General features: G+C 41.2%; 103 protein-coding genes, 1 tRNA gene and 1 pseudogene. 43 read left to right on the forward strand and 62 right to left on the reverse strand.

The genetic code is table 11. The annotated features are described in order from the left end of the window. Positions 1–175: 175 nt before the first annotated feature. On the reverse strand, positions 176–928 hold the full coding sequence (locus ACM0OR_RS03695; protein WP_414575046.1) for a WecB/TagA/CpsF family glycosyltransferase: 753 nt from the start codon (positions 926–928) through the stop codon (positions 176–178). A 589-nt stretch (positions 929–1,517) separates the two neighbouring features. Here ACM0OR_RS03695 and ACM0OR_RS03700 point away from each other — a divergent pair. From ACM0OR_RS03700 to ACM0OR_RS03715, 4 genes are all read left to right on the forward strand, one after another. Next, entirely contained in the window at positions 1,518–2,756 is a 1,239-nt protein-coding gene (locus ACM0OR_RS03700) for a transposase (protein WP_323265983.1), read from the forward strand. Positions 2,757–2,837: 81 nt separating this feature from the next. Then, positions 2,838–3,557 carry a response regulator gene (locus ACM0OR_RS03705; RefSeq protein ID WP_414575047.1) on the forward strand — a complete coding sequence of 240 codons (720 nt, stop codon included), beginning with the start codon at positions 2,838–2,840 and terminating at the stop codon, positions 3,555–3,557. A gap of 193 nt (positions 3,558–3,750) precedes the next feature. Then, entirely contained in the window at positions 3,751–5,424 is a 1,674-nt protein-coding gene (locus ACM0OR_RS03710; RefSeq protein WP_414575048.1) for a SpoIIE family protein phosphatase, read from the forward strand. Between the two features lie 3 nt (positions 5,425–5,427). Then, positions 5,428–5,859 carry an anti-sigma regulatory factor gene (locus ACM0OR_RS03715; RefSeq protein ID WP_323266030.1) on the forward strand — a complete coding sequence of 144 codons (432 nt, stop codon included), beginning with the start codon at positions 5,428–5,430 and terminating at the stop codon, positions 5,857–5,859. A 93-nt stretch (positions 5,860–5,952) separates the two neighbouring features. On the opposite strand, the gene ACM0OR_RS03720 is transcribed toward ACM0OR_RS03715, so the two are convergent. Next, complete coding sequence (locus tag ACM0OR_RS03720) at positions 5,953–6,381, reverse strand: nuclear transport factor 2 family protein (RefSeq protein WP_414575049.1); 429 nt, start codon at positions 6,379–6,381, stop codon at positions 5,953–5,955. Between the two features lie 188 nt (positions 6,382–6,569). On the opposite strand from ACM0OR_RS03720, the gene queG reads away from it, so the two are divergent. Then, entirely contained in the window at positions 6,570–7,544 is a 975-nt protein-coding gene (gene queG, locus ACM0OR_RS03725; protein ID WP_414575050.1) for a tRNA epoxyqueuosine(34) reductase QueG, read from the forward strand. Further along, the gene (locus ACM0OR_RS03730) at positions 7,519–8,154 is read left to right on the forward strand and encodes an HAD-IA family hydrolase (protein WP_190697087.1); all 636 of its coding nucleotides are present in this window, start codon (positions 7,519–7,521) and stop codon (positions 8,152–8,154) included. Before queG ends, ACM0OR_RS03730 begins: the two co-directional genes overlap by 26 nt. Before the next feature lie 107 nt (positions 8,155–8,261). Here the strand turns inward: ACM0OR_RS03730 and ACM0OR_RS03735 are convergent, their stop codons facing one another. Continuing rightward, positions 8,262–8,609, reverse strand: coding sequence for a hypothetical protein (locus ACM0OR_RS03735; protein ID WP_414575051.1), 348 nt, complete (start codon positions 8,607–8,609; stop codon positions 8,262–8,264). A 345-nt stretch (positions 8,610–8,954) separates the two neighbouring features. After that, positions 8,955–10,481, reverse strand: coding sequence for a ferredoxin:protochlorophyllide reductase (ATP-dependent) subunit B (gene bchB, locus ACM0OR_RS03740; RefSeq protein ID WP_323265989.1), 1,527 nt, complete (start codon positions 10,479–10,481; stop codon positions 8,955–8,957). 4 nt (positions 10,482–10,485) lie between these two features. Between bchB and ACM0OR_RS03745 the strand changes: the two genes are divergently transcribed. From ACM0OR_RS03745 to ACM0OR_RS03755, 3 genes are all read left to right on the forward strand, one after another. Continuing rightward, entirely contained in the window at positions 10,486–10,641 is a 156-nt protein-coding gene (locus ACM0OR_RS03745; RefSeq protein WP_323265990.1) for a hypothetical protein, read from the forward strand. Between the two features lie 265 nt (positions 10,642–10,906). Continuing rightward, positions 10,907–12,691 carry an SUMF1/EgtB/PvdO family nonheme iron enzyme gene (locus ACM0OR_RS03750; RefSeq protein ID WP_414575053.1) on the forward strand — a complete coding sequence of 595 codons (1,785 nt, stop codon included), beginning with the start codon at positions 10,907–10,909 and terminating at the stop codon, positions 12,689–12,691. A gap of 178 nt (positions 12,692–12,869) precedes the next feature. Next, positions 12,870–13,490 carry a Uma2 family endonuclease gene (locus ACM0OR_RS03755; protein WP_414575054.1) on the forward strand — a complete coding sequence of 207 codons (621 nt, stop codon included), beginning with the start codon at positions 12,870–12,872 and terminating at the stop codon, positions 13,488–13,490. A gap of 133 nt (positions 13,491–13,623) precedes the next feature. Here ACM0OR_RS03755 and ACM0OR_RS03760 read toward each other — a convergent pair whose 3' ends face one another. The 6 genes from ACM0OR_RS03760 to rpmI all read right to left on the reverse strand — a co-directional run bounded on the left by ACM0OR_RS03760 (position 13,624) and on the right by rpmI (position 18,989). After that, entirely contained in the window at positions 13,624–15,603 is a 1,980-nt protein-coding gene (locus tag ACM0OR_RS03760; RefSeq protein WP_414575055.1) for a primary-amine oxidase, read from the reverse strand. Positions 15,604–15,866: 263 nt separating this feature from the next. After that, on the reverse strand, positions 15,867–16,535 hold the full coding sequence (locus ACM0OR_RS03765) for a Uma2 family endonuclease (protein WP_414575056.1): 669 nt from the start codon (positions 16,533–16,535) through the stop codon (positions 15,867–15,869). Between the two features lie 314 nt (positions 16,536–16,849). Beyond that, the gene (locus ACM0OR_RS03770; RefSeq protein ID WP_323265996.1) at positions 16,850–17,374 is read right to left on the reverse strand and encodes a tetratricopeptide repeat protein; all 525 of its coding nucleotides are present in this window, start codon (positions 17,372–17,374) and stop codon (positions 16,850–16,852) included. 199 nt (positions 17,375–17,573) lie between these two features. Beyond that, positions 17,574–18,395 carry a transporter substrate-binding domain-containing protein gene (locus tag ACM0OR_RS03775; RefSeq protein WP_414575058.1) on the reverse strand — a complete coding sequence of 274 codons (822 nt, stop codon included), beginning with the start codon at positions 18,393–18,395 and terminating at the stop codon, positions 17,574–17,576. Positions 18,396–18,407: 12 nt separating this feature from the next. Then, complete coding sequence (rplT, locus tag ACM0OR_RS03780; RefSeq protein ID WP_323265998.1) at positions 18,408–18,764, reverse strand: 50S ribosomal protein L20; 357 nt, start codon at positions 18,762–18,764, stop codon at positions 18,408–18,410. Positions 18,765–18,791: 27 nt separating this feature from the next. Beyond that, on the reverse strand, positions 18,792–18,989 hold the full coding sequence (rpmI, locus tag ACM0OR_RS03785) for a 50S ribosomal protein L35 (protein WP_190697063.1): 198 nt from the start codon (positions 18,987–18,989) through the stop codon (positions 18,792–18,794). A gap of 128 nt (positions 18,990–19,117) precedes the next feature. Here rpmI and ACM0OR_RS03790 point away from each other — a divergent pair, with 128 nt between their 5' ends. From ACM0OR_RS03790 to ACM0OR_RS03815, 6 genes are all read left to right on the forward strand, one after another. Further along, a complete protein-coding gene (locus ACM0OR_RS03790) occupies positions 19,118–19,255 on the forward strand; it encodes a hypothetical protein (protein WP_414575059.1) in 138 nt (45 codons plus the stop codon). Positions 19,256–19,486: 231 nt separating this feature from the next. Then, positions 19,487–19,756, forward strand: coding sequence for a hypothetical protein (locus ACM0OR_RS03795; RefSeq protein WP_323265999.1), 270 nt, complete (start codon positions 19,487–19,489; stop codon positions 19,754–19,756). Between the two features lie 15 nt (positions 19,757–19,771). After that, positions 19,772–20,212, forward strand: coding sequence for a nitrogen fixation protein (locus ACM0OR_RS03800; RefSeq protein WP_323266000.1), 441 nt, complete (start codon positions 19,772–19,774; stop codon positions 20,210–20,212). Positions 20,213–20,226: 14 nt separating this feature from the next. Next, positions 20,227–20,589 carry a Nif11-like leader peptide family natural product precursor gene (locus ACM0OR_RS03805; protein WP_414575060.1) on the forward strand — a complete coding sequence of 121 codons (363 nt, stop codon included), beginning with the start codon at positions 20,227–20,229 and terminating at the stop codon, positions 20,587–20,589. An 88-nt stretch (positions 20,590–20,677) separates the two neighbouring features. Next, positions 20,678–21,928, forward strand: a complete 1,251-nt coding sequence (locus ACM0OR_RS03810; protein WP_414575061.1) for a nif11-class peptide radical SAM maturase 3 — start codon at positions 20,678–20,680, stop codon at positions 21,926–21,928. A 36-nt stretch (positions 21,929–21,964) separates the two neighbouring features. After that, entirely contained in the window at positions 21,965–22,141 is a 177-nt protein-coding gene (locus ACM0OR_RS03815) for a hypothetical protein (RefSeq protein WP_414575062.1), read from the forward strand. Positions 22,142–22,280: 139 nt separating this feature from the next. Here the strand turns inward: ACM0OR_RS03815 and ACM0OR_RS03820 are convergent, their stop codons facing one another. From ACM0OR_RS03820 to ACM0OR_RS03865, 10 genes are all read right to left on the reverse strand, one after another. Then, on the reverse strand, positions 22,281–23,393 hold the full coding sequence (locus tag ACM0OR_RS03820; protein ID WP_414575063.1) for a T3SS effector HopA1 family protein: 1,113 nt from the start codon (positions 23,391–23,393) through the stop codon (positions 22,281–22,283). 34 nt (positions 23,394–23,427) lie between these two features. After that, the gene (locus ACM0OR_RS03825; protein WP_414575064.1) at positions 23,428–24,633 is read right to left on the reverse strand and encodes a phosphotransferase; all 1,206 of its coding nucleotides are present in this window, start codon (positions 24,631–24,633) and stop codon (positions 23,428–23,430) included. Positions 24,634–24,715: 82 nt separating this feature from the next. Further along, positions 24,716–24,940, reverse strand: coding sequence for a hypothetical protein (locus tag ACM0OR_RS03830; protein ID WP_323266006.1), 225 nt, complete (start codon positions 24,938–24,940; stop codon positions 24,716–24,718). 90 nt (positions 24,941–25,030) lie between these two features. Continuing rightward, positions 25,031–25,243, reverse strand: a complete 213-nt coding sequence (locus ACM0OR_RS03835) for a hypothetical protein (protein ID WP_323266007.1) — start codon at positions 25,241–25,243, stop codon at positions 25,031–25,033. Positions 25,244–25,279: 36 nt separating this feature from the next. Continuing rightward, on the reverse strand, positions 25,280–25,525 hold the full coding sequence (locus ACM0OR_RS03840; protein ID WP_323266008.1) for a hypothetical protein: 246 nt from the start codon (positions 25,523–25,525) through the stop codon (positions 25,280–25,282). Between the two features lie 369 nt (positions 25,526–25,894). Then, positions 25,895–26,638, reverse strand: coding sequence for a peptidylprolyl isomerase (locus tag ACM0OR_RS03845; protein ID WP_414575120.1), 744 nt, complete (start codon positions 26,636–26,638; stop codon positions 25,895–25,897). Positions 26,639–26,710: 72 nt separating this feature from the next. Then, positions 26,711–28,234 (reverse strand): HlyD family efflux transporter periplasmic adaptor subunit, encoded by a 1,524-nt coding sequence (locus ACM0OR_RS03850; RefSeq protein ID WP_414575066.1) that lies wholly within the window; start codon positions 28,232–28,234, stop codon positions 26,711–26,713. 34 nt (positions 28,235–28,268) lie between these two features. After that, a complete protein-coding gene (locus ACM0OR_RS03855) occupies positions 28,269–30,974 on the reverse strand; it encodes an ABC transporter transmembrane domain-containing protein (RefSeq protein WP_414575067.1) in 2,706 nt (901 codons plus the stop codon). Beyond that, positions 30,868–31,593 (reverse strand): helix-turn-helix domain-containing protein, encoded by a 726-nt coding sequence (locus ACM0OR_RS03860; protein WP_414575068.1) that lies wholly within the window; start codon positions 31,591–31,593, stop codon positions 30,868–30,870. The genes ACM0OR_RS03855 and ACM0OR_RS03860 overlap by 107 nt, the downstream gene beginning before the upstream one ends. A 520-nt stretch (positions 31,594–32,113) precedes the next feature. Beyond that, entirely contained in the window at positions 32,114–32,425 is a 312-nt protein-coding gene (locus ACM0OR_RS03865) for an RNA recognition motif domain-containing protein (RefSeq protein WP_414575069.1), read from the reverse strand. 287 nt (positions 32,426–32,712) lie between these two features. Between ACM0OR_RS03865 and sat the strand changes: the two genes are divergently transcribed. Both sat and ACM0OR_RS03875 read left to right on the forward strand, forming a co-directional pair. After that, positions 32,713–33,891 carry a sulfate adenylyltransferase gene (sat, locus tag ACM0OR_RS03870; RefSeq protein ID WP_323266013.1) on the forward strand — a complete coding sequence of 393 codons (1,179 nt, stop codon included), beginning with the start codon at positions 32,713–32,715 and terminating at the stop codon, positions 33,889–33,891. A 170-nt stretch (positions 33,892–34,061) separates the two neighbouring features. Beyond that, positions 34,062–36,221 carry a caspase family protein gene (locus ACM0OR_RS03875; RefSeq protein ID WP_414575070.1) on the forward strand — a complete coding sequence of 720 codons (2,160 nt, stop codon included), beginning with the start codon at positions 34,062–34,064 and terminating at the stop codon, positions 36,219–36,221. 161 nt (positions 36,222–36,382) lie between these two features. On the opposite strand, the gene ACM0OR_RS03880 is transcribed toward ACM0OR_RS03875, so the two are convergent. From ACM0OR_RS03880 to ACM0OR_RS03900, 5 genes are all read right to left on the reverse strand, one after another. Further along, a complete protein-coding gene (locus tag ACM0OR_RS03880; RefSeq protein WP_196510284.1) occupies positions 36,383–36,769 on the reverse strand; it encodes a four helix bundle protein in 387 nt (128 codons plus the stop codon). A 121-nt stretch (positions 36,770–36,890) separates the two neighbouring features. After that, positions 36,891–37,448: a hypothetical protein gene (locus tag ACM0OR_RS03885; protein WP_414575071.1), complete on the reverse strand. Its 558-nt coding sequence runs from the start codon at positions 37,446–37,448 to the stop codon at positions 36,891–36,893. Positions 37,449–37,480: 32 nt separating this feature from the next. After that, on the reverse strand, positions 37,481–38,698 hold the full coding sequence (locus tag ACM0OR_RS03890; RefSeq protein ID WP_414575072.1) for a type II secretion system F family protein: 1,218 nt from the start codon (positions 38,696–38,698) through the stop codon (positions 37,481–37,483). Between the two features lie 195 nt (positions 38,699–38,893). Next, positions 38,894–40,012 carry a type IV pilus twitching motility protein PilT gene (locus tag ACM0OR_RS03895; protein ID WP_414575073.1) on the reverse strand — a complete coding sequence of 373 codons (1,119 nt, stop codon included), beginning with the start codon at positions 40,010–40,012 and terminating at the stop codon, positions 38,894–38,896. A 133-nt stretch (positions 40,013–40,145) separates the two neighbouring features. Next, on the reverse strand, positions 40,146–42,158 hold the full coding sequence (locus ACM0OR_RS03900) for a GspE/PulE family protein (RefSeq protein ID WP_414575074.1): 2,013 nt from the start codon (positions 42,156–42,158) through the stop codon (positions 40,146–40,148). Positions 42,159–42,499: 341 nt separating this feature from the next. Here ACM0OR_RS03900 and grpE point away from each other — a divergent pair, with 341 nt between their 5' ends. The 6 genes from grpE to ACM0OR_RS03930 all read left to right on the forward strand — a co-directional run bounded on the left by grpE (position 42,500) and on the right by ACM0OR_RS03930 (position 50,601). Then, entirely contained in the window at positions 42,500–43,246 is a 747-nt protein-coding gene (gene grpE, locus ACM0OR_RS03905) for a nucleotide exchange factor GrpE (protein ID WP_190697010.1), read from the forward strand. 308 nt (positions 43,247–43,554) lie between these two features. Further along, complete coding sequence (gene dnaK, locus ACM0OR_RS03910; RefSeq protein WP_414575075.1) at positions 43,555–45,534, forward strand: molecular chaperone DnaK; 1,980 nt, start codon at positions 43,555–43,557, stop codon at positions 45,532–45,534. A gap of 709 nt (positions 45,535–46,243) precedes the next feature. Beyond that, on the forward strand, positions 46,244–47,368 hold the full coding sequence (dnaJ, locus tag ACM0OR_RS03915; protein ID WP_190697003.1) for a molecular chaperone DnaJ: 1,125 nt from the start codon (positions 46,244–46,246) through the stop codon (positions 47,366–47,368). Then, on the forward strand, positions 47,368–47,622 hold the full coding sequence (locus tag ACM0OR_RS03920; protein WP_190697000.1) for a sulfurtransferase TusA family protein: 255 nt from the start codon (positions 47,368–47,370) through the stop codon (positions 47,620–47,622). Before dnaJ ends, ACM0OR_RS03920 begins: the two co-directional genes overlap by 1 nt. Further along, positions 47,622–48,737 carry a small ribosomal subunit biogenesis GTPase RsgA gene (gene rsgA, locus ACM0OR_RS03925; protein ID WP_414575076.1) on the forward strand — a complete coding sequence of 372 codons (1,116 nt, stop codon included), beginning with the start codon at positions 47,622–47,624 and terminating at the stop codon, positions 48,735–48,737. Before ACM0OR_RS03920 ends, rsgA begins: the two co-directional genes overlap by 1 nt. Before the next feature lie 274 nt (positions 48,738–49,011). Further along, a complete protein-coding gene (locus ACM0OR_RS03930) occupies positions 49,012–50,601 on the forward strand; it encodes a glycoside hydrolase family 57 protein (RefSeq protein WP_323266019.1) in 1,590 nt (529 codons plus the stop codon). 177 nt (positions 50,602–50,778) lie between these two features. Here the strand turns inward: ACM0OR_RS03930 and ACM0OR_RS03935 are convergent, their stop codons facing one another. From ACM0OR_RS03935 to petC, 3 genes are all read right to left on the reverse strand, one after another. Further along, positions 50,779–51,006, reverse strand: a complete 228-nt coding sequence (locus tag ACM0OR_RS03935; protein WP_414575077.1) for a photosystem II protein, Psb35-related — start codon at positions 51,004–51,006, stop codon at positions 50,779–50,781. Between the two features lie 180 nt (positions 51,007–51,186). After that, positions 51,187–52,188, reverse strand: a complete 1,002-nt coding sequence (gene petA, locus ACM0OR_RS03940) for a cytochrome f (protein WP_414575078.1) — start codon at positions 52,186–52,188, stop codon at positions 51,187–51,189. A gap of 250 nt (positions 52,189–52,438) precedes the next feature. After that, positions 52,439–52,978: a cytochrome b6-f complex iron-sulfur subunit gene (petC, locus tag ACM0OR_RS03945; protein ID WP_414575079.1), complete on the reverse strand. Its 540-nt coding sequence runs from the start codon at positions 52,976–52,978 to the stop codon at positions 52,439–52,441. 230 nt (positions 52,979–53,208) lie between these two features. On the opposite strand from petC, the gene ACM0OR_RS03950 reads away from it, so the two are divergent. Further along, positions 53,209–53,517, forward strand: coding sequence for a DUF3067 family protein (locus tag ACM0OR_RS03950; RefSeq protein WP_414575080.1), 309 nt, complete (start codon positions 53,209–53,211; stop codon positions 53,515–53,517). 45 nt (positions 53,518–53,562) lie between these two features. On the opposite strand, the gene ACM0OR_RS03955 is transcribed toward ACM0OR_RS03950, so the two are convergent. The 7 genes from ACM0OR_RS03955 to ACM0OR_RS03985 all read right to left on the reverse strand — a co-directional run bounded on the left by ACM0OR_RS03955 (position 53,563) and on the right by ACM0OR_RS03985 (position 61,327). Further along, positions 53,563–54,408, reverse strand: a complete 846-nt coding sequence (locus tag ACM0OR_RS03955) for a sterol desaturase family protein (protein WP_323266023.1) — start codon at positions 54,406–54,408, stop codon at positions 53,563–53,565. 467 nt (positions 54,409–54,875) lie between these two features. Further along, entirely contained in the window at positions 54,876–55,439 is a 564-nt protein-coding gene (locus tag ACM0OR_RS03960; RefSeq protein WP_323266024.1) for a phytochelatin synthase family protein, read from the reverse strand. A gap of 84 nt (positions 55,440–55,523) precedes the next feature. Further along, complete coding sequence (ovoA, locus tag ACM0OR_RS03965; RefSeq protein WP_323266025.1) at positions 55,524–56,855, reverse strand: 5-histidylcysteine sulfoxide synthase; 1,332 nt, start codon at positions 56,853–56,855, stop codon at positions 55,524–55,526. A gap of 323 nt (positions 56,856–57,178) precedes the next feature. Further along, on the reverse strand, positions 57,179–58,153 hold the full coding sequence (gene egtD / locus ACM0OR_RS03970; protein ID WP_414575083.1) for an L-histidine N(alpha)-methyltransferase: 975 nt from the start codon (positions 58,151–58,153) through the stop codon (positions 57,179–57,181). A 1,301-nt stretch (positions 58,154–59,454) separates the two neighbouring features. Next, on the reverse strand, positions 59,455–59,790 hold the full coding sequence (locus ACM0OR_RS03975; protein ID WP_323264823.1) for a tRNA-binding protein: 336 nt from the start codon (positions 59,788–59,790) through the stop codon (positions 59,455–59,457). Positions 59,791–59,796: 6 nt separating this feature from the next. Continuing rightward, on the reverse strand, positions 59,797–60,591 hold the full coding sequence (gene tatC, locus ACM0OR_RS03980; RefSeq protein WP_323264818.1) for a twin-arginine translocase subunit TatC: 795 nt from the start codon (positions 60,589–60,591) through the stop codon (positions 59,797–59,799). A gap of 157 nt (positions 60,592–60,748) precedes the next feature. Beyond that, on the reverse strand, positions 60,749–61,327 hold the full coding sequence (locus ACM0OR_RS03985) for a J domain-containing protein (protein WP_323264817.1): 579 nt from the start codon (positions 61,325–61,327) through the stop codon (positions 60,749–60,751). 26 nt (positions 61,328–61,353) lie between these two features. On the opposite strand from ACM0OR_RS03985, the gene ACM0OR_RS03990 reads away from it, so the two are divergent. From ACM0OR_RS03990 to ACM0OR_RS04000, 3 genes are all read left to right on the forward strand, one after another. Then, positions 61,354–62,451, forward strand: coding sequence for a tocopherol cyclase family protein (locus ACM0OR_RS03990; protein ID WP_414575084.1), 1,098 nt, complete (start codon positions 61,354–61,356; stop codon positions 62,449–62,451). 33 nt (positions 62,452–62,484) lie between these two features. Further along, a tRNA-Arg gene (locus tag ACM0OR_RS03995) sits at positions 62,485–62,558 on the forward strand. Between the two features lie 241 nt (positions 62,559–62,799). Beyond that, entirely contained in the window at positions 62,800–63,327 is a 528-nt protein-coding gene (locus ACM0OR_RS04000) for a YdcF family protein (RefSeq protein WP_414575085.1), read from the forward strand. Between the two features lie 150 nt (positions 63,328–63,477). Here ACM0OR_RS04000 and ACM0OR_RS04005 read toward each other — a convergent pair whose 3' ends face one another. From ACM0OR_RS04005 to ACM0OR_RS04035, 7 genes are all read right to left on the reverse strand, one after another. Continuing rightward, on the reverse strand, positions 63,478–63,771 hold the full coding sequence (locus ACM0OR_RS04005) for a DUF2288 domain-containing protein (RefSeq protein WP_190696968.1): 294 nt from the start codon (positions 63,769–63,771) through the stop codon (positions 63,478–63,480). Between the two features lie 86 nt (positions 63,772–63,857). Continuing rightward, a complete protein-coding gene (locus tag ACM0OR_RS04010) occupies positions 63,858–64,895 on the reverse strand; it encodes an AI-2E family transporter (RefSeq protein WP_414575086.1) in 1,038 nt (345 codons plus the stop codon). A gap of 100 nt (positions 64,896–64,995) precedes the next feature. Next, positions 64,996–65,634, reverse strand: a complete 639-nt coding sequence (locus ACM0OR_RS04015; RefSeq protein ID WP_323264814.1) for a lysophospholipid acyltransferase family protein — start codon at positions 65,632–65,634, stop codon at positions 64,996–64,998. 135 nt (positions 65,635–65,769) lie between these two features. Then, the gene (gene fabD, locus ACM0OR_RS04020) at positions 65,770–66,651 is read right to left on the reverse strand and encodes an ACP S-malonyltransferase (RefSeq protein WP_414575087.1); all 882 of its coding nucleotides are present in this window, start codon (positions 66,649–66,651) and stop codon (positions 65,770–65,772) included. Between the two features lie 232 nt (positions 66,652–66,883). Continuing rightward, positions 66,884–67,876, reverse strand: a complete 993-nt coding sequence (locus ACM0OR_RS04025; RefSeq protein ID WP_414575088.1) for a beta-ketoacyl-ACP synthase 3 — start codon at positions 67,874–67,876, stop codon at positions 66,884–66,886. 117 nt (positions 67,877–67,993) lie between these two features. Beyond that, the gene (gene plsX / locus ACM0OR_RS04030) at positions 67,994–69,019 is read right to left on the reverse strand and encodes a phosphate acyltransferase PlsX (protein WP_414575089.1); all 1,026 of its coding nucleotides are present in this window, start codon (positions 69,017–69,019) and stop codon (positions 67,994–67,996) included. A 239-nt stretch (positions 69,020–69,258) separates the two neighbouring features. Next, a complete protein-coding gene (locus tag ACM0OR_RS04035) occupies positions 69,259–70,734 on the reverse strand; it encodes a leucyl aminopeptidase (protein ID WP_414575090.1) in 1,476 nt (491 codons plus the stop codon). Positions 70,735–70,888: 154 nt separating this feature from the next. Here ACM0OR_RS04035 and ACM0OR_RS04040 point away from each other — a divergent pair, with 154 nt between their 5' ends. Continuing rightward, complete coding sequence (locus ACM0OR_RS04040; RefSeq protein ID WP_414575091.1) at positions 70,889–71,545, forward strand: Uma2 family endonuclease; 657 nt, start codon at positions 70,889–70,891, stop codon at positions 71,543–71,545. Here ACM0OR_RS04040 and ACM0OR_RS04045 read toward each other — a convergent pair whose 3' ends face one another. The 4 genes from ACM0OR_RS04045 to ACM0OR_RS04060 all read right to left on the reverse strand — a co-directional run bounded on the left by ACM0OR_RS04045 (position 71,546) and on the right by ACM0OR_RS04060 (position 75,477). Further along, on the reverse strand, positions 71,546–72,670 hold the full coding sequence (locus ACM0OR_RS04045; protein ID WP_414575092.1) for a hypothetical protein: 1,125 nt from the start codon (positions 72,668–72,670) through the stop codon (positions 71,546–71,548). It lies immediately after the preceding gene. 256 nt (positions 72,671–72,926) lie between these two features. Next, complete coding sequence (locus tag ACM0OR_RS04050; protein ID WP_414575094.1) at positions 72,927–73,091, reverse strand: hypothetical protein; 165 nt, start codon at positions 73,089–73,091, stop codon at positions 72,927–72,929. Positions 73,092–73,358: 267 nt separating this feature from the next. Beyond that, positions 73,359–74,216 (reverse strand): alpha/beta fold hydrolase, encoded by an 858-nt coding sequence (locus tag ACM0OR_RS04055; protein WP_414575095.1) that lies wholly within the window; start codon positions 74,214–74,216, stop codon positions 73,359–73,361. Positions 74,217–74,751: 535 nt separating this feature from the next. Then, the gene (locus ACM0OR_RS04060) at positions 74,752–75,477 is read right to left on the reverse strand and encodes a lysophospholipid acyltransferase family protein (RefSeq protein WP_414575096.1); all 726 of its coding nucleotides are present in this window, start codon (positions 75,475–75,477) and stop codon (positions 74,752–74,754) included. Between the two features lie 376 nt (positions 75,478–75,853). On the opposite strand from ACM0OR_RS04060, the gene metG reads away from it, so the two are divergent. From metG to lptC, 3 genes are all read left to right on the forward strand, one after another. Then, the gene (gene metG, locus ACM0OR_RS04065; RefSeq protein WP_414575097.1) at positions 75,854–77,440 is read left to right on the forward strand and encodes a methionine--tRNA ligase; all 1,587 of its coding nucleotides are present in this window, start codon (positions 75,854–75,856) and stop codon (positions 77,438–77,440) included. 171 nt (positions 77,441–77,611) lie between these two features. Then, the gene (locus tag ACM0OR_RS04070; RefSeq protein WP_190696935.1) at positions 77,612–78,235 is read left to right on the forward strand and encodes an NYN domain-containing protein; all 624 of its coding nucleotides are present in this window, start codon (positions 77,612–77,614) and stop codon (positions 78,233–78,235) included. Further along, positions 78,235–79,461 (forward strand): LPS export ABC transporter periplasmic protein LptC, encoded by a 1,227-nt coding sequence (gene lptC / locus ACM0OR_RS04075; protein WP_414575098.1) that lies wholly within the window; start codon positions 78,235–78,237, stop codon positions 79,459–79,461. Before ACM0OR_RS04070 ends, lptC begins: the two co-directional genes overlap by 1 nt. Before the next feature lie 50 nt (positions 79,462–79,511). On the opposite strand, the gene ACM0OR_RS04080 is transcribed toward lptC, so the two are convergent. Then, complete coding sequence (locus ACM0OR_RS04080; RefSeq protein WP_414575100.1) at positions 79,512–80,831, reverse strand: D-alanyl-D-alanine carboxypeptidase; 1,320 nt, start codon at positions 80,829–80,831, stop codon at positions 79,512–79,514. Positions 80,832–81,209: 378 nt separating this feature from the next. On the opposite strand from ACM0OR_RS04080, the gene ACM0OR_RS04085 reads away from it, so the two are divergent. Both ACM0OR_RS04085 and ACM0OR_RS04090 read left to right on the forward strand, forming a co-directional pair. Continuing rightward, a complete protein-coding gene (locus ACM0OR_RS04085; protein WP_414575101.1) occupies positions 81,210–83,873 on the forward strand; it encodes a DEAD/DEAH box helicase family protein in 2,664 nt (887 codons plus the stop codon). 2 nt (positions 83,874–83,875) lie between these two features. Further along, a complete protein-coding gene (locus ACM0OR_RS04090) occupies positions 83,876–84,826 on the forward strand; it encodes a DNA-methyltransferase (protein ID WP_414575102.1) in 951 nt (316 codons plus the stop codon). Positions 84,827–85,292: 466 nt separating this feature from the next. Here the strand turns inward: ACM0OR_RS04090 and ACM0OR_RS04095 are convergent, their stop codons facing one another. The 3 genes and pseudogenes from ACM0OR_RS04095 to ACM0OR_RS04105 all read right to left on the reverse strand — a co-directional run bounded on the left by ACM0OR_RS04095 (position 85,293) and on the right by ACM0OR_RS04105 (position 88,736). Then, positions 85,293–86,363: an LOG family protein gene (locus ACM0OR_RS04095; RefSeq protein WP_414575103.1), complete on the reverse strand. Its 1,071-nt coding sequence runs from the start codon at positions 86,361–86,363 to the stop codon at positions 85,293–85,295. Positions 86,364–86,751: 388 nt separating this feature from the next. Further along, positions 86,752–87,099: pseudogene (gene trxA / locus ACM0OR_RS04100) on the reverse strand (thioredoxin); the annotation flags it as partial. Between the two features lie 473 nt (positions 87,100–87,572). Continuing rightward, positions 87,573–88,736 (reverse strand): GuaB3 family IMP dehydrogenase-related protein, encoded by a 1,164-nt coding sequence (locus ACM0OR_RS04105; RefSeq protein ID WP_323264801.1) that lies wholly within the window; start codon positions 88,734–88,736, stop codon positions 87,573–87,575. A gap of 301 nt (positions 88,737–89,037) precedes the next feature. Between ACM0OR_RS04105 and ACM0OR_RS04110 the strand changes: the two genes are divergently transcribed. The 4 genes from ACM0OR_RS04110 (at position 89,038) to ACM0OR_RS04125 (ending at position 94,931) form a co-directional block, all read left to right on the forward strand. Further along, a complete protein-coding gene (locus ACM0OR_RS04110) occupies positions 89,038–91,479 on the forward strand; it encodes an endonuclease MutS2 (RefSeq protein ID WP_323264822.1) in 2,442 nt (813 codons plus the stop codon). Positions 91,480–92,147: 668 nt separating this feature from the next. After that, positions 92,148–92,753: a DUF3038 domain-containing protein gene (locus tag ACM0OR_RS04115; protein WP_190696905.1), complete on the forward strand. Its 606-nt coding sequence runs from the start codon at positions 92,148–92,150 to the stop codon at positions 92,751–92,753. 21 nt (positions 92,754–92,774) lie between these two features. Then, positions 92,775–94,373: a DUF4335 domain-containing protein gene (locus tag ACM0OR_RS04120; protein WP_414575104.1), complete on the forward strand. Its 1,599-nt coding sequence runs from the start codon at positions 92,775–92,777 to the stop codon at positions 94,371–94,373. Between the two features lie 273 nt (positions 94,374–94,646). Then, the gene (locus tag ACM0OR_RS04125; RefSeq protein WP_414575106.1) at positions 94,647–94,931 is read left to right on the forward strand and encodes a YiaA/YiaB family inner membrane protein; all 285 of its coding nucleotides are present in this window, start codon (positions 94,647–94,649) and stop codon (positions 94,929–94,931) included. A 63-nt stretch (positions 94,932–94,994) separates the two neighbouring features. Here ACM0OR_RS04125 and ACM0OR_RS04130 read toward each other — a convergent pair whose 3' ends face one another. The 6 genes from ACM0OR_RS04130 to ACM0OR_RS04155 all read right to left on the reverse strand — a co-directional run bounded on the left by ACM0OR_RS04130 (position 94,995) and on the right by ACM0OR_RS04155 (position 99,897). Next, the gene (locus ACM0OR_RS04130) at positions 94,995–95,456 is read right to left on the reverse strand and encodes a ferredoxin (RefSeq protein ID WP_414575107.1); all 462 of its coding nucleotides are present in this window, start codon (positions 95,454–95,456) and stop codon (positions 94,995–94,997) included. Next, positions 95,456–95,842 carry a DUF1257 domain-containing protein gene (locus tag ACM0OR_RS04135; RefSeq protein WP_190696893.1) on the reverse strand — a complete coding sequence of 129 codons (387 nt, stop codon included), beginning with the start codon at positions 95,840–95,842 and terminating at the stop codon, positions 95,456–95,458. Before ACM0OR_RS04135 ends, ACM0OR_RS04130 begins: the two co-directional genes overlap by 1 nt. A gap of 39 nt (positions 95,843–95,881) precedes the next feature. Beyond that, entirely contained in the window at positions 95,882–96,091 is a 210-nt protein-coding gene (locus tag ACM0OR_RS04140) for a DUF2997 domain-containing protein (protein ID WP_190696890.1), read from the reverse strand. Between the two features lie 1,014 nt (positions 96,092–97,105). Then, positions 97,106–97,933 (reverse strand): metallophosphoesterase, encoded by an 828-nt coding sequence (locus ACM0OR_RS04145; protein WP_190696888.1) that lies wholly within the window; start codon positions 97,931–97,933, stop codon positions 97,106–97,108. 161 nt (positions 97,934–98,094) lie between these two features. Then, complete coding sequence (locus tag ACM0OR_RS04150) at positions 98,095–98,925, reverse strand: metallophosphoesterase (RefSeq protein WP_414575108.1); 831 nt, start codon at positions 98,923–98,925, stop codon at positions 98,095–98,097. Positions 98,926–99,054: 129 nt separating this feature from the next. Beyond that, positions 99,055–99,897 carry a lysophospholipase gene (locus tag ACM0OR_RS04155; protein WP_414575109.1) on the reverse strand — a complete coding sequence of 281 codons (843 nt, stop codon included), beginning with the start codon at positions 99,895–99,897 and terminating at the stop codon, positions 99,055–99,057. A 93-nt stretch (positions 99,898–99,990) separates the two neighbouring features. On the opposite strand from ACM0OR_RS04155, the gene ACM0OR_RS04160 reads away from it, so the two are divergent. Beyond that, positions 99,991–100,932 carry a lysophospholipid acyltransferase family protein gene (locus ACM0OR_RS04160; protein WP_414575110.1) on the forward strand — a complete coding sequence of 314 codons (942 nt, stop codon included), beginning with the start codon at positions 99,991–99,993 and terminating at the stop codon, positions 100,930–100,932. A gap of 35 nt (positions 100,933–100,967) precedes the next feature. Here ACM0OR_RS04160 and ACM0OR_RS04165 read toward each other — a convergent pair whose 3' ends face one another. Together ACM0OR_RS04165 and ACM0OR_RS04170 are read right to left on the reverse strand one after the other, a co-directional pair. Beyond that, on the reverse strand, positions 100,968–101,189 hold the full coding sequence (locus ACM0OR_RS04165; RefSeq protein ID WP_414575111.1) for a hypothetical protein: 222 nt from the start codon (positions 101,187–101,189) through the stop codon (positions 100,968–100,970). 236 nt (positions 101,190–101,425) lie between these two features. Then, on the reverse strand, positions 101,426–102,976 hold the full coding sequence (locus ACM0OR_RS04170) for a hypothetical protein (protein WP_414575112.1): 1,551 nt from the start codon (positions 102,974–102,976) through the stop codon (positions 101,426–101,428). Between the two features lie 171 nt (positions 102,977–103,147). On the opposite strand from ACM0OR_RS04170, the gene ACM0OR_RS04175 reads away from it, so the two are divergent. After that, complete coding sequence (locus ACM0OR_RS04175) at positions 103,148–106,327, forward strand: alpha-mannosidase (protein ID WP_414575113.1); 3,180 nt, start codon at positions 103,148–103,150, stop codon at positions 106,325–106,327. A gap of 126 nt (positions 106,328–106,453) precedes the next feature. Here ACM0OR_RS04175 and psbN read toward each other — a convergent pair whose 3' ends face one another. Beyond that, positions 106,454–106,585 carry a photosystem II reaction center protein PsbN gene (psbN, locus tag ACM0OR_RS04180; protein ID WP_237988924.1) on the reverse strand — a complete coding sequence of 44 codons (132 nt, stop codon included), beginning with the start codon at positions 106,583–106,585 and terminating at the stop codon, positions 106,454–106,456. Positions 106,586–106,681: 96 nt separating this feature from the next. On the opposite strand from psbN, the gene psbH reads away from it, so the two are divergent. The 3 genes from psbH to pth all read left to right on the forward strand — a co-directional run bounded on the left by psbH (position 106,682) and on the right by pth (position 108,227). Continuing rightward, entirely contained in the window at positions 106,682–106,870 is a 189-nt protein-coding gene (gene psbH / locus ACM0OR_RS04185; protein WP_190696864.1) for a photosystem II reaction center phosphoprotein PsbH, read from the forward strand. Between the two features lie 409 nt (positions 106,871–107,279). Next, positions 107,280–107,552, forward strand: a complete 273-nt coding sequence (locus ACM0OR_RS04190; protein ID WP_323264790.1) for a TatA/E family twin arginine-targeting protein translocase — start codon at positions 107,280–107,282, stop codon at positions 107,550–107,552. A gap of 33 nt (positions 107,553–107,585) precedes the next feature. Then, positions 107,586–108,227 carry an aminoacyl-tRNA hydrolase gene (pth, locus tag ACM0OR_RS04195; RefSeq protein ID WP_414575116.1) on the forward strand — a complete coding sequence of 214 codons (642 nt, stop codon included), beginning with the start codon at positions 107,586–107,588 and terminating at the stop codon, positions 108,225–108,227. Between the two features lie 265 nt (positions 108,228–108,492). Here pth and rpsU read toward each other — a convergent pair whose 3' ends face one another. Beyond that, positions 108,493–108,672 (reverse strand): 30S ribosomal protein S21, encoded by a 180-nt coding sequence (gene rpsU / locus ACM0OR_RS04200; protein WP_323264788.1) that lies wholly within the window; start codon positions 108,670–108,672, stop codon positions 108,493–108,495. Positions 108,673–109,024: 352 nt separating this feature from the next. On the opposite strand from rpsU, the gene ACM0OR_RS04205 reads away from it, so the two are divergent. Then, entirely contained in the window at positions 109,025–111,790 is a 2,766-nt protein-coding gene (locus ACM0OR_RS04205; RefSeq protein WP_414575117.1) for a GUN4 domain-containing protein, read from the forward strand. Between the two features lie 349 nt (positions 111,791–112,139). Here ACM0OR_RS04205 and ACM0OR_RS04210 read toward each other — a convergent pair whose 3' ends face one another. After that, positions 112,140–112,499 (reverse strand): nucleic acid-binding protein, encoded by a 360-nt coding sequence (locus tag ACM0OR_RS04210; RefSeq protein WP_414575118.1) that lies wholly within the window; start codon positions 112,497–112,499, stop codon positions 112,140–112,142. Further along, positions 112,489–112,773 carry a hypothetical protein gene (locus ACM0OR_RS04215; protein ID WP_414575119.1) on the reverse strand — a complete coding sequence of 95 codons (285 nt, stop codon included), beginning with the start codon at positions 112,771–112,773 and terminating at the stop codon, positions 112,489–112,491. Before ACM0OR_RS04215 ends, ACM0OR_RS04210 begins: the two co-directional genes overlap by 11 nt. Positions 112,774–112,847 lie beyond the last annotated feature (74 nt).

Below are 112,847 nucleotides of genomic sequence, written 5' to 3' on the forward strand. Positions count from 1 at the left end.
ATTGGGAATTGGGAATTGGGAATTGGGAATTGGGAATTGGGAATTGGGAATTGGGGAGAAAATCCCATACCCAATAACTAATGACTAAAAATAATGATTCCCAGGAAATACCTAGGAATCACAAATTAAACACTCAAAATTTATTTTTGATTTTTGATTTTTGATTTTTGATTTTTTAAGTCGCACCCTTAGCTGTCAAGCGATAAATAAAAGCCTTAACCGCGAACTGGGGCAAAGCCAACATCCGCCGCCAACGCCAAGGTTCTTGATAAAGTCGATACAACCATTCCAAATTGTTATTACCCAACCAAGACGGCGCACGAGATTTTGTCCCTGACCAAATATCAAAACTGCCACCGACACCCACCCAAATGGCTTGGGGACACAAATGACGGTTTTGGGCAATCCATAATTCTTGACGTGGTACACCCAAACCCACCAAAATTAATTGCGGTTGCAATTGCGCTAAAGTTTGTTGCAGTTGCTGTTCTTCTTCAGCAGTGTGGTAGCCAGAATGACTACCAGCTATATTCAAACCAGGATTTTGCTGCTGCCAAAACTCTGCTGCTTTTGCCGCTACTCCTGGCGCACCACCGTAGAAAAATATTGTTTTGTCTGTCTGCTGTTGCCCAATCCCACGCAACAGCATTTCTGCCAGTTCAATACCTGGACAACGGTTGATCTTTTGCCACAGTAGCCATCTTAAATACAGAACTACCCCTGCACCATCTGGAATAACTAATTCCGCACTTTGAATGATTTTTGCCAAAGTAGGATTTTGCTGTGCTTGCATAGTCATTTCTGCATTGAGGGTGATGACATGAGTCCCTCGGCTGTGTTGCCAGCATTCTAGCAACCAAGTTGGATAGTCATTCATCACATGAACAGGTATTCCCAAAACCGAAAACACTTTAGGGGTTTGAAACATAGCCTTTATCTGAATTAGTCTCACACCAGATGATCTAGAACGATAGTTTATCAAATTTTTTAATAGGGTGTCTCTTACTTTTTGGCCAAAGTAAAAATAGGGAAACTATCCATCTGGTGAAAATGACCCCATGCGCTAGATAGTTTTTTTGCCTACTGCCGATGATAAAAAAAGCTTATAATTCATCAGCAGAGTTTTATCATCGATTTTTGATAAATTCTTAGCAAGATCATCCCCTTTCTACTAATCAAGAGGCTAGTATCATAGCGTGGTTAAGGCGTAGTGCCTTATGTCCCTACAAATGCACTCAATGGTAAACATTCTATATTTATCTGCGTACACAATTATTTACCTTGAACAGCAAGAAGGCTCACACTGTACCTGTACTCAGGTCAGTGTCGAGATGAATTGCGCGTGAGTTGTTAGCGAAGCGGGGCGTACTCGCCCGGAGTGTAGTCTGACCATATTTGAGCGCAGCGAAAACCGGGAAGACTACGACGACGAAACGAGCAAAATATGATGTTTTTTGGTGAAACAATCATCAAAATATGTGTTACCATGAATACGTAAACACGGTAAGGTCGATACCATGTATAGAGCAATTAAAGTTAGGATTTATCCCACTGATGAGCAAGAATCATATCTAGCTCAATGTTTTGGTAATACTAGATGGTTGTGGAATTATATGCTTAATGCAACAACCACCGCGTACAAAGAAACAGGCAAAGGGCTTTCTAAAGCAGCTATGGATAAGTTGCTTCCGGGACTAAAAAAAGAATTTGAATGGTTGGGACTAGCTTACAGCCAAGTTTTACAACGAGTAACGTTCAATCTTTCAAGTGCGTTTGTCAATTTCTTTGAGGGGCGTACTAAATTCCCTAACTTTAAACCTAAGCATGGTAAGCAATCGATTCAATACCCCCAAAATATAAAACTGATGCCAGAGGATTCTGTTATTAAGTTTCCCGGTAATCTGGGGTTAATGAAAACTGTGTTTCACAAACAACTACCTGACGCTAAATTCACGACTGTCACAATATCGAGAAATGCAGATGGTAAATATTATGCGTCTATACTATTTAACCAGGAAGATACCCCAGTCGTAGCAGTTAGAGAGGCTATAGGAGTTGATTTAGGGTTAAAGAATTTTGCTATAACTTCCGAAGGTTCTAAATATGACCTTCCAAAAAAACAATTAGCGAAATTAGAAAAGAATAGAAAACGCAAACAGAAAAAACTCGCTAAAAAAACTGATAAAACATCTAACAAACGTCGTAAAGCAAAACGTTTAGTTGCAAAAGTCTCTAGTAAAATAGCTAGAGTTAGAGAAGATTTTCTACACAAGCTATCTCGCAAAATAGCATACGAAAACCAAGTTATTTGTATAGAAAATCTAGCAGTTAAGAACATGGTCAAAAATCCTAACTTGGCAAAAGCGATATCAGACCAAGGATGGGGAATGTTTCAAACCATGCTCAAATACAAAACTGAGAGTTTTGGACATATCTATATTGAAATAGGTCGCTTCTTCCCATCTTCTCAACTTTGTAGTGAGACTCTACTACCTATTCCTATGCTACAGAAAGGCTATGATTCTTTAGGTGTTAGGTTTGTAGATTGCCCACACTGCACAAAGCAACACGATAGAGACATTAACGCTGCGATAAATATTAAAAATGAAGGATTGCGACTTTTGGAGTTAGGAACGAGCTTCTCTGCCCTTGGAGGGGATGTAAGACCAAAATCTTCAGGACGTAAAAAATCCACTAAGGTTGAGGCAGTCCCCAATGAATTGGGAAGCCTACACTGTACCGCAAGGTCAGTGTAGGTAGTTCACACTGCATCTATTAAGTCTTTTTTAGTAAACTCAGTTTTAAAGTTAAGGCAGCGTAACGGGTAGAAGTTGACTATGAATAAAATTCGGATTGTGCTGATTGAAGATCACGACCTTACCCGTATGGGTATTCGCACAGCTCTGCTACAAAATGAAGAAATTGAAATTGTCGGAGAAGCGGCTAATGCTGTCGAAGGATTGAAAATGTTAAAAATGGTACATCCAGATATTGCTATTGTCGATATTGGATTACCGGATAAAGATGGCATTGAACTTACACGGGAGTTCAATGCCATTAGGAATGGAGACGAGCTAGAAACAAAAGTATTAATCTTAACGCTTCAAGATAATAAAGAAGCGGTGTTAGCGGCTTTTGCGGCTGGGGCTGATTCCTACTGTATGAAAGATATTAAGTTTGATAATTTGTTGGAAGCGGTGAGAGTCACTCACGATGGCAATGCTTGGATCGATCCGGCGATCGCTCGCATTGTATTACAACAAGCACAACAAAATCCGCCCCAGCCCGACAATTTGGCAGCAGATCGCAAATATATTGGCTCACACCCCGACTCTCCAGATAATCAGGCAAATCCTGACTCCTACACCCTCACAGAAAGAGAATTAGAGGTTTTACAGTTAATTGTCGAGGGTTGCAGCAATGCACTCATTGCCGAACGTCTCTACATCACTGTTGGGACTGTTAAAACTCACGTCCGCAATATTTTGAATAAGCTGTGCGCTGATGACCGCACCCAAGCTGCTGTCCGTGCCTTACGCTCTGGATTAGTCGGATAAATTTAATCTCTCAATTTTCTCAAATTTCACCCCCTGAAATTCAATACAAGGGTACAGAAAATCGAGAGTAAAGTTATACTCGTAAAAACAAATGATTTTGCTGGAAAAAACTGCTTTTTCAGTAACTTTTTAGTTGGGCAAGATCAAAATTATACTATTTTGCCACAGATTTACCTGCAAATAAAAGTCAAATATGACGCAAACCGAGGTAGAAAGACTTAAGCTCATGGTCGTAGACGATGAGCCAGATAACTTAGATTTACTCTACCGCACTTTTAGGCGAGATTTTCAAGTATACAAAGCCAATAATGCCCGTGGCGCATTGGCAATTCTGGAGAAAGAAGGAGAAATGGCGGTCATTATCTCCGACCAACGAATGCCAGAAATGAACGGTACGGAATTTCTCAGTCAAACAGTAGAGCGATTTCCTGACACCATTCGGATTTTACTAACTGGTTTTACTGATGTCGAAGATTTGGTAGATGCCATTAACTCTGGTCAAGTCTTCAAGTACATCACCAAACCTTGGAATCCAGAACGGTTAAAAGTTCTAGTTGAGCAGGCTACTGAAACATATCGCATAGTCAAAAAGCGTACCCAAGAGTTAAGTCGAGCTTTACGGCGGGAATCTTTATTTAATGCAGTGACAACAGCTATTCGAGAGTCATTGGATTATGAAAGTATGCTGCAAAAGATTGTCGCTACCATTGGACAAACCTTTGATGCTACTTGTTGTCTACTTAAACCAGTAGAAGATGATCTTCTCTTACCAAATGAGTTTTCTTATCAAAATCCAGTATTCCATACTCCCGATAATGCTTTTGACCCCAGTTTCTTAATTGAAAAGGTGCTAGCAACTCATGAATGTCAAATTTATCAAGAAATATATGACGACAAATCTTGTAACTACTTAGTTGTCCCCCTATCTTACCAACAAGACCTATTGGCGGTGCTAGCCTTATACCAATGGGGTCAAGATGAGCCTTGGCATGATGAAGAAATTCAACTAATTACAGGTGTCGCAGAACAAGCCGCTTTAGCTGTTTCTCAAGCCAAACTTTACCAATGTCTCCAGGAAAAGCAAGAGCAAATTAAAGCTGAGTTAGAAGTTGCTCGCCAAATTCAAAACAATCTGCTACGCCAAACTCTACCTGATATTAAAGGTGGAAAGTTACAAGCTTGCTGCTACCCAGCACGAGAAGTAGGCGGTGATTTTTTTGAAGTCTTTGTCCACCCCAAAGGAGACTTGTGGTTAGCCGTGGGAGATGTTTCTGGTAAGGGTGTACCAGCTGCTTTATTTATGGCTAGTGCTATTTCTGTATTGCGTCGGGAATTATCTCAGGAAACACCTGCTGATCCCAATGTAGTTATACATAATCTCAATAATGCTTTATGTACGGACTTAATTAGCAACAATTGCTTCATTACTCTTGTCTTAGCTTGTTTCACCCCGACTACTAGAGATTTGGTATATGCGAATGCTGGACACATTTATCCAATGGTTTGGTCACAACAAGCGACAAAAGCAGAAGAACCAAACTATCTCAAAGTCCGAGGTATTCCGATAGGAATATTACCGGAATGGCAAGCCCAGTCAGGTCGCTTAGTTCTCTCCCCTGGAGATACATTACTGCTTGCTAGTGATGGAATTACAGAAGCAATGGTATCAAATAAATTCTTATCAGCCGCCAAAACCGTGGATGGCGTTTTCCCAGTAAGTCGTTCTATGCTGAAACAAGATGGTCTGTGGCAAATATTGCAAGACGAACCACAACCACTGTCTCTGAACCATTTACTAGCTTGCATCCAGGCAGATAACCCCGTACAAGAAGATGATCAAACTATACTCTCTCTGGAGGTCTTGTAAGTGATGAAAAGTGAGTTGCACGTACCAAGTGACTTGAATTATTTAAATATTGTAGAAAACTGGTTACTGGGATGTCTAAAAATCCAATTGGGGGAATCTGTTGATTGGTCAAGACAGTCCAGTCGTTTGCGTCTAGCATTGGTCGAAGCCTACTCTAATGTAGTCCGTCATGCTCACAAGGAGCAGTCTAATATACCTATTTTGTTGCGTTTGGAACTCAGGGAGCGAGATATTTCTCTGGAGGTTTGGGACTACGGTACTGGCTTTGATTTGTCTACTTATTTTCCACCTAATCCTGTAGACAAACAAGAAGGTGGTTACGGGTGGCTGATTATGAGTCGTTTGATGGATAAAGTGGAATATCAGTTACAAGTTGATGGTGCTAACTGTCTAAAATTAGAAGCCACTATCCCGGAACTTGCTAATACTCAATAGTTGTGGGGAATTGGGAATTGGGTATGGGTGTAAAATCTCCTCTGCTCCCATACAACCTAATCCCGTCCTAATTTACTGCTTCCTATGTGGTGACTATTTTTCAGGGCGCAAAGCCAGTAACTCTTGAGGCGATGCTAGAAGTTTGATATGAGTTTCGAGGATTTGCCGTTGCTGGTTAAGCATAAATAGCCACAGGACATTGACGCTACACCAAGAGGTCTGAGTTCTGCCCCTAACTTGTATTTGGATCAGCCCATTTTCTAAGGGTTCAGCTATTCCCTGGTGAGGGTCAGCTTTGATATTTTGGGCTTCTTGTTGTAAATAACGCGCGATCGCATCTGTCCCCACAATACCAGATTCAAATGGTGGATACATCACACCCTCGGCGGCAAATAAAGCCCCAGTTGCTGTAAAGTTTCCAGCGTTTAAAGTTGTGAAATACTCTATGATTGTAGATTCTGTAATTCCTGGAATCTCAGGCGCAGTTTTTGCGGTACAAGATGAATATTCAGGAGTTTTCATAAAAAGTACCCAAAATTATGATCGCTGAAGATCAATTAAAATCAAAAAGCAGACAGAAAAAAAGCTGCTATTGGAGTGTATTACCAAATAAATAAATCTCACCAGAGACAGAATGTATTCCCAAGCTTTTACGTGGGAACATTGAACGAGTTAGGTATAATCGATAGACGGCCATTTTGGTTATACGAATGAACTACTGTTCCGTAGTTAGCAGCAGTGTGGTAAAAGAAAAAGCCAAAGAGTTGGGTTTTCACAAAGTTGGCATTGCTGCTGTAGATAGGGGAAATAATACAGCAGCAGAGAGGCTGCAAGCATGGGTAATGCTGGGTTATCACGCTGATATGGAGTGGATGAATAACCCGAAGCGTCAGGATGTTAACTTAGTCATGCCAGAAGCGCGATCGCTTATTTGTGTAGCACTCAATTACTACACCCCCCACCAACACCCTGAAGGGGAAGAGTACGCCAAAATCTCCCGTTATGGCTGGGGGAGAGACTATCACAAGGTGATGCACAAGAAACTCAAAGCCCTGGCTACTTGGTTACAATCCCTAGATCCACGGGTTCAAGCTCGTTACTATGCAGATACTGGCCCCATCCAAGATAAAGTGTGGGCGCAACGAGCCGGGATTGGTTGGATTGCTAAAAATGGGAATGTGATCACTAGAGAGTATGGTTCTTGGGTATTTTTGGGTGAGGTGTTGACAAATCTGGAACTAGAAAGCGATCGCCCCCACACAGAACACTGCGGTAGTTGTACACGTTGTTTGGCGGCTTGTCCTACTGGGGCAATTACCGAGCCATTTGTAGTAGATGCTAATCGCTGCATAGCTTATCATACGATTGAGAACCGGGCAGAAAAATTACCAGAGGCGATCGCATCCCATATGCAAGGTTGGGTAGCTGGTTGCGACATATGCCAAGATGTTTGTCCTTGGAATCAGCGTTTTGCGCAAGACACAGATGTGGTAGATTTTCAGCCCTATCCTGAAAATATCGCCCCGAAGCTGATAGAATTAGCGCAAATCTCAAATGAGGAGTGGGAAAGAAGATTTCCGGCATCAGCGTTGCGGCGGATTAAGCCAGAAATGTTAAAACGGAATGCCCGTGCTAATCTTGACGCATCTAGGCAATGTAATGACACAGAAAGTAATTATCTTTGATTTTGATGGCACAATTGCAGATACTGTAGATGCACTTGTAAGTATTGCCAATCGTTTGGCTATCGAGTTTGGTTATATTCAAATTACACCAGATCAATTAACCCTCCTGAAAAATTTATCATCGAGAGAAATTATTAAATATTCAGGAGTTTCTCTATTTAAAATCCCGTTTCTAGTTAAAAAGGTAAAAGCTGAATTAAAAGATAAAATCCAGGGATTGAAACCAATTCCTGGGATGAAAGAATCTTTAGTAGAACTAAAAGATCATGGTTATCAGCTAGGAATTATTACATCCAACGCTAAAGATAACGTTACAGCTTTTCTCACAATTAATGAATTAGATAATTTATTTGAATTCATCTATTCAGGAGTGACAATTTTCGGCAAAACCACCATTATTAATAATGTGCTTAAGCAGAAACAACTCAAGCCGCAAACAGTTATTTATGTAGGTGATGAAACCAGAGATATTGAAGCATCAAAAAAAGCTAATATTAAAGTAGTTGCCGTCACTTGGGGATTTAATTCTCCGGAAATACTAGCTAAACAAAATCCTGATTTTTTAATTCACAAACCTAGTGAATTGCTGCAAGTCGTACAAAATTGTTAAAAACACTGGATGGACGATGGGAAATCTTGGCTATACAAAATAAACCCGCGTAGGCGGGTTTCTAGCTTAGGGGCTATTTGCCAAAAGTCGATTTACTCAATTAATGACTATTTCTTAGGTTGACCTTTTTCCAGAGCTTTTTGGACTAAATCGTCACTGACTGTAGTTACAGCCTCATTCTTTGAAGCTCCTACTTCCTCGGCTAATTCTAAATAATCATCAGGGTTACCAGTGGATGGAATTTGTGTTTTTGTTACTTCACTTTCAGATTTTTTATCTTCAGGTGTAGTAGCTGCTTCCACTGCAACACCTTCACTCAATTGCTGTGCAGCTGCATAGTCAGCCTCAAAATCAACCTGGGGTGCTTTTGCTTCACCACTAGCTATACTTTCAGCAACTAATTGTGCATCATGGGTAGGAGCTTCACTAGGATTAGGCTTCACTTCATCAGTCATAACTAACACCTTAAGTAATTTTTTTATTGCTGCGGTGATCGTAACAACTGAGTTAGCTAGTTTTTAACACCCTTGGGAAATATTTCTACCTCTATTAAAAGGTAGATAAAACCAATTCGCAATTCGCAATTCGCAATTCGCAATAAATATGGCGATCGCTGCGCTTAACAAATGTGAATGAGTTGGGTAGAGTGCGTCAGTATGAATAATTTCTGAGTATAGTTAGGTTTTATCGCACTGACGCACCCTACAGTTTGGATATTTTTTTATCTGGAAGTCCCTTAACCAATGTAAATGAGTGAGGAGTTAATGATTACTCCTCACTCAATTTAGCTACCTAGAAAACTAAGCTCCAACTGCTTCTTTCGCGGCGTATAGTACCTCAGCCGAGATATCTTTAATACCGCGATCGCGAGCAAATTTTTCGGTATTTCGCTTCACTTTACCGCGCACAAAACCAGGGATTTTGTTCAATTCAGCTGAACCATCTTTTGTCCAATTGAGGTCAGATCCAGCCGAAATTCCTTTGGTAATTACTTCTTTGGTATCATGTCCGCCGAAGATTTCTAATAGATGATCTTCCATTCCTAAAGTGAAGGAATTGTAGATTAAATCTGTAATTTGATTTGTACCTTCGTAACCCAAGAATGGTTTGTAACCAATGGGGAAGTTTTGGACATGAATGGGTGCAGCAATCACACCGCAAGGAATATCCAAACGCTTACCCACGTGGCGTTCCATTTGTGTACCGAAGATGGCGGAGGGTTCAGCGCGAGCGATCGCATCCCCAATTTCGCCATGATCTTCCGTAATCAGCACTTCATCGCAATATTCGCTTACCTGTTCGCGAAACCAATCAGCATCGTATTTACAGTATGTTCCCGCCAAAACTACACGAATTCCCATTTCCCGTGACAAAATTTTGGTCAGAGCTGCGGCGTGGGTGTTGTCACCGAATACAACGGCTTTTTTACCAGTCAAGTTTTGACAGTCGATGGAACGGGAGAACCAAGCAGCTTGAGAGACATACAGGGTTTGCTCGTTGATGTACTCTTCGTAGTCAACGTTTGCACCTTGCTCGTTAACTATCTGCTGAATTTTTCGGATACATCTAGCAGTTTCTACAACACCCATTGGCGCGATATCTACGTAGGGTGTACCGAATTCTGCTTGTAGGTAATTAGCAGTCATTGGCCCTAGTTCCCGGTAAGGAATGAGGTTAAACCAAGCTCTAGGTAAATTTTTCAATTCATGGACTGACGCACTTTCAGGAAGGATGGCGTTTACCTCAATTCCCAAATCAGCCATCAGCCTTTTGAGTTCGGTGCAGTCATGGTTATTGTGGAAACCAAGGGTAGAAATTCCGATGATGTTAACGGAGGGCTTTTCTGTCTTAGCCGTTGGTAGTTCGCCTTTTTTGCGGGCTTTTTCAATGTAGAACTGCACAATTTGGTGCAGAGTGCGATCGGCAGCTTGTAGTTCGTTGAAACGGTAGTGATTTACATCTGCCAGCATCACATCCCCTTTGGCTTCTATCTGCGCCCGTTCGACAAAGTTTCCTAGGTCTTCTTGCAGAATACTAGAGGTGCAGGTGGGAGTTAAGACAATTAAATCTGGACGTTCTTCTGTGTCTTTGCGGGTAATATTATCTACCACTTTTTCTTGAGAACCACGCGCTAACACGTTACGGTCAACTACACTGGTTGTCACTGGGGTGAAGTCCCTTTCCCGCGATAGCATGGAGCGCATGACGTTAAAGTAGTCATCACCCAGAGGTGCGTGCATGATGGCGTGGACGTTTTTAAATGAGGTGGCGACTCGCAGAGTGCCGATGTGGGCTGGGCCAGCATACATCCAGTAAGCTAATTTCATTAATATGTTCTCCCTCGTAAACTTAAATAAATCGGAACGGGACTATAAGTGCTTGATGAGTAAATTGATGCTGATTGATTGTCCCAAAACTGGAAGCATTGATGAAGTGGGGTGTTTGGGGGTTTTTCTGGTGTGGCGATCGCTCAAAACTACTTCCTGATTATGATTCAGGTTGCACTTAAAACAACTTGATGCTTTTTAAATTACATGAATCTTAAAGTTCAGCAAGTTTTGTTATCAATTGGGATGGATAGGTATTAATTACTTTTTTTGAACGCAAAGAGGCGCGGAGGGACGCGGAGGTTTTAGTTGGAAAGATTTATTTGCATAGCCCTTTTCCCCACTCCTCTGCGTGAAATCACTTGCCCAAACACCCAAGAATTTGGCAGAATGAATCAGAATCCCCCAATGCCAAGTCAAAAATCATGCCTACGACTGGTACAATCCTCCGCAACCACTATAAAATCATAAAGATCCTCGGAAGTGGTGGATTTGGTGACACCTACCTAGCCCAAGATTTAGACCTACCCAACCATCCCCAGTGTGTAGTCAAACACCTCAAACCCAACTCCGACCCCAAAGTATTAGAAATCGTTAGAAGATTATTTGACAGCGAAGCCCAAATATTATATCGCCTAGGCAATGATAGTGACCAAATACCGCGACTATTTGCCCACTTTGAAGAGCAAGGGGAATTTTATCTAGTCCAAGAATTTATAGATGGTCAAGACCTAAGCTATGAAATCATTCCTGGTCAAAAGTTAACAGAAATAGCAGTCACCAAACTATTACAAGAAATATTAGAAATATTAGCAGTAGTCCACAAACAAAACATCATCCACCGCGACATTAAACCCCAAAATTTAATGCGCCGGCGGCAAGATGGTAAAATAGTGCTAATTGACTTTGGTGCAGTCAAAGAAGTTAACACCATGATGGTGAATAGCCAAGGTCAAACAAGCTTTAGTGTAGTCATTGGTAGTCTTGGTTATATGCCCACCGAACAAGCAGGCGGACGACCAAAGTTAAGCAGCGATGTATATGCAGTGGGGATGTTAGGGATTCAGGCGATAACAGGACTACAACCCAACGAACTACCAAAAGACCCCAATGATGACGAAGTGATTTGGCGCAATCGGGCAAATGTCACCGAGAAGTTGGCAGATGTATTAAATAAGATGGTGAGTTGTTACTTTCGGGATAGATACCCGTCAGCAGTAGAGGCGTTGGCAGCAATTAAATCACTACAGCCACAACAGCAAGTAACGCCAATTGTACCCACACCACAGCCACCCTCAACACCAACAAAAATCATCACTCCTTGGTCAAGGCGCAAGGTAATACAAACAGTTGGGTTTGCGGGTGCTGGGTTGGGTTTAGCAATTTTAGTGCCACGTCTCTGGCAATCTAATTCACAAGTCGTAACAGTAGATAAAACTGGGAAAATAGTAGACCGCCGTAATCTTGAAGTGAAATCATCATTCGTTGAAAACTTAGGGAATGGTGTCAGCTTAGAAATGGTGCAGATACCAGGGGGAACATTTACAATGGGTTCACCGGAAAGCGAGAAAAACCGAGACTCAGATGAAAGTCCCCAGAGACAGGTGAGAGTTCCCGGCTTCTTCATGGGGAAATATGAAATCACCCAGGAACAGTATCAAGCCATCATGGGGATAAATCCTTCCAACTTCAAAGGAGAGAAAAGACCTGTAGAAAGAGTCAGTTGGGATGATGCGGTAGAATTTTGTGAGAAATTGAGCCAGAAGACAGGAAAAACCTACAGGCTACCCAGCGAAGCGGAATGGGAATATGCCTGTCGTGCGGGGACAACTACACCGTTTTATTTTGGGGAAACCATTACCCCAGATTTAGTGAACTACAACGGTAACTTTCCCTACGGCTCTGCACCCAAAGGTGAGTCTCGTAGAGAAACAACAAATGTAGGAATATTTCCGCCGAACTCTTTCGGTTTATATGATATGTGTGGTAATATATGGGAATGGTGTCAAGATGTATACAATGATAGCTATCAAGACGCACCGAGAGATGGTAGTGCGTGGTTAACAAGTAGCGATAATGACACAAGGCTGCTGCTGCGTGGCGGTAGTTGGAATAATTATTCCTGGGATTGCCGTTCCGCCAGTCGCGCTAATATTACGCGCGAGTCTCGTGGCAACGATGTTGGTTTTCGTCTCGTTATGGTTGCGTGAAGATTACCTAGCCTGTAGATTCTTACTCTTTATACTTCTTATTCTTTTTCCGTCGAAGGGAGATTAAAAAGTTGTTTTTAATTTAGAGAAGGGGCGCGATCGCCATGACGGAACACATATAAATACTTGGTATAAGACTGTGGTGCTAGACTTGAAATCAGAGTCAGGAGCAAGCACAATGTTTCAAGCTTTACCAAAAACCCTAACTTTTGCAGAATTCCTGAATTGGAAGCCAGACGGCGGATGTTATGAACTACATGATGGGGTGATTGTTGAAATGCAGCCAGTAGGAGATCATGAAGAGATTAATGGTTTTTTAGCTGGTGAAGTAACTTTCGAGTTTAAACGATTAAAACTGCCTTACATCATACCCAAGCAAGCACTCGTCAAAATTCCTGATAAAGAGTCTGGTTATTCACCTGATGTGATAGTGATTAATCAAAAGCATCTTTCATCAGAACCGATGTGGAAAAAGTCTTCAACAGTGACTCAAGCTGCATCTGTTATTTTAATTATTGAAGTTGTCAGTAGCAACTGGAAAGATGATTATGCACACAAGTTAGTTGACTATGAAACTTTTGGTGTTCCTGAATATTGGGTTGTTGACTATTTAGCTTTGGGTGGTAAGCGGTACATAGGTAATCCCAAACAACCGACTATTTCTATTTATTATTTAGTTGAAGATGAGTATCAAGTTAACCAATTTCGAGGCAGCGATCGCATTATATCACCGACATTTCCAGCATTGAATTTGACTGCTGAACAGATTTTTCAAGCTGGGCGATCGTTAATTGAGTGAAACCCAAGCATACCAATAATTTTCGATATTATGTTAAATTTTGATGTTGGGTTTCCTTACGTCAAACGCCACTCGCCCCAAGCCGGGAGACCCGTCCAAGGCGGTGGCTTCCCAACCTACACTTCTTGGGCGGCTACTCAGGTAAATTAATCGCCGGATTGCGGCTAAAAAATCCTCTAGGAGATAGCTTAAACCCTAGTTTGTGAACAGGCATTACAGGCCAATCTTCTGGTTTAGGTACATGAGTAATACCCATTGTGTACCACAACACAACATCTTCACCAGTCAAAGATTCATTGTCAGCAATATATTTTGGTAAACCTTCACCCGGTGCAGCTTGATTGGGATAATCACCGCCGGCATATAATTCATTAGGCTGATATTTTGTTACCCAAAAATGATGGCTAGCAAACTCAGCTTTCTGGCGAATTTTTGCCCCCTTCACGGGAAATAATATAGTATTACTTCCTGGCATTAGCATATATGCAGGTGGCGCACCCAAAGTATTCTTTTTCTCTGCACTCGCAATCATCCATTCCCGACTGTGTTTGATATCTACATCACGCACAGCCGCTTTTTCTGTTGTTAATGGGGTATCTTCTACAACAATGGCATTTCCTAAAGGGTTATTCTTACCTATTGGTAAACTGTTGACGTTCATTTCCATCACAGAATTAGCTTGTCCATCAACATCCATATCTAGGCGGTAGTTGAAAAAGTGCTGGTGATTTACCCCAAAGGTATTTTTTGCCAACATCCGTCCATAGGAATTCTTAAACGTCTCTTGTTCAGCAGCCGTTCCCTGTGCCAAAACAATCCCTGATAAATCGTTTTCTACTTCTATAGTTCCGTCTTGGTGAAAAATCCAGTTGATGTTGTAATCATAGTTGTCAATTGCCGCCGTCATGCTCATGACTAATTCGCGATCGCGGCGCACATCATTACGCTGGGTAAGATAATCGTAATGTTTCCAAAGTATACCGCGATCGCGCTCGTAAATACCTGCGACTCCCGGCATGGTGTAAGGTTCACCCGCTTCATCGGCAAACACCGCATCAAGTAAAATCCCATTTTCTGGGACTTCCTTCCCTAACTCCATTGTGTTGGCAAGTAACCCTAGATTATATTCCCCGACATCAAAAGCATTTCTAAATGACCAAGTAGGGTTAGGATCGCCATAGGGTACTACCATCTCCGATAAACTGGCGCGGTATAATACGGGACGCTCATTTTCACCGTCGTTATAGCTAACTTGATACAGCACCAATCCACTGCGGGGGTGCATCATGTAGCGAAATTTCCAACCTTGCCAAGTAATTTCATTCCCCTTGATTTGGAAAGTTGTGCCATTAGGTTGGAGAATTTTTAACAGTTTTGGCGGTGAAAGTAGTTTAACCAAAGACTGTAAATCATAGTTCCAATTAGTTTTAGATATGGGAACTATGGCGTTATCTGTAAAATAGGTGACTGTGTTTGTGTTTAAATTGACCGTGGCTAGTACCCCTTCAATGGGACTGCCGTAATAATTCCAGCCGGGTTTGTAATAAAATAGAGTCCGACACAGACGGCTACCTGTTGCGGTTTCTTCTGGGCTTAAAATTCCCGCAGCCCAGCAGCTAATTTGCACTTTGTCAAAATCTTTAATTCCCCGCTTTTGCATAGCTTTCTGCCATCGGGGGTCAGATTTGACTACCTGCCGAGCAATTTCGTATTCTGATGCTATGATAGCAGGCTGCACATTGGGTATTTTTTGCCAAGATACAATTTTTTGAGTCTTGAGATCAACAATACCCTCATAGGTTTTATTTTGCTTTCGCTCATAGACTACCAAAAAAGCTTGGCGTGGAAATATTTGTCCTGGTGTAAATTTCAGAACTTCGGTTTTATCTGGTTCAGCTAAGGTAATCAGTGGAAAAGCAACCATATCAGTCAAAGACTTTTCTTTTCTAATTACTGCTACAGCTGTTTTAATTTCTGCTGCTGTTAACGCTGTCAGAGGATGGGTAATAGCTGGCTGTTGAGCTGCAACTATCCCCATTAATTTTAGTGAGAGAGCAAAGCAAAGAATAATGGTAGTAAGTAAACCAAAAAATAATCTGAGCCGCTTAATCATGCTTGAGTGTTGAGAAACAACTGGATTGTTATTTATTTCCAGAAATCAGATAAAAAACAGAATTAAAAGTAAATTATAATGTTTATATACCAAGGAAAGTGGTAAGTATACTCTTCACCTTGTGGCAGCATATGGTAAAAATGCTCTCAAAAATCCAGAAGTAAAAAAATTCAGCCATTGATTTCTGACTAAGAGTTGCCACAACTTAATGAGATCAATAGTTTTGAGAGCCAATGAGGAGTATCTCTATTGCACCGTCGCGGCTATTGCTTTCGCTCATTGGCTGCTCTCAACCCCTGTTCAAATTCGTCAATAGCTTGAATTGAATCCGAGATTGTCAGACATTGCTCTAGCAAATAAATGTCTAATTCTGGCAGTATCTCACTTTTAGAGATTGCTTCATACCCATAAGTATCAGGGTAAACAGTAGCAAGCTCAGTCTGGGAATTGTCCCGTAAATGGTATAACTTAAACTGGTTTCTCTCCCAAAACCAGACTTCTGCAACTCCTAATCTGCGGTAGATTTCCAGTTTGCTTACACTACCACTTGTCAAAACTACTTCTATAGCTAAATCTGGTACTTTTTTCTCTTCACCTATGCAGTAACACTCGTCTGGTTCTGCACCAGCTTTTTTTGCTTTGTTTTTAAAAGTAGAACTTCCCATAGGTACAAACCGAATGCGCTTGCTGTAGAAAAAACGCTCTAACAGCATCCCTAAATTCGTTTTGATTTTTTCATGTCTGATTGATGGCGATACGATCTCTAAGATTCCATCTAAATAATTAACACGGTAATGAGAGTTGTTTTCTAGTTTCGTCAGTAGCGATTCATAGCTTTCCCAACTCACACCACTACTGATAAACTTTTCTTCTGGGTCGTTACCATGACCCAATTCTGGCTCATCAATTAGTTCTTTAAGGCTGCTGACCATTGTCATCTTTCCTGTTCATTTTTGAGATAAAGGTGAGTTCTGCATTTATTTCATGCTGATTTCTCCATAACATCTGTTTAGATATTATCGCGAAATAAAGCGATCGCCCTAACTTCGACCGAGCAAGGAAGTTAAGCTACATTGGCGGCTTAAAGCCTTAACAGAGATTACTTTTAGAAATTCATTAAATTTTTTTCTTACCCATTTTTTACTGGATCTTAATTAAGAGCGATCGCCTTTACCAAATCAAAAGCGATCGCTCTTCTGGAACAAATCTAGGTTATTGTAACTGTTGAAGTATTAGTTTCTACTGATTACGCAGCTACCAAACGACGCAAAGATTCAGCACGACGTTTAGCTGTAGCATTGTTAGGTGCAAATTTGAGTGCTTCTTCGTACATTTGTAACGCCTGAGCATTCAACTTTTTGCGCTCGTAAGCATGACCCAGATTATTTAGTGCTACCACATAATCGGGTTGAAGTTTCAGGGCTTCTTTGTATTGACGAATTGCTAAGTCATATTGCTCTTGGACAAAATAAGCGTAACCTAGACCATTGTAGATAGGAGATGTATTTTCTTCACCCTCTTCTTCCGCAGCTTTGAGTGCTTTTTGAAACAATGGTATAGCCTGGGTAAACACTTTTTTCTCAGAATAAATACAGGCGAGTTCGTAGTATTCTTGAGCCGTACCCTTGTCTTTACTCAATTTATTTCGCAATCGAGATAAAGAACTTTCACGCTTACGCGTTTTGAACAACTGGCGGAGAACACTCACAACTGCAAATGCTAGTAAACCCACCAAAACAGAGAGATAAACGACCGCTAGATTGCTATCCATTGGCTTCAAATTAAAATATTAAAGTTGCTTCTTTATCTATTATCGGTCTTTCTGGGGCATGAGAAGGGATCAGGTGACAGGTGAGCCAGCGCGGTCTTCTCTACGAGAGGCTTCGCCAAGGGGGTTTCCCCCATGAGCGACTGGCGAACCCGTTCGCGGTAGCGTCTCTAAAAGAGAAGGGTGACAGGTGACAAGGAAGCTATTGACTATTGAATAATCCCCAATATTTGATGCGTTCTTTCAGCCAACCGTTGGCGATGTAACTAGCGATCGCTTCATTGACTTCTCTTCTAAATTCATCGTACTGCAATCCTTTGGGCATGACTACAGATAAGGGTGCGGTTGATAATTTTGTTGGTAATATGCGGTATTCGGGGTTTTGTTGCACCCAACCACTGAGAACGCTAGCATCGGCAGCAAAGGCTATGACAGTATTATTTTCTATTTGTTTTTGCGCTTCTTTGTAGGAATTAACCCCAACTAAATCGGCATCAGGGATGTAGTAACGGACTTCGGCGATGGTGCTGGAGTGATTTAAAACGGCGATTTTTTGTTTTTTCAAATCTCTCAATTGCTGTATTGATGCGTCTTTGGTAACTAAGACAGTACCATCATAGTAGTAAGGAACACTAAAGCTTACCAAACGTGAGCGTGATTCTGTGGCTGTGACTCTAGCGATCGCCATATCTACTTTATGATCGAAGACTGCCGATAAGCGATCGCTATTCATGACAGGTTTTAATTTCACAGCATCGGCTTTACCCAACAAGTCAGCCGCTAAACGCCTCGCTAAGTCAATTTCTAAGCCTTGTAACTTCCCATTCCCATCTTTAAATCCCAAGGGCGGTAAGTTATCTTTAACGGCAACCGTTATGTAACCTCGCCGTTGGATTTCTGACATTGGGGCGGCAGATGCAGCCAATCCCGGCCCAAAAAATACGCAAAAAATGCAAATAATAGTAGCGGATAATACCAGATGTAACCGACTAATTATTTGCCATCTGTTACATCCGTTATTCATCCGTTTTCACCTTTAACCTTGAACTTGACTAGCTATTTCAATAACTTTACCGAAGCTAGCGGGATCGAGAACTGCCAATTGTGCCAACATTTTCCGGTTAAGTTGGATGTTAGCTTTTTTGAGGTTGCCGATCAAGCGACTGTAGCTTAAGCCATGTTGTCTAGAAGCAGCGTTAATCCGGGTAATCCACAGACTGCGGAAATCACGCTTTTTCTTTTTGCGATCGCGGTATGCACTCCGTAGTGCTTTCATTACCTGTTGGTTAGCGGTTCTAAACAGAGTTGAGTGAGAACCACGAAAACCTTTAGCTAGTTTGAGGATTTTATTGCGGCGTTTACGAGCAACGTTACCGCGCTTTACACGAGTCATATTTTATTCCTAAAGAATCTCACAAATTTACAAATAAGGCAGCATCAAGCGCACGTTTTCTTCGTCGCGTTCGTTCACAACGGCCATTTTGGAATATTGACGCTTTTTGTTGGTTGTCTTGTGTTCCAAAAGGTGGTTTTTAAAAGCTTTGCGGCGCACAATCTTACCGCTACCAGTGGCACGGAATCGTTTCGCAGCTGCTTTGCGTGTTTTAAGTTTTGGCATGGCTTGGCTTTAATTCGACACAATCCCTCATTATATACTAATGAAACCAAATTTAAAGCCCCAATAACACCTTACAACCCACAGCTACAAGCAATGGGGTCAATTTCCAGACCCGGCAATGATTATTTTTGACGATCACTAAGGATGCTAGGAACGGGACAGTTCACCCTGCGAGACGAATTTCCTGGTGGCGATCGCACGCAACGCAGGTTTTAGCACTCCCAGCAATGCAGAAGAAAGGGGAAAGACAGAACTTCATTTTTTAGGGACATAAATAGTTTACTTTCGATCTAAATTATGGTTGCTAATTTAGTGTATTGAAGTCCAACAAAATATATTTGAACTTATTTTAGTGACAAAAATAGTTTATTTTCGGCATTTAAAAAAATGTAACTAATAGTTTCATGATTTTACTTTATCTTAAAATTCAAAAAAGTGAAAAGACATATTTATCAATAGTCAATTCACAGTCATTTAATGTATTGTCATCAAAAAAAATGGAAATCAATCATAGAAATTTCAAAAATCAAATCGAAATTAATGATTTGATCGATGGTGCTATCAGTGATGCCCTAGCACGCAGAAGCGAAACCATAAATACAGATGAAAACTTATCAGACTTATCTGATGCAGTTGCGGAGAATGTTACAGGCGGGTTGATTCAACCTATTACGATCGCAGGCTATAAACCTATTGTGATTGCAGGCTACAAACCCATTTGTCCCCCAATCACCATCGGACTGATTGCCATCGATAACTTTAAGTAACCAATCCTCTTTGCCATGCAAGAGATTCCTGCTGCTAAAACTCCACTCTGTCCCAGTGCTAGACCAGAAATAAAAGACAGCGTAGTCTTTGGTTTGATTGGTGGCAAAGTTGCAGAACCCCGTGTAACTTATCTTAAACAGTCACTAGCTGTTACAGATGAATTGTTAGCGAAAGCTAGCCCAGTTACACCGACTGAAATTTTTCGCACCGCCGCCCCTTGTGTGGAAAAAGGTTGTCAGCATTTTGATGGTCAAGATTGCCGTTTAGCAACACGAGTTGCAGAAAAATTACCTGCTGTAGTAGTAGAACTGCCTCCTTGTTCTATACGCAGAGATTGCCGTTGGTGGCAACAAGAAGGTAAGGCAGCTTGTATGCGTTGTCCACAAGTAATTACAGACAACTACAACCCATCGCAATTAATGCAAGCAGTTGCATCAACTGAAGTAAATACTTAATTCAGGAGCAAATAATGTCTTTTGAAAATGTTAGAGCTTTCTATGAAAGGCTAGCTAGTGATGAAGCCTTTCGCACCCAAATGCAACAAGTAGAAAACAAAGAAGAATGCAGCCAAATAGTCCAAGAAGCTGGTTTTGATTTTACACAAGTAGAGTTTGAAGAATACACCAGTCAATTATTAGAAGCAAACGCTGATGAAGGCGAAATCCGAGATTTAAATGATGAAGAACTAGAAGCTGTATTTGGTGGTGCTTCCTCCCTCATTGATAAAATCGGCGTTCAGCCACTGTATGGTGTGATTTTTTGGCCACCTATTAAATGGCCACCGATTCAACCCCAACCTTTGTATGGAGTTGTAGTTAACGACCAATTCTAGAGAGATTAAAAAAATTACAATTTCGGTTTTTGGGGACGGATAAACACAACCCGTCCCTGTTTCATAAGTTAAATAGGGGTGATAGTTCATGAGCGATCGCAGAATTAGCTATGCTGTTTGGGAAATCACATTAAAATGTAATCTTGCCTGTCAACATTGTGGTTCGCGTGCAGGGCATACCAGAACAAATGAACTTTCTACATCAGAAGCCCTGGATTTAGTCAAACAAATGGCAGATGTGGGCATCACCGAAGTCACCATTATTGGTGGTGAAGCCTTTCTGCGTCCAGATTGGTTGGAAATTGCCCAAGCCATTAATCAAGCTGGAATGCACTGTGGGATGACTACTGGCGGCTATGGCATCACCTTAGATACAGCGCAGAAGATGAAAGACGCTGGAATTAGAGTAGTTTCCGTTTCAGTTGATGGCTTAGAAGCAACTCACGACAGACTTCGAGGAAGACAAGGTTCATGGCAATGGGCATTTAAAACCATGAGTCACCTCAAGCAAGTAGGCATTCCCTTTGGTTGCAATACCCAAATTAATCGCCTCTCTGCACCAGAATTCCCCAGCATCTATGAACATATCCGCGATGCAGGTGTGTTTGCTTGGCAAATCCAGCTAACTGTACCAATGGGAAATGCTGCCGATAATAGCGAAATTCTGCTGCAACCATATGAATTATTAGATGTCTATCCGATGATTGCACGGGTGGCTCAACGAGCAAAACAGGAAGGTGTACAGCTTCAGGCTGGAAACAACATTGGTTATTTCGGCCCCTACGAGCGGTTTTTGCGCGGCGGGAGTGCTTGGTCATTTTGGCAAGGATGCAATGCTGGGCTATCTACATTAGGAATTGAAGCGGATGGTGCGATTAAAGGTTGTCCGTCACTACCAACCTCTGCTTACACTGGTGGTAACATCCGCGACTACTCACTAAGAACAATCATCGAAGAAACAGAGGAATTACGGTTTAATCTAGGTGCTGGTACACCCAAAGGCACAGAACATTTGTGGGGTTTTTGCAAAACTTGCGAATTTGCTGAACTCTGTCGGGGTGGTTGCAGTTGGACTGCACACGTCTTTTTTGACAAACGCGGTAATAATCCCTATTGTCATCATCGCGCTTTAACACAAGCTAAACATAATATTCGGGAACGAGTATTTCTCCAGCGTCGCGCCGACGGAAACCCCTTTGATAATGGTGAATTTGCTTTGATTGAAGAACCAATTAATGCACCTTGGCCAGAAAACGATCCATTGCACTTTACGGCTGATAAAATTCAATGGTCAGAAAGTTGGCAGGAAGTAGCATCATTAGCAACCTTAAGTATTTAGCTAAACCAATTTTGCCAAATCAAACCATAAATAAGAATGTCTATTAACCCCGATAATTCAGCAGCATCAGCACCAGATATTTCTCAACCTCAAGTTGAACCTATCTTGCCTCGTTCAGCTTGGAATAGTCAATTAGCTTATTTAAAAGTTATGTTCAAAGCTAAGAAAGCTTTAGACCGCATAGAACAAGAAACAGGAAATGAAAAAACATAAAACATATTGCAAGTGAATGAGATACACCCCACTAACTTGCAATATGCTGTAAGTATTTTTAGGGTGCGTTATACTTTGGTAACAAACCCTAAGTATTTTTGAAAAATTAAATATTATTCCTGTATTTAGTTGTGTTTATTTACAGTGGGGTGTAAATATCTGTAGAGTTAGGATTCAAATATGGATATCGCAAATCCACATTTAATCTAGCAAATTGTTCAATAATTATAGAGAGCTTTTCTTCTGGCGATCGCCGATTATTTTGTTGAGCAATTAGCAACCCATTAGCAACAATTTGACAGCGATTTGTCCCAAAGCTTTCTTGTTGTTCAAATTTAGTATCTGGCTCTTCAGCTAAACCAAGACCAGGGGCTAAATATTTGGTAAATAAAGGAATATTTTCCTGAAAATAGACTTGATTTTCGTTATAAATATTTTGCAGAATTTGATATATATTTAGATAGTCATTCTGTCTAATATACAGTACACCAGCATCATATCTATCATAGCTAGAGTAACTGTAGGGAACTTTAAATGAAAAGTATATTTTTTGTTCATTTAATTGCTGAGTTAAAGCCTGCATCAGAGGAACAGCACCATCTGACGTAATGTTAAAGTAAATTCTGACTATTCTATAATTCTGATCTTCCTCATCTACAAGCACAACACCTGTATTACCCACTGCAATATAAAAGCCTTCTTGTACGCAATTTTTAGGCATTTTAACAGCAACAATATCGCCTATAGCTACAGACTTTTCACTAGCTTTTAAATGAATTTCAGGATTAATATGTACAGTTAATTGCCCCCTATTAACTGCTATAGTGCCGTCTTTCTCTTGCTTTTTTACTACCCACCCTGGAGAAAAATAACCTTCACCTTGATTACTGGCGTGTAGTTGTTGAAATAGACTGACATCTATACCGATAAGGTTATCATTGTTCAGCCTTTGATTGTCTACTAATTCTGCTGTATTTGTTTGTAATTCAAGGGATTTAATCAGTGACCCGTTGTAGTAAACACCATATAAAAAGTTTCTAAGATGTTTTGCAATGTGTTTTTGCTGTACTTCCCAAGGTAACTTCTGGAAGCGACTTTTCATATCTATGGAAGTTTCCCAAGGCTGGTAATTTGGATGACGGATACACAACTCACAACCTAACTCTAGGTTAGTAGATATATCCTCAAGTGATGCTTGCAAATATTTGGGAATCTGGGACAAAATCTGATTTGGATATTGAACAGCCGTCATTTTTATATCTCCAGTAAAACTACTCAACTAACTTTTACGCAGATACTGTGACCCCAGCAAGTTCTTTTTCTGTCATCCCAAAGATACTGATTAATGAATCTTGGGGACGACATAATAAACTCTTAGCTACCTGGAGGCAATAAATATCACTATTTACTAATTTTTTATGATGTTCAATTTTTGCTTGGGTTTGGATAATTAAAGAAAGACCAATAAACTGAATTAGCTTTTTAAAGAAATCGGGGAAATATTGAGTAATTTCTGGAAAGTATTGCAAGTATTCTCTGACAATTATCACAATAGATGGTCTGACATCTTCTAATTTGATTTCAGCAGAACTCACTGACTCTTCCATTTCTATAGAAGGGTCAATGATCATACTAGAAAGCCATAAAGTGATATAGTTAGTTATAAAACTAGCCAAATCAAACACCGGATCTCCCCAACTACTTCTTTCCCAATCTATGATTTTGGTAGCAGATTGTTTTTGTGCTTCATGAAAGGAAGTGATATTTTCCCAATCTTCATGTACTAGAATATTGGCAATATTCAAGTCGTTGTGTACGACAGAACAAGCACGCCAAGAACTAATAGCCTCTAATCTTGCCTGCTCTAAGCTTTCGTAACGCTGGTAAAGACTAATAAATTTAATATAGTCAGGATGCATGATGCTGAGAATTTCTGGTGTAATTCTGCTTTGCAAAAACGTAAAAGCTGCGCCTTGCTTGTGCCAAAAGCTACCTGCTTGCGTAACATAGGTATATGCTGCTTCACAATTGAAAGTAGAACGATGAATTTGAGCAAGTATTGCAGCTACCCAGCCAGGAATTGTTAGGGGAAGAACTTTGCGCGATGGGCTACGCCCCGCCATAGGCGATCGCAAAATCCCGGTATATAGTTCCTGATAATTATCTAAATATTTGTAGATGGCAATAAAATTATCATGGTCATAAACAAGCATTTCTCTAATAAAAACTTGCAAAATATTTAACTGGGGAATATCTCCCATCATGCTTTGAAACTGCCATTCATTAAAAATTTCCTGTGATAATATACCTGAAAGTGTAGGACGTTCCTGCTTGACAATAAATTTACGTCCATCTTGTAAAGTAGCTATAATACTAAAGTTTTTTGTATTTAATTTGCCTACTTCTAAAGCCAATCCTGACAACTCTTGTTGTGCAAAAACACCTGAATTACTGAGATACTCAGTCACATTGTGATGACTTAATAAAAACATCACAGCCCCCAAATTAATTACAATTTATTAGTTAAAATTTTTCAAATTATTGGCAGAAGACACTTGATTGGTGATGTTATTTCTATGTCGTTCCTCTGAGATAAAATAATCGGTAAATTAACAAAGAACCAATAGTTAAAATCAAGCCAAACCTTAAGAAAGTAGCAGGAGTACCAGTTGTAGTATTTAAATTGGGAAATGTAATCTCCGCTACAGCAATTATCAATAAAACAGAGGCGAGAATATACTCACCGTATACCAACAGTGCTAAACCCATTAATCCGAATAAATATGGCGTGATATTCATGGATAAACCTCATTAATTGATTTGATAAAAAGGTCAGGGTTTGATATAAACTTACTGACCTTAGATGTTAAACAAACTAGAGACAATTAATTAGTGGCTCAAGTGATATACCAATGCGCCAAAACCTGCACCAGCACCACCGATGACTAAAGTAGTCAAAAGATAAGCTCCCCAGGTAGCAGCAACAGGACTAGCACCACCAATTGCATCACGAAGTTCGTCGTTACCTAGTTCATCTAGGTAGCTTTCATTATCAAATAAAAGGCTGTATTCAGAAGTGAGATCGTTAATAGTAATTGCCATGTCTGTCTCCTTATTTATTGACTTAATGATTGGATATTAGTGCAGTGCGTAGTAGCTAATACCAGCACCAGCAGCAAAGGTGCTGAGAGCAAAACCAGTGCCAAAAGTAGTTCCCCAAACGCTAACAGTACCTAGTGCGGTAGCGGTAAATGTAACAACAGGGGTAATACCTCCCACGGCTGCTGTTAAATCACGATCTTCTAAATCGTTGAGGAAACTTTCGGAGTCTACTAATAAATCAGAACCGGCAAATTTCAGTTCATTAATTGCGATTGATGCCATGATGAACTCTCCAAGTTACTATTAATGATTTATTGCAAATGCTAAAAACTTATTTGTTTTTCAGCACAATATATAAATATCAATATATTTCTGGATAGACAACACTTGAAAATCATGTTTTTGGACTTAAAAAATTCATTTACGGTCTAGTGAAAATTTGATTAAATCTAGCTCTAAATTCTAAATTTTCATAGCTATAAACCATGTAAAATATAGGCGATTAAGTTTGTAGTAAGGACTTTAGTCCTGAGTATTATTATTCTGACTCAGCAAGCTGCTCAACGCCCCGCTACAGCTAACAGCACTGAGTCAGTTAAAGGGACATAATAAATTTAGTTTTTTCCCAATCAATGTACCCAATGAAGAAAATTAACTATCTTGCAAGACCACTGTAACTGCAACTGACTCAACTTGTATTTTCAACCAATTAGAAAATAACTCCAATGTAATCATGTTGCGTAACTTATTATCTAATTCTGGGAGAATAATTTTTTCTACTAAAATTAAATGCACGCCTTTAGCCGTAAAAATGGGCTTAAGCAGTTGTGGTGGTTGAGAGGCGAAAATTGCCGCAGAGATTTCTGGTTTTAAATCCTTGCGTCTTAAAGCACCTTGATATCCCCCATGACGGCGTAATTCTTCATCTTGAATATACTTATGAGCGACATCATAAAAACTTGTTTCTCCTTCTTGAATGGCATAAAAAAGCTCAATAGCTAAATCCTCATCATCCAAGACAACTTCGTAGGCGATCGCACTGGTATAATCATTCTGATGCTCGAAAAAATAAGGCTCAACTTTATTTGTAAATAAATGCTCTGCTAACTTTGCTGAGAGTACGGAGAGATAAGCAATTTTTTCAAAATCATCTAGAGAAAGTCCATGTTTCTCTAACCAAGACCATGTATGAGCAGCACTGTTTAATTTATTAGTTAATCTAATTTTGTCTGCTGTCTGTTGCAACTCCTGTGCATCAACTTCAATACCCAGTATCTGTGCTGTATTTTCCACAATCTTACGGACGGTAATTTCTTCCACTAGACTGGGAACTTTGCAAGATAGTTTAATTTGCTCAATGATATCTTCTTTGTTGATGTTAATCTCTTGTGGAATGCTAATAACTTGTGACATACTTCTTAACCAAAAACTAAACTATTTAAACAAAAAAATTACCCAACTTCTCTGCTACAATTTCATGCCTCCTTGTTGTAATTTCTTGAACGGATCTAGTAGAAAATCTATAATTCGGCGTTGTCTTACCACTACTTCTGCTATTGCTGTATCTCCAGGACGCAGAGGAATACACTGATTCGCTGTAGGCATACAATTTTGATTCAGTGTAATATCTAATTGATATGCAGCTACTTTGCCATTTGCTGTATCTAGTTCAAAAGTGGTAGGAGAAATTTTTAATAACTTGCCTTCTATAACTCCGTAATCTTGAAAAGGATAGGCATCGAATTTGAGTTTTACAGGTAATCCAGTTTTCAAAGAACCGCTCTCAGTAGTTGCCATCTGCGCTCTAATTACTAAAGGCGAATTGATGGGAGAAATTTCTGCTATCATTGCCCCTGGTTGCACTACAGAACCAGCCCGTTGAATTGGTAATTGGAAGACTGTACCATCTACTGGTGCTTTTAATTCTCTTTGCCTTAATTGGAATTTTAATCCATCTATTTGACTTTTATTTTGAGCTATTTCTGCTTTTAGAGCAGTAATTTCTCTATCTAAACCCTTGAGTTGTTCTTCACTTTTGAGAACGGCTAACTTTCCGGAATGATTTAAACTCTGAAAGCTACGTTCTTTCTCTTGAATTCGCAACTGTGACTGTTCAATATTAGCTTTGGCTTGTCGTATAGTCCTTTCATAGCTATTTTGTTGTTCAGCAAGCCTTAATTTTGATTGTTCAATATCTGATTTTGCCTGTTCTAGTAATTTTGTTCTTTCTTTAGCTATATCTTGCTTGTCTACAAGGTTGATTTCTGGAACTACTCCTTCTTCCCAGGCTTGCTTGTAACGTTCTACTTCTCTAGTTGCACTATTTACACTAATTTCTACTAAATTCTGAGTGATGCGACTATGTTCAACAGCTTTTCGTGCCTGATCAACCTGTGCAAGTTTTTCTTCTTCTTGAAAATTAAATGAATTGATAATGGTCTTTAAGTTTTGTCTCTCTTGGTCAATTTGTGATTGTTTCTCTAATTCTTGAGCTTGATTTTGCTGACGCTGAATTGTCCAAGCTAAGACTAATTGATTTTTTAATAAATTTAGCTGTGATAGTTGGTTTAATTGTCCTTCTAGCTTAGTTTGTACCTGCTGTAATTCGGTATTAACTAATTCAGATTCTAATAATAGTAAAGTCTGTCCTGCCTTAACTGATTCCCCTTCTTTAACCAAAATTTTTTCCACAGTCCCCGCCACAGCCGCATCTAGTCTGACTGTTTTTCCTTCAGGTTCTAATCTGCCTCTAGCTGTACCGGTTTCATCGACTTGAGAAAACATTGCCCAAGGTAAAATAATAGAGATAAACACTACGAAAAAATACAACAGTCCTCGTGTCCAAGTCTGCGGTAAGCTATCTAGTAATTCTTTAGTGACATTAGACCAATCATCATTAGATGTTGTAGGTTGTGATGATGTGTTCAATTGCTCATGAAGTTCCTCTTCATGCACTTGAGAGGGAACAAATCCATTTAATGTGTTAGGCATGACTTTGATTAATGTGTGGGATAAAAAGTTTGGATTAAAGGCCAGGGTCTAATTGCTGTTGATTAAGATAAAAATAATGACCTCTTTTTCTCATTAACTCTTCGTGCGTTCCCTGTTCGATTAATAGACCTTTATCGAGAACTAAAATCAAATCTGCATTACGGACTGTGGAGAGACGATGAGCAATTACTAAGGTAGTCCGTCCCTTGAGTATTGTGTTGAAATTATGCTGAATAATTCTTTCGGATTCAGCATCTAAATGGGAAGTAGCTTCATCTAAAACTAGGAGTTTGGGATCACCTAATAAAGCCCTAGCGATCGCAAGTCGTTGGCGTTGTCCACCAGATAGCATTCCTCCACCTTCACCAATTTGCGTTTCATAGCCTAGGGGTAGCTTTTTAATAAATTCATCAGCACCGGCTAGTTTAGCGGCGGTAATGACTGATTCTAAAGTCGCACTGGGATCTCCCAGACTAATATTGTCTCTAATTGTGCCACCAAACAGAAATGTATCTTGGTCTACTACTCCTACTTGTTCCCGTAAAGAACGTAAGGAAATGCTAGTGATATCTTGACCATCAATCAAAACTTTGCCATCTGTAGGGGGATACAAGCCTAAAACTAACTTAGAAATTGTCGTTTTACCTGAACCACTACGCCCTACTAAGGCAACCATTTGACCTGGTTTAATTTCAAAACTGAGATTTTCTAAAATATTAATATCACTTTCTGGGTGATAGCGAAATGTGACATATTCAAAGCGAACATGACCCTTGATTTGTGGTAAAGATTGCCGTGATTGATTGTGTAAATCTTCTTCCGGTTCGGTGTCTAATACATCGTTAATCCGTTCTACAGCAATAGTTACTTCTTGAAATTCATTCCATAATACTATTAATCTTTGAAAGGGATTAATAATATTACCGAGGAGCATATTAAACGCTACTAATTGACCAATAGTTAACTCATTGTTAATTACTTGATGTGCGCCAAACCATAGTAAGGCTGTGCTAATTATGGCTTGAATAGCATTGCTGAAAATTTGTAAACGATTGCCGATTACTTGTCCAGAGAAACTGGTTTGGATTTCTTTATTTAACAAATCTTCCCAATGCCAACGTACTGTTTGTTCTACTGCTGTAGATTTAACTGTCCGCACACCAGATAAAACTTCGATGAGGTAACTACTTTCGTTAGCATAGGCATTGAATATTTCCCTGGATATTTTGCGTAAAAATGGAGTAGCAACCAATGCTAAAATAAAGAAAGGTGGCACAATTACTAATACTAATAATGCCATTTTCCAGCTATACCAAAACATCAATCCTACATAGATAAAAACTGTGATTAAATCTAGTAAAATTGATAAGGCTTCACCGGAAAGAAAGCGTTGAATTTTCCGGTTTTCTTGGACACGGGAGATAATATCCCCTACATAACGTGATTCAAAAAAGCTTAAGGGTAGGCGGAGGGTATGGCGAATAAATGCCACTATTAAAGCTGCATCTATTTTCTTGGCTGTATGGTCGAGTAAATATTGTCGCAGCCCCGTCATTGCTACACGAAATAAGCTAAAAATTAGCAATCCTAAGCCGACAGCAAATAAAGTTAACTCGGAACGTTGTACTACTACTCGGTCTAAAATTAATTGGGTGAATAAAGGGGTAATTAGACCAAATATTTGGATAAATATAGAAGCGATAAACACCTCTAACATCACTAAGCCATGAGGCTTAACTAATTCAAAGAATTGCCAAAAAGGTGTTGTTACTTCTTGAGTATCCTTTAAGAAAACTGTAGGTTGTAGTAGTAGTGTGTAACCAGTCCAATCTGCTTTAAATTCTTGATGGGTAAGGGTGCGTTGACCGATCGCCGGATCGGCGACGATGACGTGCTTGGGAGTGATCTGATAGACAACAATATAATGTTTACCTTCCCAATGGGCGATCGCAGGTAAGTTCTGTTTAGCTAATTGATCTAAACTGGCCTTGACTGGTCTTGTCGCAAAACCAATACTTTCAGCCGCCGTTGATAAACCCCGCAACGATGCGCCGTTCCGGTCAACATTGGCGATATCTCGCAAGCGGTTGACACTAAAACGTTTCCCCCAATACCGAGATACCATCACTAAGCAAGCCGCACCGCAATCTGATGCACTTTGTTGAGCAAAGAAAGGATAACGGTGAGTGACCTTTTGTAAGAGATGACCTACACGCTGGGTGGGGTGGGGAAAGTAGGCTTTGCTGATTGTCTTCGGCTTAGACTCTATAACTGGTGTTGATGGAGAATCAGTTTTGATTTCTGTTGTTTGAGAAGAATTCCCCAATAACCGATGACGCGCCTGTACTGTTGCTAACAAATGTTCTTTAATTGGGGGATACTGCTGCATCCAAGATGCAATCACCTCACTAGGAATGAAGCATAGTTGCAAATTGACACTCGCCCTCGCCCCATAAGACGGAAACGTCTTCTCTGGAAACAGGGTAAATTCTCCAAACGATTCTCCAGTTTCTAGTGTGGTGATTAATTCTCCAGCGTCATCTAATAAACGTACCTTACCAGCGATCGCAATATATATCCCAGCTTCAACATTCTCTCCTGTCCAAAACTTACCGACTTTCGGGTTGAGGAATTTAAATTTTGGGTAGCAGCGTTGAAATTCTGCTGGTGGTAGAGAGTAACCCAAAACATTGTTCAAAAGTTCTAGGGAAATCAACTGATCGGATAGTTTTTGCACCATGAATTTCTGACTCCGTACCTAATTTGGCTAAATTTATGGGGTTCAATCCGTGATTTTCGGACAATTCTTCGGATTTCAGGTCGTGAATCAATATGCTGGAATTACTACGCCTTTCTGTTGTGTCTGTTTGGGCTTTATCGGTTTGTGGACGAGTCGATAATCCCATTTGTTTAAGTAGCCTTTTAATATGGCGATCGCTAATTTCAATCCCTAATTCTTTAGCTAAATGTTTCTGCAACCAGTTAGCCGTCCATCGTCTAAAAGAATAGCCATAATCGCGGGGACTATGACTAACCAATTCTTTTAAACGTTCTAAATATTTATCATTGACTGCTTTCGGACGACCAATAGGACAATCTTCCCATTGGTGTGCCATCCCAGTACGAGCAATGTGCATCCAGTGTCTGGCTGTGGCTGGACAACAACCTAAATTTTGACAAATTGTAGTTTGAGATTTACCCTGATCTGCTAGCAGCATAATTTCAATACGCTGACGGTAAGAATCAGCTAAATCTTCTTGTAAACTCTTCTGCAAAAGCCTACGTTGAAAGGGACTTAAAAATTTACCTGTGTGACTGTCTGCAATTTTTATTGGTGTTTTTACTGGCGATTGAGACATAATTTAGGTTACTGAACGCACTAAACTGTAAGCATCCCAATTAGTGACTGTCACCTAAGCGAGCAACAGTCAATTTTTGACAAAAAAATTAGACAATACACTTTTACGCGAGGTAAATCTTCGCATAATAAAACCTCGCATCCTATCTATTCCATAACCATTTATGGAATACAGTTAGTCAACCTTTGCGGTATCTATATTTTTTCCATTCAGTGTCAAAATTTATTTTCATAAAGTTTTTATTTTCAAACATTATTTATATTATTTTATATTTCGTTTCTATCAAGTTAAAGTTAGGTTAATAGTAGGTCAACATTAGGTTACAAAGTGATTTTCGTACATTCAATTATGATTATTAATCATTAAAAAATAATTAGGGGTTGCTGAAAAAGTGTTGAAAAGCCAGATTTTTTGTTTTCCCTTCAAAGGTTACGTACAAAATCAGAAAGCGGTTCAGAAAACTACTGAACCGCCGATCATGAAATAATTTAATTTTCTTCAGGTCGAATTTTCTCAAGGCTTAATATTGCCCTGAGTATCCACCATTACTTTTTCCCCAGCTACCACCTCCAGAGCGAGTGCTTTTCTCCTCCCGTGGACGAGCTTTATTAACTTTCATGACACGACCCATCCATTCAGCACCATCCAGGGATTGAATAGCAGCATCTTCAGCAGCCGATGATTCCATTTCTACGAAACCAAAGCCACGAGCGCGGCCAGTTTCCCTATCTGTGGGTAACTGAACGCGCGTAACTGCTCCGTACTCGGAAAATACTTTAGTAAGGTCGTCTTGAGTGACGCTGTAGGACAAGTTCCCTACGTAGATTGACATGAAACTCTCCAGAATCCATTGATGCAGAGATGCTGATCCGGAGAGCCACTTGTAATTATTACTAAAAACAAGATACTTATCACCGAACTCAACTTCTCTAATTTCCGGTTTTATATTATCACAACTTAATGAATGGCAAAGTCTAGTTTTGATTATTTGTTTTAATGTATGGTAAAATGTCGGTTTTTGTAATCTTCTTGACAAACTATTTTTTTAGTCGTACCAGCATTTTGATAAGTTAGTACATAGTTCGCAACAATTTATAGTTATCGCCGAGGGGGTTTAATTTGAGTCAGCATCCAGATGCCATTGCACCGCACGGTGGACAGTTGGTAAATCGTATTGCCACACCGGAACAAAGACAAGAGTTTCTGTCGAAGGGTGATTTTTTGCCCCGGGTACAACTTGATGAGCGATCGCTTTCTGATGTAGAAATGATTGCGATCGGTGGTTTTAGTCCACTCACCGGTTTTATGAATCAGGAAGACTATGATCGAGTAGTAACCCAAATGCGTCTCGCTAACGGTGTTGTGTGGTCAATACCCATTACCCTGTCGGTAAGTGAAGCCGTAGCTGCCACCTTAAAGGAAGGTGATCTTGTGCGTCTGGATAATCCCCAAGGTGAATATATTGGGGTTTTGCAACTCACGCAAAAATATCACTACGACAAAACCCGTGAAGCAATTAATGTCTACCGTACCGATGATGCTAAACATCCAGGGGTACAGGTAGTTTATAACCAAGGTGCAGTGAATCTGGCTGGTGATATCTGGCTACTGCAACGCAATGATCACCCTTCTTTTCCTGCATACCAAATTGATCCGGCTGCTTCACGGCAGATGTTTAAAGACAAGGGTTGGAAAACAATTGTCGGTTTTCAAACCCGCAACCCCATCCACCGCGCCCATGAGTATATTCAAAAGTGCGCTTTAGAAACAGTTGATGGTCTATTTTTGCACCCCTTAGTCGGTGCAACCAAAGAAGATGATATCGCTGCGGATGTGCGGATGCGCTGCTATGAAATTTTGCTAGAACATTATTACCCCGCAGACAGGGTGATTTTAGCAATTAATCCCGCCGCCATGCGTTATGCTGGCCCCCGCGAAGCTATTTTCCATGCTTTAGTACGAAAAAACTACGGCTGTACCCACTTTATCGTTGGTCGGGATCATGCAGGCGTGGGAGACTACTACGGCACGTATGACGCTCAATATATCTTCGATGAATTTGAGCCAGAGGAATTGGGTATTGTACCCATGAAGTTTGAACACGCGTTCTACTGCACCCGCACCAAACAAATGGCCACTACCAAAACCAGTCCTAGCAAACCAGAGGAACGTGTTCATCTCTCTGGGACTAAAGTTAGAGAAATGCTGCGTCGTGGTGAATTACCCCCACCAGAATTTTCTCGTCCCGAAGTGGCGGCAGAATTAGCGCGGGCAATGCGAGTACAAGTATTAGCCTAAAAGGGGTATAAGGGTATGGGGGTGTATTCAATTCAAAATTCAAAATACTCCTTGGGAGTGAATCCTAGGGATACGCTAGCTACAAAATTTAAAACTAAAGAATTGCTTACTCGGTACTAAGCACTGAGTTCCTCACACCTATACCCCTACCCCCCTAAACCCCTAACACTATGAAGCGTCGGAGTTTTTTACAACGGATTGGCTCAATACTCGCTGTGATGGGTGTTACTGAAGCTGAATGGTTGACTTTGGGCAATCAATATTATCAAGCTTTGGCACAACCCACACCGCGTAAGCTGGCATTATTAATTGGTATTAATCAGTATCAAAAAAGTTCTTCTCTCAATGGTTGTCTGACTGATGTCGAACTGCAAAAAGAACTGTTAATTAATCGGTTTGGCTTCCAATCTTCAGATATTTTGACTTTGACGGAAGAACAAGCTAGCAGAGAATTTATTGAGGCGGCTTTTTTGGAACACCTCAAAGAGCAAGCCAAGCCTGGAGATGTGGTAGTTTTCCACTTTAGCGGTTATGGTACACGCGTTCAGCTAGCACCAGATAAAATCCAAAATGCTTTAGTACCTACCGATGAAAATCAAGCATTACAAAATTCTCAACTCGCTAATTATTTACTAGAAGAAACCTTATTATTATTATTGCGATCGCTCTCTACAGACCGAGTAACGGCAGTATTAGATACCAGTTATTATCCCCCCCACACAGTCCAAACTAAAGGATTAAGAATTCGCGCCCGTCCAGAATTAGTACAAACGCAGTTAGCACCAGCCGAACTAGCGTTTCTCCAACAACTCAAAACCCAAACTACCCCCAAAACTCAAGATGCTGAACTGAGTAGCCCGGCTTTGGTGTTGTCGGCTACCTCAGATTTGCAACAAGCCGCTAGAGAAGTGCTGCTATCTGGGTTTAGTGCAGGATTATTCACCTACGCTTTGACTCAACAATTATGGGAATCTACCCCGTCTACAACTATTCAAATCAGCCTCTCCCGTGTAGCTAGTTCTATGTCTCAGTTGGGTAGCAAACAGCAACCAGGACTAGTAAGCAAGAAGAAAAACCAAGCGGGAGTGACTATTGAAAATTTACTTCCAGACAGGATGATTGGGGCTGAGGGTGCAATTATTGCCACAGAAGACGACGGTAATGCAGCACAGATATGGTTAGGAGGACTACCCGCCCAGGTTTTAGAACACTATGGGATCAATTCTAGACTAGCTCTAGAAACAGGAGAAGAGTTAGTAGTGCGATCGCGTACCGGATTAACAGCCAAAGCTCAACTTGCTAAAATTGGTGACACTACTACCTTGCAAGTTGGGCAACTTCTCCAAGAAACAGTCCGTGTTTTACCCAGGAATATTAAATTAACCGTAGCCTTGGATACTGGATTAGACAGAATTGAACGGGTGGATGCTACTAGTGCCTTTGCCGCAGTTCCCCACGTTTCCACCGTTGTAGAAGGAGAACAGCCAGCAGATTACGTCTTTGGTAAACTACTGCAAACACCTAGTCGCTACGGTTTATTTTCTATGGGTGGTGAACCGATACCCAGCACCACAGGAGAATTTGGAGAAGCTGTCAAAGTGGCTGCACTGCGGTTAGTGACAAAATTACCCACTCTCTTAGCGGCTAAGTTATGGCGACTGACAGAAAATGAAGGTTCTTCTCGCTTACCTGTGAAAGTAAGTTTAGAGGTGGTGGGGATTGCACCTAGGGTGGTATTGCAACGAGAAACTCTGCGTACCGTCGTAGCTGAAACTTCCCCCAAAAAATCAGCCAGCACTCAGTTATCAACCCTCAAGCCTCCCGTGATTCCTATTGGGAGTCGGCTACAGTATCGAGTCCAAAACAAAAGCCAAAACCCGATTTATTTGATGTTGTTGGGTATTAAGAATCATCGAACTGCGATCGCTTTTTACCCTTGGCAAATTCTCTCAACAGTCAACAGTTCTGACAATAAGCTGCAACTACGACCTATAGTCATTGCTCCTAGAGAGACACTCACTTTACCACAAACCGTCACAACATCAGGATGGATGATTTCTGGGCCAGGCTATGAATGTGAACATCAATTAATTCTGAGTACCGCACCCTTTAAGGAAACGTTAAAAGCTTTAGAAACTGCTAAGTATCCAACAGGCGATCAACAGCCAATTAGCACACTGGTTAATCCCTTAGTGATTGCCCAAGCTTTACTGCAAGATTTGCACAATGCTAGTACCATCAAAGCGGAGATGAATGCTACAGCTACCGATTCTTACATATTAGATGTGAATCATTGGGCAAGTCTCAACTTTAGTTTTCAAGTCGCCTAACATCATGTTGACAATCCCCGTCATCAACCGACGGGGATTTTGGGGCTAATCACCGCCCTATAAGTGATTCATCTTCTGGGGGGGGAGTAACTCCATTTTGTGAAATGCTGAAACAGCAAGGGGAGCAGGGGATGCAGGGGACGCAGGGGATGCAGGGGGGATTAGTGATTTCTCAACCAAGGTGATGGATTATTAATCATATTTACCAAACCGGATAAAACTTGGTTGTAATTTGCATAAACTTCTCGTCCTACTTCTACATTCATGTAGTTGCATTTGACAGCAAATTCAATCCAAGTTTGGGTTTCTGCTGCTTCAGCTTCACAATCATTTAATTTAGCGATAAAAGCAGCTTCATAACGCCGTTTTCTCCATGCTTCAGCTAAGTTAGCACAAACAGAACGTGAGGATCTACGAATTTGATCAGTTAACGAATATCTCTCCTCCACAGGGAATTTCTTTGATAACTCAAAAATTTTCATTGCCGCTTCAAAGGCAATTTTATAAATCCCCAAATCTTTATGATCTTTGATTGCTTCTTTATTCATTGTTTAACCTCCCCTGCCTCCCCAACTTCCCCTACCTCCCCTGCTCTCTTCACCATGATCTCACTTTTTCGCATTGCTCCCCTTCTGGGGTGAAAGCAGGATACCTCTACCCATCTAGTCTTTAGTCCCTAGCTTCTAACCTTTGTTCATCCTTATTCTCATCTAAAAGTGGCAAAGCTGGTATTTGAATAACAAATGGCAATTCTGAACCTATCAGACCCCGTTGAATACGTTCCCAGGTTTCGCTGAACAATACAAATAACGGATATATACTATTAGCACCTTCACTGAGAATGTGACTATGACGATGTGGCATTAACCATTCATAGTCTTGGTTGAGGAAGACTTGGGTTTGTCGCCAACGTCCCAACAAATCAGAAAAATCTTCATCGGGACGATGAATAAATACTAAAATTTCTGCTCCAGTTTTAATCTTCCACTCTGGATCACACATTAAAATTGCTACATCACAGGGTAGGCAAATTGCCTGTGTAGTTGCAGAGGTAATTTTACGTAAACGAATAATTGGTAGAGGGATAGTGATTAAGCTTTCATCAGGACGGCGCAGACTGGGGATCATTTCCAAGTATGGACGGTGTTGCTTAAGTAATGCGATCGCAGCTAAATGATTGCTATACTCTGCCAAGCTTGCTTCATAATCAGATTTTTGCACAGGCATAAGAAATTCAAAATTAATGATTCATAGTTCATCTAGCCCAATTTTTCAAATACCTTGAATAAAGGCAGATACATCGACATCAAAATTGTACCCACCATACCCCCCAAAAACAAAATCATAATTGGTTCTAAAACGCTGGTTAATGCCTTTACTGCCTGCTCTACTTCATCTTCATAGAAATCAGCAATTTTCATCAACATTGCGTCTAATTCTCCAGTTTCCTCGCCAATACTAATCATTTGTATTGCCATTGCCGGAAAAACTTGCTCTTTTTGTAAGGCAATACTAATCATCCCACCTTGTTGAATTTCAGCTCGTGCGGCATCAATAGCATTAGCAACTACCTGATTACCTGATGTATCCCGCACAATTTCTAAAGATGTGAGAATAGGCACGCCAGAACGAGTCAGAGAACCAAATGTGCGACTAAAACGAGCCACTGAAGATTTTTGAATCAAGTCACCAAATATCGGCATTTTTAAAGAAAGACGGTCAATTGTTTCTTTACCCAAGCGGGTTTTGTAATACTGTGTGTAGCTAAATTTTACACCTACAATTCCACCAATAATTAATCCTGATTTCCAACTTCTTAAAATTTCACTACAATCCATTAAGAATTGGGTTAATGCAGGTAATTCTGTTCCTAATTCTATGAAAATCTTGCCAAAAATAGGGAGAAGGAAAACAGTCATGCCGACAAAAATACCAGTTGCCAAAATACCAACTACTACTGGATAAGCTAGTGCTGATTTAAGTTGGTTCTGTAATCTAGCCATATCTTCTAATAACTTGGCTAGGCGATTTAGCACTTCATCAAGAACACCTCCAACCTCCCCAGCTTGAATCATACTGACATACAAACCATCAAAACAATCAGGGTGCTTACGCATGGCATCTGAAAGATTAACACCGCTTTGTACATCATTACTAATATCGTTTAGAGCTTGTTTCAGTTTACTATTGGTACATTGATCAGCTAATACACCCAGTCCTCTAACAATAGCTACACCTGCATTTACTAAAGTAGCCAGTTGTCGAGAGAATACTGCTTTTTCTTTAACAGTAACTTTGACCAAAGAAGTCTGGAATTTTTGGAAGTCAAAACTGGCAGATTGAGTCTGCTTCAAGTCTTGAACTACAAAACCTTTATCTCTAAGATTAGTACGAGCATCTGCCAAGGATTCGGCAACAACTTTTTCACTTCTGGTCTTTCCCTGTGAGTCCCGAACACGGGCAACAAATGTTGGCATAATTTAATTCAAAATTCAAAACTTGTACTAAATTTTTTGTAAAGCCTGCGGCATAGTTAGAGCCTCCGGCACGCTACCGCAAACGCTTAAGGCATAGCCTCTCCATTAGTTAGGAGAAGTATTCAAAATTCAAAATTAATAATTTAGTCAATAGCCAATCTTCCATAGCGATGAAAACTGACTAATGACTAATGACTAATGGGCTTTTACACCTGCTTTAGCTGCACCTTGTGGTGGAGCAGATGCACCGATAAGACGTTGAATCTCATCTGGTTTGGAAGTTTTGGACATGGCGGCTTCAAAAGAGATCATGCCAGATTTGTAATAATCTGCTAAAACTTTCTCTAAAGTTTGCATTCCTAATTTACCGCCAGTCTGAATAGCTGAATAAATTTGTGAAGTTTTACCTTCGCGAATTAAGTTAGAAATAGCGGGAGTAATAATCATAATTTCTTGTGCCATCACCCGACCATATTCACCTGGTTTGGGGTTTTTCTTAGGTACTAAGGTTTGACTAAATACTGCTACTAAAGAGTTAGATAATTGCACCCTCACTTGGGTTTGTTTTTCGTGAGGGAAAACGTCAATAATCCGGTCAACAGTCTGAGAAGCTGAACTGGTATGTAGCGTACCAAATACTAAGTGACCTGTTTCTGCTGCGGAAATTGCTAAAGAAATAGTTTCTAAATCCCGCATTTCTCCCACTAGAACAATATCTGGGTCTTCCCGTAGGGCAGCTTTTAAGGCATTAGCAAAACTCTTAGTATCTTCACCCAATTGTCGTTGGTGAACTAGGCTTTTAATTGGTTCGTAGACAAATTCAATGGGGTCTTCGACTGTGAGAATATGCTCTGCTTTGGTGCGGTTAATCAAGTCGATCATCGCCGCTAGAGTCGTTGTTTTACCAGAACCTGTAGGGCCTGTCACCAGAATTAATCCTCTGGGTTTATCACACATTTCTCTAACAACATCTGGCAGACCTAATTTTTCAAAATTAGGAATTTTGGAACTGAGCGCCCTTAAACAAGCAGCGTAAGCACCACGCTCTTTATAAACATTCACCCGAAAACGTGCTAAACCTTTCACACCATAGGAACAATCCAACTCCCATGTCTGTTCTAGGGTTTTACGCTGGGTATTGTTGAGCATACTAAAAATCAGTCTTTGGCACTGCTCTGAGGTCAAGATATCATCTCCGATGGGTGTGAGCTTGCCACTAATACGAAAATAGGGAGGCAAACCGGCGGATAAGTGCATATCCGAGCCACCCATTTCAATTAACTGCTCCATCAAGTCTTCAATCATCATTTCCATAGTTTCGCTTCGCTCTAATTTAAAAAAGTGGGGAGTGCTGAGTGCTGAGTGGGGAGTAGGGCGTAAGGAGTGCTAATTTTCTTATCTCCCCCTGCCTTCCCTGCTCCCCTGCTCTCTCTAGGGACTTCATTGACTAATCCTCAAACCGTGGTGTCATACAGTAGGGACAATCTAGCCATTCTGGTTGTAATACAGCATTACAACTCCGACAGGTTAGTCCACTCTTACGCTTGGCTTTTAATTCAGCTTCTAAACCTGTGTCAGTAAACGTCACCCGTTCTACTTCTTCTAGGGTGGTAGAGCCTTGGCGAACTAAGTCTAGACTGTAAGCCAGCAGGGTTTTCATGCCTTCTTCTACAGCTACTTCCTTGATGCGTTCTGTGGGTGCTTCTTCGTTGATTAAAGTTTGCAGTTGTTCAGTTACACGCATCACTTCATAAACACCACAACGGCCTTTGTAACCGACACCATTACAGGTTGGGCAGAGATTATTTTGAGCTTTGGCTTCAGCGATCGCTTCTAGTGATAAAGTATTAGCCTTATAGAAAGTCACCCCCACATCTTGGGAAGCGGTCATGCCATAACGAGCCAGTTCTTCAGGTGTAGGAGTGTAGGGAATCCGACAATCTGAACAGACACGCCGTACCAAACGTTGTGCCAATACCCCAATTAACGAACTAGACACCATGAACGGCTCAATGCCCATTTCTCCCAACCGTGCGATCGCACCTGGGGCATCATTAGTATGTAAGGTAGTTAATACTAAGTGACCAGTTAAAGCCGCCTCAATCGCTGTTTTAGCTGTTTCTTTGTCTCGTGTTTCACCCACCAGTAACACATCTGGATCTTGTCGCAAGAATGCCCGCAATGCTGTGGCAAAATCCAGTCCTTTTTCCCGAATTACCTGTACTTGGGTAATTCCCGGCAAACTGTACTCAATCGGGTCTTCTACCGTACTGATATTAATACCGGGAGAGTTCTTTTCTGATAGTGCTGAATATAGCGAAGTTGTTTTACCAGAACCCGTAGGCCCTGTTACCAAAATCAACCCAAAAGGCTTACTGACCATATCTTGGACAATCTGCAAAGTTTCTGGGTCGGTAATTAACTTATTTAATCCCAGTTGGGTAGAAGAGTTGTCCAAAATCCGCAGTACGACCTTTTCCCCGTAGCGGCTGGGTAAAGTATTCACCCGGAAGTCTACTTTCCGTCCCTCGAACATCCGCCTAATACGTCCGTCTTGGGGTAAGCGTCTCTCGGCAATATCCAGGTTAGAGATGATTTTAAATCGGGCTGTAACTGCGGGAATGATTTTTTTCGGTAGGGGGTCAAAAGCCTCCCGCAACACCCCGTCCTTACGGAAGCGAATGCGGAGGTTTTCTTCTTGTGGTTCGACGTGAATATCAGAAACCTGCTCATGTAAAGCCTTTGCCAAAATTCTATTGACGAGGTTGATAACTGGTGCATCTTCTGCACCCTTCATCGCCGCCCCTAAATCCGCCTCCATCTCTTCAGGGGCATCTTCTAGGTTGAGATTGCTGAGATTTTCTAAATCTTGATTAATATCTGTAAACTTTTCTTGTTCTATATGCTTTTGCCGCACAGCCAAGTCATCCAGATATTGGTTGATTAGCTGTTGGTAATCATCCTGGGTAATCACCATGCGCTTTAATGCCAAACCTTGGGGGCGCAAGATGCGGTTGAGGTCATCGGACGCTTCTAAATTGTCCGGATCAACCATCGCTACTAAAATGCAGGGTGGATTTTGCTGATCATTCTTCGAGAGTGGTACTAAACGATGACGACGGCAGATATCAACTGGAATGAGGGTTTCTATGAGTTGCCCCACCATCGTATCGCCGATGTTATTGACTTCCGGATCAAGGAATTCAACACCGTATAGTATTTTCAGTTCAAATAATTGTTGTTTCTTGTATTGTCTGAGAAACTCAGGTGATAGTTGTCGCCCGGTAATTGACTCCAGCACTTCCGTCAAGGGTCTACCAGACTTGCGACTTTCAATCAGCGCCTGCCTCATTTGGTCGGTATTAACATAGCCAGTTTGCACTAGCTTGCTACCAAAAGGCGAAAACTCTGTTCTTGTAGTGAGAGCGGTACTGCGCCGTTGCGGAGACGATTGAGTCATAGGTGAGCAATGAGTAGGGAAAACCTCTGCTTAGAGTATTCCCAACATGAGCCACAGAATTTTCATCCAGACTCATTAAAACTTTAAACTGCTTGATGCAGTGGGGAAGAATCAATTCAAAATTCAAAATTAAATGGCCTATCCCCCATTCCCCGATTTCATTCGGTTTATCACACCTAGAAGGTCTGTTCACCATTTGTCAAAATAGGATGAAGGTAACACTAGTTCCAGATATATTTCGGACAAAAATTAGCTCTAGTTTACAGCCATCAATTGCAATGGCTACTTAGCTGTGGCGAAATTCTGCCTTAAACAATACCTGGGATGAGTAGACTTAGATAATGATGGACGAAAATAAACAGATAAACAATACAAGCCAGCCATTGGGTGAATCAACAGAGGTAAATCAAGCAATGATGAGCGACTCCCAAGCCCCAAGCAATTCTCACGAATCTGGCAGCGAGGTTAATGAGCAAGTGGCAGCCCCAACTAATGTAGCGGGAGACACTGTACTCACAGAAGAAAATAACTTCGCTGCACCAGAAACGACTGAAGTCGAAACAGCAGCTTTGGCAGAATTGACTCAACATATTGAGTCACTCAAAGCCCAACTAGAAGAACGCAGTACACAGTACATGAGGATTGCGGCAGATTTTGAAAATTACCGCAAACGTACACAAAAGGAAAAAGAAGAGCTGGACGTACAGGTAAAGCGGAATACTCTGATGGATTTGCTGCCTATAGTCGATAATTTTGAACGGGCTAGAGCGCACCTCAAGCCACAAACTGAAGGTGAGATGACAATTCACAAAAGTTATCAGGGAGTTTATAAACAACTCGTAGATTCCCTGAAGCGATTGGGTGTATCGCCAATGCGTCCTGAAGGACAAGAATTTGATCCTAACCTTCATGAAGCAGTAATGCGCGAACCTACGGATGAACATCCTGAAGGAACAGTGTTAGAAGAGTTAGTACGCGGATATTACTTGGGCGATCGCGTGCTACGCCATTCTATGGTTAAGGTGGCTGCTCCAAAGGAAGATGCACCATCTGCACCAGAAAGTCAGTCGAGTCCAGCCGACAGTTAAGCTGTATATGCTCGCCTCGCTGACCAATAGTGCCTAGGTCATAGTAGAGGCGAGCATTGTTAGGGATTGGTTACTGGGGACTAGGAATTTTAGATTTTGCGGAAAGTTCTGTAGGCGGGTTTCCCGCCGTAGGAAACTTTTCAAGACAGATTTTGGATTGAATAATCTAAAATCCACTCATTGAAAGGCTGGGGATTGGGTATAGGTTATTGGACAAGAGTCAAGTCTTAATTTTGAATTGTTTGTCTCCTGCCTCAAGTTAGTCCGCGTAACATTCCGGCAACAGCAGTCAGTAAAAATACTTGAATATGGGAAAAGTTATTGGGATCGACTTAGGCACTACAAATAGTTGTGTTGCAGTTTTGGAAGGTGGTCAACCAATTGTGATTACCAATTCCGAAGGCGGACGAACTACACCGAGTATTGTAGGGTTTGGTAAAAGTGGCGATCGCTTGGTCGGTCAATTAGCAAAACGCCAAGCCGTAACTAATGCTGAAAACACGGTTTTTAGTATCAAAAGATTTATCGGTCGTCGCTGGGATGATACAGAAACAGAGCGCGATCGTGTACCTTATAACTGTGTAAAAGGTCGAGACGATACCGTTGATGTGCAGATTCGCGGACGCAATTACACACCCCAAGAAATATCCGCTATGATCCTGCAAAAGCTCAAACAGGATGCGGAAAACTTCTTAGGTGAAGCTGTAACACAAGCAGTAATTACCGTACCAGCATATTTCACTGATGCCCAACGGCAAGCTACTAAAGATGCTGGCACAATTGCCGGACTGGAAGTGCTACGAATTATTAATGAACCTACAGCTGCGGCTTTAGCCTTTGGTCTAGAAAAGCAAGACCAAGAACAGCTAATTTTGGTATTTGACTTGGGCGGCGGCACATTTGATGTATCTATATTGCAACTAGGCGATGGGGTTTTTGAAGTCAAAGCTACCAGTGGTAATAACCAACTAGGGGGCGATGACTTTGACGGCTGTGTTGTCAGTTGGATGATTGAACGCTTCCAACAACAAGAAGAAATCGACCTTGCCCAAGATAAAATGGCACTGCAACGCCTCCGAGAAGCGGCAGAAAAAGCCAAAATTGAACTCTCTAGCATGGCTAGTACCTCAATTAACCTGCCTTTTATTACGGCTGATCAAACTGGGCCAAAGCATCTAGAGATGGAACTCAGCCGCTCTAAATTTGAAGAATTGGTAGGGCATTTAATTGCAGCCACCATCGAGCCAATGAGTCAAGCTCTCAAAGATGCAGACCTGAAAGCACAAGATATCAACAAAATTATTTTAGTAGGTGGTTCTACTCGGATTCCTGCCGTACAAAACGCGCTGATCAAATTTTTCAACGGCAAAACTCCTGACCGTTCGGTGAATCCCGATGAAGCAGTAGGTTTAGGTGCAGCAATTCAAGCTGGTGTTCTAGGTGGCGAAGTAGATAATCTTTTACTCTTAGATGTCACACCACTATCATTGGGAATTGAAACTTTGGGAGAAGTGTTCACCAAAATCATTGAACGTAACACGACAATTCCTACCAGTAAGTCACAAATATTTTCCACCGCCGTTGATGGACAAACATCCGTAGAAATTCACGTTCTCCAAGGTGAACGGGCAATGGCACGAGATAATAAAAGTCTCGGCAAATTTCTTTTAGCAGGCATTCCTCCGGCCCCTCGTGGTGTACCCCAAATTGAGGTATCGTTTGAAATCGATGTAAACGGTATCCTCAAAGTTGCTGCCCAAGATAAAGGCACAGGTAGAGAACAGAGTATTCGGATTACTAACACAGGTGGATTAAATAGCAATGAAGTAGAACGGATGCGCCAAGAAGCAGAAGTGTTTGCGGAAGAAGATAGAAGACGCAAAGAACTAGTAGACCTCAAAAACCAAGCAGATAATTTGTTATCTAGTTATGAATCTACTCTCAAAGATAATGGTGAATTGATCGGTGAGCAGATGAAAGTTTTAGCCAACGAAAAATTTGCCCTCCTCCAGAGTGTCATGACTAATCCCGCTATTTCCCTGAAAGAATTCCAACAGTGTCTAGAAGACTTCCAACAAACTTTATTTGCGATTGGTGCAAATGTTTACGAGCGGGCTAGCGGACAAAATGATGATGATGACGAAGTAGAAGTAGGCGTAGAAGTAGAAGCCATTTCCGATGGTTCATTATCCTTAGAACATCCGATGAATGGAACTCTAATTCCCCAATTTAATTTTGATTTTGATGACGAAAGCACAGCACAAGCTGATTATGAAGCCATAGATTAGACCTCTTGCAAAAATCCGAAAATGAGATGTGTCATTCTGAATGAAATGTAGAATCTTTGAGGTGTTTCGCTTTGCTCAACATGACAGATTAAGCATTTATGCAGGAGACTCCATGAATTGCCCTCACAAGGAGCAATAAAAATTTATTTTCCCTACTCCCCACTCCCTATTTTCAAGCTAGGTCTATTAGGATTGGGGAGCGGGCATTGTATTTTTCTTCCCCTACCTCCCCTGCTTTCTTGTCCCCAGTCCCTATTCATCAATCACTAATACCTAGCAAGGGGGGTTTTCCACACCTGATGGTGCGGCTAGCCCCTCTATTTCATGAGCAGGCTTTTACCGTGGTACGTAGCACAATTGTAAAAGAGACCGCCGATTGGTCAGTGACAAATCTAATCTGTGTTCTTAATACTGCCAAATTCGGTAGCTTTTTCGTTTCCCGCGAAGAAAGTACCTACGCCTGGCAACTTGCTGGTGATTTTTGTAAAAGGTAACAGGTAAAATCAATTAATTATTAAAATAAGTTAACGCCTACCTTCTGCCTAGTACACTACGGCGTAAATCAACATACCATTTCAAACGAGCAACAGCCTTGATATACGAAACTTTTGACTTTTGACTTCCGCCTTGCGGTACTAGCTTCCAGCCAGCCCCACTTGTGGTGTCTGCTGCCTGATTATCTATTCGTCCTCACTTTTACCTTTGCTATATGGCCCGCGACTACTATGAAATTCTGGGCGTCTCTCGTGACGCTGACAAAGAAGAACTCAAACAAGCTTACCGTCGTCTAGCCCGGAAGTATCACCCAGATGTGAACAAAGAACCGGGGGCGGAGGAGCGATTTAAGGAAATTAACCGTGCTTACGAAGTCCTTTCTGAGCCAGAAACCCGTGCGCGTTACGATCGCTTCGGGCCAGAGGGTGTTTCTGGTGCTGGTGTTGGTTTCCAAGATATGAGCGATATGGGCGGCTTTGCCGATATCTTTGAAAGTATTTTTAGTGGCTTTGCCGGTGGTATGGGTGGCCCAACCCAGAGACGGCGTAGCGGGCCGGCGCGGGGCGATGATTTACGGCTAGACTTAAAGTTAGATTTTCGGGAAGCTGTCTTCGGTGGTGAAAAAGAAATTCGGATTTCTCACCTAGAAACCTGTGAAACCTGTAGTGGTTCAGGCGCAAAACCAGGAACTCGTCCCCGCACCTGTTCGACTTGTAGCGGTTCTGGTCAAGTCCGCCGCGTAACTAGAACGCCCTTTGGTAGTTTCACTCAGGTATCGACTTGTCCCACCTGTAATGGTACAGGCATGGTAATTGAAGACAAATGTGATACTTGTGATGGTAAGGGTACAAATCAAATTACCAAGAAACTGAAAATTACTATTCCCGCAGGTGTGGATAATGGTACACGTCTACGCATATCCCAAGAGGGTGATGCAGGTCAACGTAGTGGTCCTCCAGGCGATTTGTATGTCTACTTGTTCGTGAATGAGGATGAAGAATTTCACCGGGATGGAATTAATGTTCTCTCGGAAATTAAAGTTAGCTATTTGCAAGCAATTTTAGGCTGTCGTTTGGAAGTAGATACGGTAGATGGGCCTGTGGAATTGATTATTCCCGCAGGTACTCAGCCTAATACGGTGATGAAGTTGGAAAATCGCGGTGTACCCCGCTTAGGTAATCCTGTAAGTCGGGGGGATCATCTGTTAACAGTGTTAATTGATATTCCTACCAAGGTGATACCAGAGGAGAGAGAATTGTTAGAGAAGCTGGCTAAAATTAAGGGAGACCGTACTGGTAAAGGTGGTTTAGAAGGTTTTTTGGGAAATCTGTTTAAGTAATGAATCTCTCTCCTTTATTAACTCCTGATGCTCAACTAGATTTGCGTGGCACTCCTTGCCCGATTAATTTTGTGCGGACTAAACTTCGTCTGGAACAAATGTCTCCTGGTGCTTTGCTGGAGGTATGGTTAGACCCTGGCGAACCAATTGAACAAGTTCCTGACAGCTTGACAATGGCTGGTTATCAAGTAGAAAAAATTACAGACTGTACTGGCTATTTTTCTTTGTTAATCCGCCGTCCCGTAACTGCCTAATGAAACTTGGTACTACTGGACAGCTTTTGGGTACTGTGTTAGCTGTGCAAGCTAATTTTTACAAAGTACAGCTAGATCAAGAATTGAGAGCAAGGGAAGCAGAGGAGGTAGGGGGATCAGGGGAGGAAATAAATACACTGTTCCCCTCTACACCTCTACCCCTGCTTTTATGTACTCGCCGAATGCGTTTGAAGAAAATCGGGCAGCAGGTAATGGTGGGCGATCGCGTGGTCGTAGAAGAGCCAGATTGGTCGGGAGGACGCGGGGCGATCGCGGATGTCTTACCCCGTCAAACTGAATTAGACCGACCGCCAATCGCCAATGCTGACCAAATTCTGTTGGTTTTTGCAGTGGCTGACCCACCCCTAGAACCTTACCAACTCAGCCGATTTTTAATTAAGGCTGAATCTACTGGTATAGATGTGCTGTTATGTTTGAATAAAAGCGATTTAGTCAGCCCTAAAGAAAAGCAAGAAATTAGCGATCGCTTATCAAAGTGGGGCTATCAACCCCTATTTATTAGCGTTCAGCAGGAAATTAATATTGGCGAAGTAGCAAAATATCTCAGCCAGAAAATCACCGTTATAGCTGGGCCTTCTGGTGTGGGTAAATCCAGCTTAATTAATGCCTTAATTCCCGATATTAACCTGCGAGTGGGAGAAGTTTCGGGTAAGTTAGCCCGTGGTCGGCATACAACACGCCATGTAGAATTATTTGACTTACCCAATGGTGGTTTATTAGCAGACACCCCCGGCTTTAATCAGCCTGACTTGGATTGCAGTCCACAAGAGTTAGTACATTATTTTCCAGAGGTCAGAGAACGCCTAGCCAATGGTAACTGTAGATTTAATGACTGTTTACATCGAGATGAGCCAGATTGTGTAGTGCGGGGTGAGTGGGAACGATATGAACATTATTTGGAATTTTTAGACGAAGCGATCGCGCGGCAAACACAACTTAACCAACAAGCCGATCCAGAATCCAATTTAAAGCACAAAACCAAAGGTAAAGGCCAAAGCCAATACGAACCAAAACTTGAAAGCAAAAAATATCGCCGAACTTCCCGACGTACTCAAGTACAAGGTTTACAAGATTTGTATGATGATGAAGAATAATCAGCAGTTGATTGGGTAGGGAGTGGGGGATAAGGGGGACAAGAAAGCAGGGGAGGCAGGGGAGGCAAGGGGGAAAAAAATACAATGCCCAATGCCCAATTGCTAATGGCATTGATCCTGATCAAATACTTTAGCTATAGTGAAAAGTTTATTGTGGGTTGATAGTTAATTTCCTCAGATTACTAGTCTGTCACGATCCCAGAAGGTCTTAAAATATTGTTAATTTCCACCTACTCCCTAGACCTTCAATTTATCAGTATCACCCCAAAACACTATGGCTATTGGCTACGTCGCGCTTGTACTCCACGCACACCTCCCCTTCGTTCGTCACCCAGAAAGTGATTATGTGCTGGAAGAGGAATGGCTCTATGAAGCTATTACAGAAACTTACATTCCTTTATTGAAAGTATTTGAAGGCTTAAAGCGAGACGGCATTGACTTTAAAATCACGATGAGTATGACACCACCACTTGTGTCAATGCTCCGTGATCCTTTACTGCAAGAACGTTATGATGCACATCTAGCTCAATTAGAAGAACTTATAGAACTGGAAGCCGAGCGCAATGTCCAAAATGGACATATGCGTTACTTAGCCGAACACTACGCCACTGAGTTTAACGAAGCGCGTCAGATGTGGGAACGCTACAATGGCGATTTGGTTACGGCTTTTAAACAGTTCCAAGACTCTAACAACTTAGAAATCATTACTTGTGGTGCAACTCACGGCTATTTGCCACTGATGAAAATGTACCCCCAAGCTGTGTGGGCGCAAATTCAGGTAGCGTGTGAACACTACGAAGAAACGTTTGGCCGTCCACCTAAAGGTATTTGGTTGCCGGAATGCGCCTATTATGAAGGCTTAGAACGGATGCTAGCCGATGCTGGTTTGCGCTACTTCCTCACTGATGGACATGGTATTCTTTACGCCCGTCCTCGTCCCCGTTTTGGTACGTATACCCCAATTTTTACCGAAACTGGTGTTGCAGCCTTTGGTCGAGATCATGAATCTTCTCAGCAGGTCTGGTCTTCTGAGGTAGGTTATCCCGGTGCAGCAGAATATCGGGAATTTTACAAAGATTTGGGTTGGGAAGCTGAGTATGAGTACATCAAGCCCTATATCATGCCTAACGGCCAACGTAAAAACACTGGTATTAAGTATCATAAAATTACTGGACGAGGCTTGGGTTTATCAGACAAGGCACTCTATGATCCATATTGGGCAAAAGAAAAAGCGGCAGAACACGCGGCTAATTTTATGTATAACCGCGAACGACAAGCAGAACATCTTTACGGAATAATGCAGCGTCCGCCGATTATTGTTTCTCCCTATGATGCAGAGTTATTTGGACATTGGTGGTATGAAGGCCCTTGGTTTATTGATTATCTGTTCCGTAAGTCGTGGTATGACCAAGGAACTTATGCAATGACCCATTTGGCAGACTATTTACGAGCAGAACCAACTCAACAAGTCTGTCGTCCTTCCCAATCAAGTTGGGGTTATAAGGGTTTCCATGAGTATTGGTTAAATGAGACTAATGCTTGGATTTACCCACATCTGCACAAGGCGGCTGAACGCATGATTGAAATTTCCCACCTAGAACCAGAAGATGAATTAGGCTCGAAGGCACTTAATCAAGCAGCGCGGGAATTATTATTGGCGCAATCTTCTGACTGGGCGTTTATTATGCGGACAGGAACTATGGTTCCTTATGCTGTGAGGCGGACGCGATCGCACTTGATGCGCTTTAATAAGCTCTATGAAGATGTGAAAATCGGCAAAATCGATAGCGGTTGGCTGGAAAAGGTCGAATTAATGGATAATATTTTCCCGAATATCAACTACCGCGCTTACCGTCCTTTGTAAGAGTGCTGAGTGCTGAGTGCTGAGTGCTGAGTGCTGAGTAGTGAGTAGTGAGTAGTGAGTGCTGAGTAATAAAAAATTAGATTCTCTAGCCTCTAACCCTTTAGTAGCTTAAAAGCAAAACCCCCAGCGTCAATTACTGGGGGTTTATTATTACTGAAAAATTTAGCATTTTGAATGTTATCGGGACAGATTCTGGCTAGTGTAAGCATCCATAGCATAGGCAGGAGTGCGATCGCTGTAATCTATATCTGTACCAGTAATAGATTTAGCTAGCTTTTCAAAGGATTCAGAACTCCAGTTGCGTTCATGGATGGGCTTTTTCTGCTCTCCTAGGAAATAAGCCATAGTACCTAATACAGAAGCTGCTACCCAACCTAAAGCTAATACTGCAAATAAAATAGTCATTACAAACCTCTTTTTTTATTTTTGTAACTTTATGTAAATAAATATAACTTTCTTGCCACAATATTTGCAATACTCCTTCAGGTGTGCATACCGATCAGGTAGGGTGGGTATTCCTCACTCCCTGAAAATAAAAAAGACAGGTAGTTAGCCTGTCTGAAAAATATTGATTTAGCAAAGAATTTAGAAATTAAGTTCAGCAGCTTGGACTTTTTCAACCTGCTTCTTCTTGAGAACTAGCATGACTTGAGCCATCATTACTAGTGCAATGAAAGCAATCATCCAGCCTACTCTGTTGGCATCTTGCAATACGATTTCTACATCTTTTTGACCGAAACCACCAACGTTGGGGTTGCTGGTTAAAGCATCACCTGCTGTCACTGCCTGACCTTCAGAAACAATCAATTCTGGGCCTGCGGGAATGGTATCAGTAACAACTTCACCGGACTCAGTTTTGATGTTGACTACATATTTAACGCTGCCGTTTTCATCTTCTTCTTTAGCAATCTTGCTAATTGTGCCTGTAGCAGCAGCGTTATAGACGTTATTGTTGCTCTTTTCGCCTGTAGGATAAACTTGTCCACGACCCCGGTTTGCACCAACGTTCACTGCATATTTTCCGAAGTGGATGTTTTTATCCGTTGCAGGGTTGGGAGAAAGGACTGGGAAGACGATTTCCTGATACTGTTCGCCAGGTAAAGGGCCAACAATTACGACGTTTTCTTTATCTTCGCCGTAGGCTTGGAAGTAAACATCGCCAACTTCTTCTTTCAATTCTTCAGAAATACGGTCTGCGGGTGCAATTTTGAAGCCTTCGGGCAACATCAACACAGCACCGACGTTTAAGCCGACTTTAGAGCCATCAGCACCAACTTGTTGAATGCTGGTGTCGTAGGGAATTTTGACGACGGCTTTAAATACCTGATCAGGTAATACCGATTGGGGAACTTCTACTTCTGTTGGCTTGGCTGCTAGGTGGCAGTTAGCACAAACAATTCGCCCTGTCGGTTCGCGGGGGGTTTGTGGGTAGGTTTGCTGCGCCCAGAAAGGGTATGCAGCAGCAGATTGGGGAAGAGCTATGTCGCTGGTAAAGAAAAATGTCACGGCAGCGATCGCTACGAGCAATACTTTTACCATTGCTCTAGCAGAGCGAGTTAACCTCGCTGTTATACAAGCATTTCTCATCTCATTTAAGGACAACGATTGAATTAGTCATTGGTCATTGGTCATTGGTCATTGGTCATTAGTCATTAGTCATTAGTCATTAGTCATTGGTCAATAGTTGATGATTTCTACTATGGACTTTGGACTAAAGACTTATCACTCTCAGCCACAATGAGTTAAGAGTTATGAGTGGAGACAATAATACTCAATACTCAGCACTCAGCACTCAATACTCAGCACTCAGCACTCAATACTCAGCACTCAGCACTGATTAAGCCCACCAAGGTTCTTCGTTTGTGCGGAAGTCGGTTTCAGTCCAAGTCGTGAGAACGATTTTATCGTCTTCCACTTTGGTGTGACTTAAAGCCAAAGAACGTGGTGCTGGGCCACGTACTACCTTACCGGTGGCATCATATTGAGAACCGTGACAAGGACATTTAAACTTATTTTCTGCCACATTCCAAGGAACGACACAACCTAAGTGGGTACAAATGGCGTTGATGCCGTAATCAGTAATAGCTTCTTTACTTTCCACCACAATGTAAGTTGGGTCTCCCTTTAGTCCTTGAACTAGGGTGCGATCGCCTACATTATGGCTTTCTAGAAATTTGCTGACGCTAACATCGTTGCCCAGCTCGTCTTTTGCTGTTGTTCCGCCACCTGCTCCACCCGTTGCAGGTGGAATAAAGTAATTGACAACGGGATACAATGCACCCAGGGCTACACCTGTGACAGTTCCAAAAGTTAGCAGGTTCATGAATTGACGTCGCCCCATATCGGGAACGTCCATAGATTCAGAAAATTGAGCCATAATCTACGCGCTCTTTCGTGTATTTTGTTAAGCGTGTTGACAAGAGTACTAATACTTGAGCATCTCCTGCCTGAGTCGAAATGCTAACGCCGACCGTGATGCTGTATTTCTTTGTTTCAAGATATATTTAGCATCCATTTTGTTAGCATTACATTTCTTTATATCCTTATCATACTTGAGTTACGGAACTTAACATCATAACTAAATGTAAAATCTATTTGAGCAAAACTATGACAGGACAGGAGTTACACCAACTATTGCTGGATAAATGGGGACATTCATACGATGTCCAGTTCCGTCGCACCCAGGGGAAAATCTTTCTGCAAGTCATGTGGAAGTATCTAGAGCAAGCTTCTTTCCCTATGAGTGAAACAGAATATCAAGAGCATCTGGAAAGTGTGGCGAATTATCTTCATGCTTTGGGTGGTGCGGCGCAGGTGCGAACATTTATTACCCAAACACGCGATCGCCCCCGGCTTGGCAAAGCTGTTAGTATCCCCTTAGATTTGGGAGAACGCGCATCTGAATGGATTATTTAATTTTATACCTGAACAATTTTCCTGCATCCTCAAAAATACTGGTGCTTAATTGCTGCGATCGCCATCCTTGGCATTGATGTTTCTAAACTCCAGAAGACTCACAGGAAACATTATTCCTCGCTTCTTGGTAGGAGGATTTAGTGTATTGAATACTCTGTCCCACAATCCCTGAATGCCATAATTTCCCTGAAAGCAAGTGTGATGAAGATCATGGAAATCTGATGGAATAAAAAATATTGACAAAGAACTATGACCTTCTAAATTATAAGCGTTCCCTATAATGCTCCATGCACAAAGTTGAGTGATGTCATATCCAAATATAAATATAGGTAAAATGTCTGTGAGCGTAACAATTACATATTCAATAAAACTCTTATGTCCAGCCACAAAACTTGAGGAATCACGAAATTCATGATGTTTAAGATGGATTTGTTGCAAGAACTTTCTGTGTAGTAGCCAATGGGCAACATAAAAACAAAAATCAGCAACTACTATTCTCATCAAAAACCATCCGAAATTGAGGATTAAGCTGTTTCCCCTATGAACTTCTGGGGCTAAATATAGAATTATTGATGCTGATATCAAAGCTTTGATTTCTCCTATAATGACACCTTTTACAGTGCAGATGGGAAATGATTGCTTTTTTACTTTCTTAACTCTTACTATCAGTTTATCTCTAAGAGAATCATTAGTTTTGATTATTTTTTCAATGAAAAACCCAATACTATAAAATGAAATAGAACCAATTAGCCAGTACAAACTAACTTGCATGATCAAGTTAGTTTCGGCTTTATTTAAAAACCAGTAAAAAACCTGCTGAACAATCGTGCAGCTAATAGCAATTTTTACATAAAACTCAAGTTCATAGCACATATTTAAGAAATATTGCATCTATCTATATAACCTCAATATTTATAGAAAATAATGTTTCTGGTTGCTGATATATTTTTTACTCTTCACAACTTGCACTGGAAGGATAAAGTCGAATACTTTCTTCAAGTAAGGTATCCATGAACATTTTGCGAAGAATATGCTGTATATGGATATGTTTTCCTGGCTTCACCTTGGTCAATGTCCGCAGCAACAAGTTAGATTCACCGAGACTTTCCACTCCATCTATTTGTGTAGATTCGAGGACATCTGAATAATTTGCTTTTAACTCTTGTCCTACTTCCTCAATTACTCTTGTAGATATGAGCTAGGTTGGAATTATAAGGTACGCCAACGTCAACTACTGCAAATATGTACTTGAAATTTGCCTTTTGCTTCTCCAAAAAACTCTGATATCTAGAGTGCAGCAGTTTTATTGTTTCCTGATACACCCTAGCAACTATGAAATAAAAGTATCTGATAAAGCCTTAGCTGTTATTCTTTCGCAGAATAATCATTCCGCGAGAGCGATCACAGGCAGAATCTTTATCAACGCAAGCTTTATACATCAGATGTACAGGGCATTTCCAAAAGCGTGTGTATCGCTTGGGATTTGTATCTGCAACGGTGATTTCCTGAGAACTAGGATTATAGTCTGCTAACAGTGAGAAGTGTCCCCCTTCTAGATTGGGGTTATTGTGAGCAATTTTGGTATTGAAGTTGAAAATATGAATGTCACTTGTATCGAAAACAGCTTTTTCTACAATTTCAATAAACTTCTCCATTGTCATTGATGGATTGTCAAAATATTCCATACTGACGGCAACTGGCAAGTTGGCATTCTGCACATATTTCACACAGGTATCGTATGTCTCCGCTAATGTCATCCCATCATCTAGAACCGAAGCAATTGGTAGTTTCGTGACATAGAAAATATCATCAACTGTGATGGGAAAGCCTAATGCAGTTGCAGCATAGGCGATTGCTGTGACATTACAGCAACGAATCGGTTGTTGAAATTCTGCCATCTGAATATTGTCAAAATCTTTCATTAAACATCTCCTACTTTTAAGCACAATAATTTATTTCAGCTTCCTGATTAGAAAGTGAAACACTAGTAAATTAGTTGCACGGACTTACTGGTTTATGACAATCCTAAAACCAGCGTGCTGATAAAAATTGGGGCGAAACCAGTTGCGGTAATACTTTAAAGCTTCTGTACCGTTAGTGATCCAACATCCACCTAACATCATATGATGTTTGGTATCAAAAAAGATAGCAGAATTGTCTTTATAAAGAAAGTGAGGTTTATATCCTGAAAGCGGATTTAAGTTATCACTCAACCATTCCCAAACATTACCCCGTAAATCGTACAATCCAGAGTGACTTTTAGCGGTTTCTAGCATTCCAACTGGACTAGGTGAGCCAAATCTTAAATTGAGATTATAATTTTCTATATCTTCTATTAAACCGTTACAATAAGTTGCTAAATGGTATTCAGCTTCACTCATTAAACGGGTATCTTTACCTTGCCAACGACAGTAAGCCATTGCTTCATAGTGATTGACTTCAACAGGCCAATCTAGAGGTAATTTAATTTCATCAAACATGGCTCGATATTTATAATTACCATTTTCAGGTAGCCAAAACTTGGGATATTTGATGTTGTTTTCCGTTTTCCAGCACCAAGATTCTTTATCCCAATAATCTTTATTTTCGTAGCCTCCATCCTTGACAAAATAGAAAAAATCGGCATTGGTAATCAGATATTGACTGGCTAAAAAAGGTGCAACTTCAACAGTGCGATCGCCATAATCAATATCCCATCCATAGGTATGATCATCAAAGGCTTTACCTATTTTTACTACACCCCCAGATACTTCTACCATTTCATTTTGGGGTGTATAACCATTACAAGGTGCGTATTCCCAATTTTGCGGACGTTTAACCCTAGAAATTGGTAGTTGGCGAATTAACATCGAAGAAGTTTCAATGTGAATACGCTGGTGTTCTAGTCCCATCATTAAAGCCCATAGGGGATGATTAGGACGAATTGGTAAATCAATTGCAGTTGTTTGAATAAATTGTGAAATTACCTCATAGGCTTTTTGGCGATATTCCCAAACCTTTGCAACTTGTGGCCATTCTAAATGCGCGATCGCTTGATTTAATTCCTGTGGTTTTTCTGGATCAACGCCAATTTCAAACAGGATTTCATAGTCTGAATTAAGGCGTTTTTCTAATAAACCTACCTGGATTAACTTATTGATGTAAAAAACAGGCGAATGACCCAGATAAAAAATGAGAGGATTTCTGAGAGGGTCGGGGTTAAGATAAAATGTTTCTTCGCCGACTAGACTTTCCAAAAGTCTATCTTCCAGTCGCCAAGCATTATCAAAGTAATCGAAAATATCTTGGTTATTGCAACTATCAAGTTTTAGCAGTTCAGTAGATTGAATAATTTTCATTACTTTTATCAGTTTTTGATGGCATTTAGAGTTTTTTGATAGTTGTCTGGATCTGTTCTTAATTCGATATGCAAAAAATCTATTCCCTCTTGCTCTAAAAGTTCTAGAATAGCTCTCAATATCTGCGTCAGCGTCAAGATAAGAATAACAATCCCCAAACTCTGTGGGATCAAAAGATTTGGGGATAAAGAGGAAAGAATTAGGTAAGATATATCCGTAAATTAACTCATAATTTTCGTATTTTAAATTACGTTTTAATTTTCGGAAATTCCTCCGTGGGTTCTCAGTTTTGAGCTATATTTTCATCCATGAAACAATAAGATTTAAGCTTGACAAAGAATCAAGCCAAACCACTGCTTGGGGTCTGTCCAAGTCTTGATGGTCTTCAGTCCTTGTACCTCCAGTTCTTTTTGGATATTTTCTAAATCGAACTTGCGAGAAATTTCAGTGAGAATGCTTTCTCCAGCTTCCAAGAAAACTTTGCAATCTAAAGCTTCTAGAGATACCCAATGGCTCTTTTGGCAATGCAGATACATTTCAATTTGAGCGTCGGCTTGATTATAAATGGCTTGATGAGTAAATAAATTGAGGTCAAAATTACCTTTAAACCGCCAATTTAAATGGGAGAGCATATTCAAATTAAAAGCAGATGTTACTCCTTGATTGTCGTTGTAGGCTGCTTCTAAAATATCTTTGGGTTTTTGTAAATCTAACCCTAGTAAAAAGTAATCACCTGGGTTTAAAGCATCAGCAACTTGTTGTAAAAACCTCTCCGACTCTTGGGGATTGAAATTCCCTATCGAACTTCCCAGAAAGAAAATAATCCGCGAGAGGGAAGCATTAGAGGCTAGTTTGATTAATGCTTGTTCGTAAGTTCCTACTAAGCCATTAATCGATAAATTAGGGTACTTTTTTTGCAGCTTCAGGACACTAGCTTTGAGGATTCCACCACTAACATCAATTGGTACATATTTACATAAACTGGACTTTTTTTGATAAGCATCTAACAGGAAAATAGTTTTGGTAGAACTACCGCTTCCTAACTCTATCAATTCAGATTTACCAGTGATTTGAGCAATTTCATCGGCATATTGACGCAATATCCAAGCTTCTGTTCTGGTGGGATAATATTCTGGTAATTCACAAATTTGTTCAAATAATTCCGAGCCGCGATCATCATAAAAATATTTTGGTGGTAAATTCTTTGGTGTTTGTTTTAATCCTTGAATTACATCATCACCATCATTTTTGAAATATTGATGATGCTCTGCAATAATTGTTAAAGACTTTGTTAGCATTATGCAATTACCTGGACAATTGGACATGAACAATATTAGGAAGATTTCAAATTAAAATTTTAAACCCAGTATCTATTTTATAAAAAATTAATATACTCTTTATCCAATTAATATTTTACCTAAAAATTTAATTGGATAAAGACATTTTTGCTTAAAAACATCTTTTTTGAAGCCAGGGCAGGGTTTGATATTGTCAGAGCTATGATTACTTATTATTTTCGGAATTTACTGCCATTTCAACAATTTTTAATAAATTATTTATGAGCAAATAAATTTATGTGAGTGAAAAATATGGCTTGGGTAGATATAGCAAAACCCAAACTATTTTTATTCTTGTTTCGATTAATAACTGAACTCTATTGAATAACTAATATTATTTAGGGATTTAGCGATCGCCTAATATATACACTTCTAGGGAAACACGAGCAAGGTTGTTATACACGAAACTTGAAACAACAAATAGACAGCCTAATCTAAAGCAGGCTTGTTGCATTTTCTGCATCAGTACCGCTATATGGGCATCTGCGAAACTAGAAATCTCAATATAGATATACTAGACAGTCCATTTTAGCTACAAATTTATGTATGAACTACTACACATAGCAATTATATAGTTATTTGATCAAAGCGAGGATATAAAAATTTCAACTTTTACGTGTTTAAATCATGAGAAATACTAAGAACTATTAAGCAAGATTAAACAATATAATATTTGAAGAGCATAAGAGGATGTTTGAAAAGTTGCTAGAAGTATAAAAATGTCATTCTGGAGAATATATACTGAGATGTTTCTCTACGTTTCCTTCTCTTTAGAAACGCTACCGCAAACGGAACGCTCCGCGCAGCTTGCTTCTCTAAGAGAGGCTGCGCCCTAAGCGTAGCTATGCCGCAGGCTTTACGGAACACTGTGTGAACGCGTAGCGTATCCGTAGGATTCACCCCGAAGGGGTATGCAGAGCGTGTCTTAGTATGCCAAGATTCCAGTTCCGTCGCTTTGCTCAGAACTGCATTCAACATGACATATAGGAGTTCTATTTGATTTCTGAACGAGTTTTTAGATATAGCAGTTCTCGCTGTGAGGTACAAGAAACCCAACCCCCTCTTCCGAAGTTCTGTTCGGCGGAAACTGCCGCTCAGACTTCTCTCCGCCACAAGAAGGGGACTATGATATACCTCATGTGATAGGAAACGCTATAAAAGCCTTGTTGGATATAGATTGAAGTCTCAGTATATTTTCAAAATTTAAACCGGAATTCTATAGAACAAACCTTTTCAAACAACCTTTAATATTGCTATATGATTTATAAAATTCTTTTACCCAAAGGTACATCTCTATCTGGTTGAATTAAAGCAACTTCCCCGTCATCCAGAACTATACCCAAAACCAAAACTTCAGACATGAAATCAGCTATTTGACGAGGTGGAAAGTTTGTCACAGCTAAGATGAATTGGTTGATAATATCCTCTGGCTGATATAGTTTGGTGATTTGTGCGCTAGATTTTTTTATACCCAAATCACCAAAGTCTATCCACAGTTTATAAGCTGGTTTTCGGGCTTTAGTAAATGGCTCTACTTGAACAACTTTACCAACACGAATTTCGACTTTCGCAAAGTCTTCATAGCTGATTTGCATGATTAATCGCTATTTGCCAGAGAGTTTGACTAAACCAATACCACCAAAGTAAAGACCTAAAACAGCACCAGCCAAAAGACTTTGGGTGAGAGGGTCTGTAGAAGGGGTAAGAACAGCACCTAAAATTACTCCCCCCAGAATCACCGATCGCCAACCAGCTAGCATGGTTGCAGAAGAAACAATTCCCAGATTAGCCAGTAACAGTTGGATGATCGGCACTTGGAAGGCTAACCCGGTACTGAACATTAATAACAGTACAAATTCAAAATACTTGTCAATTGACCAAATTTGTTCGACTACATCCGCACCGTAGCTGATAAAGAAATTTAAAGCGGCGGGAATGAGCAGTGAATAAGCAAAAACTAAACCAGCACCAAATAACACACTCGACCCTAAAACTATCGGCCCCAGTAATCGACGTTCACGGCGAGTTAGTCCTGGCAGCACAAACTGGATAACTTGATAAAGTATGAAGGGACTAGAGATGACTATGCCACTGTAGGCTGCAACTTTTATAGAGACAAAGAAATATTCTCCCGGTGCAAGTTGCAGAAATTTAACTCCCTTGGCTGGGACTTCTAGCAGCTGGACAATTGGTTTCACAGCTAGAAAACAACCGACAACTCCCACAGCTACAGCAATCAGGGCATAAAAAATCCGTTGTCGTAATTCTTCTAAGTGGTCGAAAAGAGACATTTCGACCTCATCAGGTAACTCATTTATGGGATGAGGTTCTGAGTTGCCATATCCCTCAGTATCGATGTCAGGAGTGTTTACGGTTTCTAGTTCTTGTGAAGGTGTCATGAGTCAGGTGGTAGGCAACATTTGCTAACTATTCTATCTGGCGAAGCCAATAATTAGAAAGCAGGAGAGCAGAAGAACAGGGTAGCAGGGAGCAGGGAGTAGGGAGCAGGGGAGACAAGGGGAATTTACTCATTACTCATTACTCATTACTCATTACTCAACGCCATTTGAGTAAATTTTTGAGTTTTTGACACCATTTAGCTACCAAAGATGGACGCTGAGTTTTATACTTGACCTGTGAAAAAGAAGTGGCTGTGGGGATTTTACCTTCTAGCTGTGCGGCTTTATTCAAATCTGATGCGGCTCTGTATTCATAGCCTAATTGAGAGCAAACGAATCCACGATATTTATAAGCTTCAATATAGCGGGGGTTGAGGCGAATTGCTTGGGTAAAGTAGGCGATCGCTTCTTGATATTCTCCTTGTCCTACGCTCTCCACACCATAGTTATAGAAAGTTTCCCCATCAAAGCGATTGACTGATACGTTTGGCGCATTTTTGGGTGCAGTTGCAGCAGGCGGTGTCACAGTGGGACTTTCTGACTTGAGCAGATTGTAAGCAGCGTTGATTTGTTTAATTTTGGCCTCTGCTTGCTGTTTTTGCTGTGGATGAATAAAGCGATCGGGATGCCAAATTTTCACTATTTGACGATAAGCTCGTTTTATCTCTACCTGCGATACACCAGGTTTTAACCCTAGAATTTCATAAGCATGATTAATATCAAGACAATCGCGCATACAGAGAAATAGAAGTAGATAAATCTATGTTAACTATTCCAGTCAATCCTCTTCAATCTACTCAAACACCTCACAGTGGATACCATTGGGACGGGAGTGGTCGCCGTTTTTTTGAAGGCTGGTATTACCGCGTCACTTTGCCAGATTGTGGTCAGACTTTTGCTTTTATGTATTCCATTGAAGACCCCATTGGCGGTCAACCCTACAGTGGCGGTGCGGCGCAAGTCCTGGGTGTGAATGATGAATATCTCTGTCGGATTTTTCCTGATGTGACTAAATTTTGGGCTAGTCGAGATGCTTTGGCTTTGGGTCATTGGGGTAAAACTAACCTCAATAGCCAACCCCTCTACCTGTTACCATCAGAGTTTGCACAATATGTCCAAGAAGGTTATCAAGCTACTGCAAATTTGAATCAGGGATTTATGCAAGATCCTGCTACTGGTTTTTATTGCCGTTGGGAGTATGAAATTCAGCCTGTATATGGCTGGGGTAATCAAAATAGTATTCAGCAATCTACTGCTGGCTGGCTGTCGTTTTTACAGATTTTTGAACCAGGATGGCAGATTTTAATGGCTCATGGCTTGGCTAGTGGTTGGATTGATTGGAATGGCAAAATTTATCAATTTCAGAATGCGCCAGCCTATGGGGAAAAAAATTGGGGTGGTGCTTTTCCCCAGAAATGGTTTTGGTTGAATTGTAATAGCTTTGATGGCGAACCTGATTTGGCGTTAACGGCTGGCGGTGGTAGACGGGGTGTGTTGTGGTGGATGGAATCTGTAGCGATGATTGGGTTGCATTATCAAGGCCAGTTTTATGAATTCGTCCCCTGGAATGCCAAAGTAGAGTGGGATATTCAACCCTGGGGTAGATGGCAAATGAAAGCAAAAAACCTAGATTATGAGATTGAATTAACCGGAACTACTCATCTACCCGGTACACCCCTGCGTGCGCCGACAGCAAAAGGTTTACAATTTTGTTGTCAGGACACTATGCAAGGAAAGCTGACTTTAGAGTTACGACAAATAAGGGGTACATCCCCTCTAGTCATTCTCAAAGCAGACAGCTATCTTTGTGGGTTAGAAATTGGCGGCGGTTCTTGGAACAATTTTTGGCAGTCCACCTAAAACTACTGCTATCATTGTATATGCTCCGTAGTTGGGGCTGTAGCTCAGTTGGATAGAGCGAGCGCCTCCTAAGCGCTAGGTCGCCGGTTCGAGCCTGGCCAGTCCCGTCATCAACAACTCATTGCATCAAGCTAGCGATCGCAATTCCTATCTCCGGGATGATCGCTGAGTTTTGCATATCTATAGTTGATATGTGCTTAACTGCATATTAGCGTAGATCGCAAAGGGATGTTTGGGTGAGTTTGCCAATATTCTTATTTTTCTGATCTCATAGACACAATCATCAGACGAAGTTTTAGAGCCTTGAAGAATAATCTATTGTTTAGAGGTAAGTCATTTCAATTTGCAGTGGTTGTTCTACCACTACTAATTTGGTTGGGATATCAGGAAGTACAAAACAATATTGAAAAACCCGAAGCAGTTATTGTTTTAGGTGGCTCAACCAAGAACCTAGAAAGAGAAAAATTTACTGCCAAATTTGCCAGTCAGTATCCAAATTTACCAATACTGATTTCTGGCGGTAGTCCACCTGTCTTTACCAAACGGGTGTTTAATAAGGCTGGTATTAATCCTCAACGTTTACATTTAGACTATGAGGCAGTAGATACCGTTACAAATTTTACTACATTAGTAGACGACTTACAAGCACGCAAGATTAAGAATGTTTATTTAATCACCTCAGATTTTCATATGCGCCGCGCCTGCGTAATTGCTGAGATAATTTTGGGTAGTAGGGGAATTAAGTTTAAAGCGATACCAGTACCGTCCCAAACACCACCTGAACCTATTGAAAAATCTATTCGTGATGGAGTTAGATCGTTAGTTTGGGTAGCTACTGGTTACACAGGTGCGGAAGAAGTTAAACATCGGCGGTGAGAAATGCGGTATGAAAATGTTTCTAGGGACTAAGTTAGAATTATCCGAACTCATAACTCAGCATCGGCTAAACGCCGCGCTACCGCTAACAGCACTCATTACTCATTACTCATTACTCATTACTCAGCACTCATTACTCCTAAATTGGAATCAGGCTGCGATTTCTTGCACCAGAACATAGGGCTGGATGATCAGGGTTTTAAATCGCTTTTCGCGATCGCAATTCCATTCTCCCACTTGAGTGACTGAAGGCTTAGTAATTAATTGACGCTCAATCCATTGTTCGACAGATGAGGTATTATCAGTTGCGATCGCTTCGCCTACATTGAGCAAATCTAAGTCTAGCGACACCAAAATAACCGCTTCTCTTTGGACATGGGGAATCAGCCATTCCCACTCGGCTTCGTCTAATATTTCTGATAATTCCTTTCTTACATCTGACATGATTTGCTGTTTTTTGCGTGTATATGTTGATTTTACAATAATGTGGAATTTGTCATTGAGAAGACAATAGAAAAAATAACTATTCCCTAAACTTCTGACTTCATAGCATTAATTTCAAACAACGATACAATTACTCCAGTAATTGGAATCGACAAAAAAATCCCCAATAATCCTGCAACTCTTGCACCTACTAACAGAGCGAAGAATACCACTACAGGATTAAGATTTAATGTTCCTTGCATAACGCGAGGGGCAATTAAATTATCTTGGATTTGTTGAAGAATTATGCAAGCTATTAAAACTTTTAATGCTAACCAAACATCTTGAGATAAAATAATCAAAGTAATTACACTCACTCCTAAAGTTGCTCCTATACCTGGAATAATATCAAGTATCCCTACTATCAAAGACAGAAGTAAAGCGAAAGGGACATTAAATAATATAAAAACAATAAAACTTGCACTAGTTAGAAATAAAGTTAATAGTAACTGACCTCGAAAAAAACCTAAGAAATTCCGGCGCAGAATATTTGTAAATCTTCCACGATGCTGATTAGGTAAAAATCTGAGAATGAATTTCCACAATTTTTCACCATCTAGCAACATAAAAAAAGCTACAACAGCAATTATGATAAAAGTGACAAAATTAGACAGCAATTGTTGTAATATAGTTAGGCTTGTGACTAAAGTTGATATTGCTTGATTTCGTAATTGCTCTTGAATTATACTTAAGTCTATTTGCAAATTACGATTACGCAGAGTTTCTTCAATTCTTTCTAAGAAAGGTAATAAAGAAGTTAAAAAATTAGAGATACTGTCTATTAATTGTTGCCCCTGAGATACAACTGCCACACCAATAGTAATTAATAGTCCACTCAGAAATATTATGCTAACTATAAAAACTATAACAACTGCTATACCGTGGGGCAAAAAATGCTGCAACCACTTGACAGGATAGCTGAGTAAAAAAGCCAAAATAGTGGCAAACGTAAAAATCACAATTACTGTTTGAAAGTATGCTAAAAGCTGGACTAAAGCCCAACCAGCAGCGACTAATAGTAAAAAGCGTACTATTAAGGAATTATTCAGACGATGCCAAAAAGTTTTGGCTTCAAATCCACGCATAATAGTTAGTCATGCCTAATTTTTGAATATTGAGTTTTAATCTACAAAAGTTAAAGCAGCGATCGCTACTTTCTGGGAGCATATGTTCTAAATATTTTACTCAACGCCCTAAATCGTGCATTTGGTTAATGACGGCGGCACATTTTTGTGTTACACGTTCCAATTCTTCTTTATTGGTAGAACTGGGGGTATCAATTAAATTACCAATTCTTACCGTGAGGGGAACTGCACGCGGTAAGGATGAGCCTGGTTGTAAAATTTTCTCCGAACCCCACAAACATACAGGTAATATAGGGGCCTGTGCCTTAGCAGCTAACAGTGCTGCACCGCGTTTTGGGTCACTAATACGGCCATCGGGGGTACGCGTTCCTTCTAAGAATACGCCAACAGCCCAGCCATTATTAAGATACTCTAGAGCTGCGCGGATAGCATTGCGATCGGCACTTCCCCGACTTACTGGGTAAGCACCATACAATTTAATAGCTTGTGCCAGAACTGGGACATCAAATAATTCTTCTTTAGCCATGTATGCTACTGGACGCGCAACACAATTCGAGACAATCGGCGGGTCAAAGTAACTGGCATGATTACTGACAACTAGCACAGGGCCTGATTGAGGAACATTTTCCACACCATAAATCCGTCCCCGAAAGTAAGCATGAAGCATCGGACTGACTACCGACCACTTGAAAGCATGGTAAAGAGCTAGACTAATAAACGGTTCGCGAGTTCGAGACATAGGGGATTGGGGATTGGGGATGATTGGGGATGATTGGGGATGATTATGAGGGAAAACGGTAAAGGTAAAGGTGCAAAGGGATTAGATTAATTATTTTCCCCTTTGCTCTTTTCCCCAGTCACCAGTCCCCATTCCCTAATTTGGTAATTCAGCAGCGTTACGGATGTTTTCTAAGATTAAATCAGTTGTGCTGCGTTTAATCAAACCAGTTAGCACGTTACCAGGGCCGATTTCTACTACTCTTTCAATACTATTAGCTGGTAGTTGTAAAGCAATTTCTCGCCAGCGAACTGAACCTGTCATTTGTTGGCTGAGGCGTTGCTTTAAAATTTCAGCATCAACGGCGGGTTCTGGCTGGACGTTCGATGATACTGGTACTTTAGCTGATTGAAATTCTACAGTATCAAGAATTTTTTGAAAATCATCTGCCACATTTGCCATCAGATGCGAGTGGAATGCTCCCGAAACTTTCAGGGGGATGGCACGTTTAGCTTTAACTTGAGACATGACTGTTTGTACTGCCTCTGGAGTGCCGGAGATGACTACCTGTGCTGGACTGTTATCATTTGCTAAAACTACATCAGGATTTTCAGCCAGTACCTTTTCTAGTTTTTCACGGTCAAAGTTCATCAAAGCCGCCATCATTCCGCCTGCGGCACTATCCATGAGTTCGGCGCGTCGCTTGACTAACTCTAATCCGGCTGACCACTCAAACACACCCGCAACGTAAAGGGCAATGTATTCTCCCAAACTGTGACCAGCAACTAAATCTGGCTGGTGTCCTTTTTCCCGGATGAGGTCAGCTAAGATACTTTCTACTACGTAAAGACAGGGCTGAGTGTAGAGTGTCTTTGATAACTTTTCTTCTTCGTTTTGGCAGATTTCTGTTACAGACCAGCCTAAGATTGACTCAGCTTGGTCAAACTTGGCTTTGGCCTCTGGTATATCTAATAAGTCTGTTCCCATTCCCAGTGTTTGAGAACCTTGTCCGGGAAACACCCATGCAGTTTTAGTCATTGGTCAATCGCTTCACTCAAATTCAAAATTCGTCTTGAAAATTTGAGCCACTGCGTTGGCCGGGTTTCCCGGCTTGTAGCAAGTGGCGTTCCTAAATTGGGAAACCCGCCTACAGAACTTTTGTCTGCGACACGCTACGCGTAGCGTATCCGTAGGATTCACTCTGGAGGGGTACGCAAATTAAAAATAAAGAATCCAATTTTTTAATTTTTAATTTTTAATTTTTAATTGTTTATCTTCCCCATTGGAAAATTGCTGCACCCCAGGTTAAACCTGCTCCAAAGCCGGATGCAGCTATGATGTCATTGGTTTTTATTTTGCCTTCCCGCACTGCTTCATCTAAAGCTATGGGAATGGAGGCGGCGGAGGTATTACCGTAATTAGCCAAATTGCTGATTACTTTGTGGTCAGGAATATTGAGGCGTTGGGCAACGGTATCAAGGATACGTTGATTGGCTTGATGCAGTAACAACCAGTCTATTTGGTCAACAGTGAGATTAGCTGCAAATAATGCCTTATCAATGATTTCCGGCACTTTTTGGGCGGCGAAGCGGTAAACTTCTTTGCCGTTCATGGTGATGGGTTGATAAGTGCCTTGAGTAACATTTACGCCGGGAATGATTTCTTGGGGAGTACCTTGATAAGCTAAGTTGAGGTAGTGGTTTTGAGTACCATCACTTTTGAGGGCAAATCCTAATAAGCGATCGCTATCATTGGCTTGCAATACAACTGCACCAGCCCCATCACCAAACAATACGCAAGTGCGCCTGTCTTGCCAATCTACCCAACGAGAGAGGACATCTGCTCCGATCAGCAGTACATTTCGATATGCGCCTGTTCTAATGTATTGGGCGGCTGTGACTAGCCCAAATACAAAGCCAGAGCAAGCTGCTGTGAGGTCAAAAGCTACTGCTTGGGTTGCACCTAACTCAGCTTGAACTTTACACGCGCTACCAAATAAGTCATCTGGGGTGGAAGTTGCCAGCAAGATTAAATCTAAATCGCCTGGTGTAATTCCGGCTGAGGCGATCGCTTGAATGCTTGCAGCAGTGGCCAGACTACTTAAGGAATCTGTGGAATTTGCTAACCGTCGCTGCCGAATTCCTGTTCTGGTAGTAATCCACTCATCTGATGTTTCCACCAGTTGGGTGAGTTCTTGATTGTGAAGGGAAGTTGCTGGTACTGCCGAACCACTTCCTGTTATTGCTATACCTAAGTTTTGCACTCCTATTCTCCCAAGCTATCAGCTTTTAGTCATCAGTCATCAGTCATTAGTCATTAGTCTGATGCTGCTAACCAATGACTTCTTGCTAGCTGTAATTGCTAGTCTTGTGGCTGATTGCTAACTACTCTCACTCTGTAGCATCTCATATTGGGATTGCAGTTGTTGCATTACTTTATTGTCTACAGCTTCTTTAGCCATGCGAATGGCGTTAAATACTGAAGGGGCTTGAGAACTACCATGACCGATTAAACAAACTCCTGATACCCCTAACAGCAAAGCACCACCATGCTCGGCATGATCCATGCGCTGCTTAATGCGCTTGAGATTGGGTTTTAAAAGAGCTGTTCCAATTTGACCGTGTAATCCTTGAGGCAATTCTTCCCGTAAGATTTGCAAAATTACCCCACCGATCGCTTCAGCAAATTTGAGTAAGATATTACCGACAAAGCCATCACAGACAATCACATCGAACTCGCCGGAAAGTACATCTCGTCCTTCAGCATTACCAATAAAGCTAATGTATGGATTTTCCCGCAACAGTTCATGAGTCCGTAGGGCTAATTCATTGCCTTTAGTCTCTTCTTCGCCAATATTCAACAAACCTACTTTGGGTTCATCCGTACCTAAAACATACTGACTATAAATCGAACCGATGACGGCAAACTGTTCTAAAAACTTGGGACGGCAATCTACGTTTGCACCGACATCAAGTATTAAGACTGGTTTACCCGCTTTGATTGTAGGAAACACTGTACCAATGGCTGGACGGTCAACCCCTGGCAATCTTCCAAGACGGAGTAAGGCTGAGGCCATCGCTGCCCCAGAGTGACCAGCAGAGAATACCGCGTCTGCCTTTTGCTGCTTTACCAAATCCATCGCCACATTAACAGAGGCCTTGCGTTTGCGTCTGACCGCATTTAAAGGCTCTTCATCCATTGCGATCGCATCCTCAGCCGGAATGATTTCCACTCCTTCCAAATTGGTTTTTGGAGGCAAGGCAGCTTTAATTTTTTGGGGATCACCCACTAATAAAACTTTCACGCCTAATTCTTCACTGGCTCGCACCGCGCCAGTAACGATTTCACCGGGAGCATGATCCCCTCCCATTGCATCAATTGCTATCCGCACGCCAGTCGATCCCATTGCTCAGAGCTTCTAGAAACCTTACAAATTTTACCAGATGGCTTTGCTGAAAAAACTTAACTTTCTCGCTGCCGAATTACTGCTGTAATTTTTGCAACAGCTTATCACAGTAAGCCCACGATAGCATGAATTATTGGGGAATGGGGCATGGGGAATGGGGCAGAAAAAATTCAAAAGATGATTTCTTATCTCCCCTGCTTCCCCTGCTTCCCTACTCCCTACTCCCTACTCCCTACTCCCTAGTTCTCCAGTACCCAATTAACCAGCATTCTTACACCGAAACCAGTTGCACCAGTGTTGTTATAGCCATTATCTTTATCTGCCCACACTGGCCCGGCAATATCTAGATGCGCCCAGGCGGTATCTTTGACAAATTGTTTGAGGAACAAGGACGCGGTGATTGAACCACCAGGACGAGGCCCGGTGTTTTTCATATCCGCAATACCAGATTTAAGCCCGTCAAAATATTTTTCTTCCATTGGCATCCGCCAAATTTTTTCGCCTGAGCTTGCCGATGCTTGTTCTAGCTGGGTAGCTAAAGCATTATCTGGAGTGTACAAACCGGCGATGTCGTCACCCAAAGCAATGACACAAGCACCAGTTAGGGTAGCTAAATCTACGATCGCATCTAATCCTAATTTGTCGGTAAAAACTAAGGCATCTGCAAGGGTCAAACGTCCTTCAGCGTCAGTGTTATTCACTTCAATTGTTTTGCCGTTAGATGCTGTGAGGATGTCTCCTGGGTGCATGGCATGACCGCTAATCATGTTTTCAGTCACAGCCGAGATAAAGTGAACTTCTGCGTCTGGTTTGAGTTGAGCGATCGCTTTGGCTGCGCCTAAAGTAGCGGCTGCACCACCCATATCGATTTTCATGGTTTCGATCCCGCTACCAGCACCTTTAATGTTGAGTCCGCCGGAATCGAAGGTTAAGCCTTTACCCACAATTCCTAGTTTGCGCTTGGGTGTACCTTCTGGTTTGTAGGTGAGGTGAATGAATTTTGGGGGTAAATCAGAAGCCTGCGCCACTCCCAAAAAAGCACCCATGCCTAATTTTTCACAGTCTGCTTGTTCCAAAATTTCGATTTGTAACCCGTGGTCTTGGGCAATTTGTTGGGCAATTTCTGCCATCGTAATGGGTGTAACTGTGTTGGCTGGGGCGGCGACTAATTCCCTTGCCAAGATAACCCCGGAAACTATTTGGTTGGCTTTGGTAATTGCTGCTTCTTGTCCAGCAAATCCTAGAAATTCGATGGTTTCGACTCGTGAACCTTTATCTTCTGGATCTGATTTAAAGCGATTATCTTGGTAAAGTCCTAGCTGCACACCTTCGGCTAGTGCTTGTAAAGAGGCGGCTGGATCATTATTCCACAAGGGGAAACTAAAGCCCAAAACTTTGCTTTTCTGTTTTTTGGCAACTTTTCCTACCACCGCAGCCGCACGTCTGAGAGTTTCTAATTTGAGGTTATCGGCTTTGCCTAAACCCACTAAAATAATTTTTTTAACTGGGCTAGCACCACTAACACGGCTAAAAATGGTGCTGTTGGCTTTGCCTGTAAATTCTTCTTCGGCAATTATTTCTTTTAAAATGCCGGACAACTTCTCATCTAATGTTGCCAGTTCCCCGGTTAACTCTACTGCTTCTTCAAATAATGCGATCGCGAGGGTATCTCCTGCCCACTCTAGCAAGGGCTTGTCACTTAGTTGAATGGCCATTTTTGAATTTTGCGTAAACTTACTTCTTGTATAAGTATTGCTCAAAATTTTTCGAGTGAGAGACTTGGGAAGGAGAAGGAACTGATGACTGTGGGGCATATAATTGAGAATATACTCAGACCTTCTGCAAATTTTGAATTCGGAGCGAAGCGACGTGACTCAAGCTCTATCATCCAAACAACGGGCAGAAGTGTTCTATCCTAGTTCTGACGGTGAACCTGTGGCAGAAAGTTATGCCCACCTGTGCGTTTTGCTGGCAACTCTAGAAGTTCTGCGCCAGTATTTACAAGGACAACAGGCAACAGTCCTGGCTAATCAGTTTCTCTACTACGCTCAGGGTTTCCCTAAGTTGCGAGTTGCACCAGATGTGATGGTAATTTTTAATGTCGCGCCTGGTGGTCGAGATAATTACAAAGTCTGGGAAGAAGGGGAAGTTCCATCTGTAATTTTTGAGATGACTTCAGCCGGGACGAAAAATCAGGATCTGGAATTTAAGAAGACTTTGTACGAGCAACTGGGAGTCAAGGAATACTGGCTATTTGACCCCAAAGGTGAATGGGTGAAGGGGCAGTTACAAGGCTATCGCTTACGGCAAGATATATATGAATTGATTACAGACAATCGCAGTGAACCTTTGGGGTTGCGGTTGCAAGTGGAAGGAGAATTGATCGGTTTTTATCGGGAAGATACAGGTGAAAAGTTACTGAATCCGACAGAACAGGCGCAAGCACTACGAGAAGCACAGCAGCAGGTAGAGCAGTTAAAACAGCGTTTACTATCGCTCGGTGTTGATCCTGAGCAAATCGAATAACTAATCAATATCAAATTTTTTGGCGATCGCAGTCATAATTTCTTGCTCTACTGGTGTAGTCTGATTGTCTAGTTGGGCAATTCTTTGACACTGTGCTAGTAAGGGTATGGCAAAATCCCGATCTAGTTGGTTGAGTAGCTGATCTAAGGGTTGGGGTGATTTGATATTTTTCTCAATGGCCGATATGGAAGTTGGACTGAGGTTGGCGGCTTGTAGTTGGGGTAAGATTTCTTGCCAAGTTTTTTCGGGGTGACTGGCTAGAATCATGCGGACTAATATTTTATCCATGACTGCTTGTTGAGCGATCGCAGTTTCTAGGTATTTTTCGCTTTCTGCTTTTAAAGTTGCCAGTGTTTGCGGCGATTCTAATGACACTGATTCATCTAGTTTGGCTTCGTAAAAACGACAAGCGGCATATCCTAAAGAATAACTCATGGTGGCATTGGCACTAGCTGCGATCGCTGCTCCAGCAAAGGGGACGTTTCGCAATAAAACTAGTCCGGCTGCTTTCAGGAGGCGATTTCCACCTAAACCTAAACCAAAAATTGTTAACAGTTCACCTTTGCGGCTAGAGTCTTTTAAATCTAAGCCATAGGCAGCAGCAATTTGATATAACATTTCTGTCTGCAACTTCATTGTCGCCGCCAAGTCAACTGCTAACAGCGCGGTGGCGACTCCTGGCAAAATACTACTTGCTAAACCAATTCCCCCGGCTTTCGTGGCTTTTTCCATCATGATGCGGTGGGCTATTTGCCTGGGGGATTCTTTGGGGTTTTTCTGTTGGATTTTTTTGACCGCAGTTGCTGCTTTTTCTAAATCAACACTGTCACTAGCACCAATCAGCCAATTGAGATTTAAAAAGCCTGATATTCTTCTAATCAGCCAATTTTGCTCAATATTATTGATGACTTTGCCTGTGATTTGAGTTGCTTGTGCAAATAAATTATGGGTGGTTTTTGCGGTTGCTGTTCCTACTCCAACTGCTTTATTTAGAAATATTTTGCCTGTGCTGCCAAAATTCTCTATCAGGGATGTTTGATTTTTATCTGCTGCTGATTTTGGATTTGTGGGTGAATCAACTGTTTGATTGATATTGTTTTTTCTAGATTGAATCTCGTCTGACATTGGTAAGTATTAGCCTGGTTACAACTTCTCTTTTTCGGTTGTAATTAACTATTACCTTGTTTGACATCTTCCAATCAGCATAAAGTTTTTAAAATGCAAATATAACCCCGTAGGGCGTAAGAAAAGTATTTTATCCTTTTCTACGTCCCTGGGTTAAGTAGTTGTTCGAGCAAAAAATCTTGATATAAGACTTTATTGCTCGCGTGTTAGAGTTTCACTTACAGTTGACCAAACAAAAGATGATTGGTAAAACTATTTAGACTGCGCGAGTACCCTGTTTTTCACTTTCTGGTCTGTTAGGATCTGGATTAGTATATCCAAAACCACCAGTAACTTCTTGAAGGTTGCTGTCATTGATTTTATTTAACAGCGTAGATGCTTGCTCTAGTCTGCTTGTTGTTGTGGTTTTTTGTAGTTTCATATTAGTTCCTTAATCTTTACGGAAGGAATACATCTGATTCCCCTATGTATCTTCCTCTTTGAATATGTTGTTTTCGGAAAATCTGAAAATTTTATCTAAATGTTATATTCAGTTTCCAACCCGATGTAAATTGGAAACCCTTGTTATCCCATAAGGTTTTCTAGATTTGCCTAACATGATTTTTTTGGCAGTACCCAGAAAAATATAAGGTTTTTGAAACTTAAGTCGTAATTTTTTAAACGGCAGAAAATTTTTAAAGTGAGTTTGCTAATTGGTTGGATGATAAATTTTGTAAGCCTTTGCTATTTCCATAGGAAATTGTGTATTATCGGACAGGTTTTTGATCTCTAAAAAGTTATGAGACTGAAGAATTTCATAGAGATTTACACCTTCTTCTAATAAGCAGGCGTGTCCACTTTCCGGTAGGACTAAAGTTCTGCTATTGGGTATGATGTTGGCTAGGCGTTGGATTTCGCTAACAGAAGGTAAAAGGCGATCGCTAGCACCGGCAATTAATAAAACGGCTTGTTGAAGAGAACGCAACTTATTTTCATCAATACTAAATTCTCTCAACATGGATACTCGCCAATTCACTGTCTCTGGTGGTACAGAACGCATGGTTTTTAGCAGTTCATGTCTGACATTTCGCGAGATTCGGGGTAAAGATGCTAAAAATGGTAACAAACCCAGTGCGCCGATATCGTAAAAGCATCCTGGGACTAAGTGCATTAGTTGAGATGACCAATCTAACCACGGCCTCAGTCCAAAGGCGGATGCTGGGTTAATTAAAATTATGCGTTTAAATAATTGTGGGGCTTGGATGGCTACTTTCATCGCCAAGCAACCGCCAAAGGACTCACCACATAAATAAACTGACCTCTGAGAACTTTTCTCTAATTCCGCATGGATTAAGTCTAATACGTTACTGGTGAGTGCTTCCCAAGTCGTCAAGTCTTGACGGGGTATTGCCAAACACCGGACATCAAAGCCAACTTCTAATCCTGCTGTTTGCGATCGCAATAGTTGACCAGTTCCATCCATTCCCGGCAAATACACAAATAGCGGGTATTCTGGCTTAACTTGTCTAGGTGTGAGAAAACACGGCTTTAGTTCAACTTCTGGCATTGTGGCAAAATTTTAGTCACGTGATCGTTTTTATTCAGCTTTACCCCAGAAAAATCCAAAATTCTACATAACTAGGACAATAAAAGGGTTGAAGCGCAGTCGTCAAAGTTAAATTTATCTTCAGATCATAGCTTCAAATGTAACAAATACTTTAAATTTATTTTAGTATGTTAATAATTACTTAACCTAAATTTAAAAATACATGAATTTGCTGGTTAATAGTAGTTTAAATCAAGAATATAAATAACAAATAAAGTAGTCATGTGCTTTTACGGATCTACCAATGTAATACCAAAATGTTTTGAATTAGTATAAATTGAAGAACAGTTAAATGTATTTTATGCAACTTTGGTCAGAATTACTGATGATTACTATAAGAACTTTATATAGCAATCCTCTTCTATCTATGATAACTACCAGATTTTAGACTCCAGATTACTGGTATTCATCAGGGCTTTCCTATCTGATCAATGATGTTTAATTGCTATATATTGCTGAATGAGAGCCATCATTTAGTAAAAAAACATCTACAATTTTAATAGCAGCCTTGCATGAGTAAGTGGGCAATTTCCCGGTGACAGTACGTGGTTAGTTCAGCTACGACATTTTTTGCCTGTTTGCCGTGATATTGCTGTTGATGTTGAGATGTAATCCAATAGGGACGACCAATTAACACAGCCACGCGACGATAAATTACCAGAGGATGCCAACCAGACTGATTAAATAAAGGTTCGGAAGGGTCAAATAAACTTAACAACCGCAAGGGAAAAGCGGCTGTATTCACCTCTTCTAAAGAGGCGATCGCCACTGGTAACACACCTAAATCTGACACATCAGAACGTAACGCCAGATGAGCAAACCCACGACGAAATTCACCCACTTGATTCGGTTCAGTGTATTTCACCATGGGATTAGCACCTTCAGGAAACACTCCCACCATCTGTTTTCTTCGTAATAACTGCTGGGACTGCACAAAAAAGCTTTGCTGACGCTGCTGGTTTTCTTCTAGAGGAAAACAACCTAATTGTCCCGTGACAATCTCTCGCAAAATTGGTACTTGTCCCATGTAGTGATGACAAGCAAAGCGAATCGGACTTTCTAAAGCTGCCATTAATATCAGGGCATCCATAAAACTGCGATGATTGCTCACTACTAACAAACTAGCATCTTGGGGAATGCGATCCTCGTAATAACGAAACATATTTGTTGAGAGTGTAGCTAAGAATGATTGAGAAATGTCTAGAGGTCTATTGAGACTCATAGCTAATCTATATACTTTGCGAAAAATATCGCAGTTTATCTTGACTTAATTTTTACATTTCTTTACTAATCCCATGACTGTCTTAAGGTAGAAATGTTTTATGAGCAGAAGCTAGCAAATATCAATTATTTGGGGGTTTACATTACCTATAACTATAGATGTGATAAAAAACATTTAACTGAATTTTTAATAGTTAATTTCTGTCTTTTTTATGAAAATTAGCGAGATTTATATAAATAACAAAATCATGCTTAATGTCGTAAATTTGCTAATATAAAGTTATTGTTGAAAAAAAGAACAATAATGTTATATAATTGCTTGGTTTTGCTCTGAAAATTAAAAAATAAACGTTTTAATAATTTGATTTTTATTTTGCATGAATATAGTGGATAAAACAGAAAAGACATTTGCACTAACAACCCCGTTATATTATGTAAACGATGTACCACACCTAGGTAGTGCTTATACAACAATGGCGGCAGATACACTGGCGCGGTTTTATAGGTTGCGAGGAAAGCAAGTATTATTAATTACAGGTACAGATGAACACGGACAAAAAATTCAGCGATCGGCAGAGAGTTTAGGCAAAGCACCACAAGAGTTTTGCGATCAAATATCGGCTAGTTTTGCGTCCTTGTGGGAGTTGCTCAACATTAAGTGCGATCGCTTTATTCGCACTACCTCACCGCGCCACGAAGCCATTGTTAAAGAATTCTTCCAACGAGTCTGGGAAGGTGGGGACATTTACCAAGGTCAACAAAAAGGCTGGTATTGCGTATCCTGTGAAGAGTTTAAAGAAGAGAGGGACTTATTAGAAGGCAATTTCTGCCCTATTCATACCAACAAAGAAGTTGAGTGGCGAGACGAACAAAATTATTTCTTCCGTTTATCTAAGTATCAAACTCAATTAGAGGAATTTTACCAGTCTCACCCAGACTTTATTCAACCACAAAGTCGTCGCAATGAAGTTTTAAACTTTGTCAGCCAAGGGTTACAAGACTTTTCCATTTCACGGGTAAATGTAGATTGGGGTTTTTCTGTACCAGCTGATCCCAACCATACCTTATATGTGTGGTTTGATGCCCTGCTGGGTTATGTCACAGCCTTGTTAGATGCTGATACCACCCCCACCTTAGAAAACGCCCTAGCCAAATGGTGGCCAATTAACCTGCACTTGATTGGTAAAGATATTCTGCGCTTCCATGCTGTTTATTGGCCGGCGATGTTGATGTCAGCCAATTTACCTCTACCAGAAAAGGTATTTGGGCATGGGTTTTTAACCAAAGATGGACAAAAAATGGGTAAAAGTCTGGGTAATACCCTTGATCCTATAGCACTAGTTCAACGCTATGGTAGTGATGCCGTTCGTTATTACTTCCTTAAGGAAATCGAATTTGGCAAAGATGGCGACTTTAATGAAATTAGATTCATTAATGTTTTGAATGCAGATTTGGCAAATGATTTAGGTAATTTGCTCAATCGCACCCTAAACATGGTGAAGAAATACTGTCCTGAAAATGCACTGTCAGTTAACAATGAAGCTGTTCCTGCGGAAAATCCTTTGAAAGCCATCGGTTTACATTTAGGGGAAAAAGTTAAACAAGCCTACGAATCACTAGCGTTCAACCAAGCTTGCGAAAATGTGCTTTCACTGGTGCAAGCCAGCAACAAGTATATCGATGATCAAGCACCTTGGACACTATATAAACAAGGGCAACAACAGGAAGTAGAGACTGTACTTTACACGGTTTTAGAATCTGTTAGACTAGCAGCTTATCTGCTTTCCCCTGTGATTCCGAATATCAGTAGCGATATTTATCGGCAGCTGGGCTTTGGAATTGATTTTAATGAGCAAACAGCAAGTTTTGATACCCATTCAAAATGGGGATTACTATCTAATCAACAAAACTTGGGGAAACCCCAACCCATTTTTAAACGCATAGAACTACCAAAAAATGATTAGTCTTTGGAATTTTTGATTAATCTTGTTTTAGTGCCATTTTTTATTTTTTTCAGAAAAAATAACGGGGCGAAACTTAATTATTAGCCCCGGAACGTTATCATAAGCCGATAGTATTCTCAACTTGAAAAATTCTATCAAAAATATCAAAAATAAAAATGAGGTATGACAATAATGTTGAATAACTTGGAAAATGACTCGATATTTACGCCTGAGCAGGTTTTAGAAAATCGAGGACGTGTTGCTATATTTATTGACGGCTCAAACCTATTTTACGCAGCTTTGCAATTAGGCATTGAAATTGATTACACGAAACTACTGTGTCGCTTAACAGGTGGTTCTCGATTGTTACGCGCTTTTTTCTATACTGGTGTAGATCGCACCAATGAGAAACAACAGGGGTTTTTGTTGTGGATGCGGCGGAATGGTTATCGAGTCATTGCTAAAGATTTAGTACAGCTACCAGATGGTTCTAAAAAAGCTAACCTAGACGTAGAAATCGCTGTAGATATGATGGCTTTGGTGGATTCTTATGACACCGCAGTGTTAGTTAGTGGTGATGGGGATCTAGCTTATGCAGTAAATTCCGTCAGCTATCGTGGTGTCCGGGTAGAGGTTGTAAGTTTGCGTTCTATGACTAGTGATAGCTTAATTAATGTTAGCGATCGCTATATTGATTTAGAGGCTATCAAAGAAGACATTCAAAAAACCCCACGCCAAAGCTATCCCTATCGACCTTTATCTGGCATGGGATTTTTAGATGATACCAGCGATGGACACCTAGAAATTCAGGATTAATGCAGTATAAACAAGATAATTTGGAAATAAGCACAAATTTAAATCAGGAGGGGGGAAGAAAAACAACTTTTTCCCCATTTTCTTTACTTAAAAGTAATTGGTATTATCTACCTTTAACTATTTGCCTAATACTTGGTTTAGTAGCTTGTGGAGTTAAATCCCCCATAAGCAACCAAGCAAATAATTCTGATTCATCTAGACAAGATAGCAATTTGACTTTCTTCGATGTCACCCTCGAACAAGCAGATGAAGTAGGAAGACCAGTCTGGAGAGTCAAAGCTAAACAAGCAGAATATACCAAAGAAAAACAAATTGGTGAAGCTCAAAGCCCTTATGGGGAACTTTATCAAGATGGCAAAGTAGTTTACCAAGTCAAAGCCGAAAAAGCAGACATTGAACAGGATGGTAAACAACTATTTCTCAAAGGAAAAATAGTAGCTACAGATCCGGCAAATGGGATTATCTTGCGAGGAAATGAATTGGAATGGCGACCTCAAGAAGATTTATTAATTGTCCGTAACCAAATTAATGGTAGTCATAAACAACTCCAGGCTGTAGCGCAGGAAGCAAGAGTAAAAACCCGTGAACAACGTATGGAATTTTCGGGTGGTGTAGTAGCAACTTCTGCCGATCCCCAGATAAAAATGCGAACCGAGCATTTAATTTGGCAGATTAAAGCAGAAACATTAGTCAGCGATCGCCTGATTCAGATTGACCGTTACAAAAATAATCAAATTAGCGATCGCGGTAAGGGTAATTCGGCCGAAGTCAACTTGAAAACTAAGATTGCTACACTAGCAAACAATGCTCAAGTAGAGTCATTAAATCCCCCAGTTCAAATCACTAGTAAGTCATTGACTTGGAACATGAACGGGGAAACCGTCACCACAAATTCACCTGTACGTGTGTTTCATAAAGCAGAAAACGTAACTGTAACTGCTAACCAAGGTGAAATGAAAATTGCCCAAAAAATAGTTTATTTAATAGGTAAAGTCAACGCTATTGGGCAGCGTCGTCAGACTCTCAATGCTCAAAAAATGACTTGGTATCTGGACAAAAAATTACTAGAAGCCCAAGGAAATGTAGCTTATCAACAAGTTGATCCCCCCGTAAATTTCAAGGGTGAAACTGCTGTCGGTAATCTGCAAACCGAAAATATTGTAGTTAAAGGGGGCGGTTCTAGGAACAGAGTAGTGACAGAGATTATTCCCAATGTGAGGGATTAAGGACTGGGTAAACTCTACCTTGCCTCCCTTATCTCCCCCGCCCCTTCTTCCTAGCTTTTAAAGACAATCTCATTCCGGTTAGTATTACCCAGTTCTGGTAAAGATTTAGCAGTATGAGGCGTGAGGGCATTAGGAACGTGAGGAGGGATTTGTAACTGCTGTACTAGACTTTGCAAAAGTTTGTCTTGTTGTTGGCGGAAAGCTGTGATTTGTGGGCCACGGTTAATGATGGCAAACCAAACTAAACCGCGATCGCGTGTTGGTACAACCCCAGCTAAAGCACTGACATCTCGCAAAGTCCCAGTTTTCATCACAGTTGCAGCCGGTAAATGCCGATGCTGCATCGTACCTCTGTGGTCAAATCCAGAAGTGGGAAACAAATCAGCCAAATTGAGTTGATCAGCAGCAGCTTCCTGTTGAATTGCCATCAACATTGCACAAGCAGCCCTAGGAGAAATGCGATTTTCTTGCCCCAGTCCTGAACCATTAATTAACTGAATTTCTGCCTCTGGTACATTAGCCATTTTTGCAGCTTTTACCTGCACTACTTGATGACCGCCTACTGAGTCTGCCAGCATATGAGCCATTTCGTTGTTGCTGTAAACGTTCATCTCCTTGATTAATTGCTTCAGAGGTAGAGAACGGTGACGCACTAGTAAAGTCTGTTGGGGGTTGGACTGTGGTGTAAATTTGACTTGACCTGCAATCACAAGCTGGGGTTTGGGTGTACCCTTGGGCATGATGGAGTGGATATAAATTGCCGGACGAGTCCAAGTTTTGGAATTGAGAGATTGCTTGAGCATTTGTCCAGCTAACAGGGGATGTCGTTGAAAATTCATGGCGAAATTGCCAGTAATCACTAAATTTCCCTTGACTTGCTTGATCCCCATTTTGTTGAGAGTATTACCCAAAGCGATCGCTTCCTCCCAAACAAACATAGGGTCGCCACCACCAATAATGACTAAATCTCCTTGTAGAACACCGTTTACTATTGGCCCTGTAGCACTGATCATGGTATCGAATTGGTGGTTAGAACCCAAAGTTTTCAAAGCCACCAACGAAGTCGCAATCTTGGTGAGAGAAGCCGCAGGTAAAGGTGTTGTACCTTGATGATCAGCCATTAGCACAGGCCCCGACTGCATCCAAATTCCCTGACTTTGAGTGAGATTTTGCGCGATTAACTTAGATTTTAATAATCCTTGGAGATATTGTTTAACGGTATTAGCCCCTGCTGGATTGGGATCGGGTGCAATCACTAAGCCAGGACTACTTTGCCAAGTTAGTGGATCTAAGGCATCTGACGGCTTGATTTGAACTCCAGCCATTTCCAGCCAGAGGGATACCAAACCTGAACCCAACAATTCCAGCATGATTTAATCCTCTTAGGATGTAACAGAACACAACAATTTGATTTACTGTGCTACTATACGGGATTTTTAGTGTAAATCAGTATTGAGCCGTAATAATTGGTGTTTTTTCCCTCTCTGGGTAGATTCAATTACATGGTTTTTGTATCTGTTTTGACAATTTCTCAAAGTTGAGCATTGATTCAGAGCGATCGCAGATATATTCACTAAGTTATCTACATTTACCAAATTCTTCAATATAAATAAAATAAGCAAATAAGGTGATTTAGCGATTGCCTACGTTTAAGGTCTAGGAAATATGTAAAAGTACCATTGAGGATGAGATCCAAACTGACATTTATCAAGCTATTTTACTCCACCTCTCATCATGGTTGAAAAAAAATGACAATTGACGAATATTACAAAAAATATGGCAGCAAAATAACGCAAGACAGTGAACGGCTTTTCGTTGAGGAATTTTTATATCCGTTGATTGGCTCAAAAATTGAAGGAGTCGTGCCGCAATATCCATTTATAGACCGAACAGGGAGAAACCGTCGGATTGATTTTGCCTATCACGGAGAAAAAGCACATATTGCTCTTGAAGTGAACGGCGAAACCTATCATGCCGAAGGCATAATCGCAAATGAAACCTTTGATGATAATTTATTTAGACAGAATGAAATTTTACGAAGCGGCTATGTTTTGATGCGATTTTCTTATAGTCAGCTTCAAAGCCCACAATGGCGACCTGTTATTTTAGAAACTCTACGAGATACGTTTAGAACTTACGCGCCAGAGCTTTTAACTGAATATATCCTAGCACCGACCACTTTACAAGAAGAAGTATTACAAGCCCTTAATTTTTATCGAAACGAAAGAGGCTGGAAAAAAGGCATTGTTGTTTTGCCAACTGGCACTGGTAAAACCATCTTATCTGCGCTCGATTCAATGAACACCAGCGAGCGCGTTTTATTTATGGTTCATCGGCTTGATATATTGGCGCAGAGCATTGAAGCCTATAAATTTGTAAATCCAACCGTCCGTATCGGTATTTTGACTGGAGATCAACGATTAAATGAGCAAGATTGCGACGTGCTTTTTGCGTCAAAGGATACTTTGCGCCAACCGTCAGAGCTTGCCCGATTTTCCCAAGATTGGTTTGATTATATTGTTGTGGACGAAGTTCATCATGGTCAAAGCCCGACTTACCGGGAAATCCTGACTTATTTCACACCGGGCTTTATGCTCGGAATGACCGCTACGCCAGACCGCACCGACCGCAAAGATATTTTCGAGCTTTTTGACTATAACAAAGTCTATGAAATGCCCCTTGCGGAAGCCATCGAGCGTGGCTTTTTAGTTCCATATACATACTATGGTTTAACTGATGACGTAGATTATTCTCGCATTCGGCACGATGGGAAGAAATATAAAACCAACGATTTAGAGCGGTTTTTAATTATCCCGGAGCGCAATGCGTCAATTTTACGTGAATATCTCGATAAAGGGGAGGGTGACAAAGCGATAGGTTTTTGCGTATCTATCAAACACGCCGAGCGAATGGCTGAATACTTCAATCAAAACGAAGTATCCGCCGCCGCAATTCATTCTCAAAGCCCAACCCGCGACAAAGATTTGAAAGCCTTCAGAGAGAATAAAATTCAAGTTGTTTTCACAGTTGATCTTTTCAATGAGGGCATGGACTTTCCAAACGTCCGCATTTTGCTTTTCTTACGCCCAACTGAATCGAAAACGGTTTTTATTCAACAATTAGGGCGAGGCTTGCGACTTTGCGCCGGGAAAGACCGCGTTAGAGTGCTGGACTTTATCGGTAACTACAAACGTGCCAACCAAATTAGAAAATATCTCTCTAAAGGAACAAAGCCGGGAGCGGAGGATGGCGGTAGAGGGAAAAAACTTGAATATGAATACTCAAACGGCTGCGAAGTTATTTTCAGCGCGGAAGTAGAAGAAATCTTAAACCGTCAAGATGCGGCAGAGGCAGGTGTAAGCAAGGAGGAATTGAAAGACGCTTATTTTGCCCTTGCAGAAACATTAGGGCGCAAACCGAGCCAAACCGATTTGAACGCAAGCGAGTATAAAGCGACGGTTTATATCCGTATTTTCGGCAGTTGGATGAAATTTTTGCGGGAAATTGGCGAATATACCGAAGCAAGCTATCATTACCCGCAAGGCACACATTTAGGGCACATTCTTTCAATTCTAAAAGTGTTCGGAAGCGGTAACCGCGCCGGAAGTCATCTTGATGATGAGTTTATACGCTTGCGCGGTGGACTTGGCGAGAATCGCTTAGGCACATATCAACGGCAAGTAAAATATAAACTACAAGCAGCAATGGAATTAGGGATTTTACCCGACGACCGGAATTTTGCGGCAGATGAAGTCTATCCGCTTGAATTAACACCTCTTGGCAGAGAACTTTACAACGCTTTTCATCCGATGCTTAACCGGCTGAATTTAGATTTTCCGCGAGAAGCAGACGGCATCCCATCAACCCGGATGCAAGATAATGAAGAAGCCTATAATAACGCGATCCGCGAGCATATCCGGGTAGATGCCGGGGCGCGTGCAGTTGCTTACCGCATATTCCTGAAAATGCACGCCGTTCAGCAAATGCTGGCATTTCTTTATCATATTATCCGCACCGCCGAAGTTGACCGCAGCACCATTTACGATCAATTTTTCAAAGCCCCTTTTGTTAAGCAGTTTTGCGATCAGGAAGGCATTGACGAAGCCACAGCAGAAGCGGCAAAACGCCGTTGCCCATTCTTATTAAATATCCTTGCCGCTTGCGATGTTATAGATGCCAGGCGCAGTAATATAACGATCAAAAGGCTTTTGCTTTTGCCGTCGTTGGTGAAACCTTACCAGCGCGAGGAAGCCGAAACCACTAACGCAAGATTGCGAGCCGTTGCCGCAGCCTTTCCTTACGCACCGGAGCAACTGAATGACGAAGATTTAAGTATTGTGAAAGAGCTTTTTGGCGGAACATTTTTAACAAAAGATTACTATTTGACCGAATTTGAAATAGCAAAAGAGTAAACATGGCAAATCGTTCGCATTTTAATGCCGGTCATATCGGCATGAATACACTTAAAAAACAGAGTAAATCTCATTCATCAAATGGACACGCTCAATCAGAAGTGCCGGATGAGACTATTCATTCCGTAATCATAAAAGATTGCCGTGAGGTTTTGCGCGAATTGCCGGATAATTCAATTCAATTAATTGTTTGCGATCCGCCTTACAACATTCAACTTGCAGACTGGGATTATCACCACAACTATTTAAAGTGGGCTGCTGATTGGCTGGTGGAAGCCGAGCGCGTTTTAGCTCCAACAGGCAATATCGCCCTTTTTGGCGGTTTACAGTATCAGGCAGAAGCCGGGAGCGGCGATCTGCTAACGCTTATTTCGCACATGAGAACCGCTAGTAAAATGCGCCTTGTAAATTTGATTATCTGGAATTACCCAAACGGCATGGGCGCACAGCGATTTTTTGCAAATCGCCATGAAGAAATAGCTTGGTTTGGCAAAACTGAAAAATACTTTTTTGATCTTGATGCTGTGCGCGAGCCGTTTGATGAAGAAACCAAAAAAGCATATATGCGTGATAAAAGGTTGCGCCCGGAAAGCATTGAAAAAGGCAAGAATCCTACTAATGTTTGGCAAATGCCACGCCTTAACGGTAACTCGAAGGAGCGTGTAGGTCATCCAACGCAAAAACCCCGTATCGTTATTGAGCGTTTAATTAAAGCTCTATCATTTCCCGGCTCTACAGTATTAGACTTCTTTGCTGGTAGCGGAGTAACAACCCGTGTAGCGATTGACCTAAAGCGTCATAGTATCGCCTCCGATTTGTCGCCGACCCTATCGCAATATTTAGAACAGCAGTTAAGGGATGTAGCCCACTTAGCACATCGTTCTCAAGGATATAGCTACCAAATAATAAATGATTTGGATCGACACCCAATTATTTCTAAACAAACCGCCTAACAAGGCGGTGTACCGGACTTCGCTTCGCTCCGCCAGTGAGCGCAACCGTTAGACGGAATTCACACTCTGACTTTTCACGGTATCTGGAAAACGCCATTTTGAGCTTTTCTCAAATCCTTGTTTTTACGTTAGCTATTTTCATTAACTTAGAGATTGAGAATTAGTCTGTGGAAAAAGTCACGTTGTTTCGAGGTTTGAGAACTTCCCGTGAAAAGTCAGATTTTATTAACCCAGATTTTTGTCAAGCTTAGAGGCTGTTTGAAAAGTTTTGTCAGGTATCCTTTGTCATTCTGAGTGGAGCTTTGCGGAAGGAAGAATCCGCGTTTTCACCGTTATACTGGGATGCTTCCTTCGTCAGGATGACATAAAAGGGGACGTTTCAAACACCCTCTTACTTCTTTAGGACGCATTCATACCGTTTCTACAGGCGTTAAACCCTCTTAATTTGGCAAAGGTATTGAAATAGCTATTTTTTTTCTGGATGTAATTGCTCTTTTACAGAAGGCATTCCCATCTGGTTAATTGCCGCAATCATTTGATATAAGCGTCCTAAATCCCGTTGATTAAAGTATAAAACTATCCGTGGTAGGTCAAAAGTTTCGTCCTGGTTTTCTTGGGGTAACGTCGGACTTTTTTCAATTCGCCCTTTCACAATAATGTCGCTAAATTGATCATTGAGATATTCCACTTCTGCATCTGATAATTCTTGCATTAAGCGAATTACCAACTGATCACCTACATAGCGACTAGAGTGATAAACCTGGTAGAAACGGGTAATAGCATCACAAGCTACTTCCAAGTTATCGGTGACAGTGTAAAGACTGGGATCTTCAGGACTGACTAGACCTTCTTTTACCAAATGCTCATTAATGTATTGACTCCAAGATTGCCAATAATCACCGCCGGGGTGGTCGATTAAAACCACGGGTACAGGGCCAAATTTACCTGTCTGGCTCAACGTCATACACTCAAAAGCTTCATCTTGAGTACCAAAGCCGCCAGGGAATAAGGCGACAGCATCACTTTCTTTGAGAAGAAATAATTTGCGGGTAAAGAAATATTTAAAATGAATCAGCTTAGGATCGCCCTCAATAATTGGGTTAGCTTCCTGTTCAAAAGGTAACTGAATATTTAAGCCAAAAGAATTTTCTCGTCCAGCACCTTCATGACCAGCCTCCATAATTCCACCGCCGCCACCAGTCATGACCATAAAGCCCAATTTGGTGACAGCACGCCCAAATTGTAAAGCCATTTGGTACTCTGGGGTTGCTGAAGAGAGACGAGCCGACCCAAAAATAGTCACTTTGCGGACGTGTCGATAATCATAAAATAGCTCAAAGCCTCGCTCCATATCTGCTAGAGAAGCAGATAGTATCTTCCAATCGAGGCGATCAATATCACTATCAGCTAGGCGAATGATGGTAGCTAAAGCCTGCTGAATGAGTTGCTGATGCTTTAAAGTCGGTAAGCGATCAATTAATCCAGCGATATCCGCTTGGAGAGACTCGAATGTGTCAAACGACGCAGATGAAGTCATGAGAACTGCCAACACAATGGCATTACATTTTACCTAATTTTGGTGTGTAATATATCAATCTTTAATTTTTGCCTTGCTGCAAGCCGTTAGGAATTGGGAATTGGGCATTGGGCATTGGGCATTAGGAATTGGGAATTGGGCATTGGGCATTGGGAATTGGAATTTGGGCATTGGGTTTTTTCTTCCCTATCTTCCCCTGCTTCCCCTGCTTTCTTGTCACCAGTCCCCAGCTTCTATTCCCCACAATTTGTTAGTGGGATTTTGACTGCTCTATCAATAAAATGTTTGTGAGGCGCGAAATTGATCACCTCACAAACTTACTGACAAATATTGACTCAAATTTAATCACTAATCGACTACTCAACAGACATTGATTACTGATTGAGTTTCAAAGATACTTTTCCAAAGTGTTAGCTAATGTAGTTTTGGGTACTGCACCAACTACCATGTCAACCTTTTGCCCATCTTTAAAGATCATCAGGGTGGGGATGCTGCGGATACCGTACTGACTGGCAACTTGGGGATTTTCATCCGTGTTGACTTTCACGACTTTTAGTTGACCTTCGTACTGAGATGCGATTTCCTCAACGACAGGTGCTACCATTCTGCAAGGCCCACACCAAGGGGCCCAAAAATCAACTAAAACAGGTACATCGCTGTCGAGTACCTCTTGCTTAAAAGTAGAATCTGTAACTTGTGCGGCTGCTGACATGCCTAAAAACCTTTGCCAATTATATTTCTGACTTTCGTGAAAATTCTACCATAGCAAAAACATCGGACAGAAATAGAAGGATGTATATTTGCAAAGAACTCCAGAATTTATTCACAAACGTAAAGACAAAAGGAACCGCCCGAACAGTAGTCCGGGCGGAGTGTGGTGTGAGGAGTGAACGGAAACATGCGTCTCCGCTATCTCTATTGTAGGCGACAGATGTGATTTTTCCAGTGAATGTTTAAAACTCTGGAAAAAATTTCTTGCGGATTCAAAGTATTTATCTATTAAGGATTAGGTATTCATTAGGTATTGGGAATGAGAAGATATTTTTCTATTCCCTATTCTCTAGTTCAATGGTTGAGGGTGTAGGTGTTTAGGGGTATAGGAGTATAGGAGTTTAAGAAATAATGATTTTTTCTGTGATTTTATAACTGTCACTCATTACTCTATTAAAAACTTAGCCTTTTCAAGCTATTCTCTATCCCCTATGCCCTTTATTTACCCATACCTAACTGTTGAGCTTTTTGGTAAACCTTACCTTCGGTTAACAAAGAAGGAGCAATAACGACTTCAACTTGCTGCATTTCTTTGAGATTTTTTGCTCCTAAAGTTCCCATGCTGGTTTTTAAAGCACCCAAAAGGTTATGAGTGCCATCATCTAATCCTGCGGGGCCGATGAGAATTTGCTCTAAAGAGCCAGTCGTCCCAACGCGAATTCGCGTCCCACGGGGCAATATTGGGCTAGGAGTCGCCATACCCCAGTGATAGCCCCTTCCTGGGGCTTCTGCTGCTCTAGCAAAGGGTGAACCGATCATCACACCATCTGCACCACAGGCAATACATTTACAAATGTCGCCACCGGTGATTAAACCACCATCAGCAATGATGGGGATATAATTACCAGTTTCTTGGAAGTATTCATCGCGGGCGGCGGCGCAATCAGCGATCGCAGTAGCTTGGGGTACACCCACACCCAATACACCACGAGAGGTACAAGCTGCACCAGGGCCAATCCCTACTAATACGGCAGCAGCCCCAGCTTTTAATAAGTTCAAAGTGACTTCATAAGTCACGCAGTTGCCCAAAATCACGGGGATGGGCATAGAACGACAAAATTCTGCTAAATCAAGGGGTGTAATGGTGTCTGGGGATAGGTGGGCAGTAGAAACCACTGTAGCTTGGATAAAAAATAAATCTGCTCCAGCTTTTGCTACCACTTCACCATATTTGCTAGCACCTACTGGAGTAGCACTAACGGCGGCGATACCACCTTGTTGTTTAATTTCCTGAATACGTTTTTCAATTAATTCTGGTTTAATTGGTTCGGCATAAAGTTCCTGCATCAAAGAGACAAATTCATCTTTCCCTACCGATGCAATCCGATCCAAAATTGGATTCGGGTCAAGATAGCGAGTTTGGATACCCTCTAGGTTGAGAACACCCAACGCGCCTAGTTGTGACAACTTTACAGCCATCCCCACATCGACAACACCATCCATTGCACTGGCAATGATGGGGATTTCTCGCTCAATATTACCGATTTTCCAGCGAGTATCGGCTAAACTCGGATCGAGTGTTCTGTTACCGGGGGCTAGAGCAATTTCATCAATGCCATAGGCTCTGCGAGCTGTCTTTCCCCGCCCAAGTTGAATTTCCACGCTGTTAACTTTTCTTAATTCTGTTCTAGCTAGGGTATCAAATTGTGAGCTAAATTGCAGCGTTTTTTTGACTGGGGATTGGGGACTAATCAAGTCAAAAATCAAAAGTCAAGAGTCAAAATTAAATAACTAGAGGCTGGGAATTGGAAATTGGGGTTGAAAAAGAGTCTAAAGGAAATATATTTTTGTTTAAGTCCCCCAGGCTCAATGGGTAATCCAAATCAGTGTATGAAGGATGTCACGGTTAAGCCTTCTGGGAGCTAGAATTGATACGATACTTGTCAGATTTGATATTGCAGCCTTGATCCAATCTGAAACCTTAGAATTACTAGAATGGCATCGCTTATGCCAGCACCTTTCCACGTTTGCCGCCACTAAATTAGGGGCGATCGCATCCCTGCGTCTGCAAATTCCTACATCTCAAGCAGGAAGTGAGCAGTTGTTAGCACAAACCAAAGAAGTCTATCAACTGGAAACTCGCCTGACTGCTGGATTATCTTTTGACGGAGTGCAAGATATTGGAGACTCCCTAGAACGGGCAGAACTCCAAGGAATTTTGGCAGGGGATGAATTATTGGCGATCGCTACTACTTTAGCAGGGGCGAGAAATTTACGGCGTATTATTGATAACCAGGAAGATTTACTGATACTAAATGAATTGGTTGCTGATTTAAGGACTTATCCCGAATTAGAGCAAGAGATTCACCGATGTATTGATGAACGGGGACAAGTAACTGACCGCGCTAGCCAAAAACTAGGAGAAATTCGCATCGAACTGCGAAAATTACGCAGTCAAATTACCCAAAAACTGCACAATATCTTACAGGCGAAATCAGGTGCAGTCCAAGAACAAATTATTACTCAACGAGGCGATCGCTTTGTCATTCCGGTAAAAGCACCGCAAAAGGATGCTATTCCCGGTATTGTCCATGACACCTCAACTAGTGGCGCAACCCTTTATATAGAGCCGAATTCGATCGTGCCAATAGGCAACCAATTGCGGCAGACAATTAGAAGAGAGCAAGTAGAGGAAGAAGCAGTTCGCCGCGCTTTAACGGAGCAAGTAGCAGCCGTTAAGCCTGATTTAGAAAGGTTATTGGCAATTGTCACAACATTGGATTTGGCAACTGCTAGAGCCAGATATAGTTTATGGCTGCAAGCTAATCCTCCTAGATTTATAGACCGCGCAGAACAGGAAATCATCACATTACGGCAGCTACGCCATCCCTTATTGGTATGGCAACAGCAACACGAACAAGGTCATGCTGTGATTCCTGTTGATTTGTTAATCAGCCCAAATATTAAAGTAGTGACAATTACTGGGCCTAACACTGGCGGTAAAACTGTCACGCTAAAGACCCTAGGATTGGCAGCATTGATGGCCAAAGTGGGTTTATTTGTGCCAGCCCGTGAACCAGTAGAAATGCCCTGGTTTGACCAAGTATTGGCTGATATTGGTGATGAACAATCCCTACAGCAAAGTTTATCTACTTTCTCTGGTCACATTCGTCGCATTAGTAGAATTTTGAATGCGTTAGGGACAGGTGACAGGGGACAGGTGACAGGTGACAGGGAAGAAGAAGGAGAAGGAGAAGAAGCAATAGACTATGCTCAATCCCTGGTATTACTTGATGAAGTTGGCGCGGGTACAGATCCAGTGGAAGGGAGTGCTTTAGCGATCGCCCTTTTACAATATTTGGCTGATCATTCCCAGCTAACGATCGCCACAACTCACTTTGGGGAATTAAAAGCCCTTAAATATGAAGATGCGCGATTTGAAAACGCTTCGGTAGAGTTTGATGAGGCGACCTTATCGCCCACCTACCGTCTACTTTGGGGGATTCCTGGGCGTTCTAATGCTTTAGCGATCGCCCTACGTTTGGGGTTGAAACCGGAAGTTGTAGAACAGGCAAAAACCCAAGTGGGAGAGGCTACAGACGAGGTAAATCAGGTAATTGCTGGTTTAGAAGCCCAACGCCGTAGCCAGGAAACCAAAGCGGCAGAAGCACAAAAATTATTACAACAAGCGGAACGTTTATATAAAGAGGTCTCAGCCAAAGCCTCGGCGTTAGAGGAAAGGGAACAGTCTTTAAAGGCTTCTCAGGAAATGGCAGTCCAGCAAGCAATTACTCAAGCTAAAGGCGAAATTGCTAAAGTAATTCGCCGCTTGCAACAGGGTACACCCACAGCCCAAGATGCCCAACAAGCAACCAATACTTTAAATCAAATTACCCAAAAATATCAGCCAGCACCACCGCCTAAACAAAAAATTGGCTTCATGCCCAAAGTAGGTGATCGCATTCGGCTGTCCCAGTTTGGACAAACAGCAGAAGTTTTAACCGCCCCCGATGAAGATGGCGAGTTCAGCGTCCGCTTTGGGATTATGAAGATGAGTGTCAAGCTAGAAGATATCGAATCTCTTGACGGTCAAAAACCCGAACCAGTCACTAAACCAAAACCTAGCCCAGCCACAGTCACACCACCACCCCCAACAGCCCCAGTCATTCGGACTTCCCAAAATACCGTCGATTTACGCGGTAAACGGGTAGCTGATGCCGAATACATTCTAGATAAAGCCATTTCTGAAGCTCATGGTCAAATCTGGATTATTCACGGTTACGGCACTGGCAAATTGCGTCAAGGTGTTCAAGCCTTTTTACAACATCATTCCAGAGTCAGCCGCTTTGAAACAGCAGAACAAGCTGATGGTGGGAGTGGGGTGACTATTGCCTATATTTCTTGAGACTGGGGAGAAGAAAGCAGGGGAAGCAGGGGAAGCAGGGGAAGCAGGGGAGGGCAACGGGAGAAAAATACAATTCTCAATGCCCAGTAACAAATTAGGAAATTTTTTCTGCAATAAATATAACTGGTGTCAGTTATTGATTATTCATCTCTGGTGATTGATTACCTGATGATGCTGGCAATTAATAATTAAAAATTAAATTATCCAGATATATTTATTTATACTTTGGTACGGAAATAACAGCTAAAACTGGTAAATATTACCAGCAAAATACACCTTATACACTGTTGAAAATAAAAATTCATCTTGTAGAGTAAGACAGTGACAATTGCTGTTTACCAAAAGTAAGAAAAGCAAGTGGAGTCAGAAAAAAATGTGCATTTAGTCACAAAGCAAAGGCTAATGTCTTTTAGTTCTTTTTCTTCCTGCTTTGTAAGTAGGGAATAGGGAATAGGGAGTAGAGAGTGGAGACACATAAATGCAAATAAATCTAGGGAATCTTGCCACATCAAAAAAATTAAAGAACTTCTGCCTTCTATCTGCTCTTCTGTCTTTTGACTGTTGACTTCTTTCTGCCTCCTGCCTTCTTTACAGGAAACCAACTTTAATCATTAATAGTCTCGTTTCAAAATGGGTAACAGCAACAGCCCCTACCAGCCTGATCACCTATGCTAAAAGTTATGCACTCGGCCACTGACTCAGCCACTCCCAATTCTCAGTGGGAGGACTTAACTAAACTTCCCAATCCAAATGTTATCCAATGGGAAAACATCAAAACCCAGTTAGACTTGGTGCTGTTGGCACTAGAAACCTTAACCGGTATTGGTTCTGAGGCAATGCTCTCAGCCGCAATTGATCTGAATTTGGAGTCGAGAGTGCCAGATCGCGTAGCTTTATGGCGACTGCGACAGTCAAATCCCATACGCAAAGGTCAAGGAGGGCGAAAAAAACTAGATGTGGAAGAAGCTCGATCGCTAGTTCTGATTATCTGCTACCTCACAAAACAGCACCAGGAATTAATTCGCCGTGCTGTGGGGCTACTAGAACAAATGGCGGCAAAAAATCGAGAACCTCATCAGGTTGCTTTACTGGGAGATTATATTGATGCTTTCTGCAATACTTACCAAGAGCGCATGGAAGAGGATGAGCAAATCTCAACGGATCTACTTACCCACCTGGCACTAAAACTGCTGATAGATTTACTGTTTTACAGCGCACCTGGTGGACACCGCCGTCTCTGGTTAGCACTAATAGACCGTTCCGCAAAAATTTGAAAACATCTCCTTTGTTCTGCCATGCCTCTATCAAATTCTGTCATTCGTCGCTACACACCTCCTACTTGTACACTAGAAGTATTAGCGCAAAGTTCTCCTTTATCTCGTTGGATGGGGAAACCTGTACTGAAGCAGTTAACCTTTGAGTTACACTTTGATGATCCAACTTTGCCAGAAGAACGCCGAGTGCCAATTCGAGGCGATCGCGATCAACTGGAAGCTTTATCTGATGCCGTCACTACTTACGTACAAGAACTTTTACAACAGTCACCGGAAAGCTTTGGGTTCAGTTTCTCTGCTCTCCAGGATTCAACCAAGGTATCTGATGACACGGAATTAACAGATTTCCAACAAGCTCCTTTATTAGCTAAAACATCAAATTCTTTTACATCCCCATTTCCAGGGTCAAAAATCTACTTAGAATCAAACAGTTATTTAACTCACAATTTATATCTTGGTTCTTTAGCTAATCAAACTTCTGGTACTGTTATCCAACTTAGTCTCTTGCAATTATTCGATTTAGCAACTGCTTTAGATGAATATGCAGCAGATGTCTTAGCTTTACCAATGCTAAATCAGAGTAGTTCAGTTGTGCGTTTTCCTACCTGGGTTTCTGTGGCGGCAATGTTCGTCATAGCTGTAGGTTTAACGCCTTTGACTTGGCAATATGCTAGCAATATGCGGCAAAAACAACCACAAACAGCTAAAATTGCAGAGTCCCCAGAGTCGCAAGTTGCCTTACAAGCCCCAACATCGCCTAATTTTCCTGTACCTCAAGCTGAACTTTCACCTTCTAATAGTTTGTCATCTCTGCCTCTAACTTCTACTCCTCCACTACCTTCAACTTCCAATTTACCTACGACAACCCTACCATCTCCTAATTCTGATTTCTCTACAACAAATTCTAATTCTGCTTTAGCACCGGATTCTCTTACCTCAACACAGACATCAAATTTACCCCAAACACAAATTCCATCAGTTTCTAGCAATTCGTCTAACATACCAAATCAGCAAATTGCAATTCAGCCTAATTCTTCAGGTTCAAGCAACCCGGCTGAACTAGGGCTTCCTGTCAAGCGGGATTTACCACCAAGACCATCTTCTATTCCCGCACCACTCCCGCCACCATTGGCTACTCTACCGAGTGCTAATAGTAGCAACACTATTCCTCAACCTTATTCATCAGTAACTTCGCAACAGTCCTCAGCTAGAATTAATTCTCCTGCAACTACTTCCTCCGAAGCGGCTAATACTAGTTCATTAGTAGGCAGATTGAGGAGTGAATCGAAAAATCCCACACCCACGGAAGTTTCTGTTAACAGCAGTAGTTCACTGTTTGACACACCCCAAGTAGCAGAAGCCAGGGAATTCTTGAAAAAACGCTGGCAACCACCTACAGGATTTACACAAACTTTAGAATATAGTCTGATGGTGGGTGTGGATGGCTCAGTTGAGCGTATTGACCCATTAGGTAAGGCAGCTAGAGAGAACTTTGAGATGGTGGGGATGCCTGCGATTGGTGAACCGTTTGTTTCTGCCAATCGCTACGGACGAAATACACGCATTCGAGTGCTTCTCAGTCCTGATGGCAAGGTACAGACTTTTCCTGAGTCTGAATGATATTCACGATATTCATAAAGCGTTGGGCATTGGGCATGGAGTAAGTTTTTCCCCTGTCCTTTGTCTCTCTACTCCCCACGTCCTATTCCCTATACCTTGAGGGTTTGATGACACTTCTTAAACTGGTGTAATTTTGCACCAGTTTAACTGTAATTTTCGTGCTGATAAAATAACTTTTTGAGTCCAGTTATAAAAGTGGTTATAAGAGTAATACCAGTGAATCTACCAATCACTACAATCACAATTAAATAACTTTAATTAGAGGTAGATAATATGCAAAATATTGGAACTCAAAAAGATAGTGCAGCTTGGATTCTTCAAACATGGGCTGCTTTTATATTTGCCGTTTCTATGACCACTTTTGGTATTGTTAATTTACCTGTGGATAACTGGGTAAAAGGTTTTATGGGTATGGGGTTAGCCTTCTCTGTTGGTTCAACTTTTACCCTAGCTAAAACTACTAGAGATTTACACGAAGGGAAAAAATTAACTTCCCGTATTGATGAGGCGAAAGTAGAAAAACTGCTGTCACAGCATGATTCTTTAACTTTGAAATAAAGGTATCAAAACAAAAGGACTAGTAAAACTAGTCCTTTTGTGATGTGAATTGAAATTTTTATTTTAATGAGTGGATTTTTTGGACTTTAGCTTTTGCTTTTTACGCCGTTTTTCAGACGTAGCAACTGCATGATCTACCGGATAGCCAACAGTGGGAATAACCTGATATTTGCGATCGTCTTCTAGATTTCTCAGTTCGGTGTAATCAACCCAATGAATACAATCGACGGGACAAGTGTCGATTGCTTCTTGAATAACATATTCCGCGTCCCCATCTTGACGAATTGCGCGCGATCGCCCATAGTCTGGTTCAATGTAAAAGGTATTCCGCGCCACATGAGCGCAGTGCTTACAACCAATACAGGTGATTTCGTCAACGTAAACACCCTTTTGGCGTACCATCCCCCCCAATTCCGGCTCTAAACCAGAACGTTCCGGCGCATCTCGCAAAAAACCGCCTAGTTCTGGCTCGAAACCGGAACGATTTTCTTGTTGTTCTTCCGGTGACGGCAGAAAGTCAGCCATTACGCACTCCAGCGTTGTACAACTAAGCGAATCGAACCATCTTCATTTTTTTGCTGTTCAGCTACCTGAAAACCAACACGAGCGGTTTCTTGTACCACTGTTTGGTAAGCATAACGCTGGGTGACTTGGCGTAAGAAACCATCTACAGATAGATTTTGCTGCCAATATTGCAAGTCAGCAACTAGTTCATATTCTTTGCCATTCCATCTAAAGCCGATATCATAGCCATTTTCCTGCTCAATGGTAATTTCGGCAGGATGGGTTTGACCACGATATCCACGTACTTCTCTTGGGCCAGGTTTCCAGTCAATGCCCAAATTGGTGAGAGCATCTTTTAAGGATTCTAGGTTACGGATTTGAGTTTTAATTTGGCTAAAGTGTGACATGGTTGTTGTAAATCAATGACACTAAACTATGTTGAAAACTTACCAATCGCTGTAAGTGGTGTGCGTATTCGCCACACTAGATTCCTGCACATTAGCAGCGAAATATTCTGAGGTTGGCTCTTGAGTAATTACTAGCCCTAGCTGTGCTTCTATTGCGGCTGTAACTTCAGCACAAGAAGCTCCAACAATGCCAGTGGCTTTTTCCTGTACCCGACCGTCTGGATAAATTATGAACTCTAATGTCTCCATGCTCTTGGCCAACCACAATAATACGCTTGGATTTTACTGCCATAGCAGCAGGCTATGTGTATAGCCGTAGGAACATTGTTACTTAAGGACAAAGTTGCCATTTTTTAACTAATGTTCCATCTTTCTCAATAAATATCTCAGAAAGTTTACAAAAATTCTTAATCTTATAAGTCTACACACCTATCACTAGTTAGTTTCTCTTAACCTAATTAATTAGTCAAGGTCAAAATTAAGTTTGTAGTATTAAGTTGCAATAACTCTCAAAACGGTCACTAGCGGTAGTATAGCGAGCTGGATGAGTCACAAATCTATTAAAATTATTGAAAAATTTTATCATTACCATTGGGGTTGACATATTTTCAGGGGACAGGGGATCGGTGATAGAGGACAAAAAAGCAGGGGAAGCAGGGGGATAAAAATACAATCCCCAATGCCTAATTCCCAATTCCCAAGTTACAAAGTTTAAGAAAAATTTCTGAATTGTTACGACAAGTTAGTGATGTTTAAGGTTGGTAAATAAGCCTATCAGATTTAAAAAAAGGTGCTACATTAAGACCAAGGTACAAAAAGGTTAAAAGTTAATTAAACGCAAACCTTTATTAGAGCCTGTACCTCCTGCTCTAAGACTCCATCTCTTCACAATCTTAAACTTTTTGGTTGCATCCTTTATTAAGTGTTTTCACCTTGAGTTTATTGATTTATTAGTGGAGGTTTTGAACTTAAAGCCAGAAATGCCTGCCTATTGGAATCAAGGATGCAGGTTTCTGAAGTGGAAGTGATGGTTGCGAAAGTTGTCCACCTTATTTGAGTTATTTTAGTTCTGTTTTTTCTATCTTCTCTAACAATTGCACATTTACTAAGCCGCCTAAGCTAATGATATTTTCCTTCTTAGCTTTAGGCGGTTATTGTCATGAGGGATTGGGATTGGGACTGGGGAAAAAAAAGCAGGGGGAGCAGGGGGAGCAGGGGGAGAAAAATACAATGCCTACTCATTACTCAGCACTCATCACTAACTTAAGCTAATGTAATTACAGTAACTTCGGGTGGACAAAATAAACGTCCTGGTCGATAAGTTCCTAAACCGCGATTGACATATAATTGGTTTGTGGAAACTTGGTGATATCCTTGCGCCCATTCCCAATATCGAACTACTTTTGAACAATCTCCTAATAGAAATGGAATCCAACGCCGCAGTTTTTTAGGAATTTGTTTGATGAGCTTTTTATAGTGATAAACTACAGGGCCTATACCTGGTATAACAATATGTCCGCCGTGGGTGTGGCCGGATAATTGTAAATCTACTCGCCATTGTTCCAGTATTTTGGCGGTATCTGGGTTATGAGATAAAACAATCCGGGGTGTAGATGGGTTGAGTTGTTCCATTATCGGTGCAGGATTGAACTCTTTTGACCAATAATCAGCCAATCCTACTATTGGTAAACCTTGTCCTAGAGGATAAGCAATTTCATTCCACAGAACATTGACCCCAATACTAGTTAATGCTGTGGTAACTTCTGCTTGGGAGTGACTGTAGTGAATATCATGATTGCCAAGTACAGCATAAATTCCATAGCGACTTTGTAGATATTTAAGTCTTAATGCCAGTTGGTTAATTGGTGTAGGATCATCAGTTACATAATCACCGGTTAATACTATTAAATCTGGTTCAGCTTCGTTAGTAACTGCGATCGCTTCTTCTAGCAATTCTTCTGATAATCGCAAACCATCGTAATGAAAATCCGACAACTGCACTAACTTTAAGCCTTGCAAACTGGGTGGAAGTTCTGCAATCTTAACCGTCAGTTTATCTACACTTAAACGTCCTGTAAACAACCAGTGCATATATGCTAGGGACTCCTCATACCAGCGTCTACAGCTTATCAAAAAACCAAATAAATCTTGAGAAAATATTAAAAATTAATAACTTAGCCTATATGAAAAAAGTGAGTGGAGAAGGGGCAGAAGGGAGGAAATTACAAGGATTAATGACTCATGTCTAATGGCTATTCTTTTTCTAATGTAATTACTGTTACTTCTGGTGGGCAAAATATACGTCCTGGGAAATAAGTTCCTAAACCGCGATTTACGTATAATTGATTGTTGCCGATGCGGTGTAAACCCTGTGACCATTCCCAATGATCTACTATAAAAAACTCTTTGCGTAGACAGGGGAAAAGCTGCCGCAACCCCATCGGAATTTTGCGGATGATTTTTTTGTGATATGGCAACACAGCCCCAATGCCAGGAATAATTATTTGTCCTCCATGAGTATGACCAGATAACTGCAAATCTACTCGCCATTCTTGTAAATACTCGGCGGTGTCTGGATTATGAGTTAAAACAAGGCGTGGTGTAGAAGGATTTAACTGGTTAAAAATAGTTGCTGGTTTGAATTCACGGGAGTAATAATCTACTAGTCCTACTATTGGTAATTCTGTTCCCAAGGGATAGGCAATTTCATTCCAGAGGACACGAATACCGATATTCGTCATCGCCTCAGTGATTTCTGCTTTGGAGTGTTTGTAATACAAATCGTGATTACCGAGGATGGCATAAATACCATGATTAGTTTGCAGCTTTTTGAGTTGTAGTGCGAGTTCGTGAATTGGTTTAGGGCTAGTGGTGACGTAATCACCAGTTAATAATATTAAATCTGGTTGTGCTTGATTACTCAGAGCGATCGCTTCTGCTAACATCGCATCTGATAGTCGCAAACCATCGTAGTGAAAATCTGATAGATGCACCAACTTCTTACCCTGTAGCGATGCAGATAAGCCTGCAATCTTCACCGTCAATTGCTCTACACTCAACGGACTAGATAAAAACCAGTGCATAATTTACTTCATAAATCTCAATAATAGAGCTTCTAGCCTAACTTAAAAATCGGGATTAGAGGAGTATGTCACCTCAATACCCAATCTTAATTACGAATTACGAATTACGAATTACGAATTACGAATTAATTACAGGTGTTTCTCTAACCAAGTTTCTAAATCAGTCAATACTTCTTGGTAGTTGAGGTCATCTTGTAATTCGTGATACGCTCCTGGGTATTCGATTCGCAGCTTATCTAGAGAAGCTACAAGCTGGTAAAAGATTTCACCACCTTCAGGTAAAGCTACTCTATCTGCCCCTCCGTGGAGAATGAGTAGTGGAACTTGCCACTCTGGAGCATGGTCATAAATCCAGGCGACTGTGGCAAAATATTCTGTGGCTAGACGCGCACTAGCGCGGGTATGGCGTAGGGAATCTTGCGTGTAGGCGACTAAGACTTTCTCATCCCGTGAAGCAGCAGCTAAGTCAAGTCCTGTATTTAAGGTGAAACTTGGCCAAACTTTTGACATTAATCTCCCTACAAGTAAGCGGAATTTGGACACGCCAACTTTACCAATGGCAGGTGCTAAAGCAATTACGCCTTGTAATGTAGACCCTTCTTGGGGATAGCGTAAAACGTAGTCTAAGACAATGACTGCACCGAGACTATGACCTAATAGAAAAACTGGAACTTGTGGCTGTTGGGTGGGAATTAACTGGAGAAAAGCCCTTAAATCTTCCCGGAAGTCAGCCCAAGCATTGATATGACCTCGACGACCAGGCGATCGCCCATGACCACGCAGGTCTAAACTGTAGATAGCATAATGTTTAGGAACAAGATGCTCGACTATATGACTGTATTTGTCGCTGTGTCCTCCGAGTCCATGCACAATGACTAATACAGCTTTGACTTTCCCCTCTGGAAACCAGCTTTGATAATAAAGTTTCAGACCCCCAACACCTAAAAAGACGCTTTGATTGTGATAAATCATCGGGTTAAGTTTTTCTATGTGTTGTCAACAAGCTACTAGCGTATCAAGGTATATTGTAGGGAATACCTTATAAATTGCTAAGACCTAGCTAACGTGTCATCTAGTGAGCAGGAAAGTAGCACCCCATCAGAAATATCCTCTCCTGTAACTGCTGCAACTATCAAGCGGGTAAAGGAAGGGGTTGCAGCCGCAAGCGATCGCGCTATTCGTCAGATGATTGCAGACACTTTATCTGAGTTAGAATCAATTCAGAAACAGAATTCCCCAGCTGGAATTAATTCTGGGATACGGCGGTTTGTATTGCGATCGCTCATCCATGCTATTTTTCAGATAAAAATTGAAAACCTCGAAAAAATCCCAGAAATACCAGCCATCCTAGCTGTCAATCATCTCCACCATATTGATCCCCTATTACTATTAGCAGAACTTCCCACCCAACCTTATTACTACATTTTGGGTGATGCCCGCACCTTATATAACAAATGGTGGAAACGTCTGATTTTGAGGATTGCAGGCGGTGTGATTCCCCTAGCTAGGATATGGAAAGAAGAACTTGCTGTCATCCAAGCAGCGAAAGCTGGTAGGGAAGACTTAATTAACTTAGCTCAAGTTATTGAACAAACTGTACCGACTGGTGGAGATATACACACACTACGCCAAATAGACCGCATTGTTTTAGGAATTTTAGCTCAAGGGGATAGCTTGATTCTCTTTCCTGAAGGACGACTGGGAAACACTGAGGGTAAGTTATATCTACCTTTGAAGCGAGGAACTGTAATTTACGCTTTACGCGCTGGTGTGCCAATATTACCAGTAGCCTTAATTGGTACTCAAGATTTGTATTGGAGAAAAGAATTAATAGTGCGCTTTGGTGAACCACTAAACTTTACCCCAACATCTAGACCAAAACGAGAGGATGTCGAAGCGGCTTTAGAAACTTTGCAAAATACTATGCTGTCTCTTTTACCCACTGATTATCAAGAACCAACTGGGTCAAAGCCATTGCGTCATTTTCTTAATCATATGTTGTGGTGAAGTAGAGACGTTACAATGCAACGTCTCTACAGGCGTTATTTTTCTAAAAAGTTTGTCACCTTAAAATTTGATGTTCCTTCCCAGCAATGATTTAAACAAGCATTTATTTGAGCATCAGCAGTATCATCAGAGTTAGAGGCGTTTAACTGCACTGCGGTGACAGTATACTCAAAGATAATGACAAACTGTTTCTGAGTTGAAATTCTCTCAACTACAATGGTTTCACCAATTCTGGGAATCTGTGGTAGATTCACCACAAATGTTTCAATTTTTGGTTTATCGAGGGGATTTTTAAAATTGAAGTATTTACAATAAACAATAATTTTCACGCAAATAAACACCAAAGAGAGTCAGAATTAAATGTTTGTACTGTTCGCTATGCGAACAACATAGGACTAAAGTCCTTACTACAAACAATTAAATATTTATACATTATTTAATATAGTTCAATTTATAATTTTGCAGTTTTCCTCTTTCTTTCTCCTGGTTGCTATTATTTACCACGCCATAGACTTTGCAACTTCTGAAAAATCTTGACTATTGTTTCTTCTAGCCATACCATACCACGATCAAGCCATTCTAAGACTTGCTCTAGCAGGTGCTTTTCGTAGCTTACTGAAGTAGCTTTGGTTTCTATCCAGTCTGGTTGGGCTTCTTCGTGGTCAAATTGCTGTGGGGAAATTTCGGCTTTTTCCGTGTTACTTCTCAATGGAGAGATAGAAGTTTCAGTTTGTTGTACAGTGGTGATTTTTCCCGATGTTTTGTGAATGCGAGTGAGGTTGCGGGATTGTTTTCTGCGTGGTACTAAACTAGAGTCGGCTTTTGATGGTGGGATAGACATTCTTTTCTCCCAAGATAACCTTGCCGATGGATTAGGCACAATAGTGGGATTGAGTTTTAAGGATGCTTGAGTTGTTTCTTCCGCAAACTTTGCAGTATCACCATACAAATCACGCCAATTTAGCCACGGTTCTTGATTGCTGTTAGATAAAGCTTTGTCATTAGCACCCCGCGCATTCAAGTTTTTACTTTTACCGATCCCAAAAAAGTAATTTATTGCTGATTCAATTAAGGCTGAGATACTGAATGTTTGGGTTGACAAATCATCAGCAGTAATCGATATATCTCCTCTAGCAGCTAGTTGTTCTTTACCATAAACAAAAATATTGATTTGAGTCTGGGTGACTCGCATAATTTCTTGGCTAGGAACAATAGTTTTGTCCTCTAACTGAGCAAATGCTGTGTCTAGAGCGGTAATAATTTTATTAGTATTAAGTAAATTTTTAGGTATACCCTGAGTTATTAAGGGAATTTTAATTATATTATTACCTTTTGCCTGGGACAATATGCTCTCAAATTCTCCTGATATTTCTGCTTTTTGCTGATTTTCAGGTGATTGCCAATCATCGAAATAATTAGCAAGTTCATTAATAATTATATTGGATAATTTTGCTTGTTGCTGTGGTGTCAAAATATCCAATATTTCATTTTCGATACTAACAAGTACCAACTGGCGATTAAGCAAATCTGTGGCTATTCCGCTCACTAGTGAAAGGTGAAGGTTGAGGACATCATTTTGCCTGGTTGATGTGATACTCGGTAGCGTTTTGTTTGGAATAGTTAAGGATGGTGAAAGAGGGGATTTATTTGTGGGATGATCAAAAAATTTCGCCAAAAACAACTGCAAAGGTTTCAATAATTTGGATATATTTCCACGATTAACTGTTGTTTCTTCGCTGGACAGATTCTGCACAGCCTCTAGTATGTGCTGAATGGGTGTATCAGCAGAGGGAGGAGTTAGGGGTGAAAAATCGGTATGATTTGGCGATAACTTTGGCTGAGGAGGTGGTGCTTTGGAGTACAGTGTTTTTACAGATGAATCAGCCGATTGCAAAAATAAATACACAGGATACAGTATTAATTCCACACCCCACTTAGTCGCAACTTGCAAATGTCGGAAGGTGCTTTCCCAATGTGTTGTCAACCGCCGAGATTGCTGGTGAACAAGGTTAAATAGTCTACTTTGATAACGACCAGAAGACATGGTAGTACATTAATGAATTTGAGCCTGATTGGTTTGTGAGACTCCCAGAATAAGGCACAAGTAAACATAAAGAATGCTGATTTTGTCAGCTTTGCTTGATCTCAGATGATGGCTTTATTTACGCCACACTGTACTAATAATTATCGTAATTGCTTTAATCTTAACGAAAATATGACTACTCCCCTATCTCATCCCCATAAAAAATTAATCTCAGATGCGATCGCACTATTGCGCGGATACTGCCAAGTTAATTCCCAGTCTACTTGGTTATACCAAGAATCTGATAGAGATATTACTAATTTTTTCCCATCTAATTTGTCTGATTGGCAACCTGTCGAGTTAAACGCCAAAGGTAACATTACTTGGACAGGAGGACAAAAAGTGCTATGGCTAGCCCAAAAATTCCTAGTTCCCCAGAATTTACACGGGTATCCTCTAGGGGGTTTAGCATTGCGGTTGTCGTTGCTATGGTGGGCAGACTCAGCCAAGATTTATGTTAATGGGGAATTAGTATTAGAGGGGGATTTATTTGATTGTACGCCTAGGGTGTTGCTCAGTCCAGAGGTGACACCAGGGGAAGAATTTACTGTGGCTTTGCGGCTAGTCAGTCCGGGACATTGTGACGGTGCGTTGGTGCGATCGCTACTCATATACGAATCTACAGATTATAATCATCCTGATCCCGGTTTGATCGCCGATGAGTTGGCAATATTGCAGCTATATCTAGAACAATCCGCCCCAGAAAAACTAGATACTTTAGCATCCATTATCAATCAATTCCCCGCCCACACACCAGAAACCCTCATCACCCTCCGTCAACACCTCATCAAGCACCTGCATACATCTGCATCCGAATTTAAAATCTATCTACTAGGACACGCACATCTAGATTTAGCGTGGCTATGGCCTGTGAGTGAAACCTGGAATGCAACCCAAAACACCTTTGAGTCAGTCCTCAAGCTACAGCAAGATTTCCCCGAATTAATTTTCTGTCATTCCACCCCGTCCCTTTACGCTTGGGTAGAAGCACATCGCCCAGATTTATTTAAAACCATTCAACAAAAAGTAGCTGATGGAGTGTGGGAAGTTGTCGGCGGTTTTTGGGTAGAACCAGACTTAAACTTGATTGCTGGGGAATCTATAGTTCGTCAACTATTGTATGGTCAACGCTACGCCCAAGAAAAATTCGGCAAGTTGATGACTGTGGTTTGGCTTCCCGATACCTTTGGGTTTTGTGCAACTTTACCGCAGTTTTTGGCTAACGCTGGGATTGAATATTTTGTTACTCAGAAACTGCGCTGGAATGATACTAATAAATTTGATTATGGGGCTTTTTGGTGGCGATCGCCTGACGGTAGCCAAATATTTAGTTATATGTCTGCACCCATCGGCGAAGGTATTGACCCCATAAAAATGGCAGCCTATTCTTTAGAATGGCAAGCCCAAACCAATTTAACCGCATCCCTTTGGCTTCCTGGTGTCGGCGACCACGGCGGCGGCCCCACCCGTGATATGTTAGAAACCGCCCAACGCTGGCAAGATTCGCCATTTTTCCCAGATTTAGAATTTACAACATCTGAAAAATATCTCCGGGAAATTGAGGCAGGGGGCAGGGGGCAGGGGGCAGGGGGCAGGGAGCAGGGGGCAGGGAGCAGGGAGATAAGGGAGACAAGTATTTTTGATTCCCAATTCCCAATTCCCAATTCCCAATTCCCCATTTGGGATGACGAACTCTATTTAGAATTCCATCGCGGTTGCTACACCACCCACGCTGACCAAAAACTTTGGAATAGGAGTAGTGAAAATTTACTGTATCAAGCTGAACTGTTTGCTACTTTCGCTAAAGTGATTTGCGATGTGGAATATCCTCAAGCCGAAATCGAAGCCGCTTGGAAGCTAGTATTATTTAACCAATTTCACGATATTTTACCGGGTTCATCAATTACCCAAGTTTATACAGATGCGTTACCCGAATGGGAACAAGTCCAACAAACAGGAACGAAGATATTAAAAGAATCATTAGAAGCGATCGCATCTCACTTTACCCCATCAGAGCCACCAAATCCCGACAGTTTGCCAATTTTCGTTTTCAATTCTCTCAACTGGCAACGCTCTGAGGTAGTATCTGTCACCTTACCTACAACCAATCAACAATGGCAAGTTTACGACACTACAGGAAACTTACTCACCTCCCAATTATCTGAAACCTCAAGCCTACTGTTCCTCGCCACCGAAATTCCCCCAGTCGGCTATCGCTTATTTTGGCTGTCCCCCACATCTTCGACATCTCCCAAATTTCCAACACCACCCGAATTCATTCTAGAAAACGAATACTTGCGGGTTGTGATAGACCCCGACACCGGAGATTTATCAAGTGTTTTTGACAAAACCAACCAACGGGAAATCTTAAACGGTGCAGGTAATCAATTACAAGGCTTTAAAGACAGTGGTCAATATTGGGACGCTTGGAACATTGACCCCAATTACACCCAGCATCCATTACCAGCCACTCACCTCAAATCTATAGAATGGCTAGAACAAGGACTAGTGCAAACTCGCCTGCGTGTAGTGCGTCAGTTGGGAGACTCAGAATTTTGCCAAGACTACATTTTGCAAGCTGGTTCACCACTATTAAAAATTGCCTCTAGAGTTAATTGGCAAGAAAATCAGGTGTTAGTGAAAGCAGCTTTTCCTCTCAATGTGACAACCGACTTTGCTACCTACGAAATTCCCTGTGGTGTAATTCGTCGTCCTACTAAACCAGAAACTCCACAGGAAAAAGCTAAATGGGAAGTTCCTGCTTTACGTTGGGCTGATTTGACTGAAACAACTAATGAGGGTATTTACGGAGTTAGCTTACTCAATGATTGTAAATATGGTTACGATGTCCAACCCCAACAACTACGTCTCACCCTCCTACGCAGTCCCAATTGGCCTGACTCACAAGCAGACCGAGGCTTACACGAATTTACGTATGCTTTGTATCCTCACGCAGGTAGCTGGGAATCATCCCAGACGGTCAGACGGGGTTACGAATTAAACATTCCCTTGCAAGTAATCCTAAATCCCACACCCCACGCCCCACACCCGAATCAAGACAAGCTAAGTTTCTTAAATTTATCAGCCGAAAATTTAGTCTTAATGGCTGTAAAACCAGCAGAAGACGAACCAGATAAAATAATTATCCGATGTTACGAGTCACAAGGGGCAACAGCAGAGTTATCTTTACAGAGTGATTTAGGCTTAACTCTAGGTGAACAAGTAGATTTATTAGAACGTCCTACTCAAAAATTATCATTAGTCACACCTTGGAAAATAGCTAGCTTTAGAGTCATACCCCCAAGTAAGTAGAGGGATAAACTGCTTACACTCTTGTCTACTTAGAAATTTGGTGATTCAGACGCGATGAATCGCGTCTCTACATAAGGGCTTTCAGGCTTATCTAAACCTATTTCCTGTTTTTAGCCCTTAATTTGTTTAATCTTCGTGATCATCATAAGGGTCTGCCAATTCCCTGCTAGGAGGGCCGAAAGAAGTGTAAACTCCATACCCAGTAATCCCAACGATGACCACAGCCACAGAAATGATAAGAACTATTGCGGGTTCCATAAGTGATTTATAGATTATGAGTGCTATTCTTATAGAATATTACAGAAGATTAAAAAAAGCTTTGGCAACTAATCTTAGGTGAATCTTAGGTGAACTATGGCACAACGGACTAGGTTGGGAGATATCCTGAGACCTTTAAATTCTGAGTATGGTAAAGTAGCTCCTGGCTGGGGAACAACCCCAGTAATGGCTATTTTTATGGGTCTATTTTTCGTGTTCTTGCTAATTATCCTGCAACTTTACAATAAGTCGATCCTGATTCAGGATGTCAGAGTAGGTTGGTAGATAACTAATACACAGCAACTAAGCTGACATAGTTAGTTAGCAGACCTCTACCCGGCTTGTCCGGGTTTTTTTGTGTCTTTGCTTCTGAAAAAGTTAGGCTTAATATGTGAGGGAATGGGACGTTGGGGGAGTAGGGGGAGAACATCCAAATCCCCAGTACCCAGTACCAAGTCTGGCTTTTCACGTTATGTGGAAAAGCTAACGCGAAACCTAACCCCCTAACCCCCTTCCCTACTAGGGAAGGGGGAAAAGTTAAACCCTCTAACGCCACTTGCTACAACGCGGGAAACCCGCGCAACGCAGTGGCTGCTCCTTGTAGGGTTTTCCAGATACCGTAAAAAGTGAGAGTACCAAATCCCCACTCAACCACTAGCAACTGCATACACGTTAAAAAAAGAGGAGAAACCGCGTGAATATTTTTGGTATCGGTTTACCGGAAATGGCTGTAATTATGACTGTCGCACTGTTAATTTTTGGCCCCAAAAAGTTGCCAGAAATTGGACGGAGTTTGGGTAAAGCAATTCGCGGTTTTCAAGAAGCCTCTAATGAGTTCCAGAGTGAGTTTAAGCGGGAAGCTGAACAACTGGAAGAGGCTGTTAAAACTACTGCGGAAATTGAACCCAAAAAAATCGAAGCAGTTAAATCAGAGCAGGAGAGTGCTGGTTCTTCCCCAGTAACTTAAGTAACTGCTGCGAATCGATTGACTAGAAAGAAGATGACAGAAACTGTTACGCCATCGGCTTTGGTAATTCCTCAACTCATTGTCGGGTTGGGGAATCCAGAGCCTAAATATGACCAAACTCGCCATAATATCGGCTTTGCGGCTATTGAAGCTCTAGCTCGTTCCTGGCACATTTCCTTGGCGGAAAATCGCAAGTTCCAAGGAGAATACGGTGAAGGAACTGCACCAGGAGGGGTCAAAATCCGCTTACTCAAGCCTTTAACTTATATGAATCGCTCAGGACAGTCTATACAAGCGGTGACAAGTTGGTATAAGCTGCCACCGGAGTCTGTGCTGGTGATTTATGATGATCTGGATTTACCTTTAGGAAAAACGCGCCTGCGCTTATCTGGTTCGGCTGGGGGACATAATGGTGTGAAGAGTGCGATCGCTCATCTTAACACGCAAAATTTCCCTCGCTTACGTATCGGTATTGGTAAACCCAAAGATACAGCCAATAACGACAATTCAGATACTGTTTCCTATGTGTTGGGAAAATTTACCTCAGCCGAAAATCAGCTGATGTCTCTTGTACTCCAGTTCGTAGGTGAATGTGTAGAACTGAGCCTCAAACAAGGAGTAGAAAAGGCTATGAACCGTTGTAATAGTCGTACTATTGAGGTTTCTAAATCTTAATTTTTTTGGTTCAGGACTTACGCAACAATCACGTATTTTCGTCATTGAGTTCTGTCCCCAGTCCCCAATCCCCTCTCACCTGTCACCTGTCACCTGTCATCTATTTCATATGTGCAGATGTATTTTAACTAACAGCTATATACCCACACCCCATCTGGGGTGCGGTACATACTGCTTGATTCTTCTCAAAAATAATTAGTGGTAAGTCAATGTCGCCTTTCTAGGTGATTTTCCTCAAGCAACACACATACCAAACCGAATTGGCTTATTGAAAACGTTTTTTACGTCTAGCTGACACTGCTTTCCGTTTGCGTTTTTCTAACGGTGTTTCAAAGTGCCGATGATACTTTACATCAGCTAATATACCAGCCTTAGATACTTGACGCTTGAACCGACGTAAAGCTGAATCGATTCCTTCGTTCTCTCCTAGAAGTACCTGAGTCATTCGTTTGCCTCGTTTTCCTCATTGATCAATAGTGTCCATTGTAATAGTAGCCTCAATCTTAGCCAAGCTTCTGGAGCTTGTAAGTAAGAACAATGGCAATTTTTTCTTTGATGATTCTGTCTCTGTGATCCTTGAGATGAGAAGAGGATTATCAACTTTTTCTGACAAACAATGATCCGATACTTAAGCATTTTTACTTAGTGAAACGTCTAATTGCGTAGATGCGATCGCAGTTTGTCGTTAGACATCCCTTGATGTTGAACCAGAAGCTTGATAAAACTTCGATACGTATTTTTTCAGAAACTGCGATCGCTTATACTCCTAAGAGCAGGTTTCACTCCACAAGTGATCGATGGCAGAAGACCCAAAAGACCAAAACATATCCATAACGCCGGAAAGTGTTAAGCAACTCGTTAAGTCAAAACTGATTAATTTCGGTATTTCTGGGGCTTTGTTCTGGCTTGCATTTCATTTCGCCCGTAACTCGGAATGGAAAAAAGCGGGGTTGTGTGCAGTAGCGGCTGTTGCTGTCTGGTTTGGTAAAAAACTCATTCCACGTATCGATCAACGCATAGATAAACTACTAGACTGGATATTCAGCAATTTCGATAGGATAGCTTTGGTTGTTTGGGTAAAGTTTGTAGATTTATGGGAAAAGCGAACCTCGCCTTTTAAATACAAATATTATGAGCAATTAAAGGATGACTGTACCGAGTATGAAAATCGGGGCATAAATAAGGGAGGATTCCTATTAGAAAATGTATTTGTTCCACTCAAAATGGAGCGCAAAGCTCTTGAGAAGATGTCTCAGGACATATTACTAAGTGAGAAAGAAGAAGAACAAACTTCTCAAAATATATTTAACCCATTAGAACAGCAGAAAATTGGTGATTTGTTATTTAAAATGGCAAGTCCTAAATCGTGTAAACGACTTGCTATTTTAGGTGCGCCTGGTTCTGGGAAATCAACTCTTCTCAGATACATTACTTTGATGTATGCTACCCGCAGACAAAGTAAGTTACATAGTAAAGCTCCTAAGCTAATTCCCGTTTTACTCATACTGCGGGAAGTCTATTCACATATTATTCAAACACCAGAGCCAACATTAACAGAGGTAATTGAAAAAACAGTCGAAAAGCTCTCACCCATCAAAGGTTGGTTTGCTGAACAACTCCAGCAAAACAAGTGTTTGATTATGCTGGATGGAATAGATGAAATATCTGATGATAGCGAACGACAAAAAGTCAGCAAATGGGTCGATAGCCAAATTAAGCAATACCGTAATACTTTATTTATTCTCACTTCACGCCCAGAAGGTTATAGAAAAGCACAACTGCAAGAGAATATCTTAGAGTTGGAAGTCCAGCCATTTAACCGAGAGGAACGCAACGAATTTATTAAAAAATGGTATGAAAATCTCATACAAGACAATGTTAGTAAGGTAGACTCAAGAGTTAAGCAAAAAATAACCGAATCATCAAAGAGATTGATAGAACAAATTGATACGTCGCCATCATTGAGATTGATGGCGAAAAATCCTCTACTGCTAAATATGATTGCTATTAGCTATCAAGAACACGGTATTTTGTCTACAAGTAAAGTAGATTTATACGAAGAAATATTTAAAGTATTATTAGAGAAACGTCAGCAAGCTAAACAAATACCCATAATTTTCTTTGCTAAAGATAAACTGATCGTTTTACGTTCTTTGGCACTGAAATTAATGCAAGAAAATACTCAAGGATTTACATTAGATACATCTTTAAATGATGACAAAACATTTAATGCTGAATCACTTATTCAAGAAAAATTAGCTACATTGACGCGGACAGCACAAACATTTTCTCCAGAAGAATTCATTACTAAGGATAATTTGGGTGTGCGAGAGATATTAATTCAGAGGCAAAAAGAGGGAATTTATGAATTTGCTCACAAAACTTTTCAAGAATATTTAGCGGCTCTGGAAATCAAAGAAACTAGACAAGAAAATATATTGTTACAAGCATTATCTGATGAAACAAAGCTGGGTTGGTGGCGAGAAACAATTCGTTTTTATGTTGCCCAGACAAATGCAACTAACTTAATTCAATATGCCCTAAATCATACCACAGTAGCAGTGCTTACACTTGTGTATCAATGCTGGAGAGAGGAAAGACCACAAATAGATCCAATTGTACAAAAACAACTAAAAGAAAGGTTTGAACAGGGGCTGGAATCTGATAACTTAGACGAGTTTACTATAGCAGCAGAGGTCAAGCTTGCCGACCGTCTGAGTCGGTTAAATTATGATTTGCTGATAGATGAAAGTCATTTTAGTAATGCTGAAAAAATTGATACTAGCTATGTAAATTGGGCAGAGTATCAACTATTTTTAAATCAAACGAGTTCTCCAAGTATCTTATCTAATAGAAAACAAGCACAACAGGATGTAACTAATATTAGCTTTTGGGATGCTAATCGTTTTTGTGCTTGGTTGAGTTTAAGAAGTCGCCAAGAATTAGGTGAACCGGAAATTTGTTACAGACAAGCATTAAAACCAGAACAAAATGTTGATGGTAAAATAAAACTTCTGCGGTTTCAAGTACCTAATCGCTATGCACAACTTGCTTACTACCTAGCAGCAGGTAAGTGGAAAGAAGCGGACGAGGAAACATTAACGGTGATGTTGGAAGTCGCGGGACGGGAACAACAAGGCTATCTGGGACTAGATGACATTCTCCAATTTCCCTGCGAAGATTTGAGAATTATTGATCAATTATGGGTCAATTACAGCAATGGACACTTTGGGTTTAGTGTTCAAAAAGAAATTTATCTCAGTGTGGGCGGAATTTTAGAAGGAAGTCGAACAAGTTCACCTTTCAAGAAGGTTCTTGTTCCCTTCAAATGGATATATACTCGTTTTGGTGGTAAAGTGAGAGACGAATATTACGAAAGATACGAAGCTTATTGTCGCTTAGGCGATCGCGTGGAGTGGAGAGTGAAGCAAAGCTGGATTAGCTTAAATGACATAGTATATACAAAGGATGCCCCCAAGGGACACTTACCGAGTATAAAAGCTGTGGATGCCCCCAAGGGACACTTACCATTATACTTACCAATTAACTTATACCACTGTTGATAGAAAAGAATATTTTTTTCACTATCAACCTCTTCTCTTCTCTCGCGTCGAGACTTGTAAAATGTAACATATAAAGCTTTCAGAAGTTTGTAAACATTTATCACAGCCTCATTTTCCACGCAATAATCAACATTTCACAGTTCGGATACCTGGCACGGGCGGCTGATAACAATTTGCGTGAATAAATTTTTCTGCTACCTCATGCACCTCAGTAGATTCCGTCACCCTCTGCTTATCCCAAGGTAAACTCATCTGCCCAGGCGACGACTTTTTAGCCTTCCCACCCTTAACAATCGAAGGTAAAAAGCGACTCCCCCAGTGATTTCGCTTCTCTGGCTTTACTTTTGGTTTATATTTCCGACAAAATCCGCGATATCTCGCCGCACATTCTTCTAGTGTGCGCCCCAATGTTAAAAATGCTGGAAGCTAAACCGTAGAGAGAGGAAAGTTGATAAGCATCTTGTGAAATTTGCTCCAAGTCTGTTGCCCAATAGCTAACAGCACTAAAGAAGGTTTCGTAGAAGTCTATTTCGTCTTGCTGTTGATTATAAATTGCTTTAGGCACTACTTCTAACTTGACAAATTGGCTCGATACAAATTCCCGATTGTCATCATTAAGAATAGTGTTTGCTTGAATGCCGATTGACTGAACACCCCGAAAAGCAGCGATGAGAACCCCAGAGTCGATGTAAGTCTTCTTACGACTCACGGTATCCTCCCCGATGTTCAGCGAGTTCTTGTTCAATTTCTGCTGCTGTGAGTAATTTTATGCCAGAAGCGATGGTCTCCGACCGACCAGAGGTCATCGCACGTTGCCGAATTTCCCACAGTTTCTGGGCTAAAGGTGTTTGTGGAATATATTCTGTATTGATTGATGTTGCTTCAGATTCAGATTTTAGCGATTCAACAAACTCCAAAACTTTTTGCTGTTTTTCGGGTGTGAGTTCTCGCCAGTGTTCTAGCAATTGTTTTTCTTTCGCCATGATCTACCTCACCATAGAGCAATACGGTTCAGTTAAGGCTCAAAGTGATGTAAAGTAGGCATTGTTGCCAAGAA

The organism is Anabaena sp. CCY 9402-a (assembly GCF_963920945.1).
GTDB classification, from domain to species: Bacteria; Cyanobacteriota; Cyanobacteriia; order Cyanobacteriales; family Nostocaceae; genus Trichormus; species Trichormus minutissimus.

Coding starts and splice junctions, on each gene's coding strand:
- ACM0OR_RS03695 (WP_414575046.1), bottom strand. CDS start 928: ATGTTTCAAACCCCTAAAGTGTTTTCGGTTTTGGGAATACCTGTTCAT.
- ACM0OR_RS03700 (WP_323265983.1), top strand. CDS start 1,518: ATGTATAGAGCAATTAAAGTTAGGATTTATCCCACTGATGAGCAAGAA.
- ACM0OR_RS03705 (WP_414575047.1), top strand. CDS start 2,838: ATGAATAAAATTCGGATTGTGCTGATTGAAGATCACGACCTTACCCGT.
- ACM0OR_RS03710 (WP_414575048.1), top strand. CDS start 3,751: ATGACGCAAACCGAGGTAGAAAGACTTAAGCTCATGGTCGTAGACGAT.
- ACM0OR_RS03715 (WP_323266030.1), top strand. CDS start 5,428: ATGAAAAGTGAGTTGCACGTACCAAGTGACTTGAATTATTTAAATATT.
- ACM0OR_RS03720 (WP_414575049.1), bottom strand. CDS start 6,381: ATGAAAACTCCTGAATATTCATCTTGTACCGCAAAAACTGCGCCTGAG.
- queG (WP_414575050.1), top strand. CDS start 6,570: ATGAACTACTGTTCCGTAGTTAGCAGCAGTGTGGTAAAAGAAAAAGCC.
- ACM0OR_RS03730 (WP_190697087.1), top strand. CDS start 7,519: ATGACACAGAAAGTAATTATCTTTGATTTTGATGGCACAATTGCAGAT.
- ACM0OR_RS03735 (WP_414575051.1), bottom strand. CDS start 8,609: ATGACTGATGAAGTGAAGCCTAATCCTAGTGAAGCTCCTACCCATGAT.
- bchB (WP_323265989.1), bottom strand. CDS start 10,481: ATGAAATTAGCTTACTGGATGTATGCTGGCCCAGCCCACATCGGCACT.
- ACM0OR_RS03745 (WP_323265990.1), top strand. CDS start 10,486: ATGTTCTCCCTCGTAAACTTAAATAAATCGGAACGGGACTATAAGTGC.
- ACM0OR_RS03750 (WP_414575053.1), top strand. CDS start 10,907: ATGCCTACGACTGGTACAATCCTCCGCAACCACTATAAAATCATAAAG.
- ACM0OR_RS03755 (WP_414575054.1), top strand. CDS start 12,870: ATGTTTCAAGCTTTACCAAAAACCCTAACTTTTGCAGAATTCCTGAAT.
- ACM0OR_RS03760 (WP_414575055.1), bottom strand. CDS start 15,603: ATGATTAAGCGGCTCAGATTATTTTTTGGTTTACTTACTACCATTATT.
- ACM0OR_RS03765 (WP_414575056.1), bottom strand. CDS start 16,535: ATGGTCAGCAGCCTTAAAGAACTAATTGATGAGCCAGAATTGGGTCAT.
- ACM0OR_RS03770 (WP_323265996.1), bottom strand. CDS start 17,374: ATGGATAGCAATCTAGCGGTCGTTTATCTCTCTGTTTTGGTGGGTTTA.
- ACM0OR_RS03775 (WP_414575058.1), bottom strand. CDS start 18,395: ATGAATAACGGATGTAACAGATGGCAAATAATTAGTCGGTTACATCTG.
- rplT (WP_323265998.1), bottom strand. CDS start 18,764: ATGACTCGTGTAAAGCGCGGTAACGTTGCTCGTAAACGCCGCAATAAA.
- rpmI (WP_190697063.1), bottom strand. CDS start 18,989: ATGCCAAAACTTAAAACACGCAAAGCAGCTGCGAAACGATTCCGTGCC.
- ACM0OR_RS03795 (WP_323265999.1), top strand. CDS start 19,487: ATGGAAATCAATCATAGAAATTTCAAAAATCAAATCGAAATTAATGAT.
- ACM0OR_RS03800 (WP_323266000.1), top strand. CDS start 19,772: ATGCAAGAGATTCCTGCTGCTAAAACTCCACTCTGTCCCAGTGCTAGA.
- ACM0OR_RS03805 (WP_414575060.1), top strand. CDS start 20,227: ATGTCTTTTGAAAATGTTAGAGCTTTCTATGAAAGGCTAGCTAGTGAT.
- ACM0OR_RS03810 (WP_414575061.1), top strand. CDS start 20,678: ATGAGCGATCGCAGAATTAGCTATGCTGTTTGGGAAATCACATTAAAA.
- ACM0OR_RS03815 (WP_414575062.1), top strand. CDS start 21,965: ATGTCTATTAACCCCGATAATTCAGCAGCATCAGCACCAGATATTTCT.
- ACM0OR_RS03820 (WP_414575063.1), bottom strand. CDS start 23,393: ATGACGGCTGTTCAATATCCAAATCAGATTTTGTCCCAGATTCCCAAA.
- ACM0OR_RS03825 (WP_414575064.1), bottom strand. CDS start 24,633: ATGTTTTTATTAAGTCATCACAATGTGACTGAGTATCTCAGTAATTCA.
- ACM0OR_RS03830 (WP_323266006.1), bottom strand. CDS start 24,940: ATGAATATCACGCCATATTTATTCGGATTAATGGGTTTAGCACTGTTG.
- ACM0OR_RS03835 (WP_323266007.1), bottom strand. CDS start 25,243: ATGGCAATTACTATTAACGATCTCACTTCTGAATACAGCCTTTTATTT.
- ACM0OR_RS03840 (WP_323266008.1), bottom strand. CDS start 25,525: ATGGCATCAATCGCAATTAATGAACTGAAATTTGCCGGTTCTGATTTA.
- ACM0OR_RS03850 (WP_414575066.1), bottom strand. CDS start 28,234: ATGCCTAACACATTAAATGGATTTGTTCCCTCTCAAGTGCATGAAGAG.
- ACM0OR_RS03855 (WP_414575067.1), bottom strand. CDS start 30,974: ATGGTGCAAAAACTATCCGATCAGTTGATTTCCCTAGAACTTTTGAAC.
- ACM0OR_RS03860 (WP_414575068.1), bottom strand. CDS start 31,593: ATGTCTCAATCGCCAGTAAAAACACCAATAAAAATTGCAGACAGTCAC.
- ACM0OR_RS03865 (WP_414575069.1), bottom strand. CDS start 32,425: ATGTCAATCTACGTAGGGAACTTGTCCTACAGCGTCACTCAAGACGAC.
- ACM0OR_RS03875 (WP_414575070.1), top strand. CDS start 34,062: ATGAAGCGTCGGAGTTTTTTACAACGGATTGGCTCAATACTCGCTGTG.
- ACM0OR_RS03880 (WP_196510284.1), bottom strand. CDS start 36,769: ATGAATAAAGAAGCAATCAAAGATCATAAAGATTTGGGGATTTATAAA.
- ACM0OR_RS03885 (WP_414575071.1), bottom strand. CDS start 37,448: ATGCCTGTGCAAAAATCTGATTATGAAGCAAGCTTGGCAGAGTATAGC.
- ACM0OR_RS03890 (WP_414575072.1), bottom strand. CDS start 38,698: ATGCCAACATTTGTTGCCCGTGTTCGGGACTCACAGGGAAAGACCAGA.
- ACM0OR_RS03895 (WP_414575073.1), bottom strand. CDS start 40,012: ATGGAAATGATGATTGAAGACTTGATGGAGCAGTTAATTGAAATGGGT.
- ACM0OR_RS03900 (WP_414575074.1), bottom strand. CDS start 42,158: ATGACTCAATCGTCTCCGCAACGGCGCAGTACCGCTCTCACTACAAGA.
- grpE (WP_190697010.1), top strand. CDS start 42,500: ATGATGGACGAAAATAAACAGATAAACAATACAAGCCAGCCATTGGGT.
- dnaK (WP_414575075.1), top strand. CDS start 43,555: ATGGGAAAAGTTATTGGGATCGACTTAGGCACTACAAATAGTTGTGTT.
- dnaJ (WP_190697003.1), top strand. CDS start 46,244: ATGGCCCGCGACTACTATGAAATTCTGGGCGTCTCTCGTGACGCTGAC.
- ACM0OR_RS03920 (WP_190697000.1), top strand. CDS start 47,368: ATGAATCTCTCTCCTTTATTAACTCCTGATGCTCAACTAGATTTGCGT.
- rsgA (WP_414575076.1), top strand. CDS start 47,622: ATGAAACTTGGTACTACTGGACAGCTTTTGGGTACTGTGTTAGCTGTG.
- ACM0OR_RS03930 (WP_323266019.1), top strand. CDS start 49,012: ATGGCTATTGGCTACGTCGCGCTTGTACTCCACGCACACCTCCCCTTC.
- ACM0OR_RS03935 (WP_414575077.1), bottom strand. CDS start 51,006: ATGACTATTTTATTTGCAGTATTAGCTTTAGGTTGGGTAGCAGCTTCT.
- petA (WP_414575078.1), bottom strand. CDS start 52,188: ATGAGAAATGCTTGTATAACAGCGAGGTTAACTCGCTCTGCTAGAGCA.
- petC (WP_414575079.1), bottom strand. CDS start 52,978: ATGGCTCAATTTTCTGAATCTATGGACGTTCCCGATATGGGGCGACGT.
- ACM0OR_RS03950 (WP_414575080.1), top strand. CDS start 53,209: ATGACAGGACAGGAGTTACACCAACTATTGCTGGATAAATGGGGACAT.
- ACM0OR_RS03955 (WP_323266023.1), bottom strand. CDS start 54,408: ATGCAATATTTCTTAAATATGTGCTATGAACTTGAGTTTTATGTAAAA.
- ACM0OR_RS03960 (WP_323266024.1), bottom strand. CDS start 55,439: ATGAAAGATTTTGACAATATTCAGATGGCAGAATTTCAACAACCGATT.
- ovoA (WP_323266025.1), bottom strand. CDS start 56,855: ATGAAAATTATTCAATCTACTGAACTGCTAAAACTTGATAGTTGCAAT.
- egtD (WP_414575083.1), bottom strand. CDS start 58,153: ATGCTAACAAAGTCTTTAACAATTATTGCAGAGCATCATCAATATTTC.
- tatC (WP_323264818.1), bottom strand. CDS start 60,591: ATGACACCTTCACAAGAACTAGAAACCGTAAACACTCCTGACATCGAT.
- ACM0OR_RS03985 (WP_323264817.1), bottom strand. CDS start 61,327: ATGCGCGATTGTCTTGATATTAATCATGCTTATGAAATTCTAGGGTTA.
- ACM0OR_RS03990 (WP_414575084.1), top strand. CDS start 61,354: ATGTTAACTATTCCAGTCAATCCTCTTCAATCTACTCAAACACCTCAC.
- ACM0OR_RS04005 (WP_190696968.1), bottom strand. CDS start 63,771: ATGTCAGATGTAAGAAAGGAATTATCAGAAATATTAGACGAAGCCGAG.
- ACM0OR_RS04010 (WP_414575086.1), bottom strand. CDS start 64,895: ATGCGTGGATTTGAAGCCAAAACTTTTTGGCATCGTCTGAATAATTCC.
- ACM0OR_RS04015 (WP_323264814.1), bottom strand. CDS start 65,634: ATGTCTCGAACTCGCGAACCGTTTATTAGTCTAGCTCTTTACCATGCT.
- fabD (WP_414575087.1), bottom strand. CDS start 66,651: ATGACTAAAACTGCATGGGTGTTTCCCGGACAAGGTTCTCAAACACTG.
- plsX (WP_414575089.1), bottom strand. CDS start 69,019: ATGGGATCGACTGGCGTGCGGATAGCAATTGATGCAATGGGAGGGGAT.
- ACM0OR_RS04035 (WP_414575090.1), bottom strand. CDS start 70,734: ATGGCCATTCAACTAAGTGACAAGCCCTTGCTAGAGTGGGCAGGAGAT.
- ACM0OR_RS04045 (WP_414575092.1), bottom strand. CDS start 72,670: ATGTCAGACGAGATTCAATCTAGAAAAAACAATATCAATCAAACAGTT.
- ACM0OR_RS04050 (WP_414575094.1), bottom strand. CDS start 73,091: ATGAAACTACAAAAAACCACAACAACAAGCAGACTAGAGCAAGCATCT.
- ACM0OR_RS04055 (WP_414575095.1), bottom strand. CDS start 74,216: ATGCCAGAAGTTGAACTAAAGCCGTGTTTTCTCACACCTAGACAAGTT.
- ACM0OR_RS04060 (WP_414575096.1), bottom strand. CDS start 75,477: ATGAGTCTCAATAGACCTCTAGACATTTCTCAATCATTCTTAGCTACA.
- metG (WP_414575097.1), top strand. CDS start 75,854: ATGAATATAGTGGATAAAACAGAAAAGACATTTGCACTAACAACCCCG.
- ACM0OR_RS04070 (WP_190696935.1), top strand. CDS start 77,612: ATGTTGAATAACTTGGAAAATGACTCGATATTTACGCCTGAGCAGGTT.
- lptC (WP_414575098.1), top strand. CDS start 78,235: ATGCAGTATAAACAAGATAATTTGGAAATAAGCACAAATTTAAATCAG.
- ACM0OR_RS04080 (WP_414575100.1), bottom strand. CDS start 80,831: ATGCTGGAATTGTTGGGTTCAGGTTTGGTATCCCTCTGGCTGGAAATG.
- ACM0OR_RS04085 (WP_414575101.1), top strand. CDS start 81,210: ATGACAATTGACGAATATTACAAAAAATATGGCAGCAAAATAACGCAA.
- ACM0OR_RS04090 (WP_414575102.1), top strand. CDS start 83,876: ATGGCAAATCGTTCGCATTTTAATGCCGGTCATATCGGCATGAATACA.
- ACM0OR_RS04095 (WP_414575103.1), bottom strand. CDS start 86,363: ATGACTTCATCTGCGTCGTTTGACACATTCGAGTCTCTCCAAGCGGAT.
- ACM0OR_RS04115 (WP_190696905.1), top strand. CDS start 92,148: ATGCTAAAAGTTATGCACTCGGCCACTGACTCAGCCACTCCCAATTCT.
- ACM0OR_RS04120 (WP_414575104.1), top strand. CDS start 92,775: ATGCCTCTATCAAATTCTGTCATTCGTCGCTACACACCTCCTACTTGT.
- ACM0OR_RS04125 (WP_414575106.1), top strand. CDS start 94,647: ATGCAAAATATTGGAACTCAAAAAGATAGTGCAGCTTGGATTCTTCAA.
- ACM0OR_RS04130 (WP_414575107.1), bottom strand. CDS start 95,456: ATGGCTGACTTTCTGCCGTCACCGGAAGAACAACAAGAAAATCGTTCC.
- ACM0OR_RS04135 (WP_190696893.1), bottom strand. CDS start 95,842: ATGTCACACTTTAGCCAAATTAAAACTCAAATCCGTAACCTAGAATCC.
- ACM0OR_RS04140 (WP_190696890.1), bottom strand. CDS start 96,091: ATGGAGACATTAGAGTTCATAATTTATCCAGACGGTCGGGTACAGGAA.
- ACM0OR_RS04145 (WP_190696888.1), bottom strand. CDS start 97,933: ATGCACTGGTTGTTTACAGGACGTTTAAGTGTAGATAAACTGACGGTT.
- ACM0OR_RS04150 (WP_414575108.1), bottom strand. CDS start 98,925: ATGCACTGGTTTTTATCTAGTCCGTTGAGTGTAGAGCAATTGACGGTG.
- ACM0OR_RS04155 (WP_414575109.1), bottom strand. CDS start 99,897: ATGATTTATCACAATCAAAGCGTCTTTTTAGGTGTTGGGGGTCTGAAA.
- ACM0OR_RS04170 (WP_414575112.1), bottom strand. CDS start 102,976: ATGTCTTCTGGTCGTTATCAAAGTAGACTATTTAACCTTGTTCACCAG.
- ACM0OR_RS04175 (WP_414575113.1), top strand. CDS start 103,148: ATGACTACTCCCCTATCTCATCCCCATAAAAAATTAATCTCAGATGCG.
- psbN (WP_237988924.1), bottom strand. CDS start 106,585: ATGGAACCCGCAATAGTTCTTATCATTTCTGTGGCTGTGGTCATCGTT.
- psbH (WP_190696864.1), top strand. CDS start 106,682: ATGGCACAACGGACTAGGTTGGGAGATATCCTGAGACCTTTAAATTCT.
- pth (WP_414575116.1), top strand. CDS start 107,586: ATGACAGAAACTGTTACGCCATCGGCTTTGGTAATTCCTCAACTCATT.
- rpsU (WP_323264788.1), bottom strand. CDS start 108,672: ATGACTCAGGTACTTCTAGGAGAGAACGAAGGAATCGATTCAGCTTTA.
- ACM0OR_RS04205 (WP_414575117.1), top strand. CDS start 109,025: ATGGCAGAAGACCCAAAAGACCAAAACATATCCATAACGCCGGAAAGT.
- ACM0OR_RS04215 (WP_414575119.1), bottom strand. CDS start 112,773: ATGGCGAAAGAAAAACAATTGCTAGAACACTGGCGAGAACTCACACCC.